Consider the following 115343-nt stretch of genomic DNA (forward strand, 5'->3'; position numbering starts at 1 on the left):
TCTCTTCGGTGGTGAGCGCTCCGCTGACTTTTATCGCCATGTTCTCCTGCCCGGTACGCATCGTTCCTGCGGGGACAACGGTGTTTTGCGCCCGGAGGGCGTCGGTAACCTCCTGAATATCCAGCCCCATACCGGCCAGGCGCGCCGGAGAAAAGGCGAGAACCCACTGCTCCTGCTGTTCGCCCAGCAGGGTGGTTTTACCCATATCCGGCAGAGACATGAGCTCGCGCCGTATTGTCTCTGCACGATCCCGCACCTCCCGCAGCGTGAAACCTTCGGGAATAAAGGCGTAAATTGTGCCGAACGTGTCGTCAAACTCGTCATCCACGGCAGGACCCTGCACCCCTTCGGGCAGGGACGGCGCGATGTCCTGCATTTTTTTGCGAACCTGATACCAGATATCGGGCACGCTTTGCGGGGGCGTATCATCACGGAGGTTGACGTGAATAACGGTGCGTCCGGCACGGGTTTCACTTTCGAGATAGTCCAGCCAGGGCGTTTCCTGCAGCTTTTTTTCAAGCGTATCGGTCAGCAGGCGGGTGGTATCCGTCACGGAGGCTCCCGGCCACTGTGCGGAGACGACGGCCGTTTTAATGGTGAATGCCGGATCTTCATTACGCGGCAGCTTTTCATAGCAGAACACGCCCATCGCAATTACCAGCAGCATGAAAAAGCTGACCATCTGCTGGTTCTTCAGCGCCCAGGCGGAGAGGTTAAATTTGGTTTCCGATTCTGTGTTCATGGCTGAACCTCTCCGGCCATCACCGGCTCGCCGGATCGTAATGTGCTCACGCCCGCCGTAATCACCCGATCGCCTGGCTCAAGGCCGGAGGCAATTATGACGGAGGAGGCCGTATAGCCGACGGGCACCACCACGCGCAGTTGCGCCTGCGAACGCGGGGTAATGACGAAAACGGCCGGTTTGTCGCCGACGCGGGTCAGCGCCGACGCGGGAAGCGCGTACCCGTGCGGGGCGTCGGAGGGCAACGTCACGGTGACGCTGGCGCCCAGCGCCATGGCCTCCGGCGGGTTTTGCAGGGTAGCTCTGACGCGCCACGTGCGGGTCTGAGGATCGGCCTGCGGGGTGATATCCCGCAGTACGGCAGACGCCTGCACCGACGGGTCGCTGAGGAGGGAAACCTGCAAAACCGCTTTATCCAGAGTCGGGATCGCATCGGGCGCGGCAATGTCAAACGCCACGTCGCGGGCTTCCCCGGTCGCCAGCGTCAGCACGGACTGACCGTCACTGACAACCTGGTCCGCAGAGGCGCTCACGGCTGTGATGACGCCCGCTTGTGGGGCGATCAGGCGCGTCCAGCCGAGACTTTCGCGGGCATTTCGCCATGCGGCCTCGCTGCTTTTTAAGCGCGCGCGAGCGACAAGCCAGTCAGCCCGGGCGCTGTCGAGCTGCGTGCGGGCTATCGCGCCTGTTGGCATAAGCTTTTGCATGCGACTGACGTTAAGCGCGGCGACCTGGGCTGAGGCTTTGGCGCCTTCATAGTCGGCCGCGGCGCTGTCGAGCTGGTTTTGCCCGGTCGTATTATCAAGCGTGGCCAGCAGCTGTCCGGCAGTGACCCGGTCGCCAATATCAACGCTACGCGTCAGTATCCGGCCTCCGGTGCGAAAGCTCAGGGTCGTTTCATCGTGGGCATGGATCTCACCGGTTCTTTCCAGCGCGGGAAGGGAGTGGGCGGTGCCAACGACGACGTAGCGTACCTTACGCACTGGGTCAGGTTTGTTTTCGTGTTTATCACCGCAGCCGGTCAGCGGAAAAATCGCCAGCGCAAGCAGGGCCAGGGGAAGAAAATGCAGCCAGGAAAGGGTGCGCGCCACGCCGTACAAATGATGCAGGCAGTGGCGGAGGGAGAGAAAAAATTCGTCTGACATAACGCCGCTCCATAAAGGGAATGGCGTTATTAAATGCGCGCTACGTCGAGAAAGATTCGATGTTCTGTCAAGGCTTTATCAAGAGTGGAGATTTTCATTATCGGACGGATGCCAGGGCAACAAAATGCACACCGCGAGGCCGCCGGTTTCCGGTAATGACGCGCTAATCTCTCCCCCATGCGCCTGGCAAATCGCCCGGGCGATGGACAAACCAAGGCCGCTGCCGCCGGAATGCCGCGCGCGGGACTGCTCCTCGCGGCTAAAGCGTTTAAACATTTCCGGTAGGAACTGAGGCGACACGCCCGGCCCGTCATCGGTGAATTCGAGGATGTAATGCCCGCTGGCGTAATGCAGAGCCACCTCAAGGTGGCCGCCTTCGCGTCCGTAACGTAGCGCATTTTCCATGAGGATGGTAACGACCTGTCCCATACGGAACGCATCGCCCCGGAAGGGGCTGGTGTGCGGGTTACGCAGCGTTATCCTGAAATGATGCGCATCCGCCTGGGGCATGATCCAGGCAGCCCGCTCCTGAATCAGCTCATCCAGACAGAACGGCTGGTCCTCCAGCACAAGGTTACCCGCGTCTGCCAAAGAGAGAAGGTGAAGTTCATCGGTGAGGCGGTTGAGGTGCTGGAGCTGTTTCATCACCATGCCCAGCTGCGCCGGGCTGGCATCAAACACGCCGTCTAGCATGCCCTGCAGACGCCCGATGGCGGCCGTCAGGGGCGAGCGCAGCTCGTGCGCCATCGCGACGTGCGAGGCGCGGAGCTCTTTCTCATAGCGGGCAAGTTGTCCCGTCATAGAGTTAAAGTCGGTCGCAAAGCTGACCATTTCTGCCGGTGCATCTTTGATCAGCTCAGCCTGACGGCCAAACTGACCTTCGGCGACATCCTTTGCCGCATCGCGAAGTCGGCTGAACTGCAGTGCCAGCGGGCGGGCGTGTTTGAGCCCCATCACCACAATAAACGGGATCATCACCAGCACCAGCAGGGCCACCGTGACCCAGTCCGCTGAGGCGATGGACGGCGTGGAATAGCTCAGGCCCCACCAGGTGTCCACAATCGAGTGGAAGCGGGCCGGGTTGGCCTGCGGGTTCTGGCTGAGCGTCAGAAACTCCTGCCGGACCGCTGGCGGCATCCTGCCCATGATCCAGTAGTTCTGGACCGCATAGCGCAGCCACATGCAGGTGGCAATGACGATCACGCTGCCGATGGCCAGCGCTAAAATGCGCGCGCAAATCCAGCGCCACAGAGAGGCGTGTCGGTTTTTTATCATGGCTGTCTGAACCTGTAACCCACGCCGCGCACGTTGATCAGCACGCCGGAAATACCCACCGCTTCGAGTTTTTTACGCAGGTTATAAATATGGGTGTCCACCACGCGCTCCAGCGCCTCGCTTTCCGGCAAGCAGTGTTCCAGTAAATACTGGCGGGAGAACGGGTGCGCAGGCGAGCGCAGCAGCGTTGCCAGAAGCGAGAATTCCGTTGGCGTAAGATCGAGCATCACAGGCGTGTCGTCGCCGTTGTCCACGCACGCCACAATGGCGGCGACATCCACCGCCAGCGTTTGCCAGCGAAGGATCTTTTCCTCTGTCTCTTTTTTACTGCTGCGCCGCAGCACCGCCTGCACCCGCGCCACCACTTCGCCCGGATGATAAGGCTTCACAACGTAATCATCAGCACCGTAACGCAGGGCGCCAATGCGATCGGGAGTATCCCCCATGGCCGTGACCATGATCACCGGCACATCGCTTTTACGACGCAGGCCCGCCAGCACCTCGGTGCCGTTAAGTCCCGGCAGCATTACATCCAGCAGGATGAGGTCGGGCTTCCACCGCTGCGCCATATCCAGCCCGGAAAGACCGTCTCCGGTAATGGTCACGTCGTAATTTTCACGCCGTAAATAGGCTTCGAGCACGCCAGCCGCATCGGCGTCATCTTCAATAATCAGCACTCTTCTGGATAACATCCGTTCACCTTGACCATTTCTTAACACTATCCCGACGATTCATTGATTCAGCCAAATCATACTGCGCCAACATTGTGTGGCTGTCCCTGTCTCAGGAGACGCCAGCGTCTGTAAGGAGAGCAGTATGATAGCGATAAAAAAAGTCCTGTATATGTCCGTCCCGCTTCTGATGGTCGTGGCATCCGCCGCGCAGGCGGATGATGACACCGCGTCCGATTCCTTAACCGTCGGGCTGGGAGGGCAATATGCCCCGCGTTACTCAGGCTCAGACAAGCAGGTGTGGCAGGTGGTTCCTGTGCTGCAGGGACGCAAAGGCGCTTTCTTTGTTGATGCACCAAAAGGGGTGGGATATGACCTGCAAAACGACAGCGGTTGGTATTTCGAACACACGCTGGGCTACGACCCCGGAAGGGCTGATAAAAATTCTGGCTGGCGTGAGGGTGCAAACAACCTGAAAGGGATGGGGGACATTAATGCCACCCTGAATACCGGCCTTGCCGTCGGCTGGCAGGCCGCGCCATGGCTGAGCATGGAAGGCAAAGCGACGCTGCCGTTAACCGACAGTCAGGGGGCAAGCTATCAGGCCTCCGTTACGCTGATCCCGGTACAAAATAACCAGGACACGATCGCCTTTCAGTCTGCGGCCCTGTTTGGCGACAGCCGTTATATGAATACCTGGTATGGCGTCAGTGAGCAGCAGAGCCGCCGCACCGGCTATCGCCGCTATTCAGCGCCGGGTGGATTTTATGGCGTCGACACCAGCCTGACCTGGAGCCATCAGTTCGATGCTCACTGGGGAACAGTCCTCAGCGCGGACTATACCTGGCTTGGCGACCATGCCAATGAAAGCCCGATCGTGATGCGGCGCAATGAGGGGTCTGCAACCGCCGCTATCACCTGGACATTTTAAATTCGCGCCGCACGATGTGAGCGAGGGGGGAGAGAGGATTACTTCTTCTTATCCATCATCGCCTTTAAATCGGCAAACGGGTTAAACGTGGCGACGCCCACGTCTTTTTGCGCATCTTCCCCGGCCACCACGGTGGTGCCGTACTGATCTGCTTCGGTGTATTTCGAATGCTCGTGATCGTGGCAAAACAGGCACAACAGCTCCCAGTTGCTGCCATCTTCCGGGTTGTTGGTATGGTCGTGATCGATATGGTGAACCGTGAGTTCACGCAGATTGGAATAGACAAACTCGCGCGAACAGCGTCCACACACCCATGGATAGATTTTTAATGCTTTTTCGCGATAGCCGCTTTCCAGCCGCGCGTAGTTTTTGGGGATCAAAGCCATTGCCGGTTTTACCTGTCATAAAAATAGTGAGCCAATATATCTCATCAGGCACTGTAAATGTATATACGCTTCCTCCGTTAGAGTGATAATGTGCCTTCAAGCGTAATGACGCATTTTCCGCCGACGCGAACCACCGCCTTTCCTGAGGAGGCATCGTATCCCGTGAACAGTACGCTTGCTCGTCCCATATCGACCCCCTGACTGACTGTCAGGTCAAGCGTCGTTTTGTCGCGGTGTAATGCCAGTAGCGCCGTAACAGCGGCGGTCGCGCTGCCTGTTGCAGGATCTTCCGTCATTCGGGGCGTAAACATGCGTGCTTGCACATCGCAGGGCGCATCGGAATCTGAATCCAGGGTATAGGCATAGAGTGAAACTGCACCGTCCAGTGGTAACGTCGCACGAAAACCCTGTAAATTGGGCACGCATCGACGGAGCGCCTCGCGAGAGGCCAGCTCGGCTATCAGGAAGGGCAGACCCACCGACGCGACGACGGGCATATGTACCTCGGTACGGATATCTTCTGCGTTCAGGGACAAGCAGGCAGCCACCTTTTCCGGGCTAACTTCAGAGCGGCAGGAGAGTGCCTCTGGTACCAGGAGTTCTGCGCCAGTCACCGTATCGTTGTCACGCAGCAGGCGCACGGGCACCAGGCCAGCGATTTCCTCGAAGTGCAGTGTATCAGGCAGGTGCTGATGATTCATCGCAGTGTGATGAGCGAGCACGTAGGCGGTACCCACATTCGGGTGCCCGGCGAAGGGGATCTCGCGCGAGGGCGTAAAAATTCGGACGCGTGCTGTATTGGATGGGTTGTCTGGCGGCAGCACAAACGTCGTTTCGCTGTAACCAAACTCAACGGCGACCTGCTGCATTTGTGCTTTACTCATGCCCTCCGCATCGAGTACGACGGCAACAGGATTACCCAGAAACGGCGTGTCAGTAAAAACATCCGCCACAACATAGCGTCTTTTCATTTTTTATCCAGTGTGAAAGGTCCCGACCTATAGTAGTAACGTTAATTCAAACGGATAACCAACGGGTTTTTACCTGAGGGACATGAAACTATTTCAATCAATTTATTTGAATCATTCCGTTAAATAAACGGCATTTATTCTTACCGGGTAATGCGTAAAGTGGACAGAACGCAATGCATTATCAGGACACAGAGTTATGAAAAAGATCGGGTTTTTATCGTTTGGTCACTGGACGCCTTCGCCGCAGTCCGGCACGCGCTCAGCGGCTGACACGCTGCTGCAGTCCATCGATTTAGCCGTGGCGGCTGAAGAGCTGGGGGCAGACGGCGCCTATTTCCGCGTGCATCACTTCGCGCGACAGCTTAGCTCGCCGTTCCCTCTGCTGGCCGCCATTGGCGCAAAAACGAAGACCATCGAAATCGGCACCGGCGTGATTGATATGCGCTATGAAAATCCGATGTACATGGCTGAAGATGCGGGCGCGGCGGACCTGATTTCCGGTGGTCGCCTGCAGTTGGGCATCAGCCGTGGCTCCCCGGAGCAGGTTATTGATGGCTGGCGTCATTTCGGCTATGTCCCGCAGGAAGGGGAAAACGAGTCGGATATGGCACGTCGTCATACCGAGGTGCTGCTTGAGGTGCTGCGTGGGGAAGGGTTTGCCAAACCGAACCCGCAGCCCATGTTCCCGAATCCGCCGGGGCTGCTGCGCCTGGAGCCTTATTCAGAAGGGCTGCGCGAGCGTATCTGGTGGGGTGCCGGTTCTAATGCGACGGCCGTGTGGGCCGCAAAACTGGGCATGAACCTGCAAAGCTCAACGCTGAAGGACGATGAAACCGGTGAGCCGTTCCATATTCAGCAGGCAAAACAGATCCGCGCGTACCGTCAGGCCTGGAAAGAGGCTGGGCATACGCGTGAGCCGCGGGTGTCGGTCAGCCGCAGTATTTTTGCGCTGATGGACGACCGTGACCGGATGTATTTCGGGGCCAGCCGCAACGACAGCGATAGCGTGGGTTATCTTGATGAGAAAACGCGCGCCATCTTCGGGCGCAGCTATGCCGCGGAGCCGGACAAGCTGGTTGAACAGCTGAAAAAGGACGAGGCGATTGCCGAGGCGGACACGCTCTTACTGACCGTGCCGAACCAGCTGGGTGTGGATTATAATGCGCACGTGATTGAGTCTATTCTCAAACATGTCGCACCGGCAATGGGCTGGCGCGAGTAGTTCCGCTATCAGCCTTGAGATCGTAATGGAAAATCTGGCCCTCTGGTATCGCCGGTTTGGCGAGCCAGAATCTGTTCTGCAACCTGAAACCGCGCCGCCGGGCGCGCTTGCGCCGGGACAGCTCCGCGTGCGGATGCTGTTTTCTCCGGTCAACGCGTCCGATCTTATCCCCATCACCGGTGCCTATCGTCACAGAACCCCGTTACCGGCGGTCGCGGGGTATGAAGGTGTCGGTGTTGTCACCGAGGCGCCCGCCTCGTTTAAGCATCTGGTGGGGCAGCGCGTCCTGCCGCTGCGCGGTCAGGGCACCTGGCAGCGCTATGTGGATTGCCCGGCAGAGTATGCGATACCCGTTCCGGACACCGTCGACGCACATCTGGCCGCGCGGGCCTATATTAACCCGCTGGCGGCGCAGATGATGCTGACCCGCTACCCGCCGCGTGGAAAGCGAGTCTTGCTCACGGCTGCCGGATCGGATTGCGCCATTCTGCTGGGGCAGTGGGCGCGTCAGGCGGGGGCGGAAGCGGTGTATGGCATTCACCGTTCTGCCGTGCATGCTGAACGGCTGGAGGCGATGGGCATTACGCCTGTCGCACAGCATGACGCAAACAGAATCGGCACCGTCGCCGCCCGTAGCGATATCGTCTACGATGCCACCGGCGGGCCGCTTGCGGAAACGATCCTCAGCGTGATGCCCGAGCAGGGCATGTTTGTCTGCTACGGGCTGCTCTCCGGGCAAACCTTCACACAGCAGCGGCCTGCGCCGCGCGTGGCGTGGTTCCATATTCGAAACGGTCTGGATGCGCTCAGCGTTGAGGCGTGGCGCGCGGAGTTCGATCGCATCTGGCTGAGGTTGCCCGACAGTGAGTACAGCGACGTTACGGTGTACCCGCTGGCGGAGTGGCGAAGGGCGCTCAGCGCTTATCGTGAAGGTGGAAGGACCCGCAAGCCCCTCCTGTCGATGGCGGAATGACGGCTAGTGATGGCTCATATCGCTCAGCAGCACGGCGATACTTTGCCCGCCCGCCGTCTGCTCCAGACCAATCTTGACGATGATGGTGAGCGGAACGGAGAGCAGCATCCCAACGGGCCCGAGCAGCCAGCCCCAGAATATCAGGGACAAAAAGACCACCAGCGTGGACAGCCCCAGGCCCCGGCCCATCATGCGGGGTTCCAGTATGTTACCGAACACCAGATTGATGACTAGGTATCCGGCCAGCAGGATCAGCGCGTCATAAAGCCCGCTGAAAACCAGCACCTGAAGAATAGGGGGGATCGCCGCCAGCACGGAGCCGATGTTGGGAATGTAGTTAAGCGCAAACGCCAGTAACCCCCAGACGAACGCAAAGCGGACGTCCAGCGCCAGAAGCATCACCCAGACGACAACGCCCGTCACCAGGCTAATGGCCGTTTTCAGCACCAGATAGCGGGAGACGCTGTCCAGCGCGCGTTGAATCGCCCCCATTCCTTCGACCGGACGGACCATTATCTGCTGCAGCTTTGCAGGAAGCTGCGGCACCTCCAGCAGCATAAACACCACCGTTAAAAACAGCAGGAAAATGGAGGTCATGGCATTGGAAAGCTGAGCCAGCAGGCTGGTGACGATCGTCATCGCCGCATTGGGGTCGATATATTTCAGCAGTTCTTCAACTGAGACTTCGATACCCGCGCGTTGCAGCCAGGGCTCCAGCTGCAGCAGCGGTATTGCCAGCGAAGAGCGGTATTTCGGCAGCGTTCGCGCCAGTTCATTGAGCGAGGTCCCCAGATAAGCCACCAGCAGTACCATCGCCACAATAATGATGCTGATAAGCAGCGTGATGGCCAGCACGCGCGGGATGCGTAGCCGCGTCATACGCTGAACCAGCGGGTTGAGGATCACCGCAATAAACAGGGCCAGAATAAAGGGCACAATAATGTCGGCGGCAAAGCGCACGCCTGTCAATATGATCACCAGCATGCCCAGCATGATGACAATTTTTAACCCGTTCAGGGTAATGATGGGTTTAGCCATGGTGACTCCGAAATTTTCTTTATATTTATAATAAAGGTGAAAGGCATTGCAATAAACTAACCAAAATCAAACGGAGTGGGTAAAGAATTGCAAAGACTTTGAGTAAAATCCTGGCTTATGGTACAAATTCGGTGTGTTTAACTACCGAGGACAATTTTCATCCGCAAAGACGAGAAGCAACAACGCGGATAATTGTAATTTTATGGACAATATGTTCAGGACGTACTCTTCAAACAATACTGCTGTATACTCCACCTCTTTCTGCCTGCTTTCTGGTGAGCAACACTGGCGCACCGCACTATAGTCATTTCTTCTGCCTGAGCTGGCGCTAAGCGCTTAGCTGACTGATTTCAATTCGTATTTTTGGGTTTGCTGCACGCAGCGGGCCACGAAGGATTATATTCTCAAGCAGGAGAAAAACATGTTTTACTGGATTTTATTAGCCCTGGCTATTATCGCTGAAATTACCGGCACGCTGTCGATGAAGTGGGCTAGCGTCAGCGATGGCAACACCGGTTTTATTTTGATGCTGGTGATGATTTCGCTTTCGTATATTTTCCTCTCGTTTGCGGTGAAAAAAATTGCGCTGGGCGTCGCGTATGCCCTGTGGGAAGGGATCGGTATTTTGTTGATTACGCTGTTCAGCGTGCTGATATTTGACGAAACATTAACAACAATGAAGGTCGCCGGGTTAACGACGCTGGTCGCGGGTATTGTGCTGATTAAATCAGGTACCCGTAAGCCGTCTAAAGTGCAGAAGGAGCAGAACCATGCAACAGTTTGAGTGGGTTCATGCGGCCTGGCTGGGGTTCGCCATCGTGCTGGAAATTCTGGCGAACGTTCTGCTGAAATTCTCCGATGGTTTTCGCCGTAAATTCTACGGCCTGATGTCGATTGCCGCGGTTCTGGGGGCGTTCAGCGCGCTGTCCCAGGCGGTAAAAGGAATCGATCTTTCGGTCGCCTATGCGTTGTGGGGCGGTTTTGGTATCGCCGCGACGCTGGCTGCAGGCTGGGTGCTTTTCGGTCAGCGTTTAAATAACAAGGGCTGGATGGGACTCATCTTGCTGCTTGCAGGTATGATTATGATAAAACTTGCCTGACGTTCATAAAGCCATCCTTTACAGGCAGCGAAATTCGCTGCCTGTATTACGCTTAGAAAAGCAAAACCTTAAAGAGGATGGCTGATGTATCGCACATTAAGCTGGCGCAATATTCCCACCGCGAGAACGTTGTTTGCCATGGTCTTTATGGCGGGCATCGGCTTAATCATCTCCGTCGTCGCACTCCTCTATCTTTCCCTGCATCTTATCAGCACCAAAACCAATGAAATTGATGAACACCGCACGGCGCTTTCCGTGCAGGGGGCCATTCAGACATCGGTTAACCGCGTCTCCTCGCTGGTGCTGGATAACGCAGTCTGGGACGATGCGGTGCGGGAGGCCTACCGTCCCACGCTCGATACCGACTGGCTGTATAACACCTGGGGCGCCGGCTTTAAAATCAACAACCTCTATGATGGCACCTTCGTGCTTGATGAGCATTTCAATGTCATCTGGGGATCGTTTCAAAGTCAGCCTTTTCTGGAGACGAATCTCGATTTTTTCGGTAAGGGGCTAAAAGCCCTGATTGCTCAGCACGCGCGCGCCTTATCAAGCGATAAAAATATTTATGCCGGGATCAGCAAAACGCGAAGCGGCGTCGCCTTTGTGGGCATTGGGCTGATTCGCCCGATGGTTGGAAGATTACAGGTCACCGACGAAACGCGCCGCTATCTGGTGATCACCCGTCATCTGAACGCCAGAATCTTAGCCGACCTGGGGGCGACCTTTCAGATCGATAACCTGCACTTTACGCCGGAAAAAATTAACGAAATGAGTATGCCGCTGCGCAGTTCGGCAGGGGAGCTGCTGGGCTATCTTAACTGGCAGGCACGGCTTCCGGGGGCGCAGGCCGCCCGGGCGGCATCCTCTGATATCACGCAGATTGTTGTGCTGGCATCGGCTCTGATCCTGCTCTTTATTCTGGTGAGCAGCGTGGGGCTGTACAAGCTTGCGCGAGGAGAAAGCCAGGCGCGTCTGGTGGCGAGAACGGACTGGCTAAGCCATCTGCCGAACCGACGAGCGCTCATCGAAGCGCTGGATCGGGTGAGTCTACGCGGGGATATCGACGTCAAAAGCGTGGTGTTTATCGATCTGGATGGTTTTAAAGACGTGAATGACATCTACGGTCACAGCGTGGGAGACGATCTCATCGTGGCGATAGCGAAAACGCTGAGTGAACGCGTGCCGCCAGGGGGAATGCTGGCGCGTATGGGCGGGGATGAGTTTGCCATGACCATCGGCGATGATGAGGCAGAAGCACAGGCCACCGCCTTTGCCGTTTCGGTGCTGGATTTTCTCACCACCCCGATTCAGCTGGGGGAACGCACGATCCATATCGGGGCCAGTATCGGTATCGCCAGCGGAACCCTGATTGAATGCACCAGCTCCGAGCTGTTTCGCCGCGCCGATATTGCCATGTACCATGCCAAAATGAGCGGGAAAGGGCGTATCACCCACTACGACGCCGAGCTGAACAGCGCCCGGGAGCGTAAGCTGGCGATTGAAAATCAGATCCGTAACGGTCTGGAGCGCGATGAGTTTGAGGTCTGGTATCAGCCGATTATTGACGCCCGCAGCCAGAAAATGAGCAGTGTCGAAGCGCTGGTCCGCTGGCCACGTCGCCCGGACGGGCCGCTGGGCCCGGATACCTTCATCGCCATTGCGGAGACCAGCGGTCTGATTTACAAGCTGGGCCAGTTTGTGCTGCAGCGCGCCTGCCAGGATCTCCAGCCGTATGGTGACTTAACGCTTTCCGTTAACATTTCTCCCGCGCAATTCCGCGATCCCGCCTTCGAAGACAAAGTGGCCAGCGTGCTGGAGACCACTCATTTCCCTGCTAACCGACTGCAACTGGAGGTCACGGAGTCCTATGTGCTGGAAAACCCGGAGCGTGCCCGCATGGCGATAGCCAATCTTAAAGCGCTGGGCACCGCGGTGGCGCTGGATGACTTTGGCACTGGCTATTCCAGCATTGGCTATTTGCGGCGTTTTAACTTCGACACGATCAAGATTGATAAATCGCTGGCCGGGCTGGTGGACAACGATGAACAGGCGGCCGCGCTGGTAAGCGGCACGGTGCGGATCGCCAACGCGCTGGGGATGGCGGTGGTCGCCGAAGGGGTCGAGACCGAAAGACAAATGAAACTGCTGCGGCTGGCTGGCTGCGATCAACTGCAGGGTTTTTGGTTCAGCCAGCCGATGCCGATTGAGTCAATCAGGGCATTACATCAGGTCAGACGATGCTGATTTACTGCTGCGCCAGCGCTTCCAGCTTGTCGCGAAAACCGGTCACGGACAAGGCTCGGTTATCTGCGCGCCAGCGATCTTTCGCCGCCGGGGCAGAGCTCTGCACACCGATCAACTGCCAACCGTTATCTGTTTTCAGCATCAGCGGTGAGCCACTGTCACCCGGCAACGTATCGCACTGGTGCGAGAGTACGCTGGTTTGCGCCCAGCCCGTCACAATACAGTCGGAGTGCGTGTAAAGCGTATCCAGATGGTCGACAGGATAGCCGGACTGCGTCACTTTCCGGTCGGCAGCTTTCAGCGCGGCGGTGAGGGCATCTTTGTCGCCGTCAAATAACGGCAGCGGTGTAATGCCGGAAGGGGGATAGCGTAAAACGATGAGGCCAAAGTCCCATGAGGCGGCCGCCGGTGGCACGATCCAGCCGTCACCATCCGGTTTCAGTCGTTTGCCGAGAGACGGATCGACCCGGCCTTCAATGCCGTGAATTTCATAGCGCCAGGTGCCTTTTTGCGACACAAACCGCAAGGCCACCGCTTTATCCGGCTTGCCGTTTGGCGGCGTTAACAGACAGTGGCCTGCTGTCAGGGCAAGCTGTGGGGTAATCAGCGTCGCAGTACATAAGTTACCGCTGGCGGTTTCCAGTTGACCTATAGCATCCCAGGGCGCCTGGGTGGGATCGGCGACGCGCGTGCGATCGTCATGACCGAAAAAAAGCGTCTTTAGCTCTTTCGCGCTAATGGTGTCATCACCGCCATCATCCGCATGTGAGAATCCAGAAAAAAGACCAAACGTTCCCAGTAACAACACAACAGATTTACGCATATCACACTCTGGTGGGGGTAATTATGATTATTAAAAGTGAACCCTATGAAAATACTATAGACGGGACAGCGCTAAAGTGGGAGTAAAATCAGCGTGCTACAATCAGGAAAGATAAAAGTGGCTGGCGATGAGCGCGCATAAAATAAGCAGGATCAGAATCAGCTCAAACCGATAGCGTCGCAGCATACGCCCTCCGGATAAAAAAAACGGCGCGGAACCTGTTCCGGTTCGGCGCCGGTTTACCAACGTGCCCCGAAGGGCACGGTTTAGCTTGTACTCTTACGCAGCTGGCTGTGCAGCTGGTTTAGCAGCTTCGTGTTTTACTGCTTTTTTGTGATGCTTTTTAGCAGCCTGAGCTTTCTGTTCTACAGCCGGTTTAGCGGCTTTTTTGTGGTGGTGCTTTTTAGCAGCCTGCGCTTTCTGCTCTACAGCGGGTTTAGCGGCTTTTTTGTGGTGGTGCTTTTTAGCGGCCTGCGCTTTCTGCTCTACAGCGGGTTTAGCGGCTTTTTTGTGGTGCTTTTTGGCAGCCTGCGCTTTCTGCTCGGTTGGTGCTGCGGTTGCAGGTGCAGCGGCTTCTTTTTTCGCTGCAGCTTTGTGGTGTTTCTTATGATGAACCGCTTTTGCTGGGGCAGCGGTGGTGGTTGCAGCAGGTGCGGCAGCCGGTGCAGCAGTTGCGGTAGTGTCAGCAGCAAATGCAGCAGAAGACAGACCCATAGCAGCGGCAACAACCAGAGCTAATACTTTATTCATTCTCATACCCTCGAATTTGGTTTTTCATTTAACCCCACTGCGGGGCCGTTGAAATAACTATATCCCTGTAAACTCGGGGTTTCCGTGAGTGATTGGTATCGGCGTGTAACCATATGTACATTGCCGGGGGGCTAGCACAGACGGCCCACTCTCCATAGAGGGAGAGGGCTGGGGTGAGGGGGAACATACGGCTCTTTTACCTGAGGTCCCTCATCCCCGGCCAAACAGATTACAAATAGCGGGAGGTCAGATGTTCGCGGAAGTAACGGATGTTCAGATCCTCGCCCGTCGCCTGGGTGATTAACTGCGACGTGCTGAAGCGACTGCCGTGCTTCCAGATGTTCTGACGCAGCCAGTCAAAGAGTGCGGAAAAATCGCCCTCAGCGATGGAGGCCTGCAGACCCGGAAGCGCCGTTTTCGCGGCGTGGAACAGCTGTGCGGCATACATGGCCCCCAGCGTATACGACGGGAAGTAGCCAAAACCGCCGTCGGTCCAGTGGATATCCTGCATACAGCCGTTGCGGTAGTTGTCTTTGGGGGATAACCCGAGCCAGGCCTGCATTTTCTCGTCCCACAGGGCAGGGATATCGTCCACTTCGATCTCGCCGTTGATCAGCGACCGCTCAATCTCATAGCGCAGCACCACGTGCGCCGGGTAGCTCACTTCGTCTGCATCGACGCGGATATAGCCCGGCTTCACGCGCTGGTTCCAGGCGATAAAGTTCTCTTCGCTGAACGCCGCCTGGCTGCCAAAACGGGCGTGCACCGCAGGGAGAAGATGCTTGAGGAAGGCTTCACTGCGTCCCAGTTGCATCTCGAAGAACAGGCTCTGAGATTCGTGGATCGCGGTTGAGCGGGCCAGCGCAATCGGCTGTCCTGCCCATGCGCGCGGCAGGTTTTGTTCGTAGCGCGCGTGTCCGGTTTCGTGGATCACGCCAAACAGCGCGCTGAGCAGTTCATCCTCGTCATAGCGTGTGGTGATGCGCACGTCCTCCGGTACGCCGCCGCAGAACGGGTGCGCGCTTACGTCCAGGCGACCGCCGTTAAAATCGAAGCCGAGCATCTTCATGGCTTCCAGGCCCAGTTCACGCTGTGTTGCCGTCGGGAAAGGCCCCTGAGGAGGAACAAACGATCGCTGAGCCTGCTTTTCCACGACGTTTGCCAGCAGGTCCGGCAGCCAGGACTTCATGTCGCCGAACAGCACGTCCAGACGGGCGCTGGTCATGTCGGGTTCAAAAATATCCAGCAGCGCATCGTACGGCGTACAGCCTTTGGCTTCCGCCCGCAGGCGCGCCTCTTCACGGCTGAGTTTGACCACCTCTTTCAGGTTGGCGGAAAAACCCTGCCAGTCGTTGGCGGGACGTTGTGTGCGCCAGGCGTGTTCACACCTGCTGCCCGCCAGGGATTTGGCTTCTACCAGCGATTCCGGCAGCAGCGAGGCCTGCTGATAGTGGCGCGTCATTTCCCGCAGGTTGGCCTGTTCGACGTCATTCAGATCTTCCCCTGTCGCCGCCGCTAACAGGTCGCCGACTTTTTTATCGGTCAGGAGCTGGTGCTGCAGGACGCTCATCTCTGCCAGCGCCTCGCCGCGCGCGGCGCTGCCGCTGGGCGGCATCATGGTGAACATGTCCCAGCTGGCGATGGAGGAGAGGTGCGAGAAGCGGGAGAGGCGCTGGAAGGTTTTCACAAGTGACTGATAGGCTGATGTTTTTTTCAATTCTTATTTCCTCATGCCGGGGATGTGTTTCAGGGAGCATACAATGAAACCGACCAAATTCCCCAACATTTCCCACGCGGAGGAAATCTGTGCAGATCTCCTCCGTTGAAACCGTGCCCGGCATTCCGGGAGACGGTTTTCGGTGGGCACTCAGGACTTATCGCGCATAACCTGTTGCAGGATCGCCAGCGCCTGGTTGAACTGGGCATCCGGAATGGTCAGCGGATAAAGGAAGCGGATCACGTTGCCGTACTGGCCGCAGATCAATAACAGCAGGCCCTGAGCGAGCGCCTTTTGCTGGATCGCCTGCGCGATGGCGGCTGAAGGTTCACGGCTCTCGGGGTCAAAAAACTCCGCCGCAATCATCGATCCTCTTCCCCTTATCGCCACGAGCGCAGGGAAGGTGCTCTGAATCTCCTCCAGCGTGGATTTCAGCCGATCGCCCAGCTGACGAGCGCGTGCGCACAGCGACTCGTTGTCGATAATCTTCAGCACCGCGTGCGCGGCGGCCACCGCAAGCGGGTTGCCGGCATAGGTTCCCCCCAGGCCGCCGGGAGCCGGCGCGTCCATGATGTCGGCGCGACCCACCACACCGGACAGCGGCATTCCGCCTGCAAGGCTTTTAGCCATCGTCATCAGGTCGGGTTTGTCCGCGTAGTGTTCCATGGCAAACAGCTTACCCGTACGGGCGAAGCCGCTCTGCACTTCGTCGGCGATCATCACGATCCCGTGCTCATCACAGATGCGGCGGATGGCGGCCACTAGCTCTGGCGGGGCGACGTTGAATCCGCCTTCACCCTGAATGGGTTCAAAAATAATCGCCGCCACCTGTTTCGCCTCAATATCTGCTTTGAACAGGCGTTCTATCGCCGTGATGGCATCCTGCGTCGTGATGCCGTGCAGCTCGGAGGGATACGGCACGTGATAAACCGACCCCGGGAAGGGACCAAATCCGAGCTTGTAAGGCGCGACCTTGCCGGTTAACGCCATGGTCATATAGGTTCGGCCGTGAAAACCTCCCCCGAAGGCAATCACACCCGGTCTGCCGGTGTGGGCCCGGGCGATTTTAATGGCATTTTCCACCGCTTCTGCGCCCGTGGTGAAGAACGCCGTTTTGGCCGGGCTCTGCACCGGGGCCAGCTCGTTAAGTTTTTCGGCCAATGAAACGTAGCTTTCATACGGCACAATCTGGTAGGCCGTGTGGGTGAACTGGTGAAGCTGTTTTTCCACCGCGGCCACCAGTTCAGGATGACGATGGCCGGTATTCAGTACCGCGATCCCGGCGGCGAAATCAATATAGTCGTTGCCTTCCACGTCGGTAAGCGTGGCATTCTCCGCCGTGCGGGCAAAGAAATCACACATTACGCCAACGCCGCGCGGGGTGGCAGAAAGTCTGCGCTGATGAAATTCCTGGTTACTCATATCAGATACCCTTTTGTCGAAAACGATCATACGCCAAGACGATCGCGCAGGCTGTAATACGCCGCGCCCATCGCCGTGAATGGAATCCGCAGGCTGCGACCGCCCGGGAAGGGGTAGTGCGGGAGGTTAGCAAACGCATCAAAGCGCTCAGCGTCACCGCGCAACAGTTCCGAGATCAGCCGTCCAGCCAGGTGGGTGCAGGTCACGCCGTGGCCGCTGTAGCCCTGCATGTAATAGATGTTTTTATCCAGACGACCAAACTGCGGCATACGCGACAGGGTCAGCAGGAAGTTGCCCGTCCAGCGGTAGTCGATTTTGACGCCTGCCAGCTGAGGGAAGGTTTTGAGCAGCTTTGGCATCACCAGGCGCTCGACATCGTCCGGATCGCGCGCGCCATACACGACGCCACCACCGTACAGCAGGCGGTTGTCGGCGGTGAGACGGTAGTAATCCAGCAGGTAGTTACAATCTTCCACGCAGTAGTTATTGGGGATCAGCGTGCGGACGACCTCTTCCGGCAGCGGGGCGGTGGTCACCACCTGGGTGCCGCAGGGCATGCTGCGTTTTGCCAGTTCCGGTTCGATCTTATCGCCCAGATAGGCATTCCCGGCGACGATCACGTAGCGGGCCGTCACCTGGCCATGCTGCGTGCTCACCACGGCCGGGCTGGTGTGCTGAATGGCGGTCACCGGGGACTGCTCATATACCCGCCCGCCGTTCAGGCGAATGGCGTCCGCTTCGCCGATCGCCAGGTTCAGCGGATGGATATGCCCCCCGCTGCGGTCCAGCAGCGCGCCGGTATAGCGTTCGCTGTCGACCTCCCGGCGGATGGCGCTGGCGTCCAGCAACTCGAGCTGCGTGTTGCCGTAGCGTTCCCAGTTGGCTTTTTGCTCCTCCAGCGTCTCCAGCTGCTTATGGTTTAGCGCCACAAATAGCCCGCCGGGACGATAGTCGCACTGGATCTGATAGCGCTGGATACGCTCCCGGATGATTTCCCCGCCTTCAAACATCATGCTTCCGAGCATTCTGGCGGCATCGGGCCCGTAGTTTTTCTCGATCACGTCGATATCGCGGCTGTAGGAGTTAACCAGCTGGCCGCCGTTGCGTCCGCTGGCGCCGAAGCCGATGCGCGCCCCTTCAAGGAGCACCACGTCATAGCCCATTTCGGCGAGATGCAGCGCGGAGGAGAGGCCGGTATAGCCGCCGCCTACCACGCACACGTCACAGCTGATCGACTCGTTAAGCGTCGGGAAAGGTTCGTAAGCGTTCGCGCTGGCCGCGTAGTAGCTGGTGGTATGTTCGGTCATGATTGAGGCTCCAGGGCAATCCAGATGGTTTTCAGTTCGGTAAATTTTTCCAGCGCGTGCAGGGACTTATCGCGACCGTTGCCGCTCTGCTTATAGCCGCCAAAGGGAACGGTCATATCACCGTCGTTATAGTTATTGACGAAGACCGAGCCGGCCTTCAGGCGGCGGCTCATGCGGTGTGCCCGGGAGAGATCGCGGGTCCATACCGCCGCGCCAAGCCCGTATTCACTGTCGTTGGCCAGCGTTAAGGCGTCCTCTTCGGTTTTAAATCGGGTGACGACCAGCACCGGTCCGAAAATCTCTTCCCGGCACAGCGGGGAGTCGGGCTCGAGGTCGACAAAAATGGTTGGACCGACTGCGGAAGGCCATGATTGTTCCCGCCCGTCCAGCAGCAGCGAGCCTTTCCGGGTTCCCTCGCGAATAAATGTGTGGACGGTATCGGCGTGCGCAGCGTCGATGAGCATGCCCATCGTGCTGTCGGGGTCGAGCGGATCGCCCGGCTGCCAGTGACGGGCCTGCGCTTTCAGCTTTGTCAGGAATTCATCGGCGATGCTCTCTTCGAGCAGCAGGCGGGTACCGGCGATACAGACTTGCCCCTGGTTGTAAAAAATCCCGGCGGCGGTCGCGCTCACTGCCTTGTCCAGGTCCGGACAGTCGGCAAAGATAATATTGGCGCTTTTGCCGCCTGCCTCCAGCCAGACGCGCTTCATGTTGCTTTCTCCCGCGTCCTTCAACAGCTGCTTGCCGGTACGGGTAGAGCCGGTAAACGTCAGCACCTCGACCTCCGGATGACGTGCCAGCGCCTGGCCCGCTTCGTGGCCGTAACCGCTTATCACATTCAGCACGCCGTCCGGCAGGCCCGCCTCTTTCGCCAGCCCGGCCAGGCGCAGGGCGGTGAGCGGTGATTTCTCCGACGGTTTCAATACCACGCTATTGCCCGCGATCAGCGCCGGGCCCAGCTTCCAGCAGGCCAGCAGCAGCGGGAAGTTCCAGGGGACGATGGCCGCAACAACCCCGATGGGCTCGCGCACGATCATCGCCAGCTCGCCCGGACCCGTAGGCGCCACTTCGCCGTAGACTTTATCCGCCGCTTCGGCGTACCAGCGAATGGCGCGCGCCGCGCCGGGAATATCATCGCGCAGGCTGTGGCGGATGGGTTTTCCGGTGTCCAGCGTTTCCAGTAAGGCCAGCTCTTCGCTATGGCGTTCCATCAAATCGGCGAGCGTATTTAACACGGCCTTGCGCCGCGCCGGAGACGCCTGCGACCAGTCACCGCGCTCAAATACCTCACGCGCGGCCTGAACCGCGCGGTCCACGTCCGCCTGTTTGCCCCGGGCGACGTTCGCCAGCGTCTGCTGGGTCGCGGGATTGACGGTTTCAAAAGTGGTGTTATCGGCGGCGTCACAATAGGCGCCGTTAATAAATAACCGGGTCTCAATGGCGCTGTTTTTTGCTTTATCCTGCCAGTAAGTCAGGTGCTGAAAATGCATATTCACTCCTTTCTTTCGCAATCAGATAAATAAGGTCATGGCCGTTTCAGGCAATACGAAGCCGTGGGGCATCCCGGGAATTAACCCGTTAAATGCCGACAGCGATCGTTTTTATATTTCCCGGCGTAAGCGCGCTTACGCCGGGACTGAGTGGTAATTAGAACGTGGTAGGGGTGTGGGCACTGATAATGCGGCAGATGCCTGCCGAGGTGTTGCTGAAGCTGTGCGGTATGCCGGTATTGATGGCATAGCTCTGCCCCGCAACCAGGTGATATTGCTGGCCATTAATGGTCAACAATATTTCACCTTCCAGTATCGTACCGATCTCCTCACCCTGGTGTTTGATCCTCTCTCCGGTCGTGGTTCCAGGCTGGTAAGTTTCAAAAATCATCGCCAGCGTACGGTTCGGATTTCCGTTATGAACCAGCTTCATCGAAACCCCCTGACTGCCTATTTCGATAAGGTCTTCCTGATTAATAACCACCTGCGGTTCATCAGGTTTTTCCGGTTCCGAAAAGAATTCCGAGAGCGACAGCCCATAAACTTTCAGCAGCTTCTGTAGCGTACTGATGGCAGGACTGACTTTATCCTGCTCAATGGTGCTGATGGCACTGTGTGTTAACCCAGACAGTTCGGCGGCACGCCGCTGCGAGAGACCCAGCTGTTGGCGGATCTCAGACAGACGTTTCCCTGGCGCCAGTCCGTCATCGCTCATAGTTGCATTTCCTTTACGGTAGTGGTCAAAGCCGCTGCTTCTCAGCAATGTGGCTTTGACAGGCGGTGATAAAACCTTCAAACAACATACGTGACAGGGCGTACTCGCTGCTGTTCCATTCGGGGTGCCATTGCACACCGAGGGCAAAAGGGTGGTCATGAACGCTGACCGCTTCGACCAGCCCGTCCGTCGAGCGGGCCTCCACGCGAAGCCGTGGTCCTAACGTCCGTGCACCTTGCCCGTGTAACGAGTTTACCCAAAATGTGTTACAGCCTGGTATTAATTGAGACAGCAGTCCTCCCTCCTGAACCTGAACTTCATGAGACGGGGCGTATTGTAGCTCAACCGGCAGTTCAGGATCTTCCCGGTGCTCAAGCAGGTCGTTCTGCTCGAACAGGCGGCGATACAGCGTCCCTCCCGTTGCAACAACCAGTTCCTGCAGCCCCCGGCAGATGGCGAAAATGGGGATGCGCCTTTCGAGCGCGGCGGCAATCAGCGCCATACTCAGAAGATCTCGCCCGGGATCGGCGTTAGGCTCATCGCCGTTTTCACCATAAAGGTGCGGCTGCACATTACTTGGGCTGCCCGGCAGGTAAATCCCGTCCAGGGTCGGGAGCAGAGCGGTAAGGAGCTCTGGCTCTGCCAGCGCATGCGGTAAGGCAATCGGTAAGCCTCCCGCGTTAATAATGGCATTCAGGTACTTTTCTTGCAGGGTCTGGGTCTCATGACCCTTAAGCCTGTTTCTACACATCACCACGCCAATAACTGGCTTGTTCATTATATTTTCCATGATCGCCCTCACAAAGTGGACTAAATTTAGGCCATTATCGCCTGCAAAACGGCCTTTTCGTTCAATATTTTCTCAATCTAGCAACGGGATCTGCCTTTTGCAAACTTAATTTAACATTTGACAAACAATTTATTTGCATACAGATTCGATAGGGTGGACATTATATTTGACAGTCCAGAGCAGCGAACGCAAATCCAAAAACGGTGGTAAATCATGGAAACCAATATCGTAGAAGTTGAGAACTTTGTGCAGCACACGGATGAGAGGCGGGGCAGCGCCTTTACGCAGGAAGTGAAGCGCTATTTAGAAAAGTATCCTGACACCCAGTTTATTGATGTCCTCCTGACCGACCTGAACGGCTGTTTTCGCGGCAAACGCATCCCGGTTGCCGGACTGAGCAAGCTTGAAAAAGGCTGCTATTTCCCGGCATCGGTTTTCGCCATGGACATTTTAGGTAACGTCGTGGAAGAGGCGGGCCTGGGGCAGGAGCTCGGCGAGCCGGACTGCATCTGCGTGCCGGTACCGGGCACCCTGACACCGTCCGCCGCCGACCCGGAATACATTGGTCAGGTGCAACTCACCATGGTCGATGAAGATGGCGCTCCCTTTGACGTTGAGCCGCGGAACGTACTCAACCGACTCTGGCAGCAGCTGCGCCAGCGCGGTCTGTTCCCCGTGGTAGCGGTAGAGCTGGAGTTCTATTTACTTGACCGTAAACGCGATGCCGACGGCTACCTGCAGCCACCCTGCGCGCCGGGCACCGACGTGCGCAACACGCAGAGTCAGGTCTACTCGGTTGATAATCTGAACCACTTTGCTGACGTGCTGAACGACATTGACGAACTGGCGCAGCTGCAGCTGATCCCCGCTGACGGGGCAGTGGCTGAGGCTTCCCCGGGCCAGTTTGAGATAAACCTGCACCATACGGAAAACGTGCTTGATGCCTGCGACGATGCGCTGGCGCTAAAACGTCTCGTCAGGCAGATGGCGGAAAAACATAAGATGCACGCCACGTTTATGGCAAAGCCGTATGAAGAGCATGCGGGCAGCGGGATGCATATCCACATCAGCATGCAAAACAACCGAGGCCAAAACGTGCTCGCAGACGCCAACGGCGAGGATTCCGCGCTGCTGAAACGCGCGCTGGCCGGGATGATCGATCTGATGCCTGCATCCATGGCGCTGCTGGCACCGAACGTCAACTCCTACCGTCGCTTCCAGCCGGGAATGTACGTGCCGACGCAGGCCTCATGGGGACATAATAATCGCACCGTTGCCCTGCGTATCCCCTGCGGCGATCGCCATAACCATCGGGTCGAGTACCGGGTGGCGGGCGCTGACGCGAATCCGTATCTGGTGATGGCGGCGATTTTTGCCGGTATTTTACATGGGCTGGATAACGATTTACCCCTGCAGGAAGAAGTGGAAGGCAATGGTCTGGAGCAGGACGGACTGCCGTTCCCGATTCGTCAGAGCGATGCGCTGTGGGAATTTATGCAAAACGATAGCCTTCGCGAGCGGCTGGGCGAACGTTTCTGCCACGTCTATCACGCCTGCAAAAACGATGAATTACTGCAGTTTGAACGCCTGATTACCGAAACTGAAATTGAGTGGATGCTCAAAAACGCCTGATGACGTGCCCCGGTAAGGGGCCGCTTTGTTTCATCTCATACGTATCACCAAACGGCCTGCGCGGAGCCTGGCCTAACTGTTTGCTGGCACGCCAGCTATCTCCCGGGAGTCGCGTTATGGAGCGCAGGCGGCACAGGGATTTTCTTAACGACACTGTGTGACGAGGTAGGAAATGATGCAGATGTTCAACTATCCGCAGGGCGAAGGGGGCCAGTCAGGCACCTGCTGTGAGTGCGAGCCAGAGACGGTGCGCTGGTGCGATCGCGTGTGTTCTTTACAACTTCCCCCTTTGCTAAGCAGGTTTGCGTTAAGGACAGCGCGATTGCAAACCACGGTAAGCATGGGGGGGACGGTTTATGGCGACTAACACCTCTCTTGACTCGCCGCGCATGGCCGGAAGAACCCGGCTGCGCAGTTCCCTCAAGCTCTGGCAGGTGGTCATGATGGGGCTGGCTTACCTCACTCCTATGACCGTGTTTGATACCTTCGGCATTGTGTCCGGTATCAGCAACGGCCACGTGCCCGCCTCGTATCTCCTGGCGCTGGCTGGCGTCATGTTTACCGCCATTAGCTACGGCAAACTGGTACGGCAGTTCCCGGAAGCGGGCTCCGCATATACCTACACGCAGAAATCGATCGGCCCCCACTTAGGCTTTATGGTCGGCTGGTCATCGCTGCTGGACTATCTCTTCCTGCCGATGATTAACGTGCTGCTGGCGAAGATCTACCTTTCCGCGTTGTTCCCTGAAGTTCCGCCGTGGGTCTGGGTAGTGGGGTTTGTGACGATCCTGACGCTGGCGAACCTGAAGAGCGTGAATCTTGTCGCCAACTTCAACACCCTGTTTGTGCTGGTGCAGATCGCCATCATGGTGGTGTTTGTCATCCTCGTGGTGCACGGACTGCATAAGGGGGAGGGCGTCGGCACCGTCTGGTCACTCCAGCCGTTTATCAGCGAGAACGCTCACCTGATCCCGATTATTACCGGCGCGACTATCGTCTGCTTCTCTTTCCTCGGCTTTGACGCGGTCACCACGCTGTCGGAAGAGACGCCAAATGCGGCGCGGGTGATCCCCAAAGCCATTTTCCTCACCGCTTTGTATGGCGGGCTGATATTCATTGTTGCCTCGTTTTTCATGCAGCTCTTTTTCCCGACGATCGCCCGCTTCAAGAACCCGGACGCCGCGCTGCCGGAAATCGCGCTGTACGTGGGCGGCAAGCTCTTCCAGTCGGTGTTTCTGTGTACCACGTTTGTGAATACGCTCGCTTCAGGCCTGGCCTCGCACGCCAGCGTCTCGCGCTTACTGTATGTGATGGGGCGTGACAACGTCTTTCCGGAGCGGGTGTTTGGCTACGTGCATCCGAAATGGCGTACGCCGGCCCTGAACGTCATTATGGTTGGGATAGTGGCGCTGTCGGCCCTGTACTTTGATCTCGTGACCGCGACGGCGCTGATCAACTTTGGCGCGCTGGTGGCGTTTACGTTTGTTAATCTCTCGGTGTACAACCATTTCTGGCGGCGTAAGGGGCTGAACAAAACGTGGAAAGATCGGTTCCACTATCTCCTGCTGCCGCTCATTGGTGCCGTCACGGTCGGCGTGCTGTGGATAAACCTCGAAGCGACGTCTCTGACGCTTGGCCTCATCTGGGCGGCACTGGGGATCCTTTACCTGACATGGCTCACGCGCCGTTTCCGCAAACCGCCTCCGCAGTTTGAAGCCGGTAAGATAGAACAGGCCTGGGATTCCTGAACGAAAAACGGCACCAGTACGCTGGTGCCGTTTTTCGGGAAACGGACATCCGCCCGCAAGCCTATTATTTCAGACGTTTATGAAGACTTGCGCCCACCAGCAGTGCGGCACAGAGCATCAGCGCGATAAACCCGCCCACGCCGTTCCAGCCGTAGTTATGCCAGAACACGCCGCCGAGCGTCCCGGCGATGCTGGACCCCAGGTAATAGCTAAACAGATAAAGAGACGATGCCTGACCTTTGGCGCGACGCGCGCGCGGGCCAATCCAGCTGCTGGCGACCGAGTGGGCCGCGAAGAACCCCGCAGAAAAGAGCAGCATGCCGGCAAAAATCAGCCACAGGGAGGAGAAGAGCGTCAGCAGCAGGCCGACCAGCATCACCGCCGTGAAGAACAGCATGACCGGGCCGCGTCCATAGCGCGCGGTCATCGCCCCGGCCTTCGGGGAACTCCACGTTCCGGTCAAATAAGCCACCGAGAGTAAACCGACAATAGCCTGGTTCAGATGCCACGGTGAGAGCATCAGGCGATAGCCAATATAGTTAAACAGCGTGACGAAGGCGCCCATCAGCAGGAAGCCGGTCAGGAACAGGCGCGGCAGCCCCTTGTCGCGCCAGTGCAGACGGAAGTTGATAAACAGCGTTTTCGGGCGCAGCGATGTCGGGCGGAAATGACGCGATTCCGGCAGAATTTTCCAGAACATCAGGGCAGATGCCAGCGCGAAACAGCCGATGACCGCCAGCGCAATACGCCAGCTAAAGAAGTCCGTGAATACCCCGCTCAGCAGACGTCCGCTCATCCCGCCAATCGAGTTCCCGCTGATGTAAAGCCCCATAGAGAAGGCAACAAAGCTCGGGTGGATCTCCTCGCTGAGATAGGTCATCCCAACCGCCGCCACGCCGCTGAGCGAGAGTCCGATCAGCGCGCGCATCACCAGAATGCCGTGCCAGCTGGTCATCATGGTTGAAAGTAACGTACAGACCGAAGCCAGCATCAGCGCGGTTACCATCACCGGTTTACGCCCAATGGCGTCGGAAAGAGGGCCGGTAAAGAGCAGGCCAATCGCCAGCATGCCGGTAGAAATGGAGAGTGAAACGCTGCTGCTGGCAGGCGATACGCCAAACTCATGGGAGAGCACGGGCAGGATCGGCTGAACGCAATAGAGCAGGGCGAAGGTGGCCAGACCGGCGGAGAAGAGCGCCAGCGTGACGCGCATAAATTGGGGGGTACCACGTTTAATGAACTGAACCGGCTGCGATGTTGCTGGTAAATCATTGATATCGCTTGCCGGATCGATATCAATGGCAGTTGTACGACTCACACAGTTTCCTTGCTTAAACATCCCCGTGATTTCTGGTGACGGGTATGACCACCTCTTCAGGGTAGGAAAATGTAAATATTCTGTCTAATATATTAATAATCTCAAATGATACGTTAGAAATATGAATATCGAGCTGCGTCATCTTCGCTACTTTGTCGCCGTCGCCGAAGAGCTGCATTTTGGCCGCGCGGCGGCACGGCTGAATATCTCTCAACCACCGTTAAGCCAGCAGATTCAGATCCTGGAGCAGCAGGTCGGCGCGCGCCTGCTGGCCCGCACCAACCGTAGCGTGAGCCTGACGGCGGCGGGCAAGCAATTTCTCATCGACAGCCGACAAATTCTGAGCATGGTTGAGGACGCCGCCGCTCGGGCAGAACGGCTGTATCTCGGGGAGGCCGGAGAGTTGCGCATCGGGTTTACCTCGTCCGCGCCGTTTATCAGCGCTGTCTCGGAAACGCTGTCGTCATTCCGCCGCCATTTCCCGGATGTTCATATTCAGACGCGCGAGATCAATACCCGCGAGCAGATTGCGCCGCTAAATGAAGGTTCGCTGGATTTGGGGCTGATGCGTAATACCCAGCTGCCGGACTCGCTGGCGTGGGAGGTGATCCTGCGCGAGCCGCTGATGGCCATGATCCCACACGATCACCCGCTGGCGTCGCGTCCGACGGTGTCGCTGGCAGAGCTGGCAAAAGAGCCGTTTGTCTTTTTTGATCCGCAGGTCGGAACGGGTCTGTATGACGATATCCTGGGGCTGATGCGCCGCTACGATCTTGCCCCGGTCATTACCCAGGAAGTCGGGGAGGCAATGACCATTATCGGGCTGGTCGCCGCCGGGCTGGGCGTCTCTATTCTTCCGGCCTCCTTTAAGCGGGTACAATTGCGCGAAATGCGCTGGGTGACCATCGCCGAAGAGGATGCCGTTTCAGAGATGTGGCTGGTCTGGGCAAAACATCGCGAACAGAGTCATGCCGCACAGCGCTTCAAACAGCAGTTGATGAACGCCTCCGTCGGGGGGCATTTTCAGGGAAAAGTGGGCAAAAATGTGCAGTAAATCACATGGCTAAGTAAATATTTGACGGCAGCCATGCAAGTGCTTCACCATAGCCAACAGTTTATTTCGAAGCTCGAAAATAAGGGAGTACGAGGTGGTCGCTGATAGTCAGCCTGGGCACATTGATCAGATTAAGCAGACCAACGCTGGCGCGGTATATCGCCTGATCGATCAGCTTGGTCCGGTTTCGCGTATCGATCTTTCGCGCCTGGCACAGCTGGCACCCGCCAGTATCACCAAGATTGTTCGCGAGATGCTGGAAGCGCACCTGGTTCAGGAGACGGAAATTCAGGAGCCGGGCAGCCGTGGCCGTCCGGCAGTCGGGCTGGTGGTGGAAACGGAAGCCTGGCACTACCTGTCGCTGCGCATCAGCCGCGGCGAGATCTTCCTTGCGCTGCGCGATCTGAGCAGCAAGCTGGTGGTAGAGGACCGTCTTGAACTGCCGCTCAACGCCGAGGAATCGCTCCTCGAGGCGATTGTCTCGCACATCGATCGCTTCTTTATCCGCCATCAGCAGCGGCTTGAACGCTTAACGGCGATTGCCATCACCATGCCGGGCATTATTGATACCGAAAATGGTATTGTCCACCGCATGCCGTTTTATGACGATGTCAAAGAGATGCCGCTGGGAGAGGTGCTGAAAAACCATACCGGCGTGCCGGTCTACATTCAGCATGATATCAGCGCCTGGACGATGGCGGAGGCGCTGTTTGGCGCGTCCCGCGGCGCGCGGGATGTGATTCAGGTGGTTATCGATCATAACGTCGGGGCGGGGGTGATCACCGACGGACGTCTTCTCCACGCCGGAAGCAGCAGCCTGGTGGAAATTGGCCATACCCAGGTCGACCCGTACGGCAAACGCTGCTACTGCGGCAACCACGGCTGTCTGGAGACCATTGCCAGCGTGGAAAGCGTGCTGGAGCTGGCGCAGGTCAGGCTCAGCCAGTCCATGAGCTCCTCGCTGCACGGACAGCCCTTAACGGTGGATTCTCTCTGCGCCGCCGCGCGTCAGGGCGATCTGCTGGCGAAGGACATTATTACCGGGGTGGGGAATAACGTTGGTCGCATTCTGGCGATTATGGTGAACCTCTTCAACCCGCAAAAAATCCTCATTGGCTCACCGCTCAGCCAGGCGGCGGAGATCCTCTTCCCGGCGATTACGGCCTGTATTCAGCAGCAGTCGCTTCCCGCCTACAGCCGGAATATTGCGGTAGAAAGCACCCAGTTTTCCAATCAGGGCACGATGGCAGGCGCGGCGCTGGTCAAAGATGCCATGTATAATGGCTCGCTGTTGATCCGCCTGTTACAGGGTTAACTCTTTTCCGCAGATGTAAGAAAAATTGCGCTATCTCAAGCCGGGTAGCGCACGCATCCCGTAGACTTCCTCCACTGAATTATTTACCTGGTTTATATTTTCGAAGCATACCCAAGAGGTGGAGTGAGTCATGCTTAAGCGTTTCTTTGTTACTGGTACTGATACCTCTGTCGGCAAGACCGTCGTATCCCGCGCATTGCTGCAGGCGCTGGCAGCAAGCGGTAAACGCGTGGCAGGGTACAAACCGGTCGCAAAAGGGAGTAAAGAGACGCCAGAGGGATTGCGTAATAAAGACGCCCTGGTGCTGCAAAGCGTCTCGTCACTGGAGTTACCTTATCATGCGGTCAATCCCATCGCGTTAAGCGAAGAGGAGAGCAGCGTGGCGCACAGCGGCCTGATTAACTATCCCCTGTTGTCCGACGGCCTGGCGAACCTGAGCGAGAAGGTGGATCACGTGGTGGTCGAAGGGACGGGCGGCTGGCGCAGCCTCATGAACGACCTGCGCCCGCTGTCGGAATGGGTGGTGCAGGAACAGCTTCCGGTAGTGATGGTGGTGGGGATCCAGGAAGGGTGCATCAACCACGCGCTGCTGACGGCGCAGGCGATTGCCAATGACGGACTGCCGCTGATGGGCTGGGTGGCCAACCGCATCAACCCAGGCCTCGCGCACTATGCGGAGATCATCGACGTGCTGAGCGCTAAACTGCCCGGACCGCTGGTGGGTGAACTGCCTTATCTGCCTCGCGCCGAGCAGCGCGAGCTAGCGCAGTACATCGATCTCTCTGCCCTCGGTGGCGTGTTGACCGTAGACAGAGTCGTGGCGTAACGTCCGCGACAGCACGGACGCCAGCACGCAGGCGACCAGCAAACCGGGCAGTAAAAAATACTGTCCGGTCATTTCACAGACCATCAGCGCCGACATAATGGGCGCGTGCGTGGTCGCGGCGAGTAGCGTTGCCATCCCTGCCAGCCCCAGCAAAATTGCCGTCTCAGAACCCGGCAGCCACAGCGCGAAAAGTTGAGCAAACAGCATGCCTGTCGCCATGCCGACAAACAGCGTCGGCGTGAACACGCCGCCCGGCGCGCCCGACCCGCTGCTCGCCAGTACTGCCAGCAATTTACAGATGAACACCCCGGCAATCACCGACAGCAGCGGCGGCGCGAGCAGAAAAGCCTGCACCACGCTGTAGCCGTTCCCCCACACCTTCGGCGTCAGAAGAGACAGCAGCCCGACGATCGCACCGCCGAGCGCCAGCTGCCACGGCGGCGAAAGTTTGAGGCGCAGGAAAAGACCGTGGCTGAACGCCATCAGCCACATCAGCAGTGGCCCGCAGAGACCCGCCACCAGCCCCATGGCGGCCAGCAGGGCATAATCGGCCGCGGTGAGGATACCGCTCAGGTGGACCGCGTAGAGCGTGCCGGCACCCGGTGCCAGGAGCTGCGTGGTGAGAAGCGCTACCACCGCCGCGATAACCACGGGCCCGAGCGAGGCCAGCATCAGGGTGCCAAACAGAATCTCCGCAATGAAAAGGCTTCCGGCTAACGGAGCGTGGTAGGCGCTGGCCATCCCGGCCGCGGCGCCGCAGGCGATCCATAACTTCCATTCGGATTTGGGCGTAAAGCGCCGGGCAAAAAAGGAGGCGGCGAGGGCAGCAAGCAGGATCATCGCCCCTTCACGCCCGATGGCGCTTCCGCTGGCGACGACCAACAGTGAGGCAAGGGATTTCACCAGGCTGGCGCCGTAATCAAACTGACCGTCGCCGGTCTCCAGCGCTTCCATATAATCGGTGGGGGCATGAGGCCGCTGGGCGGTCAGCCGTTGCCATCCCCAGAGCAACAGTCCGGCAGCCAGCCCGCCCAGCGCGGGCGTCAGCGCGCGCCGCCAGGGCGAGAGCGAGGCGGCGGCATTCACCAGGCTGCCGCTGTCGTTGCTGAGAAGCAGCCACTCCAGCAGGTACATGCTGTGGCGGAACACCGCAACGGCCAGCGCGGCCAGCACGCCGGTGACGGTGGCAATCAGCAGTCGGCGAAACATCGCGCGGATGTCGGGGTACGTATGAAGACGTTGCATGGGTCGCGAGTAAACGGGGACGATACAATATTGTGGCGGGAAATCGCGGGGTTAGCAAAAGGTATGCGTGCGAAAAAGCCGGGCAATGCCCGGCCTGAAAGATTAACTGTCGCTATGAATATTCAGCGCCCGGCGCGTACGCCCTGAACTGAGATACTCGGCAATATAGTCCTGAGAAATCTCGCCGTTGTAGCGACCATCCTCATCCACGATCGGCATCCAGCTGGTGTTGCTCTCATACAGGCGTGACAGGACCACGCGCAGGTTGTCTTCCGCTTTACCAGTCATGCGGAACGGATGCAGGATGTCGGCGCAGGTTCCGCTGGCGTTACGCGCTTCGCGACGCTTCACAAAGCCCAGCGGTTTGCCGTGTTCGTCAACTACGGTAATCGCGCGAATATCGTTATCATCCATGGTCGCAAAGGCTTCAGGGAGCGGAGTAGAGCCCCGCACCGTAATGGTCGGTTGCTGGTCGGTGACGTCGCCCGCCGAGACCAGCAGCAGGCGCTTCAGGGTGCGGTCCTGACCGACAAACGAGCCGACAAACTCGTTCGCCGGTTTCGCCAGCAGTTCATCCGGGCTGGCGCACTGCACGATTTTCCCCTGACGGAACACCGCAATACGGTCGCCGAGCTTCAGGGCTTCGTCGATATCGTGGCTGACCAGCATGACGGTTTTCTTCAGCTTGCGCTGCATCTCCAGAAACTGGTTCTGGATCACCTCGCGGTTGATCGGGTCCACCGCGCCGAAGGGTTCATCCATCAGCAGTACCGGAGGATCCGCCGCCAGGGCGCGGATCACGCCGATGCGCTGCTGCTGGCCGCCGGACATCTCACGCGGATAACGATTCAGGAACTTATGCGGATCCAGCGCCACCATATCCATCAGCTCTTCGGCGCGGATTTTACAGCGCGCTTTATCCCAGCCCAGCATGCGCGGCACGACGGTAATGTTCTCTTCGATGGTCATGTTCGGGAACAGGCCAATCTGCTGGATCACGTAGCCGATGTTGCGGCGCAGGGTGACGGTGTCCATACCGCTGGTGTCTTCGCCGTTAATCAGGATCGTCCCGCTGCTTGGGGTAATGAGGCGGTTAATCATCTTCAGGGTGGTGGTCTTCCCGCAGCCGGACGGGCCGAGCAGGACGCACATTTCCCCTTCGGGTACGTTCAGGTTGACGTTGTCGACGGCCTTAAAGGTCTGGCCGTGCTTCTGTGAAAAGTGTTTGGTGAGGTTTTCCAGTTTTATCATTATCGAATCCCCTTTGGAGTCAGAACCACCTGCAGACGGTGCAGCAGCCAGTCGAGCACAATCGCTAAAAGACAAATCATCAGCGCGCCCGCGATCAACATGCGGATATCACTTCCGCCGATGCCGTTGAGCAGCAGCAGGCCCAGACCGCCCGCGCCGATCACCGCGGCAATCGCCATCACGCCGATGTTCATCACCACGGCGGTGCGGATCCCGCCGAAAATCACCGGCAGCGCCATCGGAATTTCGACCCAGCGCAGACGCTGCCAGAAGGTCATGCCGATGCCGCGTCCGGCTTCACGCAGGCCAGGCGGCAGGCTGTCGAGCGCCGTATGGGTGTTACGCACAATCGGTAGCAGCGAGTAGAGAAACACCGCCGTGATCGCGGGCAGGGCGCCAATCCCCTGACCGATCAGCGAAAACAGCGGGATCATCAGGCCAAACAGCGCAATGGAGGGAATGGTCAGCACGATGGTGGCAATCCCCAGCACCGGCGTTGCCAGCCACTTGTGGCGAACAATCAGAATGCCGAGCGGGACGCCGATGAGAATGGCTAAGCCCACAGCCAGCGCCACCAGCCACAGATGCTGCAGCGTCAGGGTTAACAGGTAGTCCCAGTTGTCCAGAATGTAGTGAATCGTCTCCATAGCGCCTCCTACAGCAGCTGTTTGCTACGCAGGAAATCACGGGCGACCTGCTGCGGTGACTGATGGTCGATATCCACCTTCTTGTTCAGTTCGGTGATAACGTCGTTGTTGAGCTGGGCAGAGAGGGTGTTGAGCGCCTCTTCCAGACCGGGGTTGGCCTCCAGCGTGTCCTTACGGACCACCGGGGTGACCGCATAGCTCGGGAAGAAGCCTTTATCGTCTTCCAGCACCTTGAGGTCGAAGCCTTTCACGCGACCGTCGGTGGTGTAAATCAGCCCGGCGTCGACGAAGCCGTCGCGCACCGCGTTATAGACCAGGCCGGGGTCCATCTGACGGATCTGCGGGCGGTCCAGATCCATCTTATAGGCGGCCTGAAGCGGCTTCATGCCGTCGCTGCGCCCGGCAAATTCCAGGTCTAAGCCCAGCAGCCAGTTTTTGTCCGGGTTGGTTTGACGGATCTGCTCAATCTTCGCCACCATGTCCGACATGGTGTTGATATGTTCCGCTTCGGCGCGCTTGCGCTGCATGGCGAACGCATAGGTGTTGTTCATGTCGGCGGGCTTGAGCCAGACCAGACCGTGCTTCGCGTCCAGACGTTTCACCGTCTCGTAAGACTCCTCTGGCGACATGCGCTTGTTGATGTGGTTAAAGATGATTAATGACGTGCCGGTGTACTCCCAGGTCATGTCAATCTGTTTGTTGATCATCGCGTTACGGGAAATCACCGTGGCGATATTGGTTTGCGGCTGAACCTGGAATCCTTTCTTTTGCAGGTACTGCACGGTCATCGCCGAGAGAATGTGCTGCTCGGTAAAGCTCTTGGTTGCCAGAATCAGCGGGGCCGCCATCGCCTGGCTGGTGAACAGCGCCGCGGCACACAGCGCCGTCAGGCCGGAAAACAGTCTCATAAAAGCTCCTTGTTATTGTTATCGAGCGAGATGGGGACTCATCACGCGACCCAGCGCCGCCAGCAGGGTATCGAGGATCAGGGCGAACAGGGCGGTGGCCGCCGCGCCGAGGATCAGGGTCGGGAAATCGTTCAGATAAATGCCGGGGAAAATCAGCTCGCCGTAGCTGCTGGCACCAATCAGGAACGCCAGTGGTGCGGTACCGACGTTAATGGCGGTGGCGATGCGGATCCCCGAGAGCATCACCGGCCAGGCGGCAGGCAGCTCAACCTGGCGCAGACGCTGCCATTTGGTCATGCCAATCCCGTTTGCCGCTTCCAGCAGCGACGGCGGGACCGAGCACAGCCCGGCGTAGGTATTACGCACGATCGGCAGCAGCGAGGCGAGGAACAGGGCGATGATGGCGGGCGTATCGCCGATGCCGATCACCACCATTGCCAGGGCCAGCACGGCCAGCGGCGGCAGCGTATTGCCGACGTTGAAGATTTGCATCACATATTCGGCGATACCCCGCGCGGCCGGGCGGCTCAGCAGAATACCCGCCGGAATACCCACCAGCAGGGCAAAGAACATTGATGAGAAAACCAGAATCATATGCTGTTGCCCGAGATAGATCAGGTCAACCTGACGCGCTCTGAGGGTCTCCAGCCCGATCCCCCAGACGAGGAGGGCGAGGACCACAATAATGGCGCCGACAAACAGCAGCGAACGTTTGAGTAATGGGTGCATTGCGGTGTGTCTCCCTGTGCGCATGCGTTATAGCAACCACCGGTTGCCTGTTGTTATGCCATGTTTCGGCAGGGGTAGATGACCTATAGCAAGCGTTTGGGAAGGGTTCCAGCGAAGGGGTAAAATCAGTAACCCTATGAAACTAGTGGCAACCTCAGGTCAGGCCTTATGGCGTAAGGCCTGATTGTGGGGCGGGCAGAATAGTCCTAAAGAAGAGATTTGAATGTGACGTTGTCACGAATAATACACCGCATTCCCGGTGACGCGGCGCCGTAATTACGCTGCACCGGGCTCTTTTGATTTCCACTCTTGCCAGATGTTCTCGAGTCCCTTCCGGTATGACGTAACGGTGAACGCAGGGAAATGCTCTTTAAACTTCGTCGAATCAAACAGGTTGTCAGCCTCGTACCGGGGCAACAGCTCGCGCATTTCGCGCGCGCCTTGCGAAAACAGCGCCGTCGCGGCGAAGGCCAACTTGCCGAGGACGGAGTAGTCCGCTGGCTGTCCAAAGACCTCACAGGCGAGAGTGACGAACTGCTGGTACGTCAGCCTTTCATCGCAGCAGGGCAAGTGCCACGTCTGCCCGTAGGCCTCAGGGGTATTGCCCAGCAGAGCGAGCGCGCGACTGGCATCCGGCGTCCAGATGAGGGTGCGAAGCGTGTCGTCACGCACCGGAACGCGCGGACGCTTATGCTGCTTCAGCCTGTCGATAATGAGCGTATTGGTGAAGCTCTGCGTTTTCTCAGGCCCGTAAAACTCCGGCGCCCGACCGATGAGGACGGGAATGTCGCCCCGTTGCATTTCGTCAAGCACCCGGTTTGCCATCAGGGCGCGCACGTGGCCTTTCCGCCCCCGGGGCGCAAAGCGCGTCTCTTCGGTTTGCGGCACGTTACTCTGGGGGTACATATAGGTGTTGTCGAAATAGACGAATTTTGCCACCGCCTTACGCGTGGCCTCCAGGGCATTGTCCAGCATGGTCGGAAAATGACGCTCCCACATCGCGGAATCAGGCGGCAGACCGGCGGTAAAATAGACCGTATCGCTACCGTTAATCGCCACTTGCGTCTGCTGCGCATCCAGGAGATCGGCTGCAACCGTGCTATCGCTGGCGTTGACTTTCTGCGGATGGCGGCTGACCAGCCTGATCTCGTCGGTATATTCGCGTTTAAGCTCGCGGGCAAGTTCACGGGCAATTTGCCCGCTGGCGCCCAGAATAGTGTGCATTTTAGCTCCTGATGAGATGACGATCCGGTTGACCGCATAAAAAGTTTAAGCTTAAAGTTAACTTTAAGGTCAATATGCCAGAGCGGACGAAATGAAAATTGGCGAGCTGTCGAAAATGACGGGAATTACCCCGTCGCGCATTCGGTTTTATGAGGCGGAAGGCTTACTGCCGCGACCCGTCAGGCAGGGGAACGGGTACCGTACCTATTCCGCTGATGCGGTTGCGCTGCTGAACATTATCGACAATGCACAACGGACCGGGTTCACCCTTGAGCAAATACGGCGCTTCTTGCCGCAGCCGCAACAGCGCTGGGATCATGAGGGACTGATCCAGTCCCTGAAGACACGCATTGCTGAAATAGAGGCGATGCAGAAGCAGCTGGAGGAAAACCGAAGGGAGCTGCTGGACCTGGTCACGAGTATCACCCACAGGCCGGAGGGCATCACCTGTGATGACAACATGCAGCGCCTGCTGGGGCAGTTGCAACCCTCAGACGCCAGCGCGAACCCGTCGAACCCGCGACGAGACGGTGATAATTGAGACGGTGGCGACAACCGCGAGCATCAACCCCAGCGCCAGCATGGCGTTGAAGCCAATCCATCTGAACAGCAGCAGCCCCGCAATACCACCTGTAATGAACGAAAACAGGGTGGTTAAGTGGGTTTTTAGCTGACTTTTTTGCGCCGCCGTATCTTTGGAGTAATCCCTGCGCAGCATCGCCACCATGACGGAGGCCAGGGAAATCCCCGCGTCCGTTAGCGTGCCGGTAATGTGCGTCGATCTTACCCGTCCGCCGGAAAGCTGTGTGGAGGTGGAATTATGAATGCCCATCAGAAAGCAGAGAAAAAGAATAATCTCGCGATTGCTGGTGAGCGCATGGAAATACATTTCGTAGAAGGAAACGCCGGTCAGTAATATCCCCTCGACAAAAAGGATCTGGCAAAAAACCAGCCTGACGTTATGGATAATACCCCATATGACGATCGTACGCGCAATAATGGCGCCAGCCACAAAAGAGAGAATTATCGAGCCGAAGAAAATAATATCGCTCAGATCGGTAGAAGAAACTTCGCTGGATAATTGTGAGGTGTTGCCGGTCATGTGTGAGGGGAAAAAACCAAATGCCCCGAGGGCGATGGCGTTCAGCAAACCTGCTGAGGTCGCCAGCCAGAGAGCAAGCCGGCGATCCTCCTGATGCGTTCGTTCTTTCTTGAGTTTAATCAGCAAGAATACCTCCGGGTTGAGCTTTGCCTGACTATTCAGGCTAGCAAAGCGGTGCAACGGGCTGTCCAGGATATGGCTTAATTATTATTCCCTCTGACGACAATCAGGGTTTCGTAATTAAAAAAACAGCCTCGTTGCGGTATTCATTCAGGCATTAAGTTTTACACCATGCCGTTATTGCCGTGACGCAAAAATGCCGGACGCTGGTTAAGGCGCTCGAACCAGGCCTCAATGGCGGGCACGTCTGGCTTATCAAACGGCGTCATTTTCCAGCGATTCACCGACAGCCCAAGCACCACGTCAGCGAGGGTAAACGTCTCGCCCGCCGCAAAGGCCCCGGTGCGCTGCAGCTGTTGTTCCAGAATGGTGATGCAGTGGTTCCACTCCTTGATTCCTGCCGCAATGCGCTCAGGGTCGTTAAAGGCCGGGTTTTTACGCCCCAGCGCCGGGAAGACATAGCGCCAGGCGTTGTTAAACTCAGTGGCCTGCCAGTCCATCCAGCGCTCAACGTTGGCGCAGGCCTGCGGTTCTGCGGGCAGCAGATCGTGACGTTCGGCCTTGCGCGCCAGATAACGGCAGATGGAATTGGACTCCCACAGCACGAAATCACCGTCAATCAGCACCGGCACCATGGCGTTGGGGTTCAGGGTGCGGAAGGCATCCGTTTCCGTCGAGGCGAAACCGCTGCCGTAATCTTCCTGCTGATAAGCGATGCCTGCTTCTTCGCAGGTCCAGAGTACTTTACGAACGTTGATGGAGGTGGTTTTGCCGAGGATGCTGATCATTACGCAGGTGTCCTTTAATGGATGTTATTGTTTAAAAACAATACACGAACGGTGAAGAAAAGCGTCAAAAAATCATCCGGTGCGTTATTTGTGAAGACGCGAAAGCAGAAACGTTAGCGCTGCCGCAAAGAGGAGCACTATGCCACTCAATGCAAACGAGCTCTGCCAGCTATAACGATCGAACGCTATACCGCCCGCCGTTGAGCCGAGCGCAATGGCGAGCTGGATCACCGCGACCATCAGTCCACCGCCGGCTTCAGCATCCTTCGGCAGCGTTCGCGCAATCCACGTCCACCACCCCGTCGGCGCTGATGTTGCCAGCATCCCCCATAGGCCTGACAGCAGGGCCACAATCCACACGTTATGCCCGGCGAGAATCAACGCGACTGCGATGGCCGCCATCAGTAGAGGGATCGCGATCAGCGTTATGTAAAACGCGGCATTAAGCACCAGGGCAACGAAAAGGGTGCCCACAAAACCTGCAACGCCTATGGTGAGCAAAATCAGCGACAGCCCGGCTCCGCTCACCCGGGTGACGGTTTCAAGGAACGGGCGCAGATAGGTAAACAGCGCAAACTGCCCCATAAAGAACAGGCCGCAGGCCAGCAGACCAACGGAAACGGCAGGCTGGCGGAATAACCGAAAAACACTTCCTCGTGATGTACCGTTTTTACGCGCGTTCATGTCAGGCAGGCTTAAACACTGCCAGATGAACGCGACTATCGCCACGGGCACCAGACAAAGAAATGCGCCGCGCCAGCCAATAGTGGCCCCAAGATAGCTGCCAAGCGGGGCGGCCACCACCGTTGCCAGCGCGTTACCGCCGTTGAAAATGGCCAGCGCGCGCGCAACCTTATGCGGCGGAACAAGGCGAATGGCCGTTGCGGCAGACATGGACCAGAACCCGCCTATAGCGATACCGATCAGCGCGCGGCCTGCCATGTAAACCAGATAGTTTGGGGCGAAAGCGATAATCATCCCCGAGAGCGCCATCAGGAGCGTCATGCCCAGAAGAAGGTGTTTGCGGTTTATATTCCCGGCAAGCCGGGAAAGGAAGAGGCTGGTCAGCACCGCCAGTGCGCCGGAAATCGCGATCCCCTGGCCAGCGAGACCCTCCGTAACGCCCAAATCTCTGGCAAGGGGGGTAAGCAGGCTGACGGGCATAAATTCCGAGGCAATCAGGACAAATACGCACAGGGTCATGGCAAAAACGCCACTCCAGTGTGCATGCTCTGTGTTCTGTGATGTGGTGCGGCTCAGTGTAGACATAGTCAGATTTCACAAAGAGCCACCCGTACAGGGCGGGTGGCGTAGAGATTTATTTCAGGTTGGTTTTGAAGAACTGCTCAAACTGGCCGAAGGGGATCTTCCCGGCAGCATTATCGTAGAGATCGACATGGTTTGCGCCCGGAACAATCACCAGTTCCTTCTGCTTGCTGCCGACCGCTTTAAACGCATCTTCAGCAAAGTAGCGGGAGTGTGCCTTTTCACCGGTTACGATAAGCGTTGGGATAGTAATTTCCCCGCCGTAGCTCAGCAGCGGCATATTCATAAATGATAATGGCGTGGTCGCGGTCCACGCGCCGGTTGAGTTGACGGATCGCGCATGGAAGCCGCGCGGCATACGGTAGTAGTCAAAGAACTCTTTGAGTACCGGATTCGGGTTGTCAGGTAACGCCTCCGGCAGAATACGTTCAGCTGCCGTCACCTTGCCGTTCTCATCGACATAAATGTCATGGCCGCCGTGCGCGAAGGTACCGTTCTCAGCATCTTTCCAGCGCTGTGCGTTCAGATACTGCAGAACGGCACGGCGGTCAGACGTTGAATAGCGATCTTTCCCGTCGCCCACGCCGTGGCCCATCGCCCGGCTCATGTCATACATCACGCTGGTGGCGACCGCCTTCACGCGGGTGTCCATGGATGCTGCGTTGAGCGCCATACCGCCCCAGCCGCAGATGCCGAGAATACCAATGCGGTTACGATCAACTTCTTTCTGCAACCCGAGGAAGTCCACCGCCGCGCTAAAGTCTTCGGTGTTGATATCCGGAGACGCTACGTTGCGCGGCTGGCCACCGCTTTCGCCCGTATAGGACGGATCGAACGCCAGGGTCACAAACCCATTTTCTGCCAGGGTTTGCGCATACAGGCCGCTGGACTGCTCTTTGACTGCGCCAAATGGCCCGCTGACCGCAATCGCCGCCAGCTTGCGGTCGCCGCGGTTTTTGGGAAGATACAGATCGCCTACCAAAGTGATCCCGTATCGGTTCTGGAAGGACACTTTACGGTGATCGACTTTGTCACTTTCGGCGAAGGTTTTATCCCATGTGCTCACCATCGAAACAGGCGCGTTTGGGTTGGTGGTTTCTGCATAACTCATTGTTGTCACTCCACTTAATGATGCACATAGCAGCATCGCAACGGACAGTTTTTGGGTAAATGTTTTCATAGAAATGAACCCTGGGTTGTTGTGTTGCGGTCATTATAGTTAGCAGAAATAGTGCTGATTAGAGGGTTAAAGCTGCTAGGATTCATATCATATTGTTATAAATGGGTGGGGATGATGGCGAAACGGGAAAACTATAATGAGCTGTACCTGTTCATGCAGGTGGTACGGGAGGGGAGCTTCACGGCGGCCGCGCTTCGGCTTGGGCTGGCGCAATCCGGGATCAGCCGCTCGGTTCGCGCGCTGGAAGAGCGATTGGGCGTTCAACTTCTGGTCCGCACCACGCGCAAGCTCTCGCTCACCCATGCCGGGGAACAGCTTTATCAGACCGCCGAGTCTGCATTCGATACGCTCGATACGGGTCTGGCGACCCTGGCACACTATCGTCAGACGCCGTCCGGCACGGTGCGCATTAATGCCAGCCAGCACGCTATCGATAAGTGTCTGCTGCCAAAGCTCGCCATTTTTAAACAGCGTTACCCGGACATCAGGCTGGAACTGATGAATGAAAGCCGCTTCGTCGACATTATCGCCGAGCGGTTCGATGCGGGTGTCAGACTGGGGCCGGAAGTGGGGCAGGGAATGATTGCAGTGCGTATCACGCCTGATATGGAAATGGCCGCGGTGGCTGCCCCGGAACACTTCAGACGCTACGGTTTTCCGCAGACGCCAGCCGATTTAGTGGCTCATCCCTGCATTGCCTACCAGTTTGCCGACGGTAGTGACTATCAGTGGGAACTGGTGCACGACGGGAAAAAAATCACCCATCGGCCAGAGGGGCAATGGGCGCTGTCTGACAGCTACATGGAAGCCGAGGCCGCCCGGCTGGGGCTTGGGCTGGCCTATGTTCCGGTGGAGCTGGTGGCTGACGATCTGGAGCGCGGAACGCTTATCCGGGTGTTGCAGCGCTATAGCCTGCGCATGGACGGGTTGTATCTCTATTATCCGCACCGCAACGTGTCGCCTGCCCTGAGGGCTGTGATCGATACGCTGAAAATTTAGGGCTGCATAACATCACGAGAGCGGACATTCAAACTGCCCGCCGGTGAGCTATGACTAAAAATAAATCAGGACCGCTGTGGTGAGGCAAATTTTGCAGCAATCATTTTAGATGTGGGCTGTATTCCCCCAAGACTCCACTGTTCCGGTTCATGCTCGTCAATACGGATCCATACTGAACGCCGGAATTCAGGATCGCCGTTTCCCTCAATTTCAACAATAAGGTCAGTCATACGACGTAGCAGTTCTTTTTTTTGCTCCGAATTCATAATTCCTTTAATGGTTTGCACATTTACGAAGGGCATTGTATTCTCCTTAAATAACTGAGTCTTTAAATCATACTCAGGTTACGAGGCAAACGAAGAGATGTCAAAAAATAAATCATTACCGTACTTATTACCTGAGCTTTGTGGGTTAGCGGCGGCCGCTGAGCTTCTTGGCGATCAATGGGTTTTGTTGATTCTGAGAGAGGCGTTTTATGGGGTAACACGCTTTGAAACAATACGTGATCATACAAAAATCACCAGGCAGACGCTGGCGAACCGGTTAAAAAATATGACTGAACTCGGCCTGCTTTGCAAAATCCCTTATCAGGAAGAAGGGGCGCGTGAACGGTATGAGTATGTTCTCACCGCCAAAAGCCGCAGCCTTGCGCCGATTCTTTTCTCTTTGATGGAGTGGGGTCATAAAAACATACTGCACGACGCACCGCATATTGCGTTAACAGACAAAGAAAGTGGAGAAGTGGTGAATTGCGCCTATGTTACCGCCGACGGTAAGTTCGTTGACCCTAAAAACGTTCGGTTAACGTTTCACGACAGCCAGTACTTAGCCGCCATGCCCCAGGCGCCTGACCATACTGACGCTTAAAGCTGCGGTTGAAGGACTGCCGGGAGTCAAAGCCCAGCGAGAGCGGTGATTGATACCCTTAAAATTTAGGGCAGCGTTGTCATTCTGGAAGGCGTCTCGCAAACCGCAAAGTAACCTTATGAAATTCAGCGTTATGTCTTTTCCTCTACGGGGCGCGGTCGTAAAGTGCCTGCGTTGCGGCACATCTGCAATCGGGCGTAGGAACCCGTCAACCATATAGTGACATTACGTATGTCGCAGCAGTGCCGATCTCGTTACAATAACGGTGGCGCTGACGGAGCAGCCGTAAGGCTGGCCGTTTTCTATATGGGCGGTATTCCTACCTCTGTCAGCGCTACCCCCCGAGCGTAGGAACTCAAAGGGTGGTTAAATAAACTCCATATAGAAGGAAGCCTTGTATGGCGACTATCCCAACCTTGACTTATCTCCCGTCTGACGAAAACGTCATTCTGCAACGTATCTCCCGGCCGCTTCCGGCTGATGCCGATCTCTTTGACGTCGCCGACAACTGCGCCGCGCTGGTGAGCGTGCTGGTCGAAACCGATGATATCGCGAGCCGTACAGCGCTGTGCGAGCGTCTCCTTCAGGCTCTGCGCAGGCTGCGTGAACTCTGTGATGTCGATCTTCCGCCATACCTGATTGAACAGTTGATCATGGGTGAGAAAACCAACTCCTGCGTGCCCGACTGCTGGCAGGACACCTTAACGCAGGTGGACTATGTTCTGGCGCTGACGCAAGCAGTTATGGGTGGAACGCTACCCGCTCACGTAGCGAAAGAGCTGACGGGCCTGCTGCACGATATGGTGTGGCTGCTGGCTGAGTTTGTAAAGGAGCCGCGCATTACTGCGCATTAAGGGGCTGGCGTGGAGGGGCGGCAGCGCCCCTTTGAAGCCGTGATTAACGCGATCGGTTCCCGGTATCCAGAAGCGACGTACCGTAGGAGTTGTCGATAGTACAAAGCCAGCGATCGTCGCTTTCCAGCCGAAAAACATAGGTCGCGCGGCGCGACATTTCCGTTATTCCACCCTGACCATCAGGAAAACGCAGAACGGTTTCCATGATAACGAGGGCATTGTCACCGCCTTCGATCACCTGCATCTCTCCTTGTTCCACAATCAATTGGTCCTGGAAATAATCCGAGATGGCAATAAACGCGTTGCGGATGTTTTCTTTGCCTTTAACCGTCATGCCGGGCTTAACGACCAGAGCCGCGTCTTCGGCGTAGTATTCCATCAGCGCGTCATAGTTTTTGGTGGTGATGGCGCGATCGCAGGATTTGATGATCTGGTGTAGCGGATGTGGGGTCATGCGCGATCCCTCGTTGGTGGGGGGAACGTGTATTAACGTAACAGTCTGGCGTGTTTGTATAGCTACCAGGTTTTGTGATTGGAAGGTTTAGCATAGAAGCGGATAGTTTTAAGGTTACGCCTGCTATGAATTGTGAGCTCAACGGGGTGATTTCTAAACTGATATCAAGTCATTAAAACCTGCATCTGTCAGGTTTTGTGTCAGCAGTCACTACAGCAGGATAATAACTTCCTTGGGTAACTAAAGATTTTTTGCACAAAGTCGATAACTCCCCGGAAGACAGTCATTTGACGAAACAGTATTTATCAGGGGAAAAAGAAGTTGAGATTTCTAACATTGTTTATCCTCCTTATTGCTATTACCTTACATGCCGAAGAACATGATTATGGCCCACCTGTCTCTGTATGCCTGAACAAACATACCTTTCCCTATATCAACACGATGATTCCAGCTGAAAATATTGTTAATGACGCTTATCTGGCGTGCCAGGGTGTCGTTGATGAATGGAATCATGAGAGAGAATCCTTGCCCAAAGAAATGGTAATCAAGCAGAATAAGGAGTTGCGTGATATGTATATCAGGATGATTGAGATCCGTCGGAAAGCGAGTGCTCACAAAAAATGAGGGACTCTTGTATCGATTGACTAGAACAAAAAGCAGACACTTAACGGGTGGCATGGAAACGCTTTGATTATTCGTAAAATATAAGAGCGCGAATTCACATCATCGTTGAAGACTATTTTATTAATAAAGGGATGACTTATGAAAGCAGGTGTTTTTTTAAATCTATTATTATTGACGTTATCATTTGATGTCGCGGCATTTACTCAATTCAAACCGGCGGTCTTAAATGCTGCTCTTTTATTCGATCATGATGCAACAACCGGGAACGTAAAACATAGCCTCCAGTGGATGCGGGATGTTACAGGTAAACTTCAGGTTATGACAGAAGTTAGATATGATCGCAGCGGATGCTTTACGAGTATCAACATGGTTGACAAGGCAAATGATCGAGAGTTTCATTTGGTCAATAAAGATGGATTACTGACGTCACTTAAAGGCCAGCGTATTACCGGGAAAATAAATAAGCGCTGCGAAATTACTGAGCTTGAGAATGAAAAAGGTAATTACTTACTCAGTTATAATATACGTGGCTTGCTGGAAAAAATAATGGACAAAGATACGGGCGAAGTTGTAGAGCGATATGAATATCACAACAGCCAATTCCCCGTTCGCATAATAAACTACAAAGATCCAAAAGATGAACGCATCGTTTACCCATCCGGGAGTGCGCAATTCCTTGACTCAGAATTAGTGTCGAAAAGAGAGGACATCACTTTCATGGTGAAGCAAAGCTGTGCTTACACCGCTGATGGTAATGCAGATAAATGCTCGCTGATAGCATCCACTAACGACGACTATCGTGACTCAAGCCTCGTATGGATTTCTAATCACAAAAATGAATATTTCTAAATTATATTAAAAGGACTGAACCCACGTCATCTTCCCGAAAGGTTGATTAACGTACTATTTTTTTATGTAAGTGCATCATCTCCTGCTTTGGAACGATGGTATCGTTAACATCAATCAGCAGGAGAGTACTACAGACAGCCAAAAAGCCGTAAGCAGTTATCTGCTTACGGCTTCCAGAACGGTGATGATTTTCTGGCAATCAGGCCGCTTTCACAGCCCTGATTTTTTTGGCGTCAGCCGCGTCGGATTCTGTTTTATCCGCTACAGCTGGAGCAGTGAGATCGGGAAGCTTGCTGGTACGCAGAATATGCTGCACGGTCTCTTTCTGCTCGGCGAGATACAGGCCAAGATTTTCAGCCTGCGTTTCATCCATCTGCATTCCGCTTTGCAACAGCCAGTCGGTGAACGCATCGGCCATATCGAGCAGCTTGTCGTGAGCGTCAGCCTCTTTCTTACTGGCAAATGTCATTTTCTCTTCACCTTTTCTTACGACAACAAATTTTGTTTCAACAGCCATCGTGCACCTCGTTATACTGTATTTATATACAGTATAGCAGCAACAGATCGATGTTGCAGCAAAATATGCATTACTGGCGAAGCTGCTGTGTTTCCGGGCCACTCATACTCCGTCGCCATGCCCCAGGCGCCTGACCATACTGACGCTTAAAGCTGCGGTTGAAGGACTGCTGGGAGTCAAAGCCCAGCGCGATCGCCACGTTCAGAATCGGTTCATCGCTGTGGGATAACCGCTCAACCGATTTTTGCAGCTTTTGCGCGCGAATATACCCGGCGAGGGGATAGCCCGTATGCTCTTTGAACAGGCGCTGGAGGTGCCATTTCGAGTAGCCGGAACGCCTGGCGACGGTCTCAATGTCCAGTCGGCTGTCCAAGTTGTTGTCGATCCAGTCGAGTAAATCATGCATAAATGCGCCAGTGTTCATCTGGTTACCCCCACGCAGCGGATGAAAAAGTATCTTTGTCTGTTGCATTTAAAGGTGGCGCGTTTTTGCAGTAATTGCAAGTTTTATTGTTGCATTTAAATCCCTGACCGAAACGGGTCTTTTCACATCCACTCAAATAGCACATAAAGTGCAACAATTATTCTTGCACTTAGTTAAGCGCCTTCCTACAATCGCCGCGAATAGTGTATTCGCAACTGTTACAGTTTTGTGGCGATGAACGACACAAATGGCCTTAAGACAGCCCCCGGACAAAGGAAGTGGCGCGGTGCCTCCTGCTGCGTCTTGCCCGGTGGCGACAATTATCGGAATAAAAATAATGAGCCTGCAAAAAACCTGGGGTAATTCTCATCTGAGCGCGCTGGGGGCCATGTTGCTCTCGGTGCTGCTCGTCGGATGCGATAACAGCGTCGCGCAAAATGCCGCGCCACCTGCGCCTGCCGTGAGTGCCGCTGACGTGGTGGTGAAATCGATTAGCCAGTGGGATAGCTTTAACGGTCGGATTGAAGCGGTGGAGAGCGTTCAGCTGCGCCCGCGCGTGTCCGGCTACATTGATAAGGTGAATTACACCGACGGTCAGGAAGTGAAGAAGGGCGAGGTGCTGTTCACCATTGATGATCGTACCTATCGCGCTGCGCTGGAACAGGCGCAGGCGAACCTGGCGAGAGCCAAAACGCAGGCCAGCCTGGCGCAAAGTGAGGCTAACCGTACCGATAAGCTGATCAATACCCATCTGGTCTCACGGGAAGAGTGGGAGCAGCGACGTTCGGCTGCCGTTCAGGCGCAGGCCGACATTCGCGCCGCGCAGGCGGCGGTTGACGCAGCCCAGCTCAACCTGGACTTTACCAAAGTGACCGCGCCTATCGATGGTCGCGCCAGCCGGGCGCTGATCACCAGCGGGAACCTGGTGACTGCGGGCGACACTGCCAGCGTCCTCACCACGCTGGTCTCGCAGAAGACGGTGTACGTCTACTTTGACGTGGACGAGTCAACCTACCTTCACTATCAAAACCTGGCCCGCAGCGGGCAGGGGGCGACCAGCAATCACACGGCGCTGCCGGTTGAGATTGGCCTGACGGGCGAGGAGGGCTATCCCCATCAGGGCAAAGTGGATTTTCTGGATAACCAGCTCACGCCGAGCACCGGGACCATCCGCATGCGCGCGCTGCTGGATAACTCACAGCGTCAGTTCACGCCGGGACTGTTTGCCCGCGTACGCCTGCCGGGCAGCGCGGAGTTCAAAGCCACGCTTATCGACGACAAGGCGGTGCTGACCGATCAGGATCGAAAATACGTCTATATCGTGGATAAAGAGGGGAAAGCGCAGCGTCGCGACATTACGCCGGGACGTCTGGCAGACGGTTTACGCATTGTGCGGCAGGGGCTGAACCCTGGCGACAAAGTCATCGTCGAGGGTTTACAGAAAGTGTTTATGCCGGGTATGCCGGTTAACGCCAAAACCGTTGCCATGACCGCCACCAGCGCCCTCAACTGATCCCTTGACCTGAGAATCCAACCCATGGACTTTTCCCGTTTTTTCATCGACAGGCCGATCTTTGCTGCCGTCCTGTCGATTCTGATTTTTATCACAGGGTTAATCGCCATCCCGCTGCTGCCGGTGAGCGAATACCCTGATGTCGTGCCGCCAAGCGTGCAGGTGCGCGCGGAGTACCCGGGCGCCAACCCGAAAGTGATTGCTGAGACCGTGGCGACGCCGCTGGAAGAGGCGATCAACGGCGTTGAGAACATGATGTACATGAAATCCGTCGCGGGTTCGGACGGCGTGCTGGTGACTACCGTGACCTTCCGTCCGGGAACTGACCCCGATCAGGCGCAGGTTCAGGTGCAGAACCGCGTCGCGCAGGCCGAGGCGCGTCTGCCGGAGGACGTGCGGCGTCTGGGCATTACCACCCAGAAACAGTCCCCGACGCTGACGCTGGTGGTGCATCTGTTTTCGCCAAACGGTAAGTACGACTCGCTGTATATGCGCAACTACGCCACGCTGAAGGTGAAGGATGAGCTGGCGCGCCTGCCCGGCGTCGGCCAGATCCAGATTTTCGGCTCCGGCGAGTACGCGATGCGCGTCTGGCTGGACCCAAATAAAGTGGCGGCGCGCGGTCTGACCGCCTCGGACGTGGTCACGGCGATGCAGGAGCAAAACGTACAGGTCTCCGCCGGTCAGCTTGGCGCCGAGCCGCTGCCGAAAGAGAGTGATTTCCTGATCTCCATTAACGCCCAGGGCCGCCTGCATACCGAAGAAGAGTTTGGCAATATTGTCCTGAAAACAACGCAGGATGGTACGGTCGTCCGCCTGCGCGACGTGGCGCGGATTGAAATGGGCTCCGGGAGCTATGCGCTGCGTTCCCAGCTGAACAATAAAGACGCAGTCGGGATTGGTATCTTCCAGTCACCCGGGGCGAACGCTATCGACCTGTCTAACGCGGTGCGCGCGAAAATGGACGAACTGTCCACGCGCTTCCCGGCAGACATGAAGTGGGCGGCACCTTACGATCCGACGGTCTTCGTGCGTGATTCGATCCGTGCGGTGGTGCAGACGCTGCTGGAAGCCGTGGTGCTGGTCGTGCTGGTGGTCATTCTGTTCCTGCAAACCTGGCGCGCGTCGATCATTCCGCTGATCGCGGTGCCGGTGTCGGTGGTGGGTACCTTCAGCATTCTCTACCTGCTGGGCTTCTCGCTGAATACCCTTAGCCTGTTCGGGCTGGTGCTGGCCATCGGTATCGTGGTGGACGACGCCATCGTGGTGGTGGAAAACGTCGAGCGAAACATCGAAGAGGGGCTTGCGCCGCTTGCGGCTGCGCACCAGGCGATGCGTGAAGTGTCCGGGCCGATTATCGCGATTGCGCTGGTGCTGTGCGCGGTGTTTGTGCCGATGGCGTTTCTGTCGGGCGTTACCGGCCAGTTCTACAAGCAGTTTGCGGTGACGATCGCGATATCTACGGTGATTTCAGCGATTAACTCGCTGACGCTCTCTCCGGCGCTGGCGGCACTGCTGTTAAAGCCGCACGGCGCGCCGAAAGATTTCCCGACCCGGCTTATCGATCGTCTCTTCGGCTGGATTTTCCGTCCGTTTAACCGCTTCTTCCTCCGCAGCTCAAACGGCTATCAGGGGCTGGTGGGCAAAACGCTGGGACGACGCGGGGCGGTATTCGTGGTTTATCTGCTGCTGCTCTGTGCCGCAGGCGTCATGTTTAAAGCGGTGCCCGGCGGGTTTATTCCGACGCAGGACAAGCTTTACCTGATCGGCGGCGTGAAAATGCCGGAAGGCTCTTCGCTGGCCCGCACCGATGCGGTGATCCGCAAAATGAGCGAAATCGGGATGAATACCGAAGGCGTGGACTATGCGGTCGCGTTTCCGGGACTGAATGCGCTGCAGTTCACCAACACGCCGAATACCGGGACGGTCTTCTTCGGTCTGAAGCCGTTCGACCAGCGTAAACATTCCGCGGCGGAAATTAATGCCGAGATTAACGCGAAAATCGCGCAAATCCAGCAGGGCTTTGGCTTCTCCATCCTGCCGCCGCCGATTTTAGGGCTGGGTCAGGGGTCGGGCTATTCCCTGTACATCCAGGACCGCGGTGGTCTGGGATATGGCGCGCTGCAAAATGCGGTGAACACCATGTCCGGTGCAATTATGCAGACGCCGGGGATGCATTTCCCGATCTCAACCTACCAGGCTAACGTGCCGCAGCTGGACGTGCAGGTTGACCGCGATAAGGCGAAAGCGCAGGGCGTGTCGCTGACCGATCTCTTCGGGACGCTGCAAACCTATCTGGGCTCGTCGTACGTCAATGACTTCAACCAGTTCGGACGTACCTGGCGCGTGATGGCGCAGGCGGACGGGCAGTTCCGCGACAGCGTGGAAGATATTGCGAATCTGCGCACCCGTAACAGCCAGGGCGAAATGGTGCCGATTGGCAGTATGGTAAACATCACGACCACCTACGGGCCGGATCCGGTGATCCGCTACAACGGCTACCCGGCGGCGGACCTGATTGGCGATGCCGACCCGCGCGTGCTCTCATCAGCGCAGGCGATGACGCAGCTGGACGCGATGTCTAAGCAGATCCTGCCGAACGGGATGAACATCGAATGGACGGATCTGAGCTTCCAGCAGGCCACCCAGGGCAACACGGCGCTGATCGTCTTCCCGGTCGCGGTGCTGCTGGCATTCCTGGTTCTGGCGGCGCTGTATGAAAGCTGGACGCTGCCGCTGGCAGTGATCCTCATCGTGCCGATGACCATGCTCTCCGCACTGTTTGGCGTCTGGCTGACCGGGGGCGATAACAACGTCTTCGTGCAGGTGGGGCTGGTGGTGCTGATGGGGCTGGCCTGTAAAAACGCCATTCTTATCGTGGAGTTTGCTCGCGAGCTGGAAATTCAGGGTAAAGGCATCATGGAGGCCGCGCTGGAAGCGTGCCGCCTGCGTTTACGCCCGATTGTGATGACCTCCATCGCCTTTATTGCCGGGACCATTCCGCTGATCCTCGGCCACGGCGCGGGCGCAGAAGTACGTGGCGTCACCGGGATCACGGTATTCTCCGGTATGCTGGGGGTGACGCTGTTTGGTCTGTTCCTGACGCCGGTGTTCTACGTGACGCTGCGTAAGTTCGTCACGCGTGGGAAGAAAGAGGAAAGGGACGTGCTGCCCGCTTAAGGACGTTGCTGATAATAAAAAACCGCCTTCACTGTGAAGGCGGTTTTTTTTTGCATCAGGTAAAACGTTAAGACGTTTTTTGATACTGGGCGATGAGGTCGGGGAGCGGATCCCAGCCGCTGCTGTCGGCGTTTTTCACCGCTTCCAGGGCACTTGCTACGGTATGGCGGGCCAGTACCGCTAACGACGCCTGCTCGGCCTCTTCGGAAATTGATTTAAAGTACCAGCACGCGTTAGCGCTGACCACGCAGCGAGCCGGTACGTCAGGGCGCGACGCCCACAGCTTTTTATCTTCGATGACCGACAGATAGATGTCGCGCAGGGTGATCTCTTCCGGCGGGCGACCAAGATGAATGGAGCCGTTACGGCCAAGCGTTGAGACGATAATGCCGTCTCGCGTCAGCGGAACCATCAATTTGCGGATGAAGCTCGGGTTCGCTTCCAGGCCATAGGCCAGAATCGCACTCGTTGAACGTTCACCCAATTGCTCCGCCATCGCTACGCTGAGAACCATCTGCAAAGCTGTCGGGAAGCGGTAATCTAACATTTCTCTGTCCTGGGTTGCGGTGAATCTTGTTCTTTTTGGCACCGCAGAGGTGAATAAGCAATAAACAACAATATAACAAATACGGTAATTATTTTGAAGCAATCTGCGGCATTTGCGATCAAACCCCCTGTTCTGCTTTAGCTAAACGTGCGGTTCGGGAAGTCAACCGTCACCAGGAGGCCACCTTCTGCAGAGGTACTCAGATTTACGCTGCTGTTGTGTTGCTGCGCCACCGCTTTGACGATGGCAAGCCCCAGGCCGCTGCCGCTTTGCACCTGATTGGGATCGCGGAAAAAGCGGTCGAACACGCGCTCCTGCAGCTCGACCGGAATACCCGGGCCCGCATCGGAGACGCGCAGCTGAACGACGCGATCGCCTGCACGCACGTCGACCTGAATCCGCCCGCCCTCGGGGCTGTACTTCACGGCATTCTCAATGAGATTATCAATCAGCGACACCAGGCGTTCCCTGACGCCTGAGATCCACACTTCATCCTCCGCAAAGAATTCCAGCTCGATCCTCCGCGCAGACGCTAAGGGCTCCAGCTCGGCCATACGTGCCTGGATGAGCGTCGTCAGCGGCACGGGCTCCATGGCCGTATCAATACGCGCTTCGCTGTGCATCATCAGCAGCAGCTGATTGACGAGACGCGCGGCGCGGCTGTTGCTGCGGATCACGCCGGCAAGCAGCTCCTGCTGGCTTTCGCTGATGACCCAGGACTGCAGCGCTTCCACGTTGATGCGCATCGCCGCGAGGGGCGTACGCAGCTCGTGCGCGGCATCCGCGATGAAAACACGCTCCCTTTCCGCGCTTTCACGCACCCTGGCAAGAAAGTCATTGATCGCGTCCACCATCTGGCGAAGCTCTCTGTGCTTCGGTACGGCTTTTAACGGGGAGAGATCGTCCGGCGTGCGTAACGTAATCTCATTGACCACCTTATTCCAGGGACGCATCGCAATGCGTATTGACAGCCACGCGGGAAACAGCAGAAAAGGGAAGCAGACCAGCAGCGGCAGGATGTAGTACCCGCGTGAGTTCAGATAGATAAAGAAGTTCCAGCCGCTGGCTGGGGTGAAAAGGGTAACCTCCACGTCGGAGTGCGGGGATTTGAGGGTGCGGCTGGTCCAGGTTCGATCACCACTTTGAACATGCTCCAGTTCGCCGAACCGGGTGTTTGTTATCCCTGCGGGCGCACCGTCGGAGGCAAAAATAACGGCATTATTTTTGCGAACGATGAGGTTAATCGATAGCACGGGATCTTCCCCTCCGCCGTAACCTTCACGCAGCGCCTTGCTGAAGGTCTCCAGCACGGCGGTACGATCCTGCGGGCGTCCGTCCATACGCTCAGCCAGGGTAAAAACGGTTTCGTACGTTTTACTGCCCGTGAGGATAGGGGGGCTACGCAGGTCCTCCCACAGAATAAAGGTTAAAAAAAGACACCACAGCAGGGTAAGCAGCAGCATCTGGGCGATGATAATTCGCCGTACCAGCGTCGGACGCCTCAGGTGATACCAGACGTTTTGCATTAACCGGTCACCTTCTGTATTGAGACGGTATCAATAACGTACCCGACGCCCCGGACCGTTCGCACATAGCCGTCGCCGATTTTTCGCCGTAAATTTCCCATATGCACGTCGAGCGCGTTGCTGATGTTCTCTTTGTTGCCGAATATCCTTTCTTCCAGAAACCGCCGGGTCAGCACGCGGTCCGCGCGCAGCATCAACGTTTCCAGCAGCGCGTATTCACTGGCCGTTAAATCGATATGCCGCGCACTCACCGTCACGCGGCGCGTCGGGACATGAAGGGATAGCCCACGAATTTCTATCGCCTCATTTTCAAAACCGTAGCTGCGCCGTGCAAGGGCTCGCACTCTCGCCAGCAGCTCGGCGAGAATAAAGGGTTTGACGAGATAGTCGTCCGCGCCGGCATCCAGCCCGCACAGGCGATCCTGCAGCGTCCCTCGCGCCGTCAGGATGATGACGGGGATCCCCTTGAGTTGCTGACGCAAACGCGTCATCAGGCTCATGCCATCGCCATCGGGCAGCCCCAGGTCGAGCAAAATAAGTTCCGGCACGCAGACGTCAAGCTGATGCAACGCATCCTCTTTACGGCGAACCCATATGACGTCAAATCCTTGATCTGAGAGGGCGATACGTACGCCATTGCCGAGATCCAGGTCGTCTTCGATAAGTAGAATTTTCACATTGGTAACGGTATCAACCGTGAATGAAGAATAACTTAAGAAAAAAACGGTAGCAGGAAATCTGTCCGGATGACAGCACCTGCCCGCGCTTCAGTGTTTCTTCATTTTCGGCTCATAAGAACCTTAGGGTCACTCTTCAAAATGGGCGTTCCGGCGTTTAACCGCCTGCATCGTCATCATTTGAATCCATAAGGACTTCCTTAATGAGAAATATCGAACTGCGTCATACGTTCCCTCATTTACTTTCGGACCGCTGCCTGAAAACCCTCGTGCCGGGCGTCGTTCTGGCGTTACTGGCTACGCCTGTACTGGCGGAAGAACAGCGCCAGGGTAACGTCTTAACCCTGGGGGGCGGCGTGGATGTGGGGCCGCGCTACTCGGGTTCAGATAAAACCCGCGTCTCAGCGGCTCAGGTAGTGGATTATTCCATGGCAAATGGCTTCTTTATCGGCACCACGCGAGGGATCGGTTACGGTAACAACGTTGGCAACCTGGATTACAGCGCAGCGCTGAGCTATCGAGTTGGCCGTAAAGATAAAGACGTGAGCAGCGATTCGATCAGCTCCGGTAGCGACGAGCTGCGAGGGATGGGAGAGATTAAAGGCTCGGCAATCATCGTGCCCGGGCTGGGGTACAAGGTGACCGACTGGCTGAATCTGCAGCTGCAGGCTGAGGTTCCGGTGTCTGAGAGAGACAACGGAGAGGCGGTGCATTTCGGCTTGAGCAGCCCGCTCTATACCTCACCAACAAATGCGGTGACGCTGGCGCTGACCGGCAGTTGGGGATCCGACAAGTATATGCAGACGTATTACGGGGTCAACGCCGCCCAGTCGGCCGCATCGGGCTTTGCCCGACATGACGCCGGGGCCGGGGTTTATGCCTGGTCGATGAACCTGGACTGGACCCACAAGCTCACCTCTCGCTGGAGCGTGCTTGCCTCAGCGGGCGTGACGCAGCTGACGGGGGATGCGGGTGATAGTCCGATTGTGCAACGCAAAACGTCGCCTACGGGGAGTTTGAAGGTGACGTACAGTTTTTAATTGTGGGTTGCGGCGGCTGGTGGTCTTGAGCCGTATATAAGCCGCTCCGGTTTAGATGGCGGGGCGGAACCTCTTGCTGACAATTACAGCACACGTGGTTGACGGATTTATCTAAAGCTCCATTGTGCTGTGATGACAAACACGGAAGGGATGATAATACCCACATCCATGCCAAAATAAGACGTAAAATTATACTGGAATCCGTGATATATGTAGGGGGAAAATCCTATCCCGGTTACTTTTTTAAAATCATGGTATGAACCATGGTCGCCACAATCATCGAATGTATCAAAGAAAAATTCGCCTACATATCCATAGATTCCCTTAAAAACCCAACCGTTATTCCACCCAGCCCAGTCTCTTCTTACGCCGGCAGCCAGACATCTGTCATTAAAGCTGTTTTTCATTGTGCCTAGCACAACACTATATTTCGATGTATCCGAAAATTTCCTCTCCACGGATATAAACTTGTTTTCAAAGTTCTCCGTGTATTGTCCGTGATTATTTGTCAGATGATAAACGTATGAGCCCGTGTTTATAGAATACAGATTTATTTCATCTGCAGAGCAATTCCATGTAACCAGATAAAAAATTCCGCACCACAGCCATGCGGGGTATCTTTTACGTGCTGTCTGCTTATGTGGAATATTATCCATATTCGCTCACTTTGGCTAACGTACTGAATTTATAAGAACTAATTTTTGGCCTGCAGCTGTACAAATTTTAGCATACATACGGAAAGTTGAGATCTTGCGTCACGGGAACGGGAAAATGTTCGCTTTCGGTGCAGACAACGCGGACCTTGTCAGACAGTTCCATGCGAGTCATCTCAATTCAGTACACGGCTGGTACAGTCCGCCTCTGGCTCGATGCGGACGATCTGACTGAGCTTAAGGTTCGCAGTGAGCGAAAAACGGTCCTTTAATCCATTCTGTATCAGATGCAGGACTAACACTAGCATGTGATAATCTACCGGGGGTAGGTCATCGCATCTGGTCAGGTAGTGGCGATGTGATTCTACGGTGTAAGAAATGAACAAAGATATTTGGTGTTAAAAAATGACGAAAATGGACGATGACTTTTTAGAATATGATCTGGACTGGTTTTTATCCAGCCAGGAAGGGTACTTAGCGCATTTTGCAACAGCAGGTCAGGGGCCGATTCCTGAAAGGATCAAGTCATCTGTCGAGGACTATAATTTTATTCTTGATTATATTTACTCATTGGAACCCTTGTCAGAGGTCTATGTGATAGAAGGCAATCTGCCTGCTTTTTCAAATGAAAATGAACGTTCTTGCTATCTGCGCTCATTTGTTGAGATGTCAAGTAAAGGATTGTTCAGCTACAACTATGAACAAGATGGGTATAAATTAATTTCGCAACCAAAAACACCATTGAAATATGAAACATTGCCAAATGAAGTGAAAGGTGTGATTTATGTTGCAGATAGAGAAATTGACTTATAGATATGATATGCTGATGCGGCATGCGCTCAATTTTTTGACACGCAATAGCCATAGAAAGATCCGATCGTGTCACGGCGCGGATCGACTCGAAGATCGATATCCGCTCTGAGCGAAGAGCGGAAATAGTATTTATGAATGACTTTTACATAGCCAAATAAATTATTATTTGCCGCTTTTTTCTGGTTAATCACGAACACCATCATAATCATTAAGTATTTGCATTAATATTATTCTTGGTATGTCTTTTGTGGATATTCTGAAACTGGTGCTCAGGCGCGAGGCAATCATGGCGGAAGTAATTTTATTATCATCGTAGGTGACGGTCATATGCTTTCCGATATTCTGTCGGGTCATGTCCGACAACCTTTTGCCACATTCATCGGAGAATCTAAAGACTAAATTCTCTGCTCCTGTCTCATCCTTCTCTACATAATCAATTGACTTTACACATCCAGAGTCAAACGAAGTTTTCTCATTACCGACCGAAAAAACAAAACTCCCTTTTGCTGCAGTCGATGTCAATGGCACAAGCACCACGAGTAACAACACCCCAAACTTGATTTGCATCTTCTTCTCCTTTTATGTGTTGACCTGATCCCCATAAATTAACATATCTCAACGTTATCAACGTCTGCTTTTGGCTTGCAACGGACCGCCTGAAGCGCCGCGAAATATGCTATGAGGGCCGGCTAAAAGTAACAAATGCGATGGCCGAAAAATAAGCTCATCAGCATGTATGGTGGATTTAACCAAAAACATGCATAGTTTCCAATTGCTCTTTTTTTATTGCATTACAAGAGGATAAAAAATTATCTTTAAAATCTGATGGGGGAGTTTTTAGTTGCTGCACTGCCGCTTTATTTACTTCTAACTCCCGTAATTGTGCGATTGTGCTTCTACGAATCGAGGAAAGAAAAAAGTCCCCTGAATTTTCTTTATGACTCTCCAAATAATTAGTTAGTATTTGAGAAGATACTTGAATTGCTTTTTCCTCAGAAAAACCCAAAGTAAAGCGAGAGTAGATAACATTGTATTGGTATAGACATGCTGCTTCAGCCATTTGTTTAGCTTGCTCCCCAAGGGAGGATTGATTTGCCCACGATTGGGAAGTGACGAGCAATATAAGCAGTAACAATTGTTTTTTCATGTGTAGAGTCCCTACCATTATGAATGCAATATTTAAAACTTTGAAGCCTGGCATTGACAACAACCGCTGACCTGCTCCCCGTTGACCAACTAAGACTCTTGTTCTTAATGTCCGCCCCTGGCACAAAACTGACATTGCAGAAATAGTAGGTCAGTTTGGATCGAGGAGCGGAAGTTTGCAATCGCTCTCATAGCGGGTGTCAGCGGCACTCATGTCAGCCCAGGAAATGTTGTCAGTTACTCTATCCAGGGGACAGGTTCACCACTATAGCCACCACAGCGATTTTCTTTACTGCTTGAGACATTCCCATCTCTTACCCCGCAATCCATTTTAGCTTCAGTAATGTTTAAATATTCTTCCGTATTTCCTGGCCTCTTTTCAACTACCAATAACGGGTTACAACGTCGGTGACCTTGCTGCCGGTTCCACCTCCGACTAACCGTTCGTTTTTGAACTATGTTTAACACCAGTCAGAATAATAAAATTGTTAAGTATTTACAGGACCTGAGCGGCGGGGCCTCCCTCCGGAGCATTTGAAAGCCAGAACCTCACTTTAAAGTGTGGCAACATTTCGTGGGTAATATTCATGTCCGGAGAATAACGTGTTCGGAAAGCTATTGTTGAACTACATGCCAGGGCTACAAAATTTGTTGGCCTACGATAAAAGCTGGCTAAAACATGATGTTAAAGCGGGGTTATCCGTTGCGGCTGTCGCGCTCCCTGTTGCGATTGCTTACGCTGAGTTGGCGGGTGTGGGGGCAATTGTAGGGCTCTATTCCTGCGTTTTACCAATGATAGCTTACGCACTGTTTGGCTCTTCACGCCAGCTTATTGTGGGCCCTGATGCCACAACCTGTGCGGTGATTGCGGCCGTCGTATTTCCGCTTTCTGCCGGGAATCCCGAACTGCACTGGCAGCTGACGATCATCATGACATTGATGATGGGCGGGTGGTGCCTCCTTGCAAGTAAATTTCGCCTGGGCGCGCTCGCGGATCTGCTTTCTCATCCCATTCTTACCGGATTACTTAATGGCGTAGCCGTGACGATTATTGTCGGGCAATTAGGCAAGGTATTGGGGATCAAGCTTGATGAGGCGCAGGTTATTGAAAAAATAATCGCCTTGCCAGGTCGACTTTCAGATAGCCATTTATTAACCGTAGGAATATCCCTTTTTACGTTAATTATTTTAATGGTGATCAAAACGTATCGCAGCCAGTGGCCAGCACCTTTAATCGCCATTGTAATAACAACGGCACTGGTATGGGTGACCTCTGCGCAACAGTACGGTATTGCCACGATAGGGGGAGATGGCTTCCAGCCTGGTTTACCGGTCGTTCACTGGGGGGCGTTCCAGCCGGGGCCGATGCGTGATTTGGTGATCCCGGCGCTGAACCTGGCGTTGGTCAGTTTTGTCAGTCTGATGCTGACCGCCCGCAGTTTTGCCGCGAAAAATGGCTACGAAATTAATGCGGATGCAGAGTTCCGTGCGCTGGGTATTGCGAACATTATGTCGGGGTTATCTCAGGGGTTTGCTATCAGTGGCGCCGATTCCCGGACCGCGGTGAATGATTCGGTTGGGGGAAAAAGCCAACTGGTTTCCGTGGTCGCCGCCTTGATCATCGGTATCGTCGTGCTGTTTTTCACTCAGCCATTACAATACATTCCGGTATCTGCGTTAGGTATTGTTCTAATGTATGCATCATGGTCATTAATCGATTTACGTGGACTATGGAACCTGAGACGCAGAAATAAACAGGCCTTTCGCCTGGCCTTCTTCACGTTTGGCTGTGTTTTAATTATCGGCGTTATCCAGGGGATTGGCCTTGCGGTGTTGCTTGGGTTGTTACAATTCCTTCGTACAGTATTTCGTCCCTCTGAGCACCTGCTGGGCACTGACGAAGATGGAATGATTCATTCGTTAGGGAATACCACCGATATTAAAATGGTCCCGGGCGTGCTGATGTATCGATTTAACTCACCGTTGACCTATTTTAATGTGGCTTATTTTAAACGTCGGGTATTGAACCTGGTTGATGGGGCAGCCATACAACCTAAATGGGTGGTCATTGATGCCGTTGCCTGCTTCACCTATTCAGACATCAGCGTCCTGGCAACCATTAATGAGTTAAAGCGTGACCTGAAAGGCCGACAGATTAAATTAATCCTTGCGGGCAGGAAAACGGAATTAACACGCTGGTTTAAAGACAGTCGGCCAACAATGAATGATGATGACATGATTCTGGCGCCAGACCTCTACCTGGCACTTCGCTTCATTCAAAGTAAAGAGAGTGCGAGTGAGGGGGAATCAGTCAGTGATACATAACCAAATACTGGTTAAAGGCTTGTAACGCATGCTACTGGCAGGCAGGGAACCCTCACACTTTCTACCACCGAGGCGCAACTACAGTTGGCCTGGACAGTGAGGTGTTCCTAGCCTGTCTTACCTTCTTCTGCCATCTATCTCAGTAAAAACTGAATCAGCTGAACAAAGATATACACTGCCGCCGCCACTCGTATTGCCTGCCAACTCCATCTGAGATAGCGCCATTCATAGCGTTCTCTGGCATTAGCCTCTGCTATAGCGGAGTCATAACGCTTTTTTTTCTTTCTCCTGACTACGTCTATTACCCACAGGATGAGAATAAAGATAATGATAGTTTTCAGAAATATGGGATTATCCACTAAAAATGACTCCGGCTTGCTCGCTGAAAAAGCAGAATAGATGAACAGTCGTCACGTATCCACCACTAAATGTGGGGGTATGAATGAAATTTACCCTGATTCGATTTTGAGATGACCCTGCCCATAGCCGGTTTCTCCGCTGTGAATGCGCAATCTGTGGTGCGACGTATCAGGCTGACGGCTATAAGCAAGGAGCGGACCTTGAGTACCATTCATTTTTGCCGGAACAAAAATAGATAGGGTCGTGCCTACAAATAAATAAACTCATAATTCACAATGTAACTTCCAATATTATTCACACGAGCCGTTACCCACACCCCAGTCATTCCCTGCTTACGGTGGATGTGCAGATATTCTTTGTTTGTACAAAGCTGAATCCATCTGTTGGTGTTCTGATCTTTTAACCAGAGACCCGCTTCACAATGGCCATACTTACCTCTCGAAGGCCCCGGAAAGACAACCTCATATTCAGATTCATAGCCAATTATTTTGTCCGGGAAGAGATAGACATAAATATCATAGCAATTTAAGCTCAATACAAACCCAAGGCAAAAGCCGCTAAAAAAAGCACTGGCAATATATTCTAATGTTTTGTTAAAAGTGCGCAGGTAAAAAGCGCGCATAACAAAAATTGTTCCAATCAAAACGCCAAGTGAAATATATGTCATCCATTCAGGAGCGGATTTTTTTAATATAGTATTATGGGAGATGCCAGATGCCCATGACATATACCAGAACCATCCACCTAAAACGCTGAATATCACGGCTGTAACAAGTAATTTCTTGCGTTTATCTTCGAAAGAATAATTTTTAGTCATGGTTTTGTTTTGTATGTATCAAACGAAAGTGTTGACCTTACCAGGAAAAGCTATTTTATATTATTAAATTCAATATGCCTCCTGTTTCGAGTTAAATTTTTTAAGCTTCCTCTTTTGACCGTAGCTTGCTCGCTATCCGCGAGCAAGCCACACCCCTTAGCGATACAGCGTTTTTTCCGCAACCGGAATAAGGAGCCCGGATCGCCAGTCCGCGAGTGTCAGCTGCGCAAGCTTACCGAGCGCGGTATAAAACGGATGTCCGGCGTTGTCGACAAACACGGACAGGAAGCGGGTGCTCCACGGCAGCAGGTGCCACGCCAGAAGTTGAGCGCACTCCGCATCGCGGCCGTTCTCAGCCAGCCAGGCCGCGAGCAGCAGCAAAGTCCCGAAGTGATCTTCCGGTTCATTCAGCTGCATTTCAAATGCGATAGCGTTCTCCCGCATCCACTGGCGCAGAGCGAGGGTCGAGTCGCCGAACAGTACGGATTCGCGGTCAAGCCAGACGGAGCCCCACGGTGGCGCGGGCAGGGCGTAAGGGCCAACAAACAGCCGTTGCCAGGCGTCCTTCAGCGGCTCATCGGCAGACGCGGCAAAGGTGTCAGCTACAGGCTGCAGCGTTTCCGACGGCAGGGGCCAGTCCTGAACCCAATCCCCTGCGGTGAGGGCCTGCACCAGCGGCGCGGCCTGCTCGCTGTCTGGCGAGAAATAAAACAGCGCGCCCAGCACCCGGGCGCTGAACGCGAACGATTCACGATGTGAGACGTCTTTCATTACATCTTCCTTGTTCGCGCGGAGAGTGTCCGCGCGACTGTGTTAACCGATAATACAAACCATAGAATAAACCACGACCACGCCATTCACCCGCTACACCTTCTCGATCTGCACCAGATTGGTGTGCTGCGGGTTGCCTTTTGCCAGCGGTGAAGGGCGGTGGGTGGTGAGGGTGTTGATGCAGGAGCCGTGATCGATGCGATCGCCACTCATATTGGCGTCGTGCCAGGCACCCTGGCCCATAGCGCTCACGCCGGGCATGATGCGCGGCGTCACTTTTGCTTCAATTCGTACCTCGCCGCGGTCGTTAAAGACGCGCACCGTATCGCCGTTCTTAATGCCGCGTTTTTCAGCATCGACAGGATTAAGCCAGACCTCCTGGCGACAGGCGGCTTTCAGCACGTCAACGTTACCGTAGCTCGAGTGGGTGCGGGCCTTAAAGTGGAAACCAAACAGCTGCAGCGGGAACTGCGCGCGCTCGGGCGCATCCCAGCCGTCGAAGGTTGATGCGTAGACGGGCAGCGGACTGATGGTCTCATCTTTTTCCAGCTCCCAGGTGGCCGCAATCTCCGCCAGCTTGCTGGAGTATATTTCAATCTTACCCGATGGCGTTTTCAGCGGGTTGGCTTCCGGGTTTTCGCGGAATTTTTTATAGGCCACAAAATGGCCGTTCGGATCTTTACGCTTGTAAATACCCATTTTTTTTAGCTCGTCATAGGACGGCAGATGAGGGTCTTTTTCGAGCATTTTTGCATACAGATACTGCAGCCACTGTTCCTGCGTCCGTCCTTCGGTGAATTTCTGATGGATATCCGGCCCGAGGCGTTTCGCCACTGCGCTCATGATCCAGTAGATGGGCTTGCGTTCAAATTTCGGCGCGGTCACGGGTTGAAGGAATATCAGGTAGCCCATGTTACCCGCATAATCGTTAGGAATGATGTCTTCCTGTTCGACGGTCATCAGGTCTGGCAACACGATATCGGCATACTTCGCTGACGACGTCATGAAGTTATCGATGACCACAATCATCTCGCACTTGCTTTCATCCTGCAGGATATCGTGGGTTTTATTGATATCGGAGTGCTGGTTGATGAGGGTATTGCCCGCGTAGTTCCAGATGAACTTAATCGGCACGTCCAGCTTATCCTTGCCGCGCACGCCGTCGCGCAGGGCGGTCATCTCCGGACCGCGGGTGATAGCGTCCGTCCAGCTGAAGCAGGAAATTTGCGTTTTGACCGGGTTATCCGGCAGCGGCATACGTTCGATGGTGATGGTGTAGGTGGACTCACGCGCGCCGCTGTTCCCGCCGTTGATCCCCACGTTCCCAGTCAGAATAGGCAGCATGGCGATGGCGCGGGAGGTCAGCTCGCCGTTTGCCTGGCGCTGTGGTCCCCAGCCCTGACAGATGTAGGCCGGCTTCGCGGAGCCGATTTCGCGGGCAAGCTTAACGATGCGATCCGCCGGAATGCCGGTGATGCGTGAGGCCCACTCCGGCGTTTTCGCCGTGTGGTCATCACCCTGGCCGAGAATATACGCTTTGTAGTGAGCGTTAGCGGGCGCGCCTTCCGGCAGCGTTTTTTCGTCATAGCCGACGCAGTATTTGTCGAGGAACGGCTGGTCGACCAGGTTTTCGTCGATTAACACCCAGGCAATACCCGCTACCAGCGCGGCATCGGTACCCGGACGGATCGGGATCCACTCATCTTCACGTCCGGCTGCCGTGTCGGTGTAGCGCGGGTCGATAACAATCATGCGCGCGTTGGACCGCTCGCGGGCCTGTTCCAGATAGTACGTAATCCCGCCGCCGCTCATGCGCGTTTCTGCCGGGTTATTGCCGAACATGACCACCAGTTTGGTGTTTTCGATGTCCGAGGTGCTGTTGCCGTCGTTACTGCCGTAGGTGTAGGGCATCGCGCAGGCAATTTGCGCCGTGCTGTAGGTACCGTAGTGGCTCAGGAAACCGCCGTAGCAGTTCATCAGACGCGCCACCAGCGAAGCGTAAGGGGAGGAGCGGGTGATATTGCCCCCGACAATCCCGGAGGAGTAGTTGATATACACCGCTTCGTTGCCGTAGTCGGCCACCACGTCTTTCAGACTGGCGGCGATCGTGTCGAGCGCTTCATCCCAGGTGATGCGTTCGAACTTACCTTCGCCGCGTTTGCCCACGCGCTTCATCGGGTAGTTCAGACGGTCAGGGTGATTGATGCGACGGCGAATAGAACGTCCGCGCAGGCAGGCGCGCACCTGATGGTTACCGTAAATATCCTCACCGGTGTTATCCGTTTCGACCCAATACACTTCGTTGTCACGCACGTGCAGACGCAGCGCACAGCGGCTGCCGCAGTTGACCGAGCAGGCGCCCCACACCACGGTATCTTCAGGCGGCTGGACGGCGTGCTTCACCGCCGCGGCGGCGCTTTTTAAACCAAAAGGCAGCGAGATCCCACCAGCGGCAAGCGCCAGAGAACCTATCGCCGTAGATTTCACGAGAGTTCGACGGCTAATTCCGCCGTGATGTTCAATATCGGACATGGCTCACCCCATCATTATAATTGCGTATTATTTTTCCCGAAATGATATCCGGGCTAATGATGGGGTGAGTGTTACTTATTTGGGGGTATTAAATATTAATCCTCATCAAATCAAAGGGGATTGAGGGTCAATTACTGAGCTTCAGCTGCCGCACCACTGCCTGTGCGGGTGTATAAAATTTTGAAGGTGTCGTTGGCGCAGTGGCCCACCACCTGCGTGCCCGCCTGGTCGGCCTGGTCGTTCGGCACAATGCTCAGCGTAAACCCTGATTCAGGCACGCCGTTGTTGATAATCTTCTGCTGAATGTCGCTTTTCACGCGCTCGCAGGAATCCGGTGCCGCCAGCGCGACCGTTGAGGCACTCATTAACAGCAGGGCGGTAATCCAGGGTAACCGTTTCATCTGTAGCTCCTTTTCTCTGTGTAGAGATTAATTTTAGCAGGCTTCGTGTAAACAACTGTATTTGCTAATATGATTGGGAATAATCTCCCTGTACGGTAATAAATGTGAAGAAATACGCAGCGATAACGCTACTGGCAGCAACACTGATGGGGTGCGACAACAGCTCCGCGCCGCTGTCGTTTACGCCCGAGATGGCGAGTTTTTCAAACGAGTTTGATTTTGATCCGCTGCGCGGGCCGGTCAAAGACTTTACCCAGACGCTGTTCAACGAGAAGGGCGAAGTGTCCAAACGGGTCACCGGCACCGTCTCGACGGAAGGGTGTTTCGATACGCTGGAGCTGCACGACCTGGAGGCCAACACCGGCGTGGCGCTGGTGCTGGATGCCAATTACTATCTCGACGCAGAAACCCAGCAGCGCAAAGTGAAGCTGCAGGGGAAATGCCAGCTGGCCGAACTGCCGTCAGCCGGGGTGACGTGGGATACCGACGACAACGGTTTTGTGGTGGCGGCGCACGGCAAAGAGATGGAAGTGAAGTATCGCTACGACGCGGATGGCTACCCGCTGGGCAAAACCACCGTCTCCGGGGATCAGCATCTGTCCGTCCAGTCGACGCCGTCTAAAGATCTTCGCAAAAGAATGGATTACTCGGCAGTGAGCATGTTGAATGATAAGCCGCTGGGCAACGTGAAGCAGAGCTGCGATTACGACCGCCACAATAACCCGGTGAGCTGCGATCTGACGATCACGGACGACAGCGTCAAACCTGCCGTTGAGCGCAAGTACACCATCAAGAACACGATTGAATATTACTGAGAGTAACGTGCATTTTGTACGTTTCGCCCGGCGGCGCTACGCTTGCACGGGCCTACAATGAAGCACCCTGTAGGCCGGGTAAGCACAGCGCCACCCGGCAAGAAAGACAGCGCAATGGTTCATGACAAGGTTTGTCATCAATCTCACTGCGCGGTAGGTTTCAGCAGGCTGGCGCCTGACGGTTTGTGTCCGGCCAGGTGCTGATGCTGGAAAATGCACATGCGGATGGTGTTGCGGTATTCACCGTTAATAAAGAACTCGTGAATCAGCTCGCCTTCCACCATGAAGCCCAGCTTGCGGTAGATATGGATCGCTTTCTCGTTCTCTTTGTCCACAATCAGGTAAAGCTTGTAGAGATTCAGAACGTTGAATCCGTAATCCATTGCCAGCTTAGCCGCCCGTGACGCAAGGCCTTTTCCCTGATGCTCAGGGGAGATGATGATCTGAAACTCCGCCCGGCGGTGAACGTGGTTGATCTCAACCAGCTCCACAAGACCCGCTTTTTCACCTTCACACTCCACCACAAAACGACGTTCACTCTGATCGTGAATGTGCTTATCGTAGAGATCGGACAGCTCGACAAATGCCTCGTAAGGCTCTTCGAACCAGTAGCGCATCACGCTGGCATTGTTGTCGAGCTGGTGGACAAAGCGCAGGTCCTCACGCTCCAGCGGACGGAGTTTAACGTCGCAGGACACCGACATTATGGGGCTACCGTGCGGCCAGTGCGGCGATCCAGGCAGCGCAGGGTGTTTGGCTCCCAGTAGGCATTGACGTTTGCACTTTGCTGACACTTATCGCGCGCGTCAAAAGCGACATCTTCTTTGTCCCACTCTTTTTCAGCACGTTTGTTGACCTTCTGACGAAGGTTACGGGTGTCATTCCATTGTTCTTTGTCCATGGCGGCGTTCTGACGGCTTTGCGCGCTGTCACCAGACTCAATAATGAGCTTGCTGGTTTCCGCTGTCGCAGAGGCGGCAAAGGCGAACGATGACAGCGCCAGCAGGGCTGTCAGACAAAGGCGTTTGCTTAATGTGGTCATAGCGTTTCCTTTTAAATGGGTGCAGATAATCAAGTTACCCCGTACAGATTCTACACTAAAGCGAAATGACGGCATACCCGCGGAGCAAGTATGGAAAAGTAAAGGGCATCATCAGGTATGATGGTTAAATAAACCCTCACCTGACGTGAAAAATGCTTAAAACGACGCTGCTTTTTTTTGCCACCGCGCTATGTGAAATCATCGGTTGCTTCCTCCCCTGGCTCTGGCTGAAGAAGGGAGGATCCGCACTGTTGCTCATTCCTGCAAGCGTCGCGCTGGCCCTGTTTGTCTGGCTGTTAACGCTGCATCCGGCGGCCAGTGGGCGCGTTTACGCGGCCTACGGTGGCGTCTATGTCTGCACGGCGTTGCTGTGGTTACACGTGGTTGACGGCGTCAAACTCAGCGCATACGACTGGGCCGGGGCGCTGATTGCCCTGTGCGGTATGCTGATTATTGTGGCGGGATGGGGGCGCGCGTGAGCCCCGGGTTTTGTGATCGTTAGCTGATTTCATGATCATTATACTTGTATGGTAGTAGGGTTGATGGGTAAATTTCCAGCATCACAACGAACGATGTAAGGAACGGAATTATGAAGATTGTCGCGGCTGACGTGTTTGTTACCTGCCCGGGGCGGAACTTTGTCACCCTTAAAATCACCACCGATGAGGGGATTGTCGGCCTCGGTGACGCTACGCTAAACGGACGCGAGCTCTCCGTGGCCTCTTACCTGAAGGATCACCTTTGCCCCCAGCTGATTGGCCGCGATGCGCACCGCATCGAAGACATCTGGCAGTTCTTTTATAAAGGCGCCTACTGGCGTCGCGGTCCGGTTACCATGTCGGCCATCTCCGCCGTGGATATGGCGCTGTGGGATATCAAAGCCAAAGCGGCCAACATGCCGCTCTACCAGCTGCTGGGCGGCGCCTCCCGGGAAGGGGTGATGGTCTACTGCCATACTACCGGCCACACCATTGACGACGTGCTGGAAGATTACGCCCGTCATAAAGAGATGGGTTTCAAGGCGATTCGCGTACAGTGCGGCGTGCCGGGCATGAAAACCACCTACGGCATGGCCAAAGGGAAGGGGCTAGCCTATGAGCCTGCGACCAAAGGCGACTGGCCGGAAGAGCAGCTCTGGTCTACCGAAAAATACCTCGATTTCACGCCGAAGCTGTTCGACGCGGTGCGCAGTAAATTTGGCTTCAATGAGCACCTCCTGCACGACATGCACCACCGCCTGACGCCAATTGAAGCGGCGCGCTTCGGCAAGAGCATCGAAGCATTCCGCATGTTCTGGATGGAGGATCCAACGCCTGCGGAAAACCAGGCCTGCTTCCGCCTGATCCGCCAGCACACCGTCACCCCCATTGCGGTAGGCGAAGTGTTTAACAGCATCTGGGACTGCAAGCAGCTTATCGAAGAGCAGCTTATCGACTATATCCGCACCACCATTACCCACGCGGGCGGCATTACCGGGATGCGTCGCATCGCCGACTTTGCTTCGCTCTATCAGGTGCGTACCGGTTCACACGGTCCGTCGGATCTGTCGCCCGTTTGCCATGCCGCCGCGCTGCATTTCGACCTGTGGGTACCGAACTTTGGCGTGCAGGAATACATGGGCTACTCCGAACAGATGCTGGAGGTCTTCCCGCACAGCTGGCGCTTTGATAACGGCTATATGCATCCGGGCGACAAGCCGGGGCTGGGCATTGAGTTTGATGAAAAGCTGGCAGCGAAATACCCGTACGATCCGGCCTATCTGCCGGTAGCCCGTCTTGAAGACGGCACGCTGTGGAACTGGTAAGCGAGGAGCGAACGATGAAAAGCGTAGTGATTCAGCAGCCAAACCAACTGGTGATTGAAGAGCGGCCACGCCCGGAACCAGGCGCAGGCGAAGTCCGCGTGAAAATCACGCTGGCGGGTATCTGCGGGTCGGACAGCCACATCTACCGCGGGCATAACCCGTTTGCGAAGTATCCACGCGTCATCGGCCATGAATTTTTTGGCGTGATTGACGCCACAGGCGAGGGCGTTGACAGCGCGCGTCTGGGCCAGCGTGTCGCGGTTGACCCGGTTATCAGCTGCGGACACTGCTACCCGTGCTCCGTGGGAAAACCGAACGTCTGCACCTCGCTGGTCGTGCTGGGGGTGCACCGTGATGGCGGCTTCAGTGAATATGCGGCAGTGCCCGCTCAAAATGCCTGGGCCATTCCGGATGACATTCCCGATCGACACGCCGTCATGGTTGAGCCCTTTACCATCGCCGCCAACGTAACCGGGCAGGCGAAACCGACGGAACAGGACGTCGCGCTGATTTACGGCGCTGGCCCGATGGGGCTGGTCACCGTGCAGGCGCTGAAAGGCGTCTATAAGGTGAAGCAGGTTATCGTGGTTGACCGTATAGACGAGCGCCTGGCGATGGCCCGGCGCAGCGGCGCGGATTGGGTCTTTAATAACGGCGAGCAGTCGCTGCAGGCCGCGCTGGAGGAAAAAGGCATCAAACCGACGTTAATCATTGATGCCGCCTGCCACCCATCTATTTTGCAGGAAGCGATAAACCTGGCCTCGCCAGCGGCGCGCATCGTGCTGATGGGCTTTTCCAGCGAGCCGAGCCAGATTGTTCAGCAGGGCATTACCGGCAAAGAGCTGGCGATCTTCTCCTCGCGCCTGAATGCCAACAAATTCCCGGTCGTCATCGACTGGCTGAAGAGGGGGCTGATCGACCCGGAAAAACTGATCACCCATACTTTTGACTATCACCACGTAACAGACGCCATCGAACTGTTTGAGAAAGATCAGCGGCAGTGCTGCAAAGTCTTACTCACGTTCGGCCAATAATCATTTACGCGATTAAGAGCCTGCGCAGACAGGCTCTATGTGGTTCGCATCTTACCTTTCAGAGATAGCCATCATGACACAAGTACAACCGCAACGATCCACCGCCGATCTGGTGAAAGCCGCCGTTTCCGGCTGGCTTGGCACCGCTCTGGAGTTCATGGACTTTCAGCTTTATTCGCTGGGGGCCGCTCTGGTCTTCCATGAGATCTTCTTTCCCGAACAGTCTGCCGCGATGGCGCTGATCCTGGCGATGGGGACCTACGGCGCAGGCTATATTGCGCGCATCGTCGGGGCCTTTATCTTTGGCCGAATGGGCGACAGCATTGGCCGTAAGAAGGTGCTGTTTATCACCATCACGATGATGGGGATCTGCACCACGCTGATTGGCGTCCTGCCGACCTACGCGCAGATCGGGATTTTTGCCCCGGTTCTGCTGGTGACGCTGCGCATCATTCAGGGCCTGGGCGCCGGGGCTGAGATCTCCGGGGCCGGAACCATGCTGGCGGAGTACGCGCCGAAAGGAAAACGCGGCATCATCTCCTCGCTGGTGGCGATGGGCACTAACTGCGGGACGCTGAGCGCAACGGCGATCTGGGCCGTCATGTTCTTTGCCCTTGACCGTGAACAGCTGCTCGCCTGGGGCTGGCGCGTGCCGTTCCTCGCCAGCGTCGTGGTGATGATCTTTGCCATCTGGCTGCGTATGAACCTGAAAGAGAGCCCGGTCTTTGAGAAAGTGAACGATGCACAAACCGTGCAGCCGGACACGTCGCTCGGTTCCATGGTGAAAAGCAAATCCTTCTGGCTGGCGACCGGCCTGCGTTTCGGCCAGGCAGGCAACTCAGGTTTGATCCAGACCTTCCTCGCGGGTTATCTGGTCCAGACGCTGCTGTTCGATAAAGCCATCCCTACCGATGCGCTGATGATAAGCTCCATTCTCGGGTTTATCTCCATCCCGCTGCTGGGCTGGCTTTCCGATAAAGTGGGGCGCCGTCTGCCGTACATTATTCTCAATATCTCCGCCATTCTGCTCGCCTACCCGATGCTGTCGATCATCGTCGATAAGAGCTATGCGCCGGGGACGATCATGCTCTCTATCATCGTTATCCATAACTTCGCCGTTCTGGGGCTCTTCGCGCTGGAAAATATCACCATGGCGGAGATGTTTGGCTCGCGAAATCGCTTTACACGTATGGCCATCTCCAAAGAGGCGGGCGGTCTGGTGGCGGTGGGTTTTGGTCCGGTGCTGGCAGGGATTTTCTGCAATATGACCGGTTCCTGGTGGCCGATTGTTGCCATGCTGGTGGCCTATTCCGTGATTGGACTGGTCTCGGCGATCCTGATGCCGGAAGTGCGCGATCGTGATTTGAGCGCGGCGCATGACGCAGCTGAGTCTGCGCCAAAAGAGACGGTCGGTTACGGCGCTGTCTCCTCGCGACGCTAGTGGTTTATAGCTTGCGCGACTTATCACACAACTTTGTTTTTATGTCACACCACATGACCAAAAGTTAATATAAATCAAAATCTCAAACGGCAGTATCAGTATGGTTGATGGCAGTAATTTTTTACCCCAACTGCCATTCTAGTTGGTGTAGTCAGCAGGCGCTGCCGCTTCAGAAAGAGCGGCAGCGATCCACAGCTTTCTAATTAACGAGTCTTAATCATGGAAAATACCTTATTACAGGCCAATGCGACGCTGCCTCAGTACGATCGCGACAGCCTTAAAGCACGCATCGTTCATTTAGGCTTTGGCGCATTTCACCGGGCGCATCAGGCAGTGTATGCCGATATTCTCGCCGCTGAGCACGGCAGCGACTGGGGCTACTGTGAGGTTAACCTGATTGGTGGTGAGCAGCAGATTGCCGATCTGAACGCGCAGGATAACCTCTATACCGTGGCGGAAATGTCTGCCGATGCGTGGACCTCCCGCGTAGTGGGTGTGGTCAAAAAGGCCCTTCATGCGCAGGTTGACGGGCTGGAGACGGTGCTGGCGGCGATGTGTGACACGCAGGTCGCGATTGTCTCTCTGACCATCACCGAGAAAGGGTACTGCCACTCGCCGGCGACCGGGCAACTGATGCTCGATCATCCGTTTATCGTCGCCGACCTGCAAAACCCGCACCAGCCAAAATCTGCGCCGGGTGTCGTCGTGGAAGCGCTCGCGCGCCGTAAGGCGGCAGGTCTGCCGGCGTTTAGCGTAATGTCCTGCGACAACATGCCAGAGAACGGTCACGTGATGCGCAATGTCACCTGCGCGTACGCCCGTGCGGTAGACGGTGAGCTGGCGGACTGGATCGAATCCCACGTCACCTTCCCGTCAACCATGGTGGATCGCATCGTGCCTGCGGTCACCCCCGACACGCTGGATAAAATTGAACAGCTTACCGGTGTGCGCGATCCTGCGGCGGTGGCCTGTGAACCGTTCCGCCAGTGGGTAATCGAAGATAACTTTGTGGCAGGGCGTCCTGCGTGGGAAAAAGCCGGTGCTGAACTGGTGTCGGACGTGATCCCGTTTGAAGAGATGAAGCTGCGCATGCTTAACGGCAGCCACTCATTTCTGGCCTACCTGGGCTATCTGGCGGGCTACCAGCATATCAATGAGTGTATGGAAGATGAACATTACCGCATCGCCGCGCACGCGCTGATGCTCAACGAGCAGGCGTCTACGCTGAAGGTCAAAGGCGTCGATTTAGGACGCTATGCCGATCTCCTGATTGCCCGCTACAGCAACCCGGCCCTGCGCCATCGGACCTGGCAAATTGCGATGGACGGCAGCCAGAAGCTTCCGCAGCGCATGCTGGATTCCGTGCGCTGGCACCTGGTGCATCAGAAGCCTTTCCCGCTGCTGGCGCTGGGCGTGGCAGGGTGGATGCGCTATGTCGGCGGCGTGGACGAGCAGGGTAATGCGATTGACGTGAGCGATCCGCAGCTGGCAGTGATTCAGGCGGCGGTTAAAGGCAGTGCGGAAGGGGAAAGCCGGGTCAAGGCGCTGCTCGGCATCGAGGCCATCTTCGGCAAGGAATTACCGCGTGAAGCCGTCTTTGTTGATGCGGTGATGAAGGCGTACCAGACACTGCTGCAAAAGGGTGCGAAAGCGACCGTGGCACAGTACGTGTCTCAACGGTAATTCAGCACATGCCGCCGTTCGCGGCGGCATGTCTGCGCACCGTTTAGTGCATACCCAGGCGAATCAGCTCAATCGGTTCGAACTTACCTTCGCATCCTTCCACTTCAACCGTTTTGCTGCGGCGCACTTGCGCGGCATCCAGCCCGTCGCTGTGGATCGCTTTAATCACGCCAGTTTTGCCCGTGCCGCTAATCATGACACGGCTGCCGGTGGTGATTGCATTGCGGTTACGGTCGTATGTCATCATGGTATTTTCTCCTCTCTAACCTGTTCGTTACGGCGTTATTTCAGGGTTGCCGTTCACGGAGCATATAAATACGCCTGTCTGCATCACATGTTTTTGTTTTTGATCAAACTCACACTTTTTTCTTTATTGTGCCGGGCGCTGACGGTTCACGACAGCAATTGACAAAGCAGACCGTTATTTTCATTTATTGATAGTTTCAGCAGGGAAGCGTTGAGGGTTGGTTTATATTCCCGGTGCCATTCTGGGTACAGGAAATAACCCTTTCATCGGAATAAGGAGTCAGGCTTATGTATAAGAAGATTTTGATGCCTGTTGATGTGTTTGAAATGGATTTGAGCGACAAAGCGGTTCGCCACGCGGCAAACCTTGCGAAGGCAGAGGGCGCGTCGATTACCCTGGTCAATATTCTGCCGGCCAGCAGCCGCTCCCTGCTGCGCGGATTTAATGCCGATATTAAAAAGTTCGAAGAGTATATGACCGAGGAATCCGGTAAGAAAATGAACGTGTTAAAAAGACTGTTCGATATCTCGCCGGAGAAAATTGACAGCCTGGTGCGCTTTGGCAACGTCCGCGATGAAATTATCAGGCTGAGCAAGGAGGGGGAATATGACGTGATTGTCATTGGGTCGAAAAATCCGGGCATCACCACCCATCTGCTGGGATCAAATGCGGAATCTATCCTGCGCTACGCCACAATTCCGGTGTTAGTCGTTCGCTAAACCTATCGCCGCGTCCGAAAGGGGGCGGCGTAATATTACTCTTCGCTAAACCACTCGCTATTTTCCTGACGAATCAGCTGCACGGATTCGCTAATTTCCTGCAGATGCAGCGTCATCGCTTTTTCCACGCCGTCCGGGTCGCGTTTTTCCAGCGCGCTGAAAATATCGTGATGCTGTCGGAGCAGCATTTCCGGCGGGGAGACGTGATCGAGACTCATATAACGCACGCGGTCGATGGTGGCCTTGATGTTTTCGATGGTGTCCCAGGCAAGCTGGCAATCCGCAATCTGCGCCAGTTTCTGATGGAATTCATCATCAAGCTGGAAGAAATCATTCAGCTGCTTACGGTCAATCGCAATCCGCTGCTGATGCAGGTTTTGCTCCAGAAGGTAACACTGCTTGTCATTGATGAGCGTTGCGGCACGGCGCGCCACCGCGCATTCAATGGCCTGACGAACAAAACAGCCGTTGCGCACCTGAGAGAGGGATATTTTGTTCACGTAGCTGCCGCGCTGCGGGCGGATCTGAATCAGACCGTTTTCCGCAAGCTTAATAAACGCTTCACGCACCGGCTGACGGGAAACGTCAAAACGCACTGACACCTCTTTTTCAGAAAGCGGCGTTCCCGGTGGGATCAGGCAATGGACAATATCACGTCGCAAAATGCGATAGATTTGCTGGTTTACGGGCTGGGTGGGATTGAGTTGCGATTCAGCGGCCATGAGTTGTCATTTCTCAGAGAGTTAGCCTGAACATACTACCATTCTTTTATAACCCGAAACAGACCCGGCCCGCAGGCCGGGAAGGGCAGCGTTAGCCACGATGGACGCTAAGTCCGGCAAAACTCTGGCTGACCGGCATCATTTCTACGGTATTGATGTTGACGTGTTTTGGCAGCGTCGCCACCCACCAGACCGTTTCGGTGACATCTTCCGGCGTCAGGGCGTTCGCGTTTTCGTAGGTTTTGTCTGCTTTCGCGTCATCGCCTTTGAAACGCACGTTGGAAAACTCGGTGCCACCCACCAGGCCCGGCTCGATGTCGGTGACGCGAATGGCGGTGCCGTGCAGATCGGTCCGCAGGTTAAGGCTGAACTGGCGCACAAACGCTTTCGTCGCCCCGTAGACGTTACCGCCTGCATAGGGCCAGCTTCCGGCGGTGGAGCCGATATTGATAATGTGGCCACGATTGCGCTCGACCATGCCCGGCAGCACCGCGCGGGTCATATAGACCAGCCCTTTGTTGTTGGTGTCGATCATGTTTTCCCAGTCTTCCACGCTGGCTTTGTGGGCTGGCTCCATGCCCAGCGCCAGACCGGCATTGTTGACCAGCACGTCGATGGCGCGCCATTCTGCTGGCAGATTCGCAATCATCTCTTCGATCGCCGCGCGGTTACGCACGTCCAGCTGCGCGGTCAGAATGCTGTCGCCTAGTTCGTCCTTCAGCTCCTGCAGACGTTCCTGACGGCGGCCGGTCGCGATAACCTTGTGCCCGTTGGCGACGAAGCGACGCGTGATGCTTTCACCAAAACCTGCCGTTGCCCCGGTAACTAAAATAATCATCTCACTGTTCCTCAACGCTTTTTGTGTTGTACTAACATAGCACGGCCGCAGAGGGTGCGTTAAGGCAACATTTGTATGACAGCGTTGCAGGGGAAGGCGGCCTGGCCTACTCTGGGAGGATACCCGTACTCAGGAGCGAAAGATGACGGCCACGAATCCCTTTTTTAACATCAGCCTGCTGCCTTACCAGGCCCCCCATTTTGATGAGATCAACGACAGTCACTATCGTCCGGCCTTCGATGAAGCCCTTCGCCAGAAGCGGGCGGACATTGACGCGATTGTCGCTCAGGCCGCTGCGCCTGACTTCGCTAACACCGTGCTGGCGCTGGAGAAAAGCGGCGCTTTGCTCGCGCGCGTCAGCAGCGTGTTCTTCGCCATGACTTCCGCGCACACCAATCCGTATTTACAGGAGCTGGAGGAACAGTTCTCCACCGAGCTTGCCGCGCTGGCAAACGATATCTGGCTGAATGACGTGCTGTTTGCCCGCGTGGAGAGCGTCTGGCAGGACCGTGCCGCGCTGGACGCCGAATCCCGTCGTCTGGTCGAAGAGACGTATCAGCGGTTTATTCTGGCCGGCGCGCGTCTGAATGAGACAGAAAAGGCCGAGCTAAAGGCGTTGAATACCGAGGCGGCCTCCCTGACCAGTCAGTTTAACCAGCGTCTGCTGGCTGCCGATAAAACGGGTGGGCTGGTGGTGGATTACGCGCACCAGCTTGACGGGCTCAGCGCCGGTGAGATTGCTGATGCGGCGCAGGCTGCCGCGGAGCGAGGGCTAAACGATCGCTGGCTGATCCCGCTTTTGAACACCACCCAGCAGCCCGCGCTTTCCGCGCTGCGCAATCGTCAGACGCGCGAAAACCTCTTCAACGCAGGCTGGACGCGTACCCAGAAAGGGGATGAAAACGATACCCGCGCGCTGATCCTGCGTCTGACGGCGCTACGTGCGCGACAGGCCCGTCTGCTGGGCTTTGAGGATTACGCCAGCTGGAGCATCGCCGATCAGATGGCGAAAACCCCGGCCGCCGCGCTGGAATTTATGCGCGGCATTGTGCCTGCCGCTCGCGCCCGCGCGGAACGCGAGCAGGCCGACATTCAGAACGTTATCAACGATGAGCAGGGCGGTTTCACCGTGGAGGCCTGGGACTGGGCCTTTTATGCGGAGCGCGTGCGCCAGGCAAAATATGCCCTTGATGAGTCGCAGATCAGGCCCTACTTTGCGCTCAATACCGTGCTGCAGGATGGCGTATTCTGGGCAGCCAGCCAGCTGTTTGGCATTCGCTTCGTCGAACGATTCGATATCCCGGTATATCACCCGGACGTCCGCGTATGGGAAATTTTCGACCACACAGGTGAGGGCATGGCGCTGTTTTACGGTGACTTCTTTGCCCGTGATTCCAAACAGGGCGGGGCATGGATGGGGAATTTCGTCGAGCAATCCTTCGAGTTTGCTGCCCGTCCGGTGATCTACAACGTCTGTAACTATCAAAAACCGGCGAATGGCGGTGTCGCGCTTCTCTCCTGGGATGACGTGATAACCCTGTTCCACGAGTTTGGCCATACGCTGCACGGTCTCTTTGCCAGCCAGCGGTTCGCCACGCTTTCCGGCACCAATACGCCGCGTGATTTTGTTGAGTTCCCGTCGCAAATCAACGAGCACTGGGCCAGCCATCCACAGGTGTTTACCCATTATGCGCGCCATTACGAAACCGGTGAGCCGATGCCGGACGCGCTGCGGGAAAGCATGCTCAACGCGACCCATTTCAACAAGGGTTATGACATGACTGAACTGCTGGCTGCCGCGCTGCTGGACATGAACTGGCATGGCATCGGCGAGGCCGTTTCGAGCGTGGAGGATTTTGAAGCGGCTGCGTTGAAAAAAGAGGGGCTGGATCTGCCAGCCGTGCCGCCGCGCTACCGCAGCAGCTATTTTGCCCATATTTTTGGCGGCGGCTACGCGGCGGGGTATTACGCCTACCTGTGGACGCAGATGCTCGCTGACGACGGCTATCAGTGGTTTGTTGAACAGGGCGGCCTGACCCGTGAAAATGGGCAGACATTCCGCGAGGCGATTTTGTCGCGCGGCAATAGTACTGATTTAGCTGAACTGTATCGCAACTGGCGCGGGCACGATCCGAAGATTGAGCCGATGCTGGAGAATCGCGGGCTGAGCGAATAGAGTCAGTCTCGTCAGAAAACAGAACCGGGCTTATGCCCGGTTTTTTATACGTTTCATCGTTCCTGTGACCACGATAACAAAAATAGTCTTAATATCCATTCTGAGGAAATACAACCGCTGAGGTTAACAGTTACTTTTACCGGTATATTTAATTAACCGGGTTTGGGCTGTAAAAGAATTAATGATTAATAATTTGATCTGGACTGTAAAAATTAAACGTTCTTTAGCTTCATGCTTTTAGCTATAAAATTTCATTAATATTTGCCGATAAATGAAGGTGGCATAAAAATTGTCGTAATAGTTGTTAAGAAGGCGAAAGATGACTCTACCTCTGAACACTCCGGGCTTCACGGATACCGAGCCTTCTAAGGGCCTGATAAATAAAACCTTTACCTATATAGTAACGCTGTTGATTAGTATTTTCATCGCAGCAATAATATCTCTGCTAATAATAAAAAATAATGTTAATGAAATCAGCGACAAACATGATGAATTTTTGTTAAGGAAAGCGCTGGATGCCCGTCAGGAAAGCATGCGAAGTCATTTGAAAGACAATGCAGAGTGGGGAGATGCCTACAAACATCTTCATCTGAACACTGACGTTCACTGGGCATGGGATAAGCAAAACCTGGGTAAGTCCCTTTATGACAACTTTGGTTACGAAGGGGTGTTTGTTCTGTCCCCTGCAGGCTCCACGCGATACAGCGTGGTTGACGGGAAACTGAACCTTCAGGATCTTGACCGCTGGTTAGATAAATCAACCAAAGACCGTTTACTCCATGATGTGAGCATAAGAAATGGACTGCCGGTTTCTATGCTCGCGCTCATCGACTCCGTTCCGTCCATTGTTTCTGCGGAATGGATAACGACGGGCGATGATACGAGCGTGCAACCCTTACCGGGGAAACCTTCGACAATGGTGTTTATCGACAAATTAACGGCTGAAAAACTCCTTACGATTGGGCAGGATGCCGGAATCAAAAATGTTCGTACTTCACCCACAATAATCAGTTCTCCAATAAACAATCAGACAGCATTTACCTTAAGGACTCAGGATGGCGATGTGCAAATTATCTGGGACAGCGAAAACCCTGGCCAGGCGTTGATTGTTTATTTTTTACCATTACTCATCCTTTCAGTCATTCTGACGGTATCAATGACGGTTATTCTCATGCGTCATATTATGCAGAAGGCAAGAATGCTTGATGAAAATACTTTTCTCCTCGATCAGGCGCGGTTGAATCTTATCACCAGTGAAAAACGATTCCGGGACGTCAGTGAAACAACCAGCGACTGGTTCTGGGAAACAGATTTATCGTTAAAGATTACCTGGCTTTCAGGTCGTTTTTCTACAGTGACGGGATATGAAAATAGCGAATGGATAGGCCGTAAGTTAGATGACCTTTTTTCCTCGACAAGCGCATTATTACATGGCTGTGTCAGCCGCCGCGAGTTAACTGAACGATTTGAATTTAAGAACTGTCCTTATACACACGCGCAACATTCCACGTCCTATTGCACGCTTCTGGCAAAGTTTTCGACTCAACCTGATGGAACGGTGGTTTTGCGAGGCGCGGCAACCGACGTCTCTCAGGAAGTTGAAGCAACAAAACGTGTGGAGTTCCTTTCACGCCATGATGAATTAACCGGTCTGCCGAACCGGTATCATATTAAGGAGTTTCTTGCAGGCCAGTTCGCTAAAGAAGGCGTCAGTCATTACCCCTTTGCCATGATTTGCCTCGATTTAGACAAGTTTAAACCCGTTAATGATATTTTTGGGCATTCCGCGGGCGATGCTCTGCTTGGCGAGGTCGCTTTACGTCTAAAAAATTGTGTTCGTCGAGGTGATTTTGTCGCAAGGCAGGGGGGCGATGAATTTATGCTGCTCCTCGGCAACAGCAGCCAAAAAGCGCAAATTGAGGAGGTCTGTCACCGTATCGTGCAAGAACTTAACCGTCCTTTCTCCATTGAGGGCAATGATGTGGCGATAGGCGTAAGCATGGGTATTGCGCTGGCTCCCCAGGATAGCCGCAGCGCTAACGATCTTTTACGCTATGCAGATATCGCGCTTTACCAGGCGAAACAATCCGGCAGAAACAGATGGGTCTATTATCGTCCGGATATGTCGGAAAAGTTGACCGAACGGAGAAAACTGGAATTAGAACTGAAGACTGCAATTCGTGAAGAGCAGCTCTACCTGGTATACCAGCCGCGTTATAACCTCCGATACTCGAAAATAGATGCCGTCGAAGCGCTGGTACGTTGGAAGCACCCGCAGCGAGGGATGATGATGCCCGATCAGTTCATCACTCTGGCGGAAGAAACAGGCCTGATTATTAACCTCAGCAACTGGGTTATACGCACAGCCTGTGCGGAGACAAAAGAGAAATTGCCGGGGTTATCGGTATCCGTAAATATTTCGGCCATCGAATTTCAGGCAAGCGATCTTGCCGGAAGGATAAAAGAGATACTTCACGAAACAGGGCTTGAACCTAACCGTCTGGAAATAGAAGTGACTGAAAATGTCACGCTTTCCGATCCTGAAAAAACCTTGCAGACAATGAAGGCTCTCAAAAAAATGGGCATCCGCATCCTGATTGACGACTTCGGTACCGGCTATGCATCTCTGAGCTATCTCCGGAAGTTTCAGTTTGACGGGCTCAAGCTCGACAAGAGTTTTATTTTTACCCTTGACGATTCACCGCAGAACCAATCTGTCGTAGAGAAAATTATCGATCTGGGTAAAGCCTATTCGATGGCGGTAACCGCAGAAGGGGTGGAGACCGCCGAACAGCTCTCTTTTCTTAAAAAAAATAAATGTGATGAAGTTCAGGGCTACTTGCTGGGAAAACCAGCCGCTATTACGGACTTAAATTTAAATGCAAACAGCGTAAATCTTTAAAGCGTGCTTTCATTCAGGGAAGCGTAAATGAAAAACCGGGCGTTACGCCCGGTTTTTTTATCTTACCACCAGCACAGGGCATTTCGCATGCCGAACCACTGCCGCAGCGTTTGAGCCCAACAGATAGGTCGAGATGTCCGGCTTATGGGAGGCGATAATGATCAGGTCGGCGCCGATCGTATCTGCGAGCTTAAGGATCTGATCCTTCGGAGACCCCGTCACGGCATGCGTCTGTATCTTGTCTGCAGGGATTTTGAATTGCTTAACTATTTCATCCAGTTTTGCTAACGCCGCGTGCTGGAATTCTTTCATCTTCGGCATTTCTACGGGGTAGGCCAAACCTAACGATGAATAATAGGGAAGCGAAGGAATAACGGTAAGAAAGTGGACTTTGGCCGTGTTAAGTGCGGTATGTGCCTGAACGAAAGGGATAACCATGTGCGTCAGGCTATCCTCGGAGATATCAATGGGAACCAAAATTGAATTGTACATGTGTCCCTCCTGAGTATTTTTTGCACAACTCAGGGTAAACCGTTATTTCCAGCAAAACAGAGAGCAGGTTGTCATAACGGGGACAAATTTCGGTTCTGTGATTTAGGTACAGTTGAACCTGCCTGTCATTCCGTCGTGACAATGAACATTCTTGCTTCCTGGGCGAGCTGGCGTTCAGCCTTAATCGGCGCATATTTTTCCGAATGATAGAAGGCAAGGGCCTGATCTAACGTCGGGAATTCAAAAATGCCCGCATAGGGTAACGGCTCTTCATCACCTTCCAGTACCTGTGCGACAGCACCAAAATGAACAATTTTACCGCCTGCTTCCTCTAATGCTGACGTGAAGCGGGGGGCAAGGCTGGCCTGTCTGGCTGGGTCAATAACGCGTAAGTTGATATGAACAAAGGCTGGCATAACCGTTCCTCAAACATGCTTAATGGTGTATATACACTATTAACTTTAGCATTGAATGTCGAGATGAAATGATGAGCAACATTGATGTGACGTTGTTGAAGGCCATTCCGGAAGTCTGCCCGGCGTTTCAGGCGCGCGCTACTGCTCGGGCTATTACGCGCTATTACAACGCCTGCTTCAGACCGTTTGAACTGACCGCTGAGCAGTTCAGTCTGATAGTTGGCATCGGGGGTTCTCCTAATGAAACCGTTGCGGAACTCGCCGCCAGAGCAGGGGTGGATGCGACAACACTGAGTCGTAATATCCGTAGTCTGGAGTCCCGAGGCATTATTGGCTCTACTGGAGGGCGTGGACGTTCAGGAAAACGACTCATGTTGACGGGGGAAGGCTGGCGTCTGCTTGAACAGGTTATTCCGGTATGGCAATCCGCTAAGCAGGAATTGTCCCAACTTATGGGCAGCGAGCAGCTTATCCTTACGACGAAGATGATGAAAAGTCTGGCCAGAATCAGCGCTTCTGTATGATTCTCTCCACGTCACTGCCCATTTCTGCAAAACAGCAAAGCCTCAACCGGGCGCAATGCCCGGTATCGTATTCATATTGCGTGACAGCTTACGGATGCCATAATTTTATTCCCGCCAATATTACCCATAATTAGCTCGAGTAATTTCCGGTATTCCTCACGGGTCATCACCTCGGCCCGTATTTCGGTTTTACCTTCTGCTTGCGCCGTATCGCAATAAATGGCTTTCAGGCTTAACGTCAACTCTTTCGCCATGTTGACAATATTCTGCCGCACCGCATCTTCATACTCGTCATTACAGGTGATTTTAAGGACATAGCATTTTTCGCCTTCATGGAGCGCGGGCAGTTGATTAATCCGCTGCGCAGCTTCGCGAAGCAATATGTTGGCACAAAGGATAATCACGCTGGCCATACCGGCATTCCAGAATTGACCTAAGCCGCACAGCACGCCAATTCCGGCCGAACACCATAGCGTTGCGGCGGTATTTAGACCACGAATATTCATTCCCTCACGCATAATAACGCCTGCGCCAAGAAAACCTATGCCGGAGACGATCTGCGCTGCGATGCGCCCCGGGCTATCGGGTGAGGTCGAGAGGGAACTTAAAATAAACACGGCCGCGCCCGTCGCAACCAGTGCATTGGTACGAAGCCCCGCCATACGCTGGCGCCATTGTCTTTCCGCGCCGATAATTGCGCCCAGCAGCATCGCTGCGAGCAGATGAGAGATATAAGGGAACATCAGCCTGTCGCCTGTTAACATGATTAAACGATAAGCGTCAGCGCTTCACAAAGCACAGTATGACGCCATTAAAACGCAAAGCATGTCAGCGCGAGGGCGGTGGAAAGAGTGAATGATGAAACATGAACATCGCGATGCCCCAAAAAATTGGTCGTTCTTAATGTATTGGGATGCAATCACGTCAAGAGGATTGCTGCCCACCCTTAAGGTAAGCAGCGAGAAAATCGCGTCAGCTTACCTTCGTATCGACGATAAAATAACTTTCCAACGAAGGACTCCTGTGAAAATTTATTGCCAGTATAGTCAGGGCCGATTATGAGTAAAGTGAAAAAACAACGTCCGTTATGAATTGTTTAAGTTCGGAAGGCATGTTTTTTAAGACGTCATCTGATTTTCAAAAATACCCGGTATACTACATTTTCTTTTTTTCAGGCGATAACAGGCAAGGCAGGAAGTATGTCTCTTCGTTCGCTGCGGGCGCTATGCCTGACAAGTTTTTTCATTGCAGATGTCCGCGATGGCCTGGGGCCTTTTCTCGGTATTTTTCTGACCGAACGCCACTGGACCCCTGATGATATTGGCATTCTGATGACGGCCGGCGGGCTGGCGGGGTTACTGGCCACGCTGCCGGCGGGGTTCATCACCGACACCTCCCGCAACAAGCGTGCTGTACTCGCGCTGCTGTGCATTCTGATCACACTAAGCACGCTTCTGCTCTGGTTTAGCCAGCAGAGCGGCGTTGTCGCCGTGTCGCAAATCGTCACCGGTATCTGTGCGGCATTTGTCGGGCCATTGATCGCCGGGATTACGCTGGGGTTGACCGGGCAGAGCGGCTTCAGCGCGCAGATGGGCAGAAACGAGGCGTTCAATCACGGCGGAAATTTTGTCACCGCGCTGATTGCGGGTGGCATTGCGTGGTACTGGGGCGTGGGCGGGATTTTCCTGCTGATGACCAGCACCACGCTGCTAACGCTGTGTGCGCTGCTTGCCATTCGCAACAGCGATATCGATAACGACGCGGCGCGCGGGCTGTCCTCTTCAGCGAGCCTGCCGGTCCCCGGTTTTACCGTGCTGATGAAAAACCGGGCGCTGTTTGTGACCGGACTGACGCTGCTGCTGTTCCATCTGGCGAACGCCGCGCTGCTGCCGATGCTAAGTATGAGGGTTGCCGCTGCACCTGCCGCGATCAACCCCGGTTTGTATGCGGCCGGTACCGTCATCATCTCTCAGGCCGTGATGATCCCCGTCGCCATCTGGGCCTCGCGCCGGATCGAACACTATGGCTACTGGCGCTTGATTATGCTGGCGCTGCTGGTTATGCCGGTGCGCGCGGCGCTGGCGGCATCCACGGACGCGCCGTTAATGATGATCCCGGTACAAATTCTCGATGGCCTGGCCGCCGGGATCCTGGGAGTCGTCGTACCGTCGTTTATTGTGGTGCTGCTGCGTGGAAGCGGGCACGTCAATGCCGGGCAGAGTGTGGTGATGTTGATGCAGGGAGTAGGGGCATCCATGAGCCCGGCGTTAACCGGGACGATCGCCGGACATTACTCGTTTGCGACGGCATTCAGTGTCCTGAGCGCCATTGCCCTGGCCGCCGTTCTGCTCTGGTGGCGCGTTGCGCACCGGAGTTGGGAAACAAACGCGCCGGGTGAGGCTTAGCCCCACCCGGCGTAGCACTTAAGCCAGCTCGTTAGGGCACGGCTCACCCTTTTCTAACTGCTGAAGGTTACCCAGCGTGGTTTCCGAAATGCTGATCAGCGCTTCGGCAGTCAGAAACGCCTGATGTCCGGTAAACAGCACGTTATGGCAGGCAGAGAGGCGACGGAACACGTCGTCCTGGATGACATCATTAGACTTGTCTTCAAAGAACAGGTCGCGTTCGTTCTCATAGACGTCCATCCCCAGCGCGCCAATTTTCTGGGTCTTCAGCGCTTCGATAGCGGCCTGGGAGTCAACCAGTCCGCCGCGGCTGGTGTTGATGATCATCACGCCATCTTTCATCTGGTCAAATGCCGCCTGGTTAAGCAGGTGGTAGTTTTCCGGCGTCAGCGGGCAGTGCAGGGAGATCACGTCGGACTGCGAGAACAGCGTCGGCAGATCGACGTACTCCACGCCCAGATCCAGCGCTGCGGCGCTTGGGTACGGATCGAATGCCAGCAGACGCATGCCGAAGCCTTTCAGGATGCGCAGGGCAGCCACGCCAATTTTACCGGTCCCGATCACGCCAGCGGTTTTGCCGTACATGGTAAAGCCGGTCAGCCCTTCCAGCGAGAAGTTGGCGTCACGGGTGCGCTGATAAGCGCGGTGAATACGACGGTTGAGCGACATCATCATGCCAATCGCATGTTCCGCCACCGCTTCCGGGGAGTACGCCGGGACGCGCACCACCTTCAGACCCAGCTCTTTTGCCGCGTCGAGATCCACGTTGTTAAAGCCCGCGCAGCGCAGGGCGATGTACTTCACCCCCTGTTTTTTCAACTCTTCCAGCACCGGACGACTGCCATCATCGTTTACGAAAATGCAGACGCCTTCACAGCCGTGCGCCGTTTTAGCGGTTTTTTCGGACAGCAGAAAGTCGAAAAATTCAAGCTCAAACCCGTAAGCCTCGTTAACATGTTGCAGATACTTTTTGTCGTACTGCTTTGTGCTGTATACCGCGAGTTTCATAAGACTTTCTCCAGTGATTTTGCATTCACGTTAGCATGATTAAAATTATCTTACAATTTCTAAAATATTATTGAATTCAATAAGTTCTATCAATTATTCTAGAGCATATGTACACCCTAACTCCATGATATTCTTGCTACGAGGTATCTTTGGCGTGAATCTGTTCAGGGCGTGTAGAGAAAAATGCAGTGGGTTGAGGATGCGAAAAAAGCCTGTCTGAATTACGTTAAAGAATGGCAAGAGGGGGTGAAAACTGCAATCCTTCTGGATGTGATGGGACGATATCAGGAACCGGGTGAGTTTCTGATAAAGAGGGAGAATGATGCATGTCGCAACAACTGGGGTTGTCCTTATCTCCGCCAATGCTGCCCGCTTTGTACTATTTCATTGTATCTATAGTAGTTTTTTTCTTGTTATATATCGGGAAACAGAAGATTAACCGGCTACGAAAATACCCACTGTTCATTGGCTATACGCTGTTTGTGATAGCCATTGCAGCCATCCAGATTAACGTTTTTGCCAACGGCTATGAGTTTGTTCGCGGTTTTTTACATATCGATTTTGATCCCTGGCGGTACGACTCGGTGTACTGGGGGTCATTGATATTCGCAATGCTTTACCTGCTGGCAATGCCCAGGAACAGGTATTAATTATGCAGTTATTCCGGCTTCTTCGCCTGAAATTATGCGTAACCCACTGAATCTAAATTGTGTTCTTCAGGTTACGCATAGCAAAAAAGTTACCTCATACTATTTACAGCATCTATCCTTAATCTTGGCGTTAACTTCAACTCAACCGCTAAACATGCGACAATGATCGGCATTGCCGGCTTAATTCTTTCGCTAAATCAGGATATTAACTGCCCATGAAGGGTAAATACAAAGCCGCTCTTGCGCTTTTACTGCTGTTCATACTGTTGCCGCTGACGCTGCTGATGACGCTCGCCCAGTGGGTGCCGACGCTCGCTGGGATCTGGCTTCCCGTCGGGACGCGCATCGCTTTCGAAGAGAGCCCGAAACTGACTCGCCACGCGCTGGTGATCCCCGACCTTCGCTATCTGGTGGAAGACTGCGAAATTGCCCGCATCGATAACGTGACGCTGTCACATCCCAGCCGCTGGAAGCTGGATATCGGCGCGCTGGATCTTAACTCCGTTTGCCTGAGCAAAATTCCCCAGTCAGCGCCTTCAACGGTCGCCCCGAAAACGCTGGCGGAATGGCAGGCAGTATTACCCAATACCTGGCTCACGATTCACCGTCTGACGCTGTCGCCCTGGCAGCAGTGGCAGGGCGAGCTGCGTGCGTCGCTGACCCCGTCCAGTCAGGAGATCGCCTATAAAGGCGAGCAGGTCAGCATTAAAGGCACGCTTCGCGGTCAGACGCTCTCGGTCAGCCAGTTCGATGTTCAGCTCCCGGATCAGCCGCAGCCGATTAAGCTGGTGGGCGAGTTTACCTTGCCGCTGGTGCCGGACGGCGTGCCGGTGAAAGGCCACGCGGTGGCGACCTTTAACGTGCCACAGTTAACGTCTCTGGTCGATGCCGATCTCGACTGGGAAGACAATCAGGGACAGCTGGTGGTGATGGCGAGAGACAACCCCGATCCGCTTCTCGACCTGCCGTGGCAGATCACGGCGGAACAGCTCAACATCAGCGACGGACGCTGGAACTGGGATCTCTCGGGTATGCCGCTGAGCGGGCGGGTGTCCCTTCGCGCCGACAACTGGCAGCAGGGGCTGGAGAAAGCCACGCTGACCGGACGACTGAACGTGTTGACGCAAGGCGATGCGGGGAAAGGCAACGCGGTACTGAATATCGGGCCCGGCAGGCTCAGCATGGAAAACAGCGACATGCCGCTGCATCTGAGCGGCGAGGCGAAGCAAAACGATCTCATTCTTTATGCCAAATTACCCGCAACACTGACCGGCAGCCTGTATGAACCGCAGCTGGCCTTTGAGCCGGGCGCGCTGCTCCGCTCGCGCGGACGCATCATTAACTCACTCGATATCGATGAAATCCGCTGGCCACTGGCGGGCGTAAAGCTCACCCAGAAGGGCGTGGACGGTCGTTTACAGGCGATTTTACGCGCCCATGAAAACGAGATGGGCGATTTTGAACTCCACCTGGACGGTCAGGCCAACGACTTTTTACCTGATAACGGCCTGTGGCAGTGGCGATACTGGGGGAAAGGCGGCTTTACGCCGATGCATGCCCGCTGGGATGTCGCCGGGAAAGGCGAGTGGCGCGACAACCTTATTGAGCTGACGGCGCTCTCCACCGGTTTTGACAAGCTCCAGTACGGCACGATGGAGGTCAGCAAGCCGCGTCTGGTGCTGGATCAGCCTGTACGCTGGTTGCGCGATGCCGAAAAACCGGCCTTCAGTGGTGCGCTGTCGCTGAAGGCCGGGCAAACGCGCTTCTCCGGCGGCAGCGTGTTGCCGCCATCGGTCCTGACCTTCAGCGTCGACGGCACCGACCCGACAATTTTTCAGTTTAAGGGCGACCTCCATGCGGACAACATCGGCCCGGTACAGGTCAACGGAAGGTGGGATGGCGTGCGCCTGCGCGGGCAGGCCTGGTGGCCGAAACAGTCCCTCACCGTATTCCAGCCGCTTATCCCGCCGGACTGGAAAATGACGCTGCGCGACGGTGAGCTTTATGCGCAGGTCGCCTTCTCGGCGGCGGCCGATCAGGGCTTTGAAGCGGGTGGTCACGGGGTACTGAAATCCGGCAGCGCCTGGATGCCGGACAACCAGATAAACGGCGTCGATTTTGTGCTGCCGTTCCGCTTCAGCGAGGGAACCTGGTCTCTGGGCACGCGCGGACCGGTCACGTTGCGCATAGGCGAAGTGGTAAACCTGGTGACCGCGCGCAACATTACCGCGGATTTACAGGGCGATTATCCCTGGACGGAGGACAATCCGCTGCTGCTCACCAACGTGAAGGTGGAAACCCTCGGCGGGAAGATCACCATGCAGCAACTGCGGATGCCGCAGCACGATCCGGCCCTGCTGCGGGTAGACAATATCTCTTCGAGCGAGCTGATTAGCGCCGTCAATCCAAAACAGTTTGCCATGTCGGGTCCCGTCAGCGGGGCGCTGCCGTTCTGGCTGGACAACGAAAAATGGATCATTAAGGATGGCTGGCTGACTAACCCGGGCCCAATGACGCTGCGCATCGACAAAGATACGGCCGACGCCATCGTCAAAGACAATATGGTCGCGGGCGCCGCGATTAACTGGCTCCGCTACATGGAAATTTCGCGTTCGTGGACGAGAATCAATTTAGATAACCTGGGTGAATTAACCATGCAGGCGACCATCAAGGGGACCAGCCGGGTCGATGGCAAGAGCAGCTCCGTCAACCTGAACTATACCCATGACGAGAATGTCTTTACCCTCTGGCGCAGCCTGCGCTTTGGAGACAATCTGCAAACCTGGTTTGAGCAACACGCGGCGATACCCGGTCTCCGCAGTTCGACTGGCAAGGAAAGTGAGGAACAACAATGAAAAAGATGGCTGGTGCGCTCACCGTTGCCGTTGCCGCGCTACTGTCCGGCTGTACGCCGCGCATTGAAGTCGCTGCACCAAAGGAGCCGATTACCATCAATATGAATGTCAAAATCGAACATGAGATCCACATTAAGGTCGATAAAGACGTTGAAACTTTGCTGAAATCGCGCAGCGATCTGTTCTGAGGACGCCATGAAACGAGTAGCTCTGATTTTACTGGCGCTGGGGATGAACGTGCAGGCGGCTACGCTGACCCTAAATGACGCCCGGGCGCAGGGGCGCGTGGGAGAAACCCTCAGCGGTTATCTCGCCCCGATTCAACAGGACGCCGAAACGCTGGCGCTGGTTAATCGCATTAACGCGGCGCGCACGGAAAGCTACCAGAAGCTGGCTGACAGCAATAATTTGCCGGTCGATGAAGTGGCCAAAATGGCAGGGCAGAAACTGGTTGCCCGCGCGCAGCCGGGCGAGTACGTGAAGGGCATTAACGGAAAGTGGCTCAAAAAATAGCTAGCGGTAGCGCTTGCGGTATTCACCCGGCGAAACGCCAAAGCGCTGCTTAAACGCCGTTGAAAAATGGCTATGGTCGGTGAACCCCCAGCTGTAGCCAATGCCCGCCAGCTTTTCGTCATCACCGGCAGCGCGCAGCACCTCCGCGCAGCGATCCAGGCGGCGGTTTTTAATGTACTGTGCAACCACCAGCCCCTTCTCGGCAAACATGCGGTAAAGGCTGCGCACGGACATACCGCTCTCGGCGGCAATCCATTCCGGGCGCAGCGATTCAGACTGAATGTGGTCGTCAATCAGCGCCACCACATGCTGGAACTGGCGTTCCTTACGCGGCAGAATGATTTCGCGCTGCTGGAAAGCGGGGCGCAGCAGGCAGATCATCGCTTCGAGCGCCGCTTCGCTCTCCCGGTCACTCAGGCTGGTATTGCTCATACTCTCCATCAACAGGCGATGGCTCAACTGTACCGTGGGCAGCGTGCGGGAAAGGGCGGTGGCGCAGCTTATCTCCTGAAAGCGGCACTGCTGCTCAATAATCTGACGGGGAACCAGGAGCGAAATCTGGCGGGATTTTTCCTGCCAGTTGATCGAGCAGGGGCGTGAGGCATCAATCAGCGTAATATCACCGGTTCTGAGTACCGCGCGGCGGTCATCCTGCTCAATTTCCGCACTCCCTTCGAGCTGGAACACGGTATAGAACCAGGCATCGTTACTCTGTTTGATCTCCTGACGGGAGCGGAACAGGTTGACGCCGCCGGCGGTGACGGTGCTGAGCTTCAGGCTGCGCGCATAGCTGGTCTCCAGCTCGCCGTAGAATTTTCCCTCGGTGGGCTGCGCGTTAAAACGCCCGCAAACCTGGTTAATTTGCGCCAGCCACTGCTGATACTGTTCCTGCTCGCTTGCACACGCCATCGTTTCTCTCACTGCACCGTCAACGTTTTCGCATTGTTGCATTTGTGTTGCATTTTGTCAGAGCTATGAGGCTGACTATAGGAAAGAACACTCACCGGTAACAGCGATATAAGCGGCAATTATCGTGATTTGCGGAGCCTGTCACAGGTGGCAAAGCGAATGTCACAGAGACAAAAGCGAGAATGCAAAACCCCACTTAGACTGGATGAACACCCTGCGAATAATAACGAAGGAGTATCCTATGTCTGAATCACTGGTAGCTATTCAGCCTGCCGTGCAGCAATTTTTAGACCGACAGCATGGCCTGTGGATTGAAGGGCGTCAGGCCGCATCGGACAGTGAAAAACGGCTGAATGTCTACAACCCGGCCACGGGCGAGGTCATCGCCTCGACTGCCGACGCCAGCGTCGACGACGTTGATCGTGCCGTCATGTCCGGCTGGCGCGCCTTTGTGGCCCGTACCTGGGCCGGAAAACTCCCGGCGGAGCGCGAGCGGATCCTGCTCCATTTCGCCGATCTGGTGGAACAGCACAGCGAGGAGCTGGCCCAGCTTGAAACGCTGGAGCAGGGCAAATCCATCAACATCTCCCGTATGTTTGAAGTCAGCTGCACCCTGAACTGGATGCGCTATACCGCCGGGCTGACCACCAAAATTACGGGTAAGACCCTCGACCTCTCCATCCCGCTACCGCAGGGCGCCCGCTATCAGGCGTGGACGCGTAAAGAGCCGGTTGGCGTGGTGGCCGGGATTGTGCCCTGGAACTTCCCGCTGATGATCGGGATGTGGAAAGTGATGCCAGCGCTGGCCGCGGGCTGCTCTATTGTCATCAAGCCGTCTGAAACCACGCCGCTGACCATGCTGCGCGTGGCGGAACTGGCCAGTGAAGCGGGCATCCCGGACGGGGTGTTCAACGTGGTGACCGGTAGCGGCGCGGTGTGTGGCGCAGCGCTGACCTCGCATCCGCATATTGCAAAGGTGAGCTTCACCGGCTCAACGGCGACGGGGAAGCAAATCGCCCGCGCGGCGGCGGACACGCTCACCGGCGTGACCCTGGAGCTTGGCGGGAAAAACCCGGCAATTGTACTCAAGGATGCGGACCCGGCGTGGGTAATCGAAGGCCTGATGACCGGCAGCTTCCTGAACCAGGGGCAGGTGTGCGCGGCGAGCTCGCGTATCTATATTGAAGCGCCGCTGTTTGACACGCTGGTCAGCGGGTTTGAACAGGCGGTGAAATCCCTCAGCGTCGGGCCGGGCATGTCGCCGGAGGCGTTTATCAACCCGCTGGTGTCGCGTGCGCACTGTGACAAGGTGCAGAGCTTCCTCGATGAGGCGAAGTCGCGCAACGCGGAGCTGATTGTCGGTAACCGTGGGCCGGAAGGCAAAGGCTATTACGTTTCGCCTACGCTGGTGGTGAACCCGGATGCCTCGCTGCGCCTGACCCGCGAAGAGGTGTTTGGCCCGGTGGTCAACGTGGTGCGCGTCGCCGACGGGGAAGAGGCGCTGCAGCTGGCAAACGACAGCGACTATGGCCTGACGGCGAGCGTCTGGACGCAGAATATCAGCAAGGCGCTGGAATATACCGACCGGCTGCAGGCGGGCACCGTCTGGGTCAACAGCCATACGCTGATCGACGCCAACCTGCCGTTCGGCGGCATGAAGCAGTCCGGGACAGGGCGCGACTTTGGTCCGGACTGGCTGGACGGCTGGTGTGAAACCAAGTCGGTTTGCGTACGGTATTAAAAAGCAAGCCGGGTGGCGGCTACGCCTTACCCGGCCTACAACACCTCGAACCGTAGACCGGGTAAGCGCAGCGTCACCCGGCTTTTATTTAGAGCGACCACCTATCCCGCCCGGCCTCTTTCGCACGATAAAGCGCCGCATCGGCGCGAGCGATGATCTCGGTGCCGGCCAGCCCCTCCGCCATGCTCGCAATCCCCATGCTTACGGTGACATGGTCGCTGACCGTGGAGGCGTCGTGCGGTATGGCTTCCGTACGCAGGCCGTCCTGAATACGCAGGGCAACCTTTTCCGCGATGCTTGCCGGGCAATTGAAGAGGATGACCACGAACTCCTCACCCCCGTAGCGTGACACCACATCATCAGGTGTGCGCACCGACTGCTTCAGCACGCGCGCCACGCGGGTCAGACAGTCGTCGCCTGCCTGATGCCCGTAGGTATCGTTGTAGCGCTTGAAGTAGTCGATATCCAGCATGATCACCGAGAAGGTTTTTTTCTGCTCAACCGCGTTCTCCAGGACCACCTCCATTTTCCGGCGATTGGCGGTCTTGGTTAACGGGTCCTGGTGCGCCAGCGCGTCCAGCCGTGATATCAGCAACTGATTTTGCTGGTTACGTCGCCAGGCTTCGTCAAACCAGCTCAGCAGAATGAAACGCCCGCAGACCAGGATCAGCGTAAACACGCTCCAGATGATGATGAAGTGCAGGTTTAGGCCATCATTGCGTACCCAGCTTGCAACCGGCAGGGTGATCCAGAGCGGGAGCACAAAGGCGAGCAGCCCCTCAGGGTAAAAATAGAGCGCCGTTAACCCGGCGAGTAACAGAATGACGCACAGCGGCCAGACGTGGGGCAGCAGCAATTGCGTGATGAACCAGAAACAGGAGACCGACCAGATGGCACTACAGATAAATAACACCACGCTGATTCCGGCGATACGCCGCCAGGCCATCAGGATCAGCGCAGCAGAGAGAATAATAATGCCGAGCATGGAGGCATCGACCATTCTTGTCAGCTGCGGCGAGTGGGGATAAAGGGGATCGCTGGCCTTAAGGAGGATGTGTCGCAGCAGGATCATCACCGCGAAACTGACGTTGACGAAGGCCAGCCACGGCAGGTTCATCGCCAGCCCATGCATGACCATGGCATGGCGCGTGGACCACGTTGCCCGTTCCAGCGTCGGTTGTTTTCTTTTTTCCATAAAGGCCTTTCCCGTCCGGGGGATAAATCATGCAGGTGAGATATCAGTAACTATAAGCAAGCCAGGGCGATCCTCAAACTTCAGGGCAAAAAAAACCGGGCAATTGCCCGGCTGATGGTTATTTTTCGTCTTTTTTCTTCCCGAGCGTTGGCGTCTCGTCGAAGAAGTTCCACGGTTTAAGCAGGGTATGCACCCATTCCGTTGGCATAATTGGCCACTCTTCCGCACGCGCCACGTGGGTGGTGCCGGTGGTCATCCAGACCACGTCATCCTGATCGTTGAGCGACTCGTTATCCTTGCTGTACTGCCCCAGGCCGGTGTCGTGCACGGAGCGGTTAGGGAATTTTCCTTCCGGGTAGAGCTCATCCGGGTGGTAGCGGGTCACCCACAGCTGTTTGTCCATAAAGCTCAGGCGATGGTAAATCCACTCGTCCGGCGCAAATTTCGCGCCGGTTGCCACCGGGTGCGTGCCGCCCGCGTAAGGGATGATCTGGTACGAAACCGGGTTGCCCATGCGGTTCTCTTTACGGGTGTTGCTCAGCAGGCGAATCGTGCCCGGGTCGAACTTCTGCGCTGCTTGCTGCTCGGTATCAATATCGTACTGATTGATCTGCATGGTGCTGGTGCGCGGGCCACCGGCGGTATTCGGCTTCACTTCCGGATCCATGGCCACCAGCTTGTTGTTGATACCATCCACGTCCATATCAAGACGGAAGTTGTAGATGTGCTGGTGCGTGGTGCCCACGATGTTGTGGTCGATCAGCGTACCGTATTTTGTATCGTCTTTGGCGGTGGCATCGTGCATAGTTTTCGCCTGCACGCCTTTCACCGCTTCGATACCCGTCGCACCGGCGTCAATGCCGATGGTGCCATTTTCATGGAACACCCAGTCGAAGATGTAATCGTAATTGCCCACGGTACTCACCCAGCGCACCACCAGTTCGCGGCGCTCGGTGCTGACGTTAGGCTGGCCCATCTCCTGATGCTTATATTCCGGGCCTGCGTAGCGTTCGAAAATGGCGATTGCGCGCGGGATCTCCATCGGCGCGCCGGTGTAGTCCGGGATGGTTTCATTGAGCATCACCGCGTTGGACGGCACGTCTTTACCGCGTACCAGCGGCGAGGTCAGGGTGCCCATGCCGTAGTCGCCGGAATCAAGATAGGCCTTAAAGTACCAGCCCACGTCCGGATCACCGTAAGGGACGATCATGCCGCCGAGCGACCCCTGATACATAATCTGGCGTTTTTTGCCGTTGTCGTTATACGTGACGGTTGAAATCATCGGGCCGACGCGGGAGTCCAGGCTCAGGTGGAAGTCCCAGTTCTGCCAGTGCACCATATCGCCGGTAATGGTGTAGTTCTTGCCTTCCGGCTCAATGATGTCGAGCGGTTTTTTCGGCGTCTCTATACGGTCGCGGCCATCGTAGGGGCGCGGCGTCATCGGAACCGGAACAACGGCACCTTCCTCAATCTTCTGGATTTTCTTCTGCTCAAGATCGACCACGGCCACCAGGTTTTCAATCGGGTGCGCCCAGTAGTTGCCGTCGCCGACATCCAGATAGCTCACCACTTTCAGCAGGCGATCTTCCTGCTTCAGGCCATCTTTACCGTCGAAATAGCCGACGGTCAGCGGCGTGGTAATCACTTTTTTCGGGTCGGTGATGCCGTGTTTTTTAAGCACCTCGGCAAACTCCGTGCTGTCGTTGATGATCTGCTGTACCGCGGTGAAATCATCCAGCAGCACCATGCCGTGCGCATCTTTCACAGGCTCCCAGCGCAGGATTTTTTTATCCTTCAGATCCACCAGGCTTTCGATAACGTGCTTTCCATCGAGCATCACAATCTTTGCCTGACGCGGGGCATCCACAGCCATACCGTTAAGCACAAAGTCCCACACTTTGGCTTTCTCTGGCTCAGCAAGGGCAATCTGGGTAAAGCGGGTATTCGGTTTAAAATCCGCTGAGGCTTTGACAATCTCAACGGCTTGCTTAATTTCGTCCGCCGTCAGCGCGTTTAGCGGGTGAGGGCGTTTTTCAACCTGGAAAGTCTGGTCAAGACCGGACTGGAAAACATCGTTGATGAAGCTGTCAGAGATAAAGGCTTTTTTGCCTTTCATCACCACCGGCACCTCGAGCTTGAGGGTTTTCCCGTTGACGATGGCGGTTTTCGCGCCCGGTTTGACCTTCACAAAGGCGCCGTCTTTCGCAATGGTGAACATCTGTGCGTAATCATCCCACTGAACGTCGGCGCCAAAGTCCTGCAGCGTTTTGTCCATCGGGACCATATGCGCCTCACTGCCGTGGGCGAAAACAGGGGATTGCCAGGCGCAACACAGCGCAACGGCCATAGCCAGCGCCGTTCTACGGGCAGAAAAAGAAGAATTGCTTCCCATCGTAGACCTCATCTTGTTGTGTTTATTGTGTTGTGACAGCCTTATCCTGACAGGCGCCTGAGAAAAGCGTTTGCCTGCATCTGCCAGATTATTTGCCAGTCTTGCCAGGTTAAAAAAAGAGCGGGGCGATGTCACACCCCGGCTGGTCGTGGTAGGCCGGGTAAGCATCGCGCCACCCGGCAGGAAAGGCGGTGAAGGGAAGGTGTCAGAAATCCCCCTGCTGGCGCGCCACCAGCGTCAGGATGGAGTAGAGCGCCACGGCCTGCTGGTGCTGGTTGAAAATCTCAACCGCCCATTCCACCACGCCGGTTGGTTTTTCCTCGGCGGTGCGCTGTTTCTTCAGCGTTTTACGCTTGCAGGTCAGACGCACCTGAATGGTATCGCCCGGTTTAACCGGCTCGATAAAGCGCAGGTTTTCCATGCCGTAGTTGGCGATCACCGGCCCGACGCCCGCATCAACAAACAGCCCTGCTGCGGCAGAAATCAGGAAGTAGCCGTGCACTACGCGCTCGCCAAAGATCGACTCTGCCGCGCCAATCTTGTCCATATGGGCGTAGAAGTGGTCGCCGCTCAGGCAGGCAAAGTTCACGATGTCCGCTTCCGTCAGGGTGCGGCGCGGCGTCAGCAGGCTGTCGCCCGGCTGTAGCTCCTCAAAGTATTTGCGGAACGGATGCACACGATCTTCCTGCACCGCTGCGCCACGCACCCACTGTTTGCCAATAGCCGCCAGCATCGTCGGGCTGCCCTGAATGGCGGTGCGCTGCAGGTAGTGCTTCACCGCACGCAGGCCGCCCAGCTCTTCGCCGCCGCCCGCGCGGCCCGGGCCGCCGTGCACCAGCTGTGGCAGCGGGGAACCGTGGCCGGTGGACTCTTTCGAGGCTTCCTCGTTGAGGATCTGAATACGCCCGTGGGCGCGCGCCGCACCGGTAATAAACTGGCGGGCAATGTCCAGGTCTGCGGTAACCAGCGTGCCCGCCAGGCTGCCGCCGCCCGCGCGGGCAAGCTGCATTGCGTGGCGCGCGTGGCGATACGGCATCAGCGTCGCAACCGGGCCAAAAGCTTCGGTTGAGTGCACAGCCGGAGTTTCATCCGGCTGCGGGCAGAACAGCAGGGTCGGCGGGTAGAACGCGCCAGCGGCCTGCAAATCCGCTTTGCCACCCAGGCGGACCTGGCAGCCTGCGGCGATCAGTTGATCCACTTTCTCCTGCACGTCCGCACGCTGTTCGGCGTTGACCAGCGCGCCCATCTTTACCCCTTCCTGCGCCGGATCGCCCACCACCACCTTTTCCAGCCGGGCAACCAGCGCCTGGCTCACGGCGTCAATCTGGCTCTGCGGGACGATAATGCGGCGAATGGCCGTACATTTCTGCCCGGCTTTGGCGGTCATCTCGCGCACCACTTCCCGAATGAACAGGGCAAATTCCGGCTGCTCCGGCGTGACGTCTTCCCCCAGCACGCAGCAGTTCAGGGAGTCGGCTTCCATCGTGAACGGAATGGCATTCGCCACAATATTCGGGTGCACGCGCAGGCTTTGCCCGGTGCTGGCGGAGCCGGTAAAGGTCACTACGTCCTGACTGTCGAGCTGGTCGAGCAGATCCCCCGCGCCGCCGCAGATCAGGCTGATGGCGCCGTCCGGCACCAGCCCGCTGTCGACGATGGATTTCACCATCGCCTGCGTCACCTGTGCGGTGGCGGTGGCGGGTTTGATGATGGCGGGCATGCCGGCAAGCCAGGTCGGGGCCAGTTTTTCAAGCATTCCCCAGCAGGGGAAGTTAAAGGCGTTGATGTGCACCGCCACCCCGGATTTGGAGGTCAGGACGTGACGCGCGGCAAAGCCGCCTTCTTTTGACAGCGGGATCAGCTCGTCTTCCGGCCACACGGTGTCATCCGGCAGCTCGCGGCTGCCCAGGCTTGCGTAAGTGAAGAGGGTGCCGATCCCGCCTTCGATATCGACCCAGCTGTCTGATTTTGTCGCCCCGGTCTGGGCGGACAGGGCATAAAACGTCTCTTTCTCGCTAAGCAGGTGCTTTGCCACAGCCTTCAGCATGGCCGCGCGTTCGATAAAGGTCATCTCGTGAAGCGCTTCGCCGCCGCGCTCAATCGCATAGCGACGGGCGGCCGCCATGTCCAGCCCTTCGCTGGTCACGCTCCACAGCGCTTCGCCATTGATGGCGTGATGAATAGTGCGTTCGCGGCCCCGGCCAGACTGCCAGGTACCGGATAAGAAGCTGGCTAACTGCTGCATCGCTTATCTCCAAATGTTACGTAATTTACCCATTAATAGTTTGATCATGAATCATAAAAATCAAGCTGAGTTTTAATGAATTGTTAACATTGTGATCCGCTCTGATGAAACGCGGCGCGCCAGAACGCTCTTCAGCGCGCCATTGGTAAAAGCCTTGCGAGCAATGTCACATAATCAGGAAACAATTCTTGGGGTTATATTTAACCTTTGTGTAACTTTTAAAAAACAAAGTGATTCAACATTACGCTTTAATTTGCAAACTAACGAATCATAAGGTGATGACGTGACGCAAGAACAACGGTTTGAGCAGCGCATAGCGCAGGAGACGGCGATTGAGCCTCAGGACTGGATGCCTGACGCCTATCGTAAGACGTTGATCCGCCAGATTGGCCAGCATGCGCACTCCGAAATTGTCGGCATGCTGCCGGAAGGGAACTGGATCACCCGCGCCCCGACGCTGCGCCGAAAAGCGATCCTGCTGGCGAAGGTGCAGGACGAAGCCGGACACGGGCTTTACCTCTACAGCGCGGCGGAAACGCTGGGCTGCGCACGGGAAGACATCTACCAGAAGATGCTCGACGGCAAGATGAAATACTCCTCCATCTTCAACTATCCGACCCTGAGCTGGGCCGATATCGGCGTGATCGGCTGGCTGGTGGACGGCGCGGCCATCGTCAACCAGGTGGCGCTGTGCCGAACCTCCTACGGTCCGTATGCCCGCGCGATGGTGAAAATCTGTAAAGAAGAGAGCTTCCACCAGCGTCAGGGCTTTGAAGCCTGCATGGCGCTGGCGCAGGGCAGTGAAGCCCAGCGCCAGATGCTGCAGGACGCCATCAACCGCTTCTGGTGGCCGGCGCTGATGATGTTCGGGCCGAACGACGACAATTCGCCGAACAGCGCCCGCAGCCTGGCGTGGAAAATCAAACGCTTCGGCAACGACGAGCTGCGCCAGCGCTTTGTCGACAACACGGTGCCGCAGGTAGAGATGCTGGGCATGACGGTGCCCGATCCCGACCTGCGTTTGGATGAAGAGAGCGGTCATTATCGCTTCGGCGAGATTGACTGGCACGAGTTTGACGAGGTCATTAACGGGCGCGGCATCTGCAACCACGAACGCCTGGCCGCCAAACGTAAAGCCTGGGAAGAGGGGGCGTGGGTGCGGGAAGCCGCACTGGCGCACGCCGAAAAACAACACGCCCGCAAAGTGGCTTAAGAGGAATCACGATGAGCAATGTCTACTGGCCGCTGTACGAAGTGTTCGTACGCAGCAAACAAGGGTTATCCCACCGTCACGTGGGCAGTCTGCATGCCGCCGACGATCGCATGGCGCTGGAAAATGCACGTGATGCCTACACCCGCCGCAGCGAAGGCTGTTCTATCTGGGTGGTTAAGGCGAGCGAGATTGTCGCCTCCCAGCCGGAAGAGCGCGGCGAGTTCTTCGACCCGGCGGAAAGCAAGGTTTACCGCCATCCGACGTTCTACACCATCCCTGACGGCATCGAGCACATGTGAGGCAAAGAATGAATTCAGTGACTGCCTATGCCCTGCGTCTGGGCGACAACGGTCTGGTGCTCTCCCAGCGTCTCGGCGCCTGGTGCGGCCACGCGCCGGAGCTGGAAATCGACCTCGCGCTCGCCAATATCGGCCTCGATCTGTTGGGACAGGCGCGCAATTTCCTGACCTATGCCGCGCAGCGGGAAGGCCAGGGCGATGAAGACACGCTGGCGTTTGGCCGCGACGAGCGCCAGTTCAGCAATGTCCTGCTGGTGGAGCAGCCGAACGGCAGCTTCGCCGACACGATTGCCCGCCAGTACCTGATGGATGCCTGGAACGTGGCGCTGTATGAACGCCTGATCCAAAGCCGCGACGGCCAGCTTGCCGCCATTGCCGCCAAAGCGATTAAAGAGGCGCGCTACCACCTGCGCTTCAGCCGCGGCTGGCTGGTGCGTCTGGGCGACGGGACCGAAACGTCCGCGCAAAAAATGCAGCAGGCCATCGACAACCTGTGGCGTTTTACGGCCGAGCTGTTTGAAGCCGATGACGTCGAACGGGAGCTGATTGAGTCCGGCGTGGCGGTTGACCCGCGCCTCCTGCGTCAGCCGTGGGAAAGCGAAGTCTTTGCCGGTCTGAATGAAGCCTGCCTGCAGGTGCCCGCCGAGGTGGCGTACCGCACCGGGGGCAAGCAGGGGCTGCATACCGAACATCTGGGCCCGATGCTGGCGGAAATGCAGTATCTCCAGCGCGCGTATCCCGGTCAGCAGTGGTAAAGGAGAACGCTATGCAACGCCTCGTCGACATCGCGCCCGCGCAAATACCGCAGATCTGGGCGCTGCTCAGCCAGATCCCGGACCCGGAAGTGCCGGTGTTAACCATCACCGATTTAGGCATGGTGCGCAGCGTGAAGGCGCAGGGGGAAGGCTGGGTCATTGGCTTTACGCCGACCTACTCGGGCTGTCCGGCGACGGAACATCTGCTGGGGGCGATCCGCGAGGCGATGGCCGCGCACGGCTTTACTCCGGTGCACATTGTGCTCCAGCTAGAACCCGCCTGGACCACCGACTGGATGACCCCCGACGCGCGTGAGCGCCTGCGGGCGTACGGCATCAGTCCGCCGGTGGGGCATAGCTGTCACGCGCACGCGCCGGTGGAGGTGAGCTGTCCGCGCTGCGCCAGCACCGACACTTCGCTTATCAGTGAATTTGGCTCGACGGCCTGCAAAGCGCTCTACCGCTGCAATTCCTGCCGTGAGCCCTTCGACTATTTCAAATGTATTTGAGGCTGCCATGACAACGTTTCATTCATTAACAGTGGCAAAAGTGGAACCCGAAACCCGCGACGCGGTGACCATTACCTTTGCAGTGCCGCAGGCGCTGCAGGAGGCCTACCGCTTTCGTCCCGGCCAGCACCTGACGTTAAAAACGACGCTTGGCGGAGACGAGCTGCGCCGCTGCTACTCCATCTGCCGGAGTACCGCCCCGGGCGAAATCAGCGTGGCAGTCAAAGCCATCGACGGCGGGCGCTTTTCCCGCTATGCCCGGGATGAGATCAAAGCGGGCATGGCGCTGGAGGTGATGGTTCCTCAGGGGCAGTTTGGCTACCAGCCACAGGCCGAACGCGAAGGCCACTACCTGGCGATTGCGGCAGGCTCCGGGATCACCCCGATGCTGGCGATTATCTCCGCGACGCTTGCGACTGAACCCAACAGCCATTTCACCCTGATCTACGGCAACCGCAGCAGCCAGAGCATGATGTTCCGCCAGGCGCTGGCGGACCTGAAGGACAAATACCCTCAGCGGCTGCAACTGGTCTCCATCTTCAGTCAGGAGCGGCTGGACAGTGATCTGCTCTTTGGCCGCATCGACGGGGAAAAACTGCAAGCGCTGGCGAAAACCCTGATCAACTTCCGCCAGTATGACGAGGCCTTTATCTGCGGCCCGTCCGCAATGATGGATGACGCGGAGGCCACGCTGAAGGCGCTGGGGATGCCGGACAAATCCATTCACCTTGAGCGCTTTAACACCTCCGGAATCACCGTTAAGCGCGCGGCGCACGTGCAGGCGGGCGGACAGAAAGTGACCGTTCGCCAGGACGGGCGCGACCGTGAAATTACCCTGACGGCGGATGACGAAAGCATTCTTGATGCCGCCCTGCGTCAGGGGGCAGATCTGCCGTATGCCTGCAAGGGCGGCGTCTGCGCCACCTGCAAATGCAAAGTGCTGCGCGGGAAGGTGGACATGGCGACCAACTACAGCCTGGAGCCGGACGAGCTGGCCGCCGGGTATGTGCTGAGCTGCCAGTCATTACCGTTAACCGCCGACGTGGTCGTCGACTTCGACGCGAAGGGGATGGCATGAGCGAGCTAACTGTTACCCGTCATGGCCGCGTGCTGCAGCTGACGCTCAACCGTCCGGCGGCGCGCAACGCCCTCAACAACGCGCTGTTAACCCAGCTTGCGGAACAGCTTGAGGCCGCCGCCGTGGATGCTGACATTGCCGTCTGCGTGATTTACGGCAGCGAGCGCTGCTTTGCCGCCGGGGCCGATCTCAACGAAATGGCGGAAAAAGACCTGCCTGCCACCCTGAACGATATTCGCCCGCAGCTGTGGGCACGCATTAACGCGTTCAGCAAACCGCTGATCGCCGCCGTGAACGGTTTCGCGCTGGGCGCGGGCTGCGAGCTGGCGCTGCTGTGCGACGTGGTGATTGCCGGTGACAACGCCCGTTTCGGCCTGCCGGAAATCACGCTCGGCATCATGCCCGGCGCGGGCGGCACCCAGCGTCTTATCCGCAGCGTCGGGAAATCGCTCGCCAGCAAAATGGTGCTGACCGGCGAGAGCATTTCCGCCGAGCAGGCGCTGAACGCCGGGCTGGTGAGCGATGTTTTCCCGGCGGCGCTGACGCTGGAGTATGCCCTGAAGCAGGCGGCCCTGATGGCGCGCCACTCGCCGCTGGCGCTGCAGGCGGCCAAACAGGCGCTGCGGCAGTCACAGGAGGTGCCGCTCCAGGCCGGTCTGGCCCAGGAGCGCCAGCTGTTTACGCTGCTTTCCGCCACTGAAGACCGCCGGGAAGGCATCGACGCCTTCTTACAAAAACGCACCCCCGACTTTAAAGGACGCTAATTGTGGAATTTATTCTCAGTCATGTAGAACAGGGCGTGATGACCATTACGCTGAACCGTCCGGAGCGTCTGAACAGCTTTAACGACGTGATGCACCAGCAACTGGCTGAGTGCCTGAAACAGGCCGAGCGCGATGACACCGTTCGCTGCCTGCTGCTCACCGGCGCAGGACGTGGTTTCTGTGCCGGTCAGGACCTGAATGACCGCAACGTCGACCCCAACGGCCCGGCGCCGGATCTGGGCATGTCCGTTGAAACCTTCTACAACCCGCTGGTGCGCCGCCTGGCAAAGCTGCCGAAGCCGGTCATCTGTGCCGTTAATGGCGTGGCGGCGGGCGCGGGCGCCACGCTGGCGCTCGGGTGCGACATGGTGATTGCCGCCCGTTCGGCCAACTTCGTGATGGCATTCAGCAAGCTTGGCCTGGTGCCAGACTGCGGCGGCACCTGGCTGCTGCCGCGCGTGGCCGGACGCGCCCGCGCCATGGGGCTGGCTTTGCTCGGTGACAAACTCAGCGCTGAACAGGCGCAGGCGTGGGGCATGATCTGGCAGGTGGTCGATGACGAGCAGCTCTCCACCACGGCACAGCAGATGGCCCTGCATTTTGCGTCTCAGCCGACCTTCGGCCTGGGGCTGATCAAGCAGGCGATCAACGCCGCGGAAACTAATACTCTGGACGCTCAGCTCGATCTCGAGCGCGACTATCAGCGCCTGGCCGGGCGCAGCGACGACTACCGCGAGGGCGTCAGCGCCTTCCTCGCGAAGCGCGCGCCGAACTTTACGGGGAAATAAGATGCTGAACATACGGACTGTCGCCGTGATCGGCAGTGGCACGATGGGCGCAGGGATTGCCGAAGTCGCCGCCAGCCATGGTCATCAGGTTCTGATCTACGACATCTCCAGCGATGCGATATCACGTGCCATCGACGGGATCCGCCAGCGTCTTGCCTCCCGTGTAACGCGCGGAAAGCTCTCCGCCGATGCCGGGAGCCAAATCCTTGCCCGGCTGGTTCCCGTCACCGATATCGACGCGCTTTCCGCGGCCGATCTGGTGATTGAAGCGGCCTCCGAGCGGCTGGAGGTGAAAAAGGCGTTGTTTGCGCAGTTGGCGGAGATCTGCCCGCCGCAGACGGTGCTGACCAGCAATACCTCTTCCATCTCCGTCACGGCGATAGCGGCGGACGTCCACCACCCGGAACGCGTCGCAGGCCTGCACTTCTTTAACCCGGCGCCGGTCATGAAGCTGGTGGAGGTGGTCAGCGGGCTGGCGACCTCCCCGGAAGTGGCCGACGCGCTGTGCGAGCTGGCGCTGAACTGGGGCAAACAGCCCGTTCGCTGCCAGTCAACGCCGGGGTTCATCGTCAACCGCGTCGCGCGTCCGTTCTATTCCGAAGCCTGGCGCGCGCTGGAAGAACAGGTCGCTCCGCCGGAGGTGATTGACGCCGCCCTGCGTGAGGGCGGCGGCTTCCCGATGGGGCCGCTGGAGCTGACCGACATGATTGGTCAGGACGTCAACTTTGCGGTGACCTGTTCGGTATTTAACGCCTTCTGGCAGGAACGTCGTTTTCTGCCTTCGCTGGTTCAGCAGGAACTGGTGCTGGCAGGAAGGCTGGGCAAAAAGAGCGGGAAGGGCGTGTACGACTGGCAGGGTGAAAAACCTGACGTGCAGTGGGTTGAGTCGGTGAACGACAGCTATAGCCCGATGCGCGTGGAAAAAAGACGTGACGGTGTCACGGAAATAGATGATGTCTATCTGGTTGAAACGCAGGGCGAGACCGCGCAGGCGCTGGCGCTGCGGCTCAACGGCCCGGTGGTGGTGGTCGACCGCATTGAGCGTGACGTGGCGGTCATTGCCGCTGCCGCCAGTAACCCGCATACCGCGACGCAAAAAGCCATTCGCTACCTGCAGCAGCAGGGACACCGGGTGGTGCAAATTGCCGATTATCCCGGCCTGCTGATCTGGCGGACGCTGGCGATGATTGCCAACGAGGCGCTGGATGCCCTGCAAAAAGGGGTCGCCAGCGAGAAGGACATCGACACGGCCATGCGTCTGGGCGTGAACTACCCGAGCGGGCCGATCGCCTGGGGCGAGCGTCTGGGCTGGCAGCGCCTGCTGACGCTGCTGGAGAACCTGCAGCGTCATTACGGCGAAGAGCGCTATCGCCCCTGTTCACTGCTGCGCCAGCGCGCGCTTCTGGAGAGTAGCTATGAGTCATAACGCCTGGCATAACGCCCGCACCATGTACGAACGGGACGCCTGCGCGCAGGCGATGGGGATGGACATTGTCGAGATGGACGAGGGCTACGCGGTAGTGACCATGACCATCACCCCGCAGATGCTGAACGGCCATAAAACCTGCCACGGCGGCCAGCTGTTTTCGCTGGCGGACACCGCTTTTGCCTACGCCTGCAACAGCCAGGGGCTGGCGGCGGTAGCCTCCGGCTGCTCGATTGACTTTCTGCGTCCGGGCTTCGCTGGGGACACGCTCACCGCCACCGCGCGGGTGAAGCATCAGGGCAAGCTGACCGGCGTGTATGACATTGAAATCCAAAACCAACAACAGAAAACCGTCGCCCTTTTTCGCGGAAAATCTCACCGCATCGGCGGCAGCGTGACAGGAGAGGCCTGATGCGTGACGCATTTATTTGTGATGGCGTTCGAACCCCCGTGGGCCGCTACGGCGGCGCGCTTTCCGCAGTCCGAACTGACGATCTCGGTGCCGTGCCGCTGCGCGCGCTGCTGGCCCGCTACCCGCAGCTCGACCTGGAGCGGATTGACGACGTGATTTTCGGCTGCGCCAACCAGGCGGGGGAAGATAACCGCAACGTGGCGCGCATGTCGTCGCTGCTGGCCGGTCTGCCGCAGACGGTCTCCGGCACGACGATCAACCGCCTGTGCGGTTCCGGGCTGGACGCGATTGGTTTTGCCGCGCGCACCATCAAGGCGGGCGACGGCGACCTGCTGATCGCGGGCGGCGTGGAGTCGATGTCCCGCGCGCCGTTTGTGATGGGCAAAGCCACCGCGGCGTTTCAGCGACAGGCGGAGATCTTCGATACCACCATCGGCTGGCGATTTGTGAATCCGCTCATGCATCAGCAATTCGGAACTGACAGTATGCCGGAAACGGCAGAGAATGTAGCTGAATTGTTAAATATCAGCCGTGCCGATCAGGACGCCTTCGCGCTGCGCAGCCAGCAGCGTACCGCGCAGGCGCAGCAGAACGGCGTTCTGGCGCAGGAGATCGTCCCGGTGCCGGTGCCGGGTAAAAAAGGGGCGATCACGGAGTTCAGCGTGGATGAACATCCGCGCGCGGACACCACGCTCGAACAGCTTGCCGGGCTGAAAACGCCGTTCCGTAAGAACGGGGTGGTCACGGCCGGAAATGCCTCCGGGGTTAACGACGGCGCGGCGGCGCTGATTGTCGCCAGCGAGAAGATGGCGCTGGCGCAGGGGGTAGTTCCTCGCACGCGGATCGTGGCGATGGCGACGGCGGGCGTGGAGCCACGTCTGATGGGGCTCGGCCCGGTACCGGCCACCCGCAGGGTGCTGGAGCGCGCCGGACTCAGTATTCACGATATGGACGTCATTGAGCTTAACGAAGCTTTCGCCGCGCAGGCGTTGGGCGTGCTGCGTCAGCTGGGCCTGCCGGATGATGCCGCGCACGTCAACCCGAACGGTGGCGCGATTGCGCTGGGCCACCCGCTGGGCATGAGCGGCGCCAGGCTGGCGCTGGCCGCGAGTAACGAACTGCACCGACGCAGCGGGCGCTACGCGCTGTGTACGATGTGCATCGGTGTGGGTCAGGGCATTGCCATGATCCTTGAGCGTGTTTGAGCATAAAAACAATGTGAGTACCCTACAATGACAAATACAACAAAGCTTGATCCGATTGAAACGGCCTCCCTTGACGAGTTACAGGCGCTACAAACCGCGCGTCTGAAATGGACGCTGCATCACGCCTATAACAACGTGCCGATGTACAAACGCAAGTTTGATGCTGCGGGCGTTCATCCTGACGATTTCAAAGAGCTGGCGGATATCCGTAAGTTCCCGTGCACCACCAAGCAGGATCTGCGGGATAACTATCCGTTCGATACCTTCGCCGTGCCGATGGAGCAGGTGGTGCGCATTCACGCGTCATCCGGCACCACCGGCAAACCGACGGTTGTCGGCTACACGCAGGGTGACATCGACAACTGGGCCAACCTGGTGGCGCGCTCCCTGCGCGCGGCGGGCGGCAGCGCGAAGGACAAAATTCACGTGGCGTATGGCTATGGTCTGTTTACCGGCGGGCTGGGGGCGCACTACGGGGCGGAGCGTTTAGGCGCGACGGTGATCCCGATGTCCGGTGGCCAGACGGAGAAACAGGCGCAGCTGATCCGTGATTTCCAGCCGGACATGATCATGGTGACGCCGTCCTACTGCCTCAACCTGATTGAAGAGCTGGAGCGCCAGATGGGCGGCGATGCCAGCGGCTGTTCCCTGCGCGTGGGCGTCTTCGGCGCCGAGCCGTGGACGCAGGCCATGCGTCGAGAAATTGAAAAACGCTTAGGCATTACGGCGCTGGATATCTATGGCCTCTCCGAAGTGATGGGGCCGGGCGTGGCGATGGAGTGTATCGAAACCGTCGACGGCCCGACCATCTGGGAAGATCATTTCTACCCTGAGATCGTCAACCCGAACGACGGCACGCCGCTGGATGACGGCCAGCAGGGCGAACTGCTGTTCACCACGCTGACCAAAGAGGCGCTGCCGGTGATCCGCTACCGCACCCGCGACCTGACGCGTCTGCTCCCGGCAACCGCGCGCAGCATGCGCCGTATGGACCGCATCAGCGGCCGCAGCGACGATATGCTGATCATTCGCGGCGTCAATGTCTTCCCGTCACAGCTGGAAGAGGAAATAGTGAAGTTCGAACACCTTTCTCCGCACTACCAGCTTGAGGTGAACCGTCGCGGACATCTTGATTCACTTTCTGTGAAGGTGGAGCTGAAAGAGAGCAGCCTGATGCTGACGCACGAGCAGCGTTGCCAGGTGTGCCACCAGCTGCGCCACCGTATTAAGTCGATGGTGGGGATTTCCACCGACGTGACGATCGTGAACTGCGGCAGCATCCCGCGCTCAGAGGGCAAAGCCTGCCGGGTGTTTGACCTGCGTAAAGTTGCGGCCAACGGTTAAAACACCTTACCCCTCATCCTAACCTTCTCCCCTGAGGGGAGAAGGGACTGCTCGGTGCGGCCTTTTTCCCTCTCCCCTCAGGGGAGAGGGCCAGGGTGAGGGGCTATCTCAGAATCCTATGCTATGATTCATCCAGGACAAAAATAACAACAGAATGAATCACATGAATAAACTCGACGCCTTTATCCAGCACGCGGTCAGCTCTGTTCCCGTCAGCGGGACTTCGCTTATCTCCTCGTTATACGGTGACGCGCTTTCCCATCGCGGCGGTGAGATTTGGCTCGGCAGCCTGGCTGCCTTACTGGAAGGCATGGGGTTTGGCGAACGGTTCGTGCGTACCGCGCTGTTTCGCCTCAACAAAGAGGGCTGGCTGGACGTCTCGCGCATCGGGCGACGCAGCTTTTACCGCCTGAGCGATAAGGGGCTGCGCCTGACGCGTCGCGCGGAGAATAAGATCTACCGCGCGGAACTGCCCGCCTGGGACGGTAAATGGTTATTGCTGCTCTCCGAGGGGCTGGATAAAACCACCCTGGCCGACGTTAAAAAGCAGCTGATCTGGCAGGGGTTTGGCACGCTGGCGCCGAGCCTGATGGCCTCGCCGTCACAGCATCTGGCGGACGTGCAGTCCCTGCTTCACGATGCCGGCGTGGCGGAAAACGTGATTTTCTTTGAAGCCCACTCGCCGCTGGCGCTCTCGCGCGCCGCGCTGCGTTCACGCGTAGAAGAGTGCTGGCAGTTAACCGAGCAAAACGCGATGTACGAGTCGTTTATCAGCTCGTTCCGGCCGCTGCTGCCGCTGCTGAAAGAGGCCGCGCCAGAGGAGCTGACGCCGGAACGCTGCTTCCAGATCCAGCTGCTGCTGATTCACTTTTATCGTCGCGTGGTGCTGAAGGACCCGCTGCTGCCGGAAGAGTTACTGCCTGCGCACTGGGCGGGACAAAGCGCCCGACAGCTCTGCATTAATATCTATCAGCGTGTCGCGCCGGGGGCGCTGGCGTTTGTCAGCGAGAAGGGCGAAACCTCTGTCGGCGAACTGCCCGTGCCCGGCACGCTCTACTATCAACGCTTTGGTGGTCTTACAAGCGCATAAGGAGGGAAGATGCCTGTTTATCAAATTGATGGCCTGACGCCGGTCGTGCCGGACGAGAGCTACGTTCATCCCACAGCGGTGCTCATTGGTGACGTGATTCTGGGCAAAGGCGTTTACGTCGGTCCCAATGCCAGCCTGCGCGGTGATTTTGGCCGTATCGTGGTGAAAGACGGGGCGAACATTCAGGATAACTGCGTGATGCACGGTTTCCCGGAGCAGGACACGGTGGTGGAAGAGGACGGGCACATCGGCCACAGCGCCATTCTTCACGGCTGCGTGATCCGCCGCAATGCGCTGGTGGGCATGAACGCGGTGGTGATGGACGGGGCGGTCATTGGTGAAAACAGCATCGTCGGCGCGGCGGCGTTCGTGAAGGCCAAAGCGGAGATGCCCGCCAACCATTTGATCATCGGCAGCCCGGCCAGGGCGATCCGTGAGCTGAGCGAGCAGGAGCTGGCCTGGAAGCAGCAGGGCACGCGGGAATATCAGGTACTGGTGGAGCGCTGCAAGCTGACGATGCATCAGGTAGAGCCACTGCGCGAGGTTGAGCCTGAACGCAAGAGGCTGACGTTTGACGAGAATTTACGGCCGAAGTCGGCGGTGTAGGACGGGAAGTTCGCGCCACGGCACTAACGGGAAGATGTTACCCCGCCTCGCCATGCTATAAATCCTCCGACACAGACTCATCACGATAAAGGAAGCAGAGTTATGCTGAGAGGAAAACGCGCTGTTATCACGGGTGGCGGCGGGGGATTTGGTCAGGCGCTGTGCGTCTGGCTGGCGCGAGAGGGCGTTGACGTGGATTTTAGCGCCCGTCGGGTAGAGGATATAGAAAAAACCTGCGCCCTCATCGCGGCTGAAGGGGGTGTGGCAAGAGGGTATCTCTGCGATTTAGCCCAGCCAGAATCCGTTTCTCAGTTCTCTTCGCAGGTCTTACATTCAGACAGACCAATCGATATTTTACTACTGAATGCTGCTCAGTGGCTGTCAGGGACTATAGACGAACAATCGAGCGCAGAAATCGTCAATACCGTCAGTTCAGGCCTGACAGGTTCAATCCTGCTCACCCAGGCGCTGCTTTCAGGATTGCGACGTTCAGACGGCGCAGACATCATTGCGATTATATCCGCATGCGGTATTCCGAACTTTACAGATTCCATTGCCCATCCCGCTTTTTTTGCCAGCAAACATGGAATGAGCGGCTTTATCACCAAACTGTCAAAACAATTGTCCCGGGAAAATATAAGGGTGACCGGCTTGTATCCACCCGATTTTGAACTTACCGGGTTAGACGCGCTTGTCGACGATCGCTCACGAATGGGGGAGCGCTTAATGAATGGACGATCTGTCTGGGAAATGGTGCGTTTTGTGCTCACTCAGCCCCGTAGCTGCCACATTGGTACCGTCTACTTTCAGGGGCCCACTCGCGAAGATCTGGAATGTCAGTCCTGAACTTCGTATTTTTGTATCCACCTCTCGATTTAGCAGAACAGGGACCACACAGATGACGCGCTTTTAGGAGTTTACCGCTACCAGCCTTGATGGCCGACCGATCTCTATGGCCGGCTATGCGGGTAAGGTGGTTCTGGTTGTTAATACGGCCAGCCAGTGCGGCTTTACGCCCCAGTATGCGGGTCTTGAAGCACTGTTTAAAAAATACGCCGATCAAGGGCTGGTGGTGCTTGGCTTCCCCTGCAACCAGTTCGGTAAGCAGGAACCTGGCGGTGCCGACGACATCTCAAAGACCTGTTACATTAACTACGGCGTCAGCTTTCCCATGTTCGAGAAAGTCGAGGTCAACGGTGCCGCAGCACATCCGATTTTTCGTTATCTGAAAGACGAATTGCCCGGCGTGCTGGGTGGGCGGATCAAGTGGAACTTTACCAAGTTCCTTGTCGGGCGTGACGGTAAACCCCTCAAGCGCTTTGCACCGATGACTACGCCCGAGAAAATGGAGGGGGCAATTGTTGCGGCACTGGGAAGGTGAGTGTTTTTGTCGCCAGAGCCATCTGTTTGTCGGGGATAGCCGATATTCTGATGTCCGCTCTGTGCCAGATGCGGACGTCGAGGAGAATGTTATTTTGATGCGAAATATTTGCGTAATATTTTTTCTAATAACGAGAAAACGACCGTCACCCTTTTGGGAGTAATCAGCTGGTAAGGCCGATATAAATAAAATTGCCATTTCTCCTGTCGCAGTTCTGGCAATGGGGGAACAAGTTGGCCGCTTGCTAAGTACTCCCTACAGATAAAGTCGCTGGACTGTACAACCGTTCTCCCGGCCAATGCAGCCTGAATTTCGGCATATGGATCTGTAGTATAAAACTCAATATGACGAGGGACAAAAGTATTTACTGCGTCACTCATAAACTCAAATGATTTTCCCGTTTCAGGATTAATTAAACCACTAAATGGATAACGCTGTCGAAGATCTTCTAAATCAGTAGGTGCTCCCAGTCGCTCAATAAGTTCAGGGGATGTAACCAAAATATGTTCAACTTGTCCGATATTTTTAATGATAAAGTTTGGATTAGGTTCTCGCCCTACGCGTATACCTATATCGATACGATGCTCAATAGTATCAAGTTTCATCATATCTAAACGCCAGTCGATAAATAACTCAGGATAGGGACGTAGTGCAGTCAATAGTTCATACAAGATTTGTTCATGATTTGGAAATCGAAGTAATGTGATACGAACAATACCCTTCATGTCATTATCATCTTTCCCTGTCTGAAATAGTTTTTCAGAATCTTCAAGCAGTCGCTTCGCTTGGGGTAAAAATAGTTCGCCGAAACTAGTGAGAAAGATCGAACGAGTATTGCGTTTGAATAAAGGTTCACCAAGTTGTTTCTCCAGCTCAGCGACTGTTCGGGTTACTACTGATGGTGAAACCGACAGCTTGATGGCTGCTTCGCGGAAGTTCAAGGTCTCAGAGGCGATGATAAAAAATTTTAGAGCGTCAAGTTTGTCCATGATTATTGTGAAATCTGCAATAATGTATTTTGATAATAGCAATTAATTTGCAACTATTCCAGCCATATAATAGAACAATCAAATAAGTAACCTGTCTTACTTTTTATCAGAACTCAAAAGAGTAAACTATGTCAATTCAACCAGTAGAGTTAAACAAAGCCTATCGTTTATTACAGGTCGGGCCAACGACGATGATATCGGCTAAAAATGATGGCATTGAAAATGTCATGGCAGCGGCCTGGGTGGGATTAGTAGGCAATAACAAAGTGATGGCTTTTATAGGTCCACAGGCATTTACTCGCGGGCTTGTAGAAAAAAGCGGATATTACGTTGTACAGATCCCAGTAGTAAATCAGATGGAAATGGTTTTATATGCTGGAGGTCACAGTTATTCCAACACACCCGATAAAAATAGTAAAATCCCACTATTTTATCAGAAAGAGTTTGATCTGCCTTTAGTGGAAGGTTGCGCTGGCTGGTTAGTATGTAAGGTCATACCCAATGAAGAAAATGAAAAGCAGCACAACTTGTTCATGGGGGAAATTGTCGGAGCATGGAGTGATGACCGCGTTTTCAAAAATGGGCACTGGATTTTTGATGATGCACCAGATGAATTACGTACTGTCCATTACGTTGCTGGCGGACAGTTTTACGCCATTGGCAAAGGGACAAAATTTAATTATGGGCCGGGAAAAGACTAATCCTTACTTCTGCATAAATGTAGCCATATAACATGGCTACATAGAGGTAGTAGCATAAAAGAACAACCTACTTAAGATGTTTGCTTCTCACTCACAGCGGACCTTTAGCTCAGTTAGCATATCCGCTCAGTGCCAGAAGCGGATGTCGTAAGATTCGTTCGGCTAAAAGAGCAAATTCTTCTGCATCAGAGTGACAGGCCCTGCGGATTCACATTTATCATTACTCTCTGAAAAGTACTTTTATTTTTGCCCGGGGTTACGATAAATATCGGGTCGATTGATTTGCCAGACAAAATCTGGTCGGTTCAATGGGTTATACCCCAGCTTCTGGTATAACCATGGCGCGCTGTCGGTTACCAGCATTATCCGTCGCAGACGTGACAACAATGGATGGGCATGACAGCATTCAATCAGCCAACGTCCAAGACCACTTTTCTGATAATCGTTCAGCACGTAGACGTCACACAAATAACCAAAAGTGGCATAGTCTGTGACCAGACGGGCGAAGCCGATTTGTCTTGTTCCATCCAGGAGCGCGAAACAAAGGCTGTTCTGGATTGATATCCTGACCGTTTCAGCATCAATACCAGGAGCCCAGGACGATTGCGAGAGGTAATCGTGAATGGCTTCCAGCTGAAAAAAGCTGGGATCGGTTGTGACAATAAATTTGTCTTTGGTAAAACGCAGATGCTGATTATTCACCGAACTCCTCCTTTTGGGCTACTTGTGATGAGGCACAGGGCTGTCCTCTATCCGGGGAATGCTCAGGATGCTTTTTCATGTACTGTCATGATAAATACCAGCGGGTTCTCCCCCTGGTTTTCATAGAAATGAGGAACGTCCGTTCTGGCGGTTGCCGAACAGCCAGTATTTACCCGATACACGTGTTCCTGTACGCCGAGTGTGAGCGTGCCCGACTGCACATAAAACAGTTCAAGCGTACCTTCCGTGTGGCCGGGGGACGCAAACTTTTCCCCCGGCTGCATTTCCCACATCCAGAGCTCGGTCATATCAGGGCCACCCGACCCTGCTAGCAATCTTGCTCTCCCGCCTTTTTCACCTTCCCACAATTCAGGGATCTCATCTTCAGCGATGAGATGCACGGTCGGTTTTGAACTGACATCCACAAAATCAGCCACTGAAACCCCCATTGCGGCAGCCAGGCGGCATAGCAGGGCAATGCTGGGATTCGCCCGGCATCCCTCTATCTCAACCAGCGCTCCCTTGCTGACGCCTGCCCGACGCGAGAGTTCATCAAGGGAGATTTTCTTTTGCTTACGATACAGTTTTATTCGCTGCGATACGGCTTCATTCACGGAACTGGCGATCGAATTTGCATCGGTCATTAAATTGACTTTTTTGGTCATTGGTCATTATCATGGAATAAATTGGTCATTACAGGATTATCACGTGCTAACAGTATCGCCGTCAATTGCCCCTGAAATTTATCGTATTGCTCCCGGTTTTCGGGCACTCAGCATCTGCGTAAAAGCTGCGCCAGTGCTTAATCCCGACACTGGAGAAATGGCGCTGCGTGAAGCCTGTGAAGCCGTTCTGGCCGGTGAACCAGAGTGGGCGGACTCTCATCTGGCGGCATGGGCCGACGTTTTTCAAAAGTTTGGTGCTAAACCTAAACGCACTCCTTGCTCAGCGGATGCGTTACGCAAGCGCGTGTTACGTGACGGAACGATGCCAGCGCTCGATCCTATCGTTGATCTTTATAATGCCGTTAGTCTCCGCTATGCCGTTCCGGTTGGTGGAGAGAATCTCTCTGCCTATCAGGGGGCGCCGCGTCTGACTGTGGCAAAAGGAACAGAGCCTTTTGATACCGTCAAAGAGGGAGAGGCCACCGTTGAGTATCCTTCACAAGGCGAGGTTATCTGGTGTGATGATATCGGCGTGACCTGCCGTCGCTGGAACTGGCGACAGGGGATCAGAACCCGCTTAGGCGTGGAAGCTCAGGAAATGTGGTTCATTCTGGAGAGTCTCCCGCAGATGCCGCTGGATAGACTTCACGAAGCCGGGAAGATGCTGACCGACGGCCTGGAAAAAATGATGCCCGGTCTGTGGTTTGAAGTTGCTCTCATCGAAGAACAACAGCAGTAATACCCTTCAGGAGAAACAGTTATGTTTACCGGTTTGTCGGCGTTTCCATTAACCCCAGTCACTGCCAGCGGCGTGGATGAAAAGGGTTTCAGCCATATTCTTTCCCGTCTTACAGACGCTCGGGTTGATTCTATGGGCATCCTGGGGTCAACCGGAAGCTACGCCTATCTGACCCGGGAGCAGCGCAAGCGCGTAGCAACGCTGGCAAAACAGCATGCAGGGAACATCCCCGTTATGGTGTGTGTGGGAGCGGTCAGTACCGATGCCATTCTGCATCTGGCAGATGATGCACAGGCAGCTGGTGCGAATGCGCTGTTACTCCCGGCGGTCAGTTACCAGCCACTCCGTGACGAAGAAGTCTTCTCACTCTTTGAGACCGTTACCCGGCACGTTTCTGTACCGGTGTGTATCTATGATAATCCGGGCACTACGCATTTTACCTTTACGGATGAACTCCACGGTCGTCTCTCCTCACTTGAGGGGGTTCGCTCGGTCAAGATCCCTGGCGTCCCGGATAGCCCCGCTGCAGCGATTGAGCGGGTGAATGCGTTACGTCAACATTTGCGCCCTGGCGTAACAATCGGTATTAGTGGCGACGCTTATGCGGGGCTGGGATTAAACGCCGGTTGTGAAGTGTGGTATTCCGTGTGTGGCGGTCTGTTCCCTGAGATGGCGAAACAAATCACCGAAGCTGCGGCGGCAAACGATCATCAACGCGTTACAGCCCTGACAACCCGCCTCGAGCCGTTGTGGTCGCTCTTCCGGAAACATGGGGGAAGTATTCGCGTTATTGCCGCTGCTGCTGGTGTGCTTGGGCTTACCGACATGGATTGCCTGCCTCGACCTCTGCAACCATTGTCAGCTGGTGATATCGCGGATATTGCCCATGTGATAAGCATGCTGGAGCTGAAGTGATCTCTCCGCAGGAGACGGGGTGTCTACCGGTCCTTTTGAAACCTGGTGGGGGATCAATCGTCAGATGTTTGACACAAGTTCTTTAGGTCCGCTCTTCGCTAAAAGCGGACCATACTTTAAAACTTTATTAGTGACGTGACTCTTCCTCTCCTGAGAGCGTATCCGCATCAGGTGAGTAATTCCGGTAAACGCATGCCAGTTTATGCCCGTCAGGATCGCGCAGATAGGCAACATAAAAATCGGGGCCGTAGGCGGTTCGTGTACCGGGCACGCCTTCATCCTTTCCTCCCGCACGGAGGCCCGCTGCATGGAAACGTCTGACAATTTCCGCGTTATCTGCTCTGAATGCGAACATTGTCCCGTTTCCCGCCGTCGCGGGTTGCTGGTCAAAAGGAGGACAAATGCAGAAGCTAAATTCGTCATCCGGATGATGTTCGTTTCCCCACATTGCCCAGCTATCAGTCCAGGCGGGTAGACGTGAATAGCCCAGCACGTTAAAAATAGCGTCATAAAAGTTCACGGCGCGCTGAAAGTCATTTGTCCCTATCGTGATATAAGCCAGCACCTTATAACATCCTCTATCCACGCAGCCACGGCGTAATCGTCAGACCGGTCAGCAAACCTTCCGGGCTGAGCAGGCGAGTGACGGTTTGCCCCCACGGTTCCGTGCGGTTGGCGACTAACAACCGATAGCCTTTTTCACTCAAAACACGGGTAGCGGAATCGAGATCCTGCACCTCGTATTCAATCCATCCCTGCGGTATCGGATGCTCCACGGGCCACTGCGCTTCACCAAAACAGGACGTTGCCGCCTGTGACAGCGGCCAGACGGCAAAATGCTTCACGCCCGGTAAGCGTCCCTCTTCAGTGAGCAGATAATCGGCATTGCCCTCCATCGGCTTCAGCGGCAGTCCGAGAGTCTGGATATAAAACGCGGTGCTGGACGCTGTATCCTGTGAAATGGGCCCGAACCCGGCGACGAAGATGACATCAATTCCCGGTAACGTCTGCGACATATCCACTCCTTAATAGCCTGA

The 115343-nt window shown here is 55.8% G+C and carries 114 protein-coding genes and 1 pseudogene (1 of these 115 cut by a window edge); 56 read left to right on the top strand and 59 right to left on the bottom strand.

The features are described 5' to 3' along the window. The 4 genes from V1572_RS12640 to V1572_RS12655 form a co-directional block, all read right to left on the bottom strand. Positions 1–742, bottom strand: partial view of an efflux RND transporter permease subunit gene (locus V1572_RS12640; protein ID WP_395299158.1) — the 5' end (the start) only. Its footprint begins 2336 nt before the window's first position; the window shows 742 of its 3078 coding nt (coding positions 1–742); the start codon lies at positions 740–742; its stop codon lies beyond the left edge, outside the window. Then, complete coding sequence (locus V1572_RS12645) at positions 739–1887, bottom strand: efflux RND transporter periplasmic adaptor subunit (protein ID WP_395299159.1); 1149 nt, start codon at positions 1885–1887, stop codon at positions 739–741. The genes V1572_RS12640 and V1572_RS12645 overlap by 4 nt, the downstream gene beginning before the upstream one ends. Before the next feature lie 78 nt (positions 1888–1965). Further along, positions 1966–3162 carry a sensor histidine kinase gene (locus V1572_RS12650; RefSeq protein ID WP_045910367.1) on the bottom strand — a complete coding sequence of 399 codons (1197 nt, stop codon included), beginning with the start codon at positions 3160–3162 and terminating at the stop codon, positions 1966–1968. Continuing rightward, positions 3159–3854 (bottom strand): response regulator, encoded by a 696-nt coding sequence (locus V1572_RS12655; protein WP_045910368.1) that lies wholly within the window; start codon positions 3852–3854, stop codon positions 3159–3161. The genes V1572_RS12650 and V1572_RS12655 overlap by 4 nt, the downstream gene beginning before the upstream one ends. A 124-nt stretch (positions 3855–3978) precedes the next feature. Between V1572_RS12655 and V1572_RS12660 the strand changes: the two genes are divergently transcribed. Continuing rightward, positions 3979–4764 (top strand): MipA/OmpV family protein, encoded by a 786-nt coding sequence (locus tag V1572_RS12660; RefSeq protein WP_395299160.1) that lies wholly within the window; start codon positions 3979–3981, stop codon positions 4762–4764. 38 nt (positions 4765–4802) lie between these two features. Here V1572_RS12660 and yajD read toward each other — a convergent pair whose 3' ends face one another. Both yajD and V1572_RS12670 read right to left on the bottom strand, forming a co-directional pair. Then, positions 4803–5150, bottom strand: a complete 348-nt coding sequence (gene yajD / locus V1572_RS12665) for an HNH nuclease YajD (protein ID WP_003857471.1) — start codon at positions 5148–5150, stop codon at positions 4803–4805. Between the two features lie 77 nt (positions 5151–5227). Beyond that, a complete protein-coding gene (locus V1572_RS12670; RefSeq protein ID WP_395299161.1) occupies positions 5228–6121 on the bottom strand; it encodes a PhzF family phenazine biosynthesis protein in 894 nt (297 codons plus the stop codon). A 196-nt stretch (positions 6122–6317) separates the two neighbouring features. Here V1572_RS12670 and V1572_RS12675 point away from each other — a divergent pair, with 196 nt between their 5' ends. Together V1572_RS12675 and V1572_RS12680 are read left to right on the top strand one after the other, a co-directional pair. Continuing rightward, a complete protein-coding gene (locus V1572_RS12675; protein ID WP_032651088.1) occupies positions 6318–7343 on the top strand; it encodes an LLM class flavin-dependent oxidoreductase in 1026 nt (341 codons plus the stop codon). A 25-nt stretch (positions 7344–7368) separates the two neighbouring features. Continuing rightward, positions 7369–8316, top strand: coding sequence for a zinc-dependent alcohol dehydrogenase family protein (locus tag V1572_RS12680; protein ID WP_048222872.1), 948 nt, complete (start codon positions 7369–7371; stop codon positions 8314–8316). Positions 8317–8319: 3 nt separating this feature from the next. Here the strand turns inward: V1572_RS12680 and V1572_RS12685 are convergent, their stop codons facing one another. Further along, positions 8320–9354, bottom strand: a complete 1035-nt coding sequence (locus V1572_RS12685) for an AI-2E family transporter (RefSeq protein WP_032651092.1) — start codon at positions 9352–9354, stop codon at positions 8320–8322. 421 nt (positions 9355–9775) lie between these two features. On the opposite strand from V1572_RS12685, the gene mdtJ reads away from it, so the two are divergent. From mdtJ to V1572_RS12700, 3 genes are all read left to right on the top strand, one after another. Continuing rightward, positions 9776–10138, top strand: a complete 363-nt coding sequence (gene mdtJ, locus V1572_RS12690; RefSeq protein ID WP_008502463.1) for a multidrug/spermidine efflux SMR transporter subunit MdtJ — start codon at positions 9776–9778, stop codon at positions 10136–10138. Next, entirely contained in the window at positions 10125–10454 is a 330-nt protein-coding gene (gene mdtI / locus V1572_RS12695) for a multidrug/spermidine efflux SMR transporter subunit MdtI (RefSeq protein WP_045910373.1), read from the top strand. The genes mdtJ and mdtI overlap by 14 nt, the downstream gene beginning before the upstream one ends. An 84-nt stretch (positions 10455–10538) precedes the next feature. Then, entirely contained in the window at positions 10539–12701 is a 2163-nt protein-coding gene (locus V1572_RS12700) for an EAL domain-containing protein (protein ID WP_395299162.1), read from the top strand. Between the two features lies 1 nt (position 12702). Here V1572_RS12700 and V1572_RS12705 read toward each other — a convergent pair whose 3' ends face one another. The 8 genes from V1572_RS12705 to puuD all read right to left on the bottom strand — a co-directional run bounded on the left by V1572_RS12705 (position 12703) and on the right by puuD (position 21715). Further along, complete coding sequence (locus V1572_RS12705; RefSeq protein WP_045910375.1) at positions 12703–13524, bottom strand: serine protease; 822 nt, start codon at positions 13522–13524, stop codon at positions 12703–12705. Between the two features lie 279 nt (positions 13525–13803). Continuing rightward, positions 13804–14274: an acid resistance repetitive basic protein Asr gene (asr, locus tag V1572_RS12710; RefSeq protein WP_045910376.1), complete on the bottom strand. Its 471-nt coding sequence runs from the start codon at positions 14272–14274 to the stop codon at positions 13804–13806. Between the two features lie 229 nt (positions 14275–14503). Then, a complete protein-coding gene (locus tag V1572_RS12715; protein ID WP_395299163.1) occupies positions 14504–15991 on the bottom strand; it encodes a carboxypeptidase M32 in 1488 nt (495 codons plus the stop codon). Positions 15992–16141: 150 nt separating this feature from the next. Next, the gene (gene puuE / locus V1572_RS12720) at positions 16142–17413 is read right to left on the bottom strand and encodes a 4-aminobutyrate transaminase (RefSeq protein ID WP_262808125.1); all 1272 of its coding nucleotides are present in this window, start codon (positions 17411–17413) and stop codon (positions 16142–16144) included. A gap of 26 nt (positions 17414–17439) precedes the next feature. Next, positions 17440–18720 (bottom strand): FAD-binding oxidoreductase, encoded by a 1281-nt coding sequence (locus tag V1572_RS12725; RefSeq protein ID WP_048030690.1) that lies wholly within the window; start codon positions 18718–18720, stop codon positions 17440–17442. Continuing rightward, entirely contained in the window at positions 18717–20210 is a 1494-nt protein-coding gene (gene puuC, locus V1572_RS12730; protein WP_395299164.1) for an aldehyde dehydrogenase PuuC, read from the bottom strand. Before puuC ends, V1572_RS12725 begins: the two co-directional genes overlap by 4 nt. 157 nt (positions 20211–20367) lie before the next feature. Further along, positions 20368–20925, bottom strand: coding sequence for an HTH-type transcriptional regulator PuuR (puuR, locus tag V1572_RS12735; RefSeq protein WP_008502454.1), 558 nt, complete (start codon positions 20923–20925; stop codon positions 20368–20370). Between the two features lie 25 nt (positions 20926–20950). After that, the gene (gene puuD / locus V1572_RS12740) at positions 20951–21715 is read right to left on the bottom strand and encodes a gamma-glutamyl-gamma-aminobutyrate hydrolase (protein WP_045910614.1); all 765 of its coding nucleotides are present in this window, start codon (positions 21713–21715) and stop codon (positions 20951–20953) included. Positions 21716–21928: 213 nt separating this feature from the next. Between puuD and V1572_RS12745 the strand changes: the two genes are divergently transcribed. Then, positions 21929–23347, top strand: a complete 1419-nt coding sequence (locus V1572_RS12745; RefSeq protein ID WP_395299165.1) for a glutamine synthetase family protein — start codon at positions 21929–21931, stop codon at positions 23345–23347. Between the two features lie 356 nt (positions 23348–23703). Beyond that, entirely contained in the window at positions 23704–25095 is a 1392-nt protein-coding gene (locus tag V1572_RS12750; protein WP_008502450.1) for an APC family permease, read from the top strand. A gap of 64 nt (positions 25096–25159) precedes the next feature. On the opposite strand, the gene V1572_RS12755 is transcribed toward V1572_RS12750, so the two are convergent. Further along, positions 25160–26413 (bottom strand): MFS transporter, encoded by a 1254-nt coding sequence (locus V1572_RS12755; protein ID WP_045910382.1) that lies wholly within the window; start codon positions 26411–26413, stop codon positions 25160–25162. A 121-nt stretch (positions 26414–26534) separates the two neighbouring features. Between V1572_RS12755 and V1572_RS12760 the strand changes: the two genes are divergently transcribed. The 3 genes from V1572_RS12760 to bioD all read left to right on the top strand — a co-directional run bounded on the left by V1572_RS12760 (position 26535) and on the right by bioD (position 29608). Beyond that, positions 26535–27467 carry a LysR family transcriptional regulator gene (locus tag V1572_RS12760; protein ID WP_395299166.1) on the top strand — a complete coding sequence of 311 codons (933 nt, stop codon included), beginning with the start codon at positions 26535–26537 and terminating at the stop codon, positions 27465–27467. 94 nt (positions 27468–27561) lie between these two features. After that, a complete protein-coding gene (mlc, locus tag V1572_RS12765) occupies positions 27562–28782 on the top strand; it encodes a sugar metabolism global transcriptional regulator Mlc (RefSeq protein ID WP_045910384.1) in 1221 nt (406 codons plus the stop codon). Between the two features lie 130 nt (positions 28783–28912). Beyond that, positions 28913–29608 carry a dethiobiotin synthase gene (gene bioD, locus V1572_RS12770; protein ID WP_045910385.1) on the top strand — a complete coding sequence of 232 codons (696 nt, stop codon included), beginning with the start codon at positions 28913–28915 and terminating at the stop codon, positions 29606–29608. On the opposite strand, the gene clcB is transcribed toward bioD, so the two are convergent. The 6 genes from clcB to V1572_RS12800 form a co-directional block, all read right to left on the bottom strand. Then, entirely contained in the window at positions 29543–30853 is a 1311-nt protein-coding gene (gene clcB, locus V1572_RS12775; RefSeq protein WP_126534425.1) for a voltage-gated ClC-type chloride channel ClcB, read from the bottom strand. The genes bioD and clcB overlap by 66 nt on opposite strands. A 102-nt stretch (positions 30854–30955) precedes the next feature. Continuing rightward, positions 30956–32104 carry an osmoprotectant ABC transporter ATP-binding protein OsmV gene (osmV, locus tag V1572_RS12780; protein WP_111966788.1) on the bottom strand — a complete coding sequence of 383 codons (1149 nt, stop codon included), beginning with the start codon at positions 32102–32104 and terminating at the stop codon, positions 30956–30958. Continuing rightward, positions 32104–32751, bottom strand: coding sequence for an osmoprotectant ABC transporter permease OsmW (gene osmW, locus V1572_RS12785; RefSeq protein WP_014169860.1), 648 nt, complete (start codon positions 32749–32751; stop codon positions 32104–32106). Before osmW ends, osmV begins: the two co-directional genes overlap by 1 nt. Before the next feature lie 8 nt (positions 32752–32759). Next, entirely contained in the window at positions 32760–33659 is a 900-nt protein-coding gene (osmX, locus tag V1572_RS12790) for an osmoprotectant ABC transporter substrate-binding protein OsmX (RefSeq protein WP_395299167.1), read from the bottom strand. An 18-nt stretch (positions 33660–33677) separates the two neighbouring features. Then, positions 33678–34388 carry an osmoprotectant ABC transporter permease OsmY gene (osmY, locus tag V1572_RS12795; RefSeq protein WP_025911451.1) on the bottom strand — a complete coding sequence of 237 codons (711 nt, stop codon included), beginning with the start codon at positions 34386–34388 and terminating at the stop codon, positions 33678–33680. Positions 34389–34664: 276 nt separating this feature from the next. Then, the gene (locus V1572_RS12800; protein WP_395299168.1) at positions 34665–35612 is read right to left on the bottom strand and encodes an NAD-dependent epimerase/dehydratase family protein; all 948 of its coding nucleotides are present in this window, start codon (positions 35610–35612) and stop codon (positions 34665–34667) included. A gap of 91 nt (positions 35613–35703) precedes the next feature. Here V1572_RS12800 and V1572_RS12805 point away from each other — a divergent pair, with 91 nt between their 5' ends. Next, positions 35704–36153: a MerR family transcriptional regulator gene (locus V1572_RS12805; RefSeq protein ID WP_045910390.1), complete on the top strand. Its 450-nt coding sequence runs from the start codon at positions 35704–35706 to the stop codon at positions 36151–36153. Here the strand turns inward: V1572_RS12805 and V1572_RS12810 are convergent. From V1572_RS12810 to V1572_RS12825, 4 genes are all read right to left on the bottom strand, one after another. Continuing rightward, positions 36103–36840, bottom strand: a complete 738-nt coding sequence (locus V1572_RS12810; protein ID WP_048222910.1) for a YoaK family protein — start codon at positions 36838–36840, stop codon at positions 36103–36105. The two genes, V1572_RS12805 and V1572_RS12810, sit on opposite strands and share 51 nt — an antisense overlap. 158 nt (positions 36841–36998) lie before the next feature. Then, the gene (locus tag V1572_RS12815; RefSeq protein WP_262810510.1) at positions 36999–37622 is read right to left on the bottom strand and encodes a glutathione S-transferase family protein; all 624 of its coding nucleotides are present in this window, start codon (positions 37620–37622) and stop codon (positions 36999–37001) included. An 84-nt stretch (positions 37623–37706) separates the two neighbouring features. Further along, on the bottom strand, positions 37707–38891 hold the full coding sequence (locus V1572_RS12820; protein ID WP_395299169.1) for an MFS transporter: 1185 nt from the start codon (positions 38889–38891) through the stop codon (positions 37707–37709). Between the two features lie 49 nt (positions 38892–38940). Next, a complete protein-coding gene (locus V1572_RS12825) occupies positions 38941–40068 on the bottom strand; it encodes an alpha/beta hydrolase (protein WP_234082494.1) in 1128 nt (375 codons plus the stop codon). A 114-nt stretch (positions 40069–40182) separates the two neighbouring features. On the opposite strand from V1572_RS12825, the gene V1572_RS12830 reads away from it, so the two are divergent. Continuing rightward, positions 40183–41067 (top strand): LysR family transcriptional regulator, encoded by an 885-nt coding sequence (locus tag V1572_RS12830; RefSeq protein ID WP_395299990.1) that lies wholly within the window; start codon positions 40183–40185, stop codon positions 41065–41067. Positions 41068–41132: 65 nt separating this feature from the next. Here V1572_RS12830 and V1572_RS12835 read toward each other — a convergent pair whose 3' ends face one another. Beyond that, positions 41133–41369 (bottom strand): 4-oxalocrotonate tautomerase family protein, encoded by a 237-nt coding sequence (locus tag V1572_RS12835; RefSeq protein ID WP_395299170.1) that lies wholly within the window; start codon positions 41367–41369, stop codon positions 41133–41135. A 61-nt stretch (positions 41370–41430) separates the two neighbouring features. Here V1572_RS12835 and V1572_RS12840 point away from each other — a divergent pair, with 61 nt between their 5' ends. Then, positions 41431–41934: a winged helix-turn-helix transcriptional regulator gene (locus tag V1572_RS12840; protein ID WP_395299171.1), complete on the top strand. Its 504-nt coding sequence runs from the start codon at positions 41431–41433 to the stop codon at positions 41932–41934. Positions 41935–42332: 398 nt separating this feature from the next. Then, positions 42333–42788, top strand: coding sequence for a hypothetical protein (locus V1572_RS12845; RefSeq protein WP_262821995.1), 456 nt, complete (start codon positions 42333–42335; stop codon positions 42786–42788). 43 nt (positions 42789–42831) lie between these two features. Here the strand turns inward: V1572_RS12845 and V1572_RS12850 are convergent, their stop codons facing one another. Beyond that, complete coding sequence (locus tag V1572_RS12850; RefSeq protein ID WP_262801777.1) at positions 42832–43242, bottom strand: YybH family protein; 411 nt, start codon at positions 43240–43242, stop codon at positions 42832–42834. A gap of 321 nt (positions 43243–43563) precedes the next feature. Here V1572_RS12850 and V1572_RS12855 point away from each other — a divergent pair, with 321 nt between their 5' ends. Continuing rightward, positions 43564–43866: a hypothetical protein gene (locus V1572_RS12855; protein ID WP_262801776.1), complete on the top strand. Its 303-nt coding sequence runs from the start codon at positions 43564–43566 to the stop codon at positions 43864–43866. 138 nt (positions 43867–44004) lie between these two features. Continuing rightward, on the top strand, positions 44005–44715 hold the full coding sequence (locus V1572_RS12860) for a YnfC family lipoprotein (RefSeq protein WP_262801775.1): 711 nt from the start codon (positions 44005–44007) through the stop codon (positions 44713–44715). Between the two features lie 199 nt (positions 44716–44914). Here V1572_RS12860 and V1572_RS12865 read toward each other — a convergent pair whose 3' ends face one another. Together V1572_RS12865 and V1572_RS12870 are read right to left on the bottom strand one after the other, a co-directional pair. Next, positions 44915–45232 (bottom strand): YebG family protein, encoded by a 318-nt coding sequence (locus tag V1572_RS12865; protein ID WP_024909116.1) that lies wholly within the window; start codon positions 45230–45232, stop codon positions 44915–44917. Positions 45233–45302: 70 nt separating this feature from the next. Then, positions 45303–45656, bottom strand: a complete 354-nt coding sequence (locus tag V1572_RS12870) for a helix-turn-helix domain-containing protein (RefSeq protein WP_045910400.1) — start codon at positions 45654–45656, stop codon at positions 45303–45305. Between the two features lie 337 nt (positions 45657–45993). Here V1572_RS12870 and V1572_RS12875 point away from each other — a divergent pair, with 337 nt between their 5' ends. After that, a complete protein-coding gene (locus V1572_RS12875) occupies positions 45994–47169 on the top strand; it encodes an efflux RND transporter periplasmic adaptor subunit (RefSeq protein WP_045910401.1) in 1176 nt (391 codons plus the stop codon). 24 nt (positions 47170–47193) lie between these two features. Then, positions 47194–50349: a multidrug efflux RND transporter permease subunit OqxB gene (gene oqxB / locus V1572_RS12880; protein ID WP_021241210.1), complete on the top strand. Its 3156-nt coding sequence runs from the start codon at positions 47194–47196 to the stop codon at positions 50347–50349. Positions 50350–50416: 67 nt separating this feature from the next. Here the strand turns inward: oqxB and V1572_RS12885 are convergent, their stop codons facing one another. The 3 genes from V1572_RS12885 to V1572_RS12895 all read right to left on the bottom strand — a co-directional run bounded on the left by V1572_RS12885 (position 50417) and on the right by V1572_RS12895 (position 53099). Beyond that, positions 50417–50896 carry an RrF2 family transcriptional regulator gene (locus V1572_RS12885; protein ID WP_025760257.1) on the bottom strand — a complete coding sequence of 160 codons (480 nt, stop codon included), beginning with the start codon at positions 50894–50896 and terminating at the stop codon, positions 50417–50419. Between the two features lie 137 nt (positions 50897–51033). Beyond that, entirely contained in the window at positions 51034–52422 is a 1389-nt protein-coding gene (locus V1572_RS12890) for a sensor histidine kinase (RefSeq protein ID WP_395299172.1), read from the bottom strand. Then, complete coding sequence (locus V1572_RS12895) at positions 52422–53099, bottom strand: response regulator (protein WP_395299173.1); 678 nt, start codon at positions 53097–53099, stop codon at positions 52422–52424. The genes V1572_RS12890 and V1572_RS12895 overlap by 1 nt, the downstream gene beginning before the upstream one ends. Before the next feature lie 203 nt (positions 53100–53302). On the opposite strand from V1572_RS12895, the gene V1572_RS12900 reads away from it, so the two are divergent. Further along, on the top strand, positions 53303–54139 hold the full coding sequence (locus V1572_RS12900) for a MipA/OmpV family protein (RefSeq protein WP_163342368.1): 837 nt from the start codon (positions 53303–53305) through the stop codon (positions 54137–54139). A 107-nt stretch (positions 54140–54246) separates the two neighbouring features. On the opposite strand, the gene V1572_RS12905 is transcribed toward V1572_RS12900, so the two are convergent. Beyond that, entirely contained in the window at positions 54247–54795 is a 549-nt protein-coding gene (locus tag V1572_RS12905; RefSeq protein WP_239516612.1) for a hypothetical protein, read from the bottom strand. A gap of 402 nt (positions 54796–55197) precedes the next feature. Here V1572_RS12905 and V1572_RS12910 point away from each other — a divergent pair, with 402 nt between their 5' ends. Continuing rightward, the gene (locus V1572_RS12910) at positions 55198–55605 is read left to right on the top strand and encodes a hypothetical protein (protein ID WP_284961528.1); all 408 of its coding nucleotides are present in this window, start codon (positions 55198–55200) and stop codon (positions 55603–55605) included. Between the two features lie 183 nt (positions 55606–55788). On the opposite strand, the gene V1572_RS12915 is transcribed toward V1572_RS12910, so the two are convergent. Both V1572_RS12915 and V1572_RS12920 read right to left on the bottom strand, forming a co-directional pair. After that, positions 55789–56172: a SecDF P1 head subdomain-containing protein gene (locus V1572_RS12915; protein ID WP_069719327.1), complete on the bottom strand. Its 384-nt coding sequence runs from the start codon at positions 56170–56172 to the stop codon at positions 55789–55791. 178 nt (positions 56173–56350) lie between these two features. After that, positions 56351–56752 (bottom strand): hypothetical protein, encoded by a 402-nt coding sequence (locus tag V1572_RS12920; RefSeq protein ID WP_395299174.1) that lies wholly within the window; start codon positions 56750–56752, stop codon positions 56351–56353. A gap of 602 nt (positions 56753–57354) precedes the next feature. On the opposite strand from V1572_RS12920, the gene V1572_RS12925 reads away from it, so the two are divergent. Continuing rightward, positions 57355–59076, top strand: coding sequence for a SulP family inorganic anion transporter (locus V1572_RS12925; RefSeq protein WP_262796172.1), 1722 nt, complete (start codon positions 57355–57357; stop codon positions 59074–59076). A gap of 134 nt (positions 59077–59210) precedes the next feature. Here V1572_RS12925 and V1572_RS12930 read toward each other — a convergent pair whose 3' ends face one another. The 5 genes from V1572_RS12930 to V1572_RS12950 form a co-directional block, all read right to left on the bottom strand. After that, positions 59211–59435 carry a hypothetical protein gene (locus tag V1572_RS12930; protein WP_069719325.1) on the bottom strand — a complete coding sequence of 75 codons (225 nt, stop codon included), beginning with the start codon at positions 59433–59435 and terminating at the stop codon, positions 59211–59213. A 248-nt stretch (positions 59436–59683) separates the two neighbouring features. Then, on the bottom strand, positions 59684–60253 hold the full coding sequence (locus tag V1572_RS12935) for a hypothetical protein (RefSeq protein ID WP_395299175.1): 570 nt from the start codon (positions 60251–60253) through the stop codon (positions 59684–59686). Between the two features lie 156 nt (positions 60254–60409). Then, entirely contained in the window at positions 60410–61024 is a 615-nt protein-coding gene (gene dmsD, locus V1572_RS12940) for a Tat proofreading chaperone DmsD (protein WP_111966766.1), read from the bottom strand. Between the two features lie 93 nt (positions 61025–61117). Continuing rightward, positions 61118–63556 carry a selenate/tellurate reductase subunit YnfE gene (ynfE, locus tag V1572_RS12945; protein ID WP_395299176.1) on the bottom strand — a complete coding sequence of 813 codons (2439 nt, stop codon included), beginning with the start codon at positions 63554–63556 and terminating at the stop codon, positions 61118–61120. 131 nt (positions 63557–63687) lie between these two features. After that, positions 63688–63957, bottom strand: a complete 270-nt coding sequence (locus V1572_RS12950) for a DUF1161 domain-containing protein (protein WP_048030665.1) — start codon at positions 63955–63957, stop codon at positions 63688–63690. 104 nt (positions 63958–64061) lie between these two features. Here V1572_RS12950 and V1572_RS12955 point away from each other — a divergent pair, with 104 nt between their 5' ends. Then, positions 64062–64772: a YnfC family lipoprotein gene (locus V1572_RS12955; protein ID WP_072052294.1), complete on the top strand. Its 711-nt coding sequence runs from the start codon at positions 64062–64064 to the stop codon at positions 64770–64772. A 143-nt stretch (positions 64773–64915) separates the two neighbouring features. On the opposite strand, the gene speG is transcribed toward V1572_RS12955, so the two are convergent. Both speG and V1572_RS12965 read right to left on the bottom strand, forming a co-directional pair. Continuing rightward, complete coding sequence (gene speG / locus V1572_RS12960) at positions 64916–65476, bottom strand: spermidine N1-acetyltransferase (RefSeq protein WP_048030664.1); 561 nt, start codon at positions 65474–65476, stop codon at positions 64916–64918. Beyond that, positions 65476–65814, bottom strand: coding sequence for a DUF1283 family protein (locus V1572_RS12965; protein ID WP_023335541.1), 339 nt, complete (start codon positions 65812–65814; stop codon positions 65476–65478). The genes speG and V1572_RS12965 overlap by 1 nt, the downstream gene beginning before the upstream one ends. Before the next feature lie 152 nt (positions 65815–65966). Between V1572_RS12965 and V1572_RS12970 the strand changes: the two genes are divergently transcribed. The 5 genes from V1572_RS12970 (at position 65967) to V1572_RS12990 (ending at position 71776) form a co-directional block, all read left to right on the top strand. Further along, on the top strand, positions 65967–66293 hold the full coding sequence (locus V1572_RS12970; protein ID WP_395299177.1) for a YnfA family protein: 327 nt from the start codon (positions 65967–65969) through the stop codon (positions 66291–66293). Between the two features lie 110 nt (positions 66294–66403). Beyond that, positions 66404–67618 (top strand): D-mannonate dehydratase ManD, encoded by a 1215-nt coding sequence (gene manD / locus V1572_RS12975; RefSeq protein ID WP_023292552.1) that lies wholly within the window; start codon positions 66404–66406, stop codon positions 67616–67618. A gap of 14 nt (positions 67619–67632) precedes the next feature. Beyond that, positions 67633–68652, top strand: a complete 1020-nt coding sequence (locus tag V1572_RS12980; RefSeq protein ID WP_262777528.1) for a Zn-dependent oxidoreductase — start codon at positions 67633–67635, stop codon at positions 68650–68652. Positions 68653–68725: 73 nt separating this feature from the next. Then, positions 68726–70093: an MFS transporter gene (locus V1572_RS12985; RefSeq protein WP_395299178.1), complete on the top strand. Its 1368-nt coding sequence runs from the start codon at positions 68726–68728 to the stop codon at positions 70091–70093. A gap of 219 nt (positions 70094–70312) precedes the next feature. Further along, positions 70313–71776: a mannitol dehydrogenase family protein gene (locus V1572_RS12990; protein ID WP_395299179.1), complete on the top strand. Its 1464-nt coding sequence runs from the start codon at positions 70313–70315 to the stop codon at positions 71774–71776. A 43-nt stretch (positions 71777–71819) separates the two neighbouring features. On the opposite strand, the gene ydfZ is transcribed toward V1572_RS12990, so the two are convergent. Further along, positions 71820–72023: a putative selenium delivery protein YdfZ gene (gene ydfZ / locus V1572_RS12995; protein WP_014883679.1), complete on the bottom strand. Its 204-nt coding sequence runs from the start codon at positions 72021–72023 to the stop codon at positions 71820–71822. Positions 72024–72310: 287 nt separating this feature from the next. On the opposite strand from ydfZ, the gene V1572_RS13000 reads away from it, so the two are divergent. After that, the gene (locus V1572_RS13000) at positions 72311–72742 is read left to right on the top strand and encodes a universal stress protein (RefSeq protein WP_395299180.1); all 432 of its coding nucleotides are present in this window, start codon (positions 72311–72313) and stop codon (positions 72740–72742) included. A gap of 35 nt (positions 72743–72777) precedes the next feature. Here V1572_RS13000 and V1572_RS13005 read toward each other — a convergent pair whose 3' ends face one another. Both V1572_RS13005 and ydfG read right to left on the bottom strand, forming a co-directional pair. Then, on the bottom strand, positions 72778–73464 hold the full coding sequence (locus tag V1572_RS13005; protein WP_008502405.1) for a GntR family transcriptional regulator: 687 nt from the start codon (positions 73462–73464) through the stop codon (positions 72778–72780). Between the two features lie 91 nt (positions 73465–73555). Continuing rightward, positions 73556–74302, bottom strand: a complete 747-nt coding sequence (gene ydfG / locus V1572_RS13010; protein ID WP_023292548.1) for a bifunctional NADP-dependent 3-hydroxy acid dehydrogenase/3-hydroxypropionate dehydrogenase YdfG — start codon at positions 74300–74302, stop codon at positions 73556–73558. A gap of 142 nt (positions 74303–74444) precedes the next feature. On the opposite strand from ydfG, the gene dcp reads away from it, so the two are divergent. Together dcp and V1572_RS13020 are read left to right on the top strand one after the other, a co-directional pair. Next, complete coding sequence (gene dcp / locus V1572_RS13015; RefSeq protein ID WP_395299181.1) at positions 74445–76478, top strand: peptidyl-dipeptidase Dcp; 2034 nt, start codon at positions 74445–74447, stop codon at positions 76476–76478. Positions 76479–76797: 319 nt separating this feature from the next. Beyond that, a complete protein-coding gene (locus tag V1572_RS13020) occupies positions 76798–79380 on the top strand; it encodes an EAL domain-containing protein (protein ID WP_395299182.1) in 2583 nt (860 codons plus the stop codon). 57 nt (positions 79381–79437) lie between these two features. Here the strand turns inward: V1572_RS13020 and uspF are convergent, their stop codons facing one another. Next, a complete protein-coding gene (gene uspF / locus V1572_RS13025; RefSeq protein WP_032674686.1) occupies positions 79438–79872 on the bottom strand; it encodes a universal stress protein UspF in 435 nt (144 codons plus the stop codon). Positions 79873–79997: 125 nt separating this feature from the next. Further along, on the bottom strand, positions 79998–80288 hold the full coding sequence (locus V1572_RS13030) for a DUF1330 domain-containing protein (RefSeq protein WP_032674687.1): 291 nt from the start codon (positions 80286–80288) through the stop codon (positions 79998–80000). Between the two features lie 68 nt (positions 80289–80356). On the opposite strand from V1572_RS13030, the gene V1572_RS13035 reads away from it, so the two are divergent. Then, a complete protein-coding gene (locus V1572_RS13035) occupies positions 80357–80812 on the top strand; it encodes a MarR family winged helix-turn-helix transcriptional regulator (protein ID WP_395299183.1) in 456 nt (151 codons plus the stop codon). Positions 80813–80883: 71 nt separating this feature from the next. On the opposite strand, the gene V1572_RS13040 is transcribed toward V1572_RS13035, so the two are convergent. After that, the gene (locus tag V1572_RS13040; protein WP_395299184.1) at positions 80884–81555 is read right to left on the bottom strand and encodes an MgtC family protein; all 672 of its coding nucleotides are present in this window, start codon (positions 81553–81555) and stop codon (positions 80884–80886) included. Between the two features lie 456 nt (positions 81556–82011). On the opposite strand from V1572_RS13040, the gene V1572_RS13045 reads away from it, so the two are divergent. Next, positions 82012–83217 carry an MFS transporter gene (locus V1572_RS13045; protein ID WP_262789798.1) on the top strand — a complete coding sequence of 402 codons (1206 nt, stop codon included), beginning with the start codon at positions 82012–82014 and terminating at the stop codon, positions 83215–83217. Between the two features lie 18 nt (positions 83218–83235). Here V1572_RS13045 and V1572_RS13050 read toward each other — a convergent pair whose 3' ends face one another. Continuing rightward, on the bottom strand, positions 83236–84225 hold the full coding sequence (locus tag V1572_RS13050; protein WP_028013015.1) for a 2-hydroxyacid dehydrogenase: 990 nt from the start codon (positions 84223–84225) through the stop codon (positions 83236–83238). Between the two features lie 326 nt (positions 84226–84551). On the opposite strand from V1572_RS13050, the gene V1572_RS13055 reads away from it, so the two are divergent. From V1572_RS13055 to V1572_RS13070, 4 genes are all read left to right on the top strand, one after another. Then, positions 84552–84875: a hypothetical protein gene (locus V1572_RS13055; protein WP_069719312.1), complete on the top strand. Its 324-nt coding sequence runs from the start codon at positions 84552–84554 to the stop codon at positions 84873–84875. A 215-nt stretch (positions 84876–85090) separates the two neighbouring features. Next, positions 85091–87730: a YdbH family protein gene (locus V1572_RS13060; RefSeq protein WP_395299185.1), complete on the top strand. Its 2640-nt coding sequence runs from the start codon at positions 85091–85093 to the stop codon at positions 87728–87730. Further along, complete coding sequence (locus V1572_RS13065) at positions 87727–87918, top strand: YnbE family lipoprotein (RefSeq protein WP_008502388.1); 192 nt, start codon at positions 87727–87729, stop codon at positions 87916–87918. Before V1572_RS13060 ends, V1572_RS13065 begins: the two co-directional genes overlap by 4 nt. A 7-nt stretch (positions 87919–87925) precedes the next feature. Next, the gene (locus V1572_RS13070) at positions 87926–88243 is read left to right on the top strand and encodes a YdbL family protein (RefSeq protein ID WP_008502387.1); all 318 of its coding nucleotides are present in this window, start codon (positions 87926–87928) and stop codon (positions 88241–88243) included. Here the strand turns inward: V1572_RS13070 and feaR are convergent, their stop codons facing one another. Then, complete coding sequence (gene feaR / locus V1572_RS13075; protein WP_063621527.1) at positions 88244–89152, bottom strand: transcriptional regulator FeaR; 909 nt, start codon at positions 89150–89152, stop codon at positions 88244–88246. It abuts the gene before it with no gap. Between the two features lie 241 nt (positions 89153–89393). Between feaR and V1572_RS13080 the strand changes: the two genes are divergently transcribed. Further along, the gene (locus V1572_RS13080; RefSeq protein ID WP_063621528.1) at positions 89394–90893 is read left to right on the top strand and encodes an aldehyde dehydrogenase family protein; all 1500 of its coding nucleotides are present in this window, start codon (positions 89394–89396) and stop codon (positions 90891–90893) included. Positions 90894–90981: 88 nt separating this feature from the next. Here the strand turns inward: V1572_RS13080 and V1572_RS13085 are convergent, their stop codons facing one another. The 3 genes from V1572_RS13085 to paaZ all read right to left on the bottom strand — a co-directional run bounded on the left by V1572_RS13085 (position 90982) and on the right by paaZ (position 96725). Then, positions 90982–92088, bottom strand: a complete 1107-nt coding sequence (locus V1572_RS13085; RefSeq protein ID WP_196352339.1) for a diguanylate cyclase — start codon at positions 92086–92088, stop codon at positions 90982–90984. A 118-nt stretch (positions 92089–92206) separates the two neighbouring features. Further along, positions 92207–94480 carry a primary-amine oxidase gene (gene tynA / locus V1572_RS13090; protein WP_126534448.1) on the bottom strand — a complete coding sequence of 758 codons (2274 nt, stop codon included), beginning with the start codon at positions 94478–94480 and terminating at the stop codon, positions 92207–92209. A gap of 205 nt (positions 94481–94685) precedes the next feature. Continuing rightward, positions 94686–96725, bottom strand: coding sequence for a phenylacetic acid degradation bifunctional protein PaaZ (gene paaZ, locus V1572_RS13095; RefSeq protein ID WP_395299186.1), 2040 nt, complete (start codon positions 96723–96725; stop codon positions 94686–94688). 283 nt (positions 96726–97008) lie between these two features. Between paaZ and paaA the strand changes: the two genes are divergently transcribed. From paaA to V1572_RS13170, 15 genes and pseudogenes are all read left to right on the top strand, one after another. After that, a complete protein-coding gene (gene paaA / locus V1572_RS13100; RefSeq protein WP_126534450.1) occupies positions 97009–97938 on the top strand; it encodes a 1,2-phenylacetyl-CoA epoxidase subunit PaaA in 930 nt (309 codons plus the stop codon). Between the two features lie 11 nt (positions 97939–97949). Next, positions 97950–98237 carry a 1,2-phenylacetyl-CoA epoxidase subunit PaaB gene (paaB, locus tag V1572_RS13105; RefSeq protein WP_008502380.1) on the top strand — a complete coding sequence of 96 codons (288 nt, stop codon included), beginning with the start codon at positions 97950–97952 and terminating at the stop codon, positions 98235–98237. An 8-nt stretch (positions 98238–98245) separates the two neighbouring features. Next, the gene (paaC, locus tag V1572_RS13110) at positions 98246–98992 is read left to right on the top strand and encodes a 1,2-phenylacetyl-CoA epoxidase subunit PaaC (protein ID WP_126534451.1); all 747 of its coding nucleotides are present in this window, start codon (positions 98246–98248) and stop codon (positions 98990–98992) included. A gap of 11 nt (positions 98993–99003) precedes the next feature. Further along, positions 99004–99501, top strand: coding sequence for a 1,2-phenylacetyl-CoA epoxidase subunit PaaD (gene paaD, locus V1572_RS13115; RefSeq protein ID WP_395299187.1), 498 nt, complete (start codon positions 99004–99006; stop codon positions 99499–99501). 7 nt (positions 99502–99508) lie between these two features. Continuing rightward, entirely contained in the window at positions 99509–100579 is a 1071-nt protein-coding gene (paaE, locus tag V1572_RS13120) for a 1,2-phenylacetyl-CoA epoxidase subunit PaaE (RefSeq protein WP_395299188.1), read from the top strand. Then, a complete protein-coding gene (gene paaF / locus V1572_RS13125; protein ID WP_395299189.1) occupies positions 100576–101343 on the top strand; it encodes a 2,3-dehydroadipyl-CoA hydratase PaaF in 768 nt (255 codons plus the stop codon). The genes paaE and paaF overlap by 4 nt, the downstream gene beginning before the upstream one ends. Beyond that, entirely contained in the window at positions 101343–102131 is a 789-nt protein-coding gene (gene paaG, locus V1572_RS13130; RefSeq protein WP_086374926.1) for a 2-(1,2-epoxy-1,2-dihydrophenyl)acetyl-CoA isomerase PaaG, read from the top strand. The genes paaF and paaG overlap by 1 nt, the downstream gene beginning before the upstream one ends. Position 102132: 1 nt before the next feature. Next, on the top strand, positions 102133–103557 hold the full coding sequence (paaH, locus tag V1572_RS13135; protein WP_126534453.1) for a 3-hydroxyacyl-CoA dehydrogenase PaaH: 1425 nt from the start codon (positions 102133–102135) through the stop codon (positions 103555–103557). Beyond that, complete coding sequence (gene paaI / locus V1572_RS13140) at positions 103547–103969, top strand: hydroxyphenylacetyl-CoA thioesterase PaaI (protein ID WP_008502373.1); 423 nt, start codon at positions 103547–103549, stop codon at positions 103967–103969. Before paaH ends, paaI begins: the two co-directional genes overlap by 11 nt. After that, positions 103969–105174 carry a 3-oxoadipyl-CoA thiolase gene (gene pcaF, locus V1572_RS13145; protein WP_126534454.1) on the top strand — a complete coding sequence of 402 codons (1206 nt, stop codon included), beginning with the start codon at positions 103969–103971 and terminating at the stop codon, positions 105172–105174. Before paaI ends, pcaF begins: the two co-directional genes overlap by 1 nt. Positions 105175–105201: 27 nt before the next feature. Further along, entirely contained in the window at positions 105202–106518 is a 1317-nt protein-coding gene (gene paaK / locus V1572_RS13150) for a phenylacetate--CoA ligase PaaK (RefSeq protein WP_395299190.1), read from the top strand. Positions 106519–106672: 154 nt separating this feature from the next. After that, on the top strand, positions 106673–107608 hold the full coding sequence (gene paaX / locus V1572_RS13155; RefSeq protein ID WP_028016008.1) for a phenylacetic acid degradation operon negative regulatory protein PaaX: 936 nt from the start codon (positions 106673–106675) through the stop codon (positions 107606–107608). A gap of 9 nt (positions 107609–107617) precedes the next feature. Then, positions 107618–108214: a phenylacetic acid degradation protein PaaY gene (gene paaY, locus V1572_RS13160; protein ID WP_039025627.1), complete on the top strand. Its 597-nt coding sequence runs from the start codon at positions 107618–107620 to the stop codon at positions 108212–108214. Positions 108215–108316: 102 nt separating this feature from the next. Then, on the top strand, positions 108317–109060 hold the full coding sequence (locus tag V1572_RS13165; protein ID WP_196364637.1) for an SDR family oxidoreductase: 744 nt from the start codon (positions 108317–108319) through the stop codon (positions 109058–109060). Between the two features lie 52 nt (positions 109061–109112). After that, positions 109113–109595, top strand: a pseudogene (locus V1572_RS13170) (glutathione peroxidase). A gap of 89 nt (positions 109596–109684) precedes the next feature. On the opposite strand, the gene V1572_RS13175 reads toward V1572_RS13170, so the two are convergent. Then, a complete protein-coding gene (locus V1572_RS13175) occupies positions 109685–110584 on the bottom strand; it encodes a LysR family transcriptional regulator (RefSeq protein ID WP_045910623.1) in 900 nt (299 codons plus the stop codon). A 128-nt stretch (positions 110585–110712) separates the two neighbouring features. On the opposite strand from V1572_RS13175, the gene V1572_RS13180 reads away from it, so the two are divergent. Continuing rightward, the gene (locus V1572_RS13180; protein ID WP_126534456.1) at positions 110713–111285 is read left to right on the top strand and encodes a flavin reductase family protein; all 573 of its coding nucleotides are present in this window, start codon (positions 110713–110715) and stop codon (positions 111283–111285) included. Positions 111286–111525: 240 nt separating this feature from the next. Here the strand turns inward: V1572_RS13180 and V1572_RS13185 are convergent, their stop codons facing one another. Both V1572_RS13185 and V1572_RS13190 read right to left on the bottom strand, forming a co-directional pair. Then, complete coding sequence (locus tag V1572_RS13185) at positions 111526–111987, bottom strand: GNAT family N-acetyltransferase (protein ID WP_008502363.1); 462 nt, start codon at positions 111985–111987, stop codon at positions 111526–111528. Between the two features lie 62 nt (positions 111988–112049). Then, on the bottom strand, positions 112050–112652 hold the full coding sequence (locus tag V1572_RS13190; protein ID WP_045910440.1) for a helix-turn-helix domain-containing protein: 603 nt from the start codon (positions 112650–112652) through the stop codon (positions 112050–112052). Positions 112653–112695: 43 nt separating this feature from the next. Between V1572_RS13190 and V1572_RS13195 the strand changes: the two genes are divergently transcribed. After that, positions 112696–113391, top strand: coding sequence for a B3/4 domain-containing protein (locus V1572_RS13195; protein WP_045910441.1), 696 nt, complete (start codon positions 112696–112698; stop codon positions 113389–113391). 21 nt (positions 113392–113412) lie between these two features. Further along, on the top strand, positions 113413–114306 hold the full coding sequence (locus tag V1572_RS13200) for a dihydrodipicolinate synthase family protein (protein ID WP_104948653.1): 894 nt from the start codon (positions 113413–113415) through the stop codon (positions 114304–114306). Positions 114307–114433: 127 nt separating this feature from the next. Here V1572_RS13200 and V1572_RS13205 read toward each other — a convergent pair whose 3' ends face one another. Next, entirely contained in the window at positions 114434–114871 is a 438-nt protein-coding gene (locus V1572_RS13205) for a VOC family protein (RefSeq protein ID WP_325841432.1), read from the bottom strand. A 13-nt stretch (positions 114872–114884) separates the two neighbouring features. After that, the gene (locus V1572_RS13210; protein WP_395299191.1) at positions 114885–115322 is read right to left on the bottom strand and encodes a VOC family protein; all 438 of its coding nucleotides are present in this window, start codon (positions 115320–115322) and stop codon (positions 114885–114887) included. Between the last annotated feature and the right edge of the window lie 21 nt (positions 115323–115343).

Source organism: Enterobacter quasiroggenkampii (genome assembly GCF_043972695.1).
GTDB classification, from domain to species: Bacteria; Pseudomonadota; Gammaproteobacteria; order Enterobacterales; family Enterobacteriaceae; genus Enterobacter; species Enterobacter quasiroggenkampii.

Coding starts and splice junctions, on each gene's coding strand:
- V1572_RS12650 (WP_045910367.1), bottom strand. CDS start 3,162: ATGATAAAAAACCGACACGCCTCTCTGTGGCGCTGGATTTGCGCGCGC.
- V1572_RS12900 (WP_163342368.1), top strand. CDS start 53,303: ATGAGAAATATCGAACTGCGTCATACGTTCCCTCATTTACTTTCGGAC.
- ynfE (WP_395299176.1), bottom strand. CDS start 63,556: ATGTCCGATATTGAACATCACGGCGGAATTAGCCGTCGAACTCTCGTG.
- V1572_RS12860 (WP_262801775.1), top strand. CDS start 44,005: ATGAAAGCAGGTGTTTTTTTAAATCTATTATTATTGACGTTATCATTT.
- puuD (WP_045910614.1), bottom strand. CDS start 21,715: ATGGAAAATATAATGAACAAGCCAGTTATTGGCGTGGTGATGTGTAGA.
- ydfZ (WP_014883679.1), bottom strand. CDS start 72,023: ATGATGACATACGACCGTAACCGCAATGCAATCACCACCGGCAGCCGT.
- V1572_RS12840 (WP_395299171.1), top strand. CDS start 41,431: ATGTCAAAAAATAAATCATTACCGTACTTATTACCTGAGCTTTGTGGG.
- V1572_RS12835 (WP_395299170.1), bottom strand. CDS start 41,369: ATGCCCTTCGTAAATGTGCAAACCATTAAAGGAATTATGAATTCGGAG.
- V1572_RS12645 (WP_395299159.1), bottom strand. CDS start 1,887: ATGTCAGACGAATTTTTTCTCTCCCTCCGCCACTGCCTGCATCATTTG.
- oqxB (WP_021241210.1), top strand. CDS start 47,194: ATGGACTTTTCCCGTTTTTTCATCGACAGGCCGATCTTTGCTGCCGTC.
- bioD (WP_045910385.1), top strand. CDS start 28,913: ATGCTTAAGCGTTTCTTTGTTACTGGTACTGATACCTCTGTCGGCAAG.
- paaC (WP_126534451.1), top strand. CDS start 98,246: ATGAATTCAGTGACTGCCTATGCCCTGCGTCTGGGCGACAACGGTCTG.
- V1572_RS12705 (WP_045910375.1), bottom strand. CDS start 13,524: ATGCGTAAATCTGTTGTGTTGTTACTGGGAACGTTTGGTCTTTTTTCT.
- osmW (WP_014169860.1), bottom strand. CDS start 32,751: ATGGAGACGATTCACTACATTCTGGACAACTGGGACTACCTGTTAACC.
- pcaF (WP_126534454.1), top strand. CDS start 103,969: ATGCGTGACGCATTTATTTGTGATGGCGTTCGAACCCCCGTGGGCCGC.
- puuC (WP_395299164.1), bottom strand. CDS start 20,210: ATGCATTTTCAGCACCTGACTTACTGGCAGGATAAAGCAAAAAACAGC.
- uspF (WP_032674686.1), bottom strand. CDS start 79,872: ATGTACAATTCAATTTTGGTTCCCATTGATATCTCCGAGGATAGCCTG.
- paaK (WP_395299190.1), top strand. CDS start 105,202: ATGACAAATACAACAAAGCTTGATCCGATTGAAACGGCCTCCCTTGAC.
- paaB (WP_008502380.1), top strand. CDS start 97,950: ATGAGCAATGTCTACTGGCCGCTGTACGAAGTGTTCGTACGCAGCAAA.
- feaR (WP_063621527.1), bottom strand. CDS start 89,152: ATGGCGTGTGCAAGCGAGCAGGAACAGTATCAGCAGTGGCTGGCGCAA.
- V1572_RS13165 (WP_196364637.1), top strand. CDS start 108,317: ATGCTGAGAGGAAAACGCGCTGTTATCACGGGTGGCGGCGGGGGATTT.
- paaF (WP_395299189.1), top strand. CDS start 100,576: ATGAGCGAGCTAACTGTTACCCGTCATGGCCGCGTGCTGCAGCTGACG.
- dmsD (WP_111966766.1), bottom strand. CDS start 61,024: ATGAAAGACGTCTCACATCGTGAATCGTTCGCGTTCAGCGCCCGGGTG.
- V1572_RS13045 (WP_262789798.1), top strand. CDS start 82,012: ATGTCTCTTCGTTCGCTGCGGGCGCTATGCCTGACAAGTTTTTTCATT.
- paaX (WP_028016008.1), top strand. CDS start 106,673: ATGAATCACATGAATAAACTCGACGCCTTTATCCAGCACGCGGTCAGC.
- V1572_RS13065 (WP_008502388.1), top strand. CDS start 87,727: ATGAAAAAGATGGCTGGTGCGCTCACCGTTGCCGTTGCCGCGCTACTG.
- puuR (WP_008502454.1), bottom strand. CDS start 20,925: ATGAGCGATGACGGACTGGCGCCAGGGAAACGTCTGTCTGAGATCCGC.
- V1572_RS12915 (WP_069719327.1), bottom strand. CDS start 56,172: ATGCAAATCAAGTTTGGGGTGTTGTTACTCGTGGTGCTTGTGCCATTG.
- V1572_RS13190 (WP_045910440.1), bottom strand. CDS start 112,652: ATGACCAAAAAAGTCAATTTAATGACCGATGCAAATTCGATCGCCAGT.
- V1572_RS13070 (WP_008502387.1), top strand. CDS start 87,926: ATGAAACGAGTAGCTCTGATTTTACTGGCGCTGGGGATGAACGTGCAG.
- ydfG (WP_023292548.1), bottom strand. CDS start 74,302: ATGATTATTTTAGTTACCGGGGCAACGGCAGGTTTTGGTGAAAGCATC.
- V1572_RS12950 (WP_048030665.1), bottom strand. CDS start 63,957: ATGAAACGGTTACCCTGGATTACCGCCCTGCTGTTAATGAGTGCCTCA.
- V1572_RS13040 (WP_395299184.1), bottom strand. CDS start 81,555: ATGTTCCCTTATATCTCTCATCTGCTCGCAGCGATGCTGCTGGGCGCA.
- paaD (WP_395299187.1), top strand. CDS start 99,004: ATGCAACGCCTCGTCGACATCGCGCCCGCGCAAATACCGCAGATCTGG.
- paaI (WP_008502373.1), top strand. CDS start 103,547: ATGAGTCATAACGCCTGGCATAACGCCCGCACCATGTACGAACGGGAC.
- manD (WP_023292552.1), top strand. CDS start 66,404: ATGAAGATTGTCGCGGCTGACGTGTTTGTTACCTGCCCGGGGCGGAAC.
- V1572_RS12745 (WP_395299165.1), top strand. CDS start 21,929: ATGGAAACCAATATCGTAGAAGTTGAGAACTTTGTGCAGCACACGGAT.
- V1572_RS12970 (WP_395299177.1), top strand. CDS start 65,967: ATGCTTAAAACGACGCTGCTTTTTTTTGCCACCGCGCTATGTGAAATC.
- V1572_RS13030 (WP_032674687.1), bottom strand. CDS start 80,288: ATGCCAGCCTTTGTTCATATCAACTTACGCGTTATTGACCCAGCCAGA.
- V1572_RS12820 (WP_395299169.1), bottom strand. CDS start 38,891: ATGTCTACACTGAGCCGCACCACATCACAGAACACAGAGCATGCACAC.
- V1572_RS12800 (WP_395299168.1), bottom strand. CDS start 35,612: ATGCACACTATTCTGGGCGCCAGCGGGCAAATTGCCCGTGAACTTGCC.
- V1572_RS12760 (WP_395299166.1), top strand. CDS start 26,535: ATGAATATCGAGCTGCGTCATCTTCGCTACTTTGTCGCCGTCGCCGAA.
- V1572_RS12865 (WP_024909116.1), bottom strand. CDS start 45,232: ATGGCTGTTGAAACAAAATTTGTTGTCGTAAGAAAAGGTGAAGAGAAA.
- V1572_RS12685 (WP_032651092.1), bottom strand. CDS start 9,354: ATGGCTAAACCCATCATTACCCTGAACGGGTTAAAAATTGTCATCATG.
- V1572_RS12750 (WP_008502450.1), top strand. CDS start 23,704: ATGGCGACTAACACCTCTCTTGACTCGCCGCGCATGGCCGGAAGAACC.
- paaH (WP_126534453.1), top strand. CDS start 102,133: ATGCTGAACATACGGACTGTCGCCGTGATCGGCAGTGGCACGATGGGC.
- tynA (WP_126534448.1), bottom strand. CDS start 94,480: ATGGGAAGCAATTCTTCTTTTTCTGCCCGTAGAACGGCGCTGGCTATG.
- V1572_RS13050 (WP_028013015.1), bottom strand. CDS start 84,225: ATGAAACTCGCGGTATACAGCACAAAGCAGTACGACAAAAAGTATCTG.
- dcp (WP_395299181.1), top strand. CDS start 74,445: ATGACGGCCACGAATCCCTTTTTTAACATCAGCCTGCTGCCTTACCAG.
- osmY (WP_025911451.1), bottom strand. CDS start 34,388: ATGCACCCATTACTCAAACGTTCGCTGCTGTTTGTCGGCGCCATTATT.
- V1572_RS12905 (WP_239516612.1), bottom strand. CDS start 54,795: ATGGATAATATTCCACATAAGCAGACAGCACGTAAAAGATACCCCGCA.
- V1572_RS12920 (WP_395299174.1), bottom strand. CDS start 56,752: ATGAAAAAACAATTGTTACTGCTTATATTGCTCGTCACTTCCCAATCG.
- mdtJ (WP_008502463.1), top strand. CDS start 9,776: ATGTTTTACTGGATTTTATTAGCCCTGGCTATTATCGCTGAAATTACC.
- osmV (WP_111966788.1), bottom strand. CDS start 32,104: ATGATAAAACTGGAAAACCTCACCAAACACTTTTCACAGAAGCACGGC.
- V1572_RS12655 (WP_045910368.1), bottom strand. CDS start 3,854: ATGTTATCCAGAAGAGTGCTGATTATTGAAGATGACGCCGATGCGGCT.
- V1572_RS13200 (WP_104948653.1), top strand. CDS start 113,413: ATGTTTACCGGTTTGTCGGCGTTTCCATTAACCCCAGTCACTGCCAGC.
- V1572_RS13080 (WP_063621528.1), top strand. CDS start 89,394: ATGTCTGAATCACTGGTAGCTATTCAGCCTGCCGTGCAGCAATTTTTA.
- V1572_RS13055 (WP_069719312.1), top strand. CDS start 84,552: ATGTCGCAACAACTGGGGTTGTCCTTATCTCCGCCAATGCTGCCCGCT.
- V1572_RS12985 (WP_395299178.1), top strand. CDS start 68,726: ATGACACAAGTACAACCGCAACGATCCACCGCCGATCTGGTGAAAGCC.
- V1572_RS12815 (WP_262810510.1), bottom strand. CDS start 37,622: ATGATCAGCATCCTCGGCAAAACCACCTCCATCAACGTTCGTAAAGTA.
- V1572_RS12965 (WP_023335541.1), bottom strand. CDS start 65,814: ATGACCACATTAAGCAAACGCCTTTGTCTGACAGCCCTGCTGGCGCTG.
- clcB (WP_126534425.1), bottom strand. CDS start 30,853: ATGCAACGTCTTCATACGTACCCCGACATCCGCGCGATGTTTCGCCGA.
- V1572_RS12725 (WP_048030690.1), bottom strand. CDS start 18,720: ATGACCGAACATACCACCAGCTACTACGCGGCCAGCGCGAACGCTTAC.
- V1572_RS12675 (WP_032651088.1), top strand. CDS start 6,318: ATGAAAAAGATCGGGTTTTTATCGTTTGGTCACTGGACGCCTTCGCCG.
- paaE (WP_395299188.1), top strand. CDS start 99,509: ATGACAACGTTTCATTCATTAACAGTGGCAAAAGTGGAACCCGAAACC.
- osmX (WP_395299167.1), bottom strand. CDS start 33,659: ATGAGACTGTTTTCCGGCCTGACGGCGCTGTGTGCCGCGGCGCTGTTC.
- puuE (WP_262808125.1), bottom strand. CDS start 17,413: ATGAGTAACCAGGAATTTCATCAGCGCAGACTTTCTGCCACCCCGCGC.
- V1572_RS13210 (WP_395299191.1), bottom strand. CDS start 115,322: ATGTCGCAGACGTTACCGGGAATTGATGTCATCTTCGTCGCCGGGTTC.
- V1572_RS12935 (WP_395299175.1), bottom strand. CDS start 60,253: ATGACTAAAAATTATTCTTTCGAAGATAAACGCAAGAAATTACTTGTT.
- V1572_RS12660 (WP_395299160.1), top strand. CDS start 3,979: ATGATAGCGATAAAAAAAGTCCTGTATATGTCCGTCCCGCTTCTGATG.
- paaZ (WP_395299186.1), bottom strand. CDS start 96,725: ATGCAGCAGTTAGCCAGCTTCTTATCCGGTACCTGGCAGTCTGGCCGG.
- V1572_RS13085 (WP_196352339.1), bottom strand. CDS start 92,088: ATGGAAAAAAGAAAACAACCGACGCTGGAACGGGCAACGTGGTCCACG.
- V1572_RS12845 (WP_262821995.1), top strand. CDS start 42,333: ATGGCGACTATCCCAACCTTGACTTATCTCCCGTCTGACGAAAACGTC.
- V1572_RS12885 (WP_025760257.1), bottom strand. CDS start 50,896: ATGTTAGATTACCGCTTCCCGACAGCTTTGCAGATGGTTCTCAGCGTA.
- mdtI (WP_045910373.1), top strand. CDS start 10,125: ATGCAACAGTTTGAGTGGGTTCATGCGGCCTGGCTGGGGTTCGCCATC.
- V1572_RS12850 (WP_262801777.1), bottom strand. CDS start 43,242: ATGACCCCACATCCGCTACACCAGATCATCAAATCCTGCGATCGCGCC.
- V1572_RS12980 (WP_262777528.1), top strand. CDS start 67,633: ATGAAAAGCGTAGTGATTCAGCAGCCAAACCAACTGGTGATTGAAGAG.
- V1572_RS12830 (WP_395299990.1), top strand. CDS start 40,183: ATGGCGAAACGGGAAAACTATAATGAGCTGTACCTGTTCATGCAGGTG.
- V1572_RS13005 (WP_008502405.1), bottom strand. CDS start 73,464: ATGGCCGCTGAATCGCAACTCAATCCCACCCAGCCCGTAAACCAGCAA.
- speG (WP_048030664.1), bottom strand. CDS start 65,476: ATGTCGGTGTCCTGCGACGTTAAACTCCGTCCGCTGGAGCGTGAGGAC.
- V1572_RS13020 (WP_395299182.1), top strand. CDS start 76,798: ATGACTCTACCTCTGAACACTCCGGGCTTCACGGATACCGAGCCTTCT.
- V1572_RS12670 (WP_395299161.1), bottom strand. CDS start 6,121: ATGAAAAGACGCTATGTTGTGGCGGATGTTTTTACTGACACGCCGTTT.
- V1572_RS12680 (WP_048222872.1), top strand. CDS start 7,369: ATGGAAAATCTGGCCCTCTGGTATCGCCGGTTTGGCGAGCCAGAATCT.
- V1572_RS12990 (WP_395299179.1), top strand. CDS start 70,313: ATGGAAAATACCTTATTACAGGCCAATGCGACGCTGCCTCAGTACGAT.
- V1572_RS12870 (WP_045910400.1), bottom strand. CDS start 45,656: ATGAACACTGGCGCATTTATGCATGATTTACTCGACTGGATCGACAAC.
- V1572_RS12805 (WP_045910390.1), top strand. CDS start 35,704: ATGAAAATTGGCGAGCTGTCGAAAATGACGGGAATTACCCCGTCGCGC.
- V1572_RS13180 (WP_126534456.1), top strand. CDS start 110,713: ATGTCAATTCAACCAGTAGAGTTAAACAAAGCCTATCGTTTATTACAG.
- V1572_RS12825 (WP_234082494.1), bottom strand. CDS start 40,068: ATGAAAACATTTACCCAAAAACTGTCCGTTGCGATGCTGCTATGTGCA.
- V1572_RS13175 (WP_045910623.1), bottom strand. CDS start 110,584: ATGGACAAACTTGACGCTCTAAAATTTTTTATCATCGCCTCTGAGACC.
- asr (WP_045910376.1), bottom strand. CDS start 14,274: ATGAATAAAGTATTAGCTCTGGTTGTTGCCGCTGCTATGGGTCTGTCT.
- V1572_RS13060 (WP_395299185.1), top strand. CDS start 85,091: ATGAAGGGTAAATACAAAGCCGCTCTTGCGCTTTTACTGCTGTTCATA.
- V1572_RS12700 (WP_395299162.1), top strand. CDS start 10,539: ATGTATCGCACATTAAGCTGGCGCAATATTCCCACCGCGAGAACGTTG.
- yajD (WP_003857471.1), bottom strand. CDS start 5,150: ATGGCTTTGATCCCCAAAAACTACGCGCGGCTGGAAAGCGGCTATCGC.
- V1572_RS12890 (WP_395299172.1), bottom strand. CDS start 52,422: ATGCAAAACGTCTGGTATCACCTGAGGCGTCCGACGCTGGTACGGCGA.
- V1572_RS12875 (WP_045910401.1), top strand. CDS start 45,994: ATGAGCCTGCAAAAAACCTGGGGTAATTCTCATCTGAGCGCGCTGGGG.
- V1572_RS12910 (WP_284961528.1), top strand. CDS start 55,198: ATGACGAAAATGGACGATGACTTTTTAGAATATGATCTGGACTGGTTT.
- V1572_RS13000 (WP_395299180.1), top strand. CDS start 72,311: ATGTATAAGAAGATTTTGATGCCTGTTGATGTGTTTGAAATGGATTTG.
- paaY (WP_039025627.1), top strand. CDS start 107,618: ATGCCTGTTTATCAAATTGATGGCCTGACGCCGGTCGTGCCGGACGAG.
- V1572_RS13035 (WP_395299183.1), top strand. CDS start 80,357: ATGATGAGCAACATTGATGTGACGTTGTTGAAGGCCATTCCGGAAGTC.